The sequence below is a fragment of the Nonomuraea sp. NPDC049269 genome, from assembly GCF_043197155.1.
Lineage (GTDB): Bacteria > Actinomycetota > Actinomycetes > Streptosporangiales > Streptosporangiaceae > Nonomuraea.
Genome location: NZ_JBICSO010000006.1, coordinates 620,716 through 730,809, shown reverse-complemented (window position 1 = coordinate 730,809; position 110,094 = coordinate 620,716). Strand labels below are relative to the sequence as shown.

Below are 110,094 nucleotides of genomic sequence, written 5' to 3'. Positions count from 1 at the left end.
GCGACTTCGGCAAGCTGATGGTCTGGCAGGGGCTCACCGACGACGGTCCGCCCGATCCCGCCTTCGCCGAGGACGTGCGCCGCGACCTGGAGCACCTGCGCGCCCGCCAGGAGACCGGGGAGTTCCCCGCCGACCTGGACCCGGCCGCGTTGATGGTGGCGCTGTTCGGGATGGCCGCGGCCGGGATCGCCTTCCCACAGCTCGTCCGGGCCGCCTGCGGCCTCGACCCGGGCTCACCCGAGTTCGGCGACTACTACGCCGAGCAGTTGGAGCGGCTGGCCGACCACCTACGCGCTCCGTGAGATCCGCAGGAGGTCGCTGAGCGTGAGCAGCGCCTGTCCGGACCGCGGCCCAGCGCGGCCTGGCCGACAGCGTCAACGCACCCCGCGCAGCCGCTGTATCAGCAACGCGAGCAGGCCGCAGGCCGCCCCCCAGACCAGGTTGGTGATGAGGATGGACACGCTGCCGAAGATCACGACCGGGCCGCCGCGCAGCGCCAGACCGCTGGTCGCGATGGCGACGACTCCGTAGAGGAGGCCGGCGAGCACGAGCGTCAGTACGGGCCTGCGCACCTGGGTCAGTCCGACGATGAGGATCCAGGCCAGCGAGATCGCGGCCGTCAGGACGATCGGCGTGGCCGGCTTTCCGAGCGCGTCCGACAGGCCCACCATGGAGAACAGCGGCCGGACCAGCGCGATGGCCGCCAGGCCTACGATGAGCAGCCAGTTGAGCGAATGAAGAGGTTGCTGGTTCGACGTCATGCGGTCGAACGTACGAACGCGTGGTCCCGCCGCGCATCGCCCCTCAAGCGTCATTCCGCGGCCCGTTTGTACGTCGAGAAGCGACATCTGCGCGGTCCGGCCCGCCTCACAGCGCGCCAGGCCACAGACTAGGACGGGACGGGCGAGAAGGACGGATCGCATGCTCCAGCACGGACGACCCCAGGACGCCGATGGTGTCCCGGACTGGGTGTTCCTGGCCCTCGTCGCCGTCGGGCAAGCGCTCGCGATCTCACTCATCATCGCGGTCGGCGCCCCGAGCAGCGGCTACAGCGGGTGGGGCGCTTACGCCTTCGCGAGCGGGTTCGGTGTCCTGCTGCTCGCGCACCGAGCCGCCCCGCTCGTGGTGCTCACGACGACCATTCTCGGCATCTTCACCTACTACGCCATGGACTATCCACCGATCGGCATGGCCGCCCCCGCCGTCGCGGCGCTCTACTTCGCCGCCGAACGCAGGAACATCCGGTGGCCACTGAGCGCGGGACTGGTACTGCTGGCCGTGTCCGCCTTCTTCCGAGCGGTCAACGAGCACCAGCCGGGCGACGTCCTGTCCTACGACCTGCTGACCAACGCCGCACTGATCGGCTGCGCGATCGCACTCGCCTCAACCGTGCGCAGCCGTCACCAACTGCGCGAGCAACAGGAACTCATCATCACCCTGGAACGCGAGCGAGAACGCGACCGCGTCGAACGCGCCATGCAGGAAGAACGCATCCGCATCGCTCGTGACCTGCACGACACGATCGGGCACGCCCTGGCCATCGTCACCGTGCACGCCAACGTCGCCGGCGAGGCCGTCGGACGCGACGACGACACGGTGACCCGATCGCTGTCCAACGTGACCGACGCCACCACGCGTTCCCTGCGCGAACTCCGTGCCACCGTGTCCATGCTGCACTCCCCGGCGCGGACGGGCCACGACGACCGCGCGCCCCACACGCTGGAAGGCATCCGGACCATCATCGAGACCGCCCGGCAGGCCGGTCTCACCACGCGCGCCGAGCTGGCCGCCGACCCGGCGCGCGTGCCACCCACGATCGCCACCGCCGCCCACCGCATCGCCCAGGAGGCTGTGACCAACGTGATCAAGCACGCCGGTGCGACCACGCTCACCATCACCACCAGGATCGAGGACGACACGCTCTACCTGACCATCGGCGACGACGGCAAGGCGACGACCGAGCCGAGCGTGGACGGGCGCGGCATCGCCGGGATGCGCGAGCGGGCGGCCCTCCTGGGAGGCGCGCTGAGCACCAGCAGGTCGTCAACGTCCGGCACCGCCGTGACCGCCCGGCTGCCGCTGGCCCGGGAGCCCCGTACATGATCAGGATCGTCATCGCCGAGGACGAGCCGCTGCTGCGCTCGGGCCTGCGCGCGCTGGCCGAACACGACGGTGACATCGCCGTCGTGGCCCAGGCCGGCGACGGCCGGAGCGCGGTCGACTCGGTACGCGAGCACCGGCCCGATATCGTGCTCATGGACATCCGCATGCCCGTGCTCGACGGCATCACCGCCACCAGGCGCATTCTCGACGACCCCGACCTCGACGGCGTCCGGATCATCGTGCTCACCACGTTCGACGAGGACGAGAACGTCCTGGACGCGATCCGCTCGGGCGCGTCCGGATACCTCCTGAAGGACATCCAGCCGCAGGACCTGCGCGATGCCATCCGTCTCGTGGCCGGCGGCCAATCGCTCCTCGCGCCGTCGATCACCGAGAAGGTCATGCGCGCCGCCGCCTCGGCGCACCCGCGAACCAGGCCGGAGCTGGTCGAAGGACTGTCCGGCCGCGAACGCGAGGTCTTGGCCGCGATCGGGCGCGGCCTGAACAACCAGGAGATCGCCGCCGAGCTGTTCATCAGCCCCGAGACCGCACGTACCTACGTCAGCAGGCTGCTCACCAAGCTGCCCGCCCGCGACCGCACCCAACTGGCCATCATCGCGTACCGGAGCGGCCTGGCGGGACGGCGGTAAAGGGGTCAGCCGGCCTGGTGGGCGATCTGGATCAGGTTGCCGCAGGTGTCGTCGAGCACGGCGGTGGTCACCGGCCCCATGTCGGCGGGCTCCTGGGTGAAGCGCACGCCGAGGCCGCGGAGCCGCTCGTACTCGGCCTTGACGTCGTCGACGGCGAAAGAGGTGTAAGGGATGCCGTCGGAGACCAGCGCCTCCTTGAACGGCTGCACCGCCGGGTGGGCGCCGGGTTCGAGCACCAGCTCGGTGCCGTCCGGGTCCTGCGGGGACACCACGGTCAGCCACCGGTGCTCGCCGAGCGGGATGTCGTGCTTCTTCACGAAACCCAGCACGTCGGTGTAGAAGCGCAGCGCCTTCTCCTGGTCGTCAACGAGCACGCTCGTCAGGTTGATTCTCATGTCGGTCCCCTTCTGAGCCACCGCTCGATGATCGGTTCGAGCGGGCTGGTGTTGATGTAGTGGAACTTGTACCGGCCCTCACGCCTGGTCTCGACCAGGCCGGCAGCTTCGAGGACGTCGAGATGCTGAGAGATCGCCTGCCGCGACGAAGCGAGCTCATGCTTGGTGGCCAGCCGGGCGCAGATCTCGAAGAGCGTCTGTCCGTTGCGGTCGGTCAGCTCGTCGAGGATCGTCCGGCGCGTGGAATCGGCCAGGGCCTTGAAGACGTCACCCACACGCCGCACCATAGGCAAGCCGATACTTGCCTGTCAACTGATCGTGCTTCCGCGCCTGAACGAGGCCGCCGCTCTGCCGTGCCGCGGCAGCCGCCGGGCCTCAGGAAGTCACCGGATCCTGGAAGAAGGTCGTGATCAACGCGACAGGCGCAGGCGCGGCTCAGCTCTTCGGGCTGGCGCTCTGGACGACCTCGAACGACCAGAGCTGCGATCCGGACGCGGCGGGCCCCTGGCCGTGGCCATGCCCCTGGGCGGCCCCGGCCTGCGCGTGCCCGCGCTGGAAGGCCTGACCCTGCTGCCACGTCTGGAAGTCGTCCTCGCTGCGCCAGCGGGTGTAGACCAGGTACTGGTCGGTGCCCTCGACCGGCCTGAGCAGCTCGAACCACTCGAACCCGTCGGCCGACTCCACCATGCCCGCCCGGTTGGAGAAGCGTCGCTCCAACTCCTCCCGCATCTCCGCCGGCACGGTCAGGACGTTGATCTTCACGACTGACAACGGAACCCCTCTCCTCCCCTCCAACGCTAGCGTCAGCGCGCGACGCCTCGCGATCTGGGTGCGTGAAGCTGGTCGCGCACCGCGCGGAGGGAGCCGAACCGTCCGGCTTCTCAGCCGGCGACTGGTGAGGCGATGACGACGGTGACATCGGCGGGGATGTCGTCGGTGCGATAGCGGTGCGGGGCGTCTCCGGCGAAGGCCAGCATGTCGCCGGCCTCCAGGCGGCGGGGATCGTCGGCCGGACCCGCGAGCAGGTTGCCGGAGGCGACCAGGAGGTGCTCGGTCGTGCCGGGGGCGTGGGGGATGCCGTCGACGGTGGTGTTCGGTGGGAGGCGCAGTCGCCAGATCTCCAGGCTGTGGCCGCCGCTGATGCGGCGGAGCAGTTCGCGGGTGGGTTCGTCCTGGCCGGCGACCGTCGAGGCGATGTGTACGGTGCCGGGGTCGCCGTGGCGGATGAGCAGGTCGGTGAGCGGGATTGCCAGGGCGACGGCGACGGAGTCCAGGGTGTCGATGGTGGGGTTGCCCATGCCCGCCTCCAGTTGTGACAGCGTCGCCTTGCTCAGCCCGGTCCGCCGGGCCAGCTCGGCCTGGCTCATGCCGCGCTGCTGCCGGCGGCGCTGGATCTGGGCACCGGCAGCGGCGGCGGCGCTGCTGGTGGGACGGCGGTCCCGGCCAGGGGCGCTCATCGCGACGGCCTGTGCGAGGCGGTGTAGGAGACGCGGATGCGGCCCTTCTTCAGCTTCACGGCGGAGATCGTCACCTCTCGCAGGTCGGCGAGACTACGCACGTGAGTGCCGCCGCAGGGGGCGGCGTGCATGTCCCCGAGCCGTACGACGCGGCGTCCCTCGTCGTCGTGTTCGGCGGTGACCGGCAGGTCGTCGGCGATGGCCGCGGCCACGAACGCGCGCAGCCGGTCGGCGGCCTTCTCCCTCTCCTCGGCATCGGCGAGCCGCGTGCCGGCCTCGGGTGGGGTGAGCTCGACGCGGGCCTGGCCGGGGAAGTGGTTGCTGCCGGCCAGTGTCCAGCCTTCGGGCCGGCCCGCCGCTTCGACGAGGTGGCCGGCGGTGTGCAGCGCGGCGTGCAGCAGGCGCAGGTCGGCGTCGACGCGCGCGCGAACGACATCGCCCTCGGACAGGCCGTCCAGCCCGGCACCCTGGAGCATCACCAGGCCGGTCGCGGCATGGCGTACCGGGACGACCTCGCACTCGCCCAGCCAGCCGTGGTCGGCGGGCTGCCCGCCACCTTGCGGATGGAAGATGTTGTGCCGCACCGCGACCCACGTGCCGCCGACCTCGTCGTAGCCGGTCGCGGTCACGCTGGTGTCGACGCTGGTGAGGTAGGTGTCCTCCAGGTAGAGGGCGTCTTGTGCTCCGATATGATGAACCATAAGTTCATTATATCGAACGCACCTAGGGGCAACGGACGATCATGCCCGCGTACGACAGGTTCCCGCCGAATCCGAAGAGCAGCATCGGCGCCCCCCGCCGCACCTCACCCTGCTCCAGCAGCTTCGACAGCGCCAGCGGGACGCTCGCGGCCGAGGTGTTGCCCGATTCGACCACGTCACGGGCCACGATCGCGTTGACCGCGCCGAGCTTCTGCGCGATCGGCTCGATGATCCGCAGGTTCGCCTGGTGCAGCACCACGGCCGCCAGTTCCTCCGGCTTGACGCCGCCCCGCTCGCACGCGCGCCGGGCGATGTCCGGCAGCCGCGTGGTGGCCCAGCGGTAGACGGTCTGGCCGTCCTGGGCGAACCGGGTGGGCGTGCCGCCGATCCGCACGGCATCGCCCAGTTCGGGGGCCGAGCCCCAGACGACGGGCCCGATCTCCGGCTCCGCCGCCGCGCTCAGCACCGCCGCCCCGGCGCCGTCGCCGGTCAGTACGCACGTCGTACGGTCGGTCCAGTCGGTCACGGCCGTCATCTTGTCCACGCCGACGACCAGCGCGTGCGTGGCGGCTCCGGCCCTGATCGTGTGGTCGGCCATGGCCAGCGCGTGGGTGAAGCCGGAGCACGACGCGCCCAGGTCCATGACGGCCGCTTCCGGTACGCCGAGCTTGGCCGCGACGCGGGAGGCGACGTTCGGCGCCCGCTCGGTCTGGGTGCAGGTGGCCACGAGCACGAGGTCTATGTCGGACGCGTTGAGTCCGCTGCCCGCCAGCGCCTTGGCCGCCGCGTGCCCGGCCAGCTCGGTCACGCCCTCCTCCGGCCCGGCCATGTGCCGGGTGCGGATCCCGACCCGCTTGGTGATCCACTCGTCGGAGGTGTCGACCATGGCGGCGAGGTCGTCGTTGGTCAGCACTTTGGCCGGTTGGTAGTGGCCGGTGGCGACGATGCGTGATCCATTCATGGGCCGGACTATAGCAACCGACCGTTCGGACGCTAAAATGGCCTGATGAGCCCGCGTAGATCTGTGGCGGAGGCCCTCGGCACCCGCTTCGCCATCCTCGACCGCTCGGTCGGCATCGCCTCCGTCGAGGGGCTGGAAGGGCTGACCATCGGCCGCCTCGCGACCGAGCTCGGCATGAGCAAGTCCGGCGTCCTCGGGCACTTCGGTTCAAAAGAGGCGTTGCAACTGGCGGTGCTGGACCGGGCGGGCGAGGTCTTCCGCGCGGAGGTCTGGGAGCCCGTCGTACGGATCGAGCCCGGAATGCCACGGCTGCGGGCGCTCTGCGAAACGTGGATCTCCTACCTGGAGCGCGGGGTCTTTCCCGGCGGCTGCTTCTTCGTCGCCGCGGCCCATGAGTTCGACGGGCGCGCGGGGGCGGTGCGGGACGCGGTGGAGGCCCGGTTCGACACCTGGCGGGCGCGGCTGCTCAAGGAGACGCGGCGGGCCGTGGCCGCCGGGGATCTGCCGGGCGGCATCGATGCCGATCAGCTGGTGTTCGAGCTGATCGGCCTGGTCATGTCGCTGAACCACGCCCTGCAACTGCACGGCGACCGCCAGGCCGTCACATGGGCGCGCCGGGCCGTACGGGCTCGCCTCGGCATTTCGCCGGCCGCCGTTTCGCCGGTCGGCAGTGCGTAAGACGGCACGCTCAAGACGCCGCGCGCCCTCACCGGGTGCGGCGTCGGCATGGGGGTCGGTCCGGTCAGCTCTCCGAGAGCTCCTCGAAGAGTGTCAGCGCCGCCTGGCGTACGTCCTGCGGTGCGAGTCCGTCGAGCGTCTGCCTGGCCTGGAAGACGTCGCGTGTGGTGGCCAGCGTGATGGCCACGGACGCGGCCGCCGCGCGGTCCAGCGAGCCCGCCGGCGCGGCGTCGGCCAGCTGCTGGGCGCTCGCGGCGAGGTCGAGGTTGTCTCTCAACGGGCCTCCTCGGTGATAGCGGGTCGGCCCATTGCATCACCTGGAAGGGTGTTTCATCCACTGTTAGGGCCGTTCCCGGTTCGTCGTTCGAATACGTCCCCGTCTACCCCGTCCGGCCACGCATTACGCACCCGGCACCGCAAGGCCCGATTCGTAGGCGGTGATCACCGCCTGCACCCTGTCGCGCAGCCCGAGCTTGGCGAGCAGATTGCTGACGTGCGTCTTCACGGTGTGCTCGCTGACCACCATGGCCTGCGCGATCTCCGCGTTCGACAGTCCGCGCGCGATGAGCTGCAGCGTCTCGCGTTCTCTGGCGGTCAGTACGTCCAGGGCCCCGGCGGGCCGGGCGGCCGGCCGGGAGGTGAACTCGGAGATCAACCTCCTGGTCACCGTGGGCGCCAGCAGCGATTCCCCCTCCGCGACCACCCGTACGGCGTTGACCAGGTCATCACGGCGCACATCCTTGAGCAGGAATCCGCTGGCGCCCGCCCGCAGCGCGTCATAGACGTAGTCGTCGTGGTCGAACGTGGTGAGCATGAGCACCCGGCAGCCCGTCTCCGCGCACACGATCTTGGCGGCCTCGATGCCGTCCATCCTGGGCATGCGGATGTCGAGCAGCAGCACGTCCGCCTCGTGCTCGCGGACCGCGGCGATCGCCTGGACCCCGTCGCCCGCCTCGGCGACCACGTCGATGTCCGGCTGGGCGTCGAGGATCATCGCGAATCCGCCCCGGACCAGCTCCTGATCGTCGGCGACGACGACCCGGATGCTCGGGGGCGCGTCCGGGCCGCCGCCGGTTGGGCCAACGGCGGTTCGGCCGGTGGGGGTCGGACCCGTGGGGGTCGGGCCGGTCATGCCTGGGCCAGCGGGAGTCGTACCGACACCTGGAAGCCCGGCCCGTCCGTGCGGTGACCGGCCACGGCGGTGCCTCCACAGGCGGCGGCGCGCTCCCGGATGCCGATCAGCCCGTGCCCGCCGGAAGGCAGCCCGTGCCCGCCGGAAGGCGGTGCGTGTCCGTCGATCGCGCGGCCTCGGCCGTCGTCGGTGATGTCGAGCAGCAAGGTGTCGTCCTCCCAGGTGAGCCGGATGTCCGCGCGGTTCGCGCCGGCGTGCTTGACGATGTTGGTGAGCGCTTCCTGCGTGACCCGGTACGCGGCGACGGCGCAGTCGGGCGAGACGGGACGCGGCCGCCCGGTCGAGGCGAACTCCACCCGGAGCCCCGTGTGCGAGACCTGGTCCGCCAGGGCGGGCAGGTCGTTGATGGTGGGCTGGGGCGCGCGCGGCGCCTCCTCGTCCTTCAGCACGCCCAGCATCCGGCGGAGCTGCATCATCGCGTCCCGCCCCGCCGCGGCGATCGCGTCGAAGGCGGCCTCCGCCCGGGCCGGGTTGCTCCTGACCACCACGGGCCCCGCCTCGGCCTGGACGACCATGAGGCTGACCGCGTGGGCGAGGATGTCGTGCATGTCGCGGGCGATCCTGGCGCGCTCGTGTTCGGCGGCGCGTTCCGCTTCCACCTGTCGCTCCCTTTCCAGCCGTTCGGCCCGTTCCTCCAGAGCGGCGGCGTGGGCGCGGGAGGTGGCCGTGGCCCTGCCGATGGCGTATGCGGCGACGAACAGCACGGTCCCGCGCAGCGCGGTCTCCGACGAGCCGACCAGGAGCAGGCCACCGGTGATGGTGATGGCGAACGTGATGATCCGCTGCACGGTGTCGGAGTAGGCGGCGACCGTGTACACCGCGACGAGCCCGCCGTACCAGATGGGCTGGCGCGCGACGTGGTCGGCGAGATCGTAGAGGGCGCCCGTGCACAGGCAGATGATCAGTATGGTGATCGGCGCCCGCCGCCGCCAGATCAGCGGCAGTGACGCGGCGATCACCACCGCGTACCCCCACCAGTCCCAGGGCTCGCTGGACCGCTCGTCGCTGGACAGCAGGGGCCAGAGCTGGGCTATCAGGATCGCCGCGGTGAGCGCGCCGTCCACCCACAGGTGAGGGAGCGCCCGGATCCTTCGCCGCACGATGTCAATAAGCGACAAGTCGGACACAGTGCCTCATCTTTCCGCACTTTTACCGGAGGTCTCTCATGCGTGAGCGGGGGTGTGCCGCGCCATCGGCGTGCGGCGGCCCATCAGCGGCAGGAACGAGACGAGCAGCAGGACCGCGCCCACCGGGATGAGGTTCTTGTCGATCACGGACAGCACGATCTCGGCCAGCACCGCGACCGGCACCCAGACCTTGACCATCCGGTGCCCGGCGAGCAGGGCGGCGAAGGCGAGCTGGGCGATGTAGAACAGGATCGGGCCCACGCTGTAGACGGCCAGCGACACGCCCGGCACCGCCTGTACCTGCTCGAACATCGAGCTCATCGCGTCATGGTCGGCCGCCAGGAAGCCGACGATGATGTCGATCGTGAACTGGGCGGCCGCGCAGCCGATCCCGACGATTCCCGCGACCAGGGTTGTGGTGGCGACCGCCGACCGCCCCAGCATTCTCCGCATTTCCCAAAATATCGGGACGAATAGCGTCAACGCGCCGAGAAAGGCCAGGTGCCCGACGGTCCAGGCCAGGCCGGGACCGCGGACGCCGTCGAGGCCGTCGACGATTCTGAGCACGCCGTAGGCCAGGACGAGCAGCGGGGCGGCGATGAGCGCGGTGCGATTCTTCATGGTCGGTTCTCCTCGGAGCTGCGGGATATACCGCCAATCCTCGGATTTCTCCGCTTAAAAGGGATCGCCGTGACGGGCGATCCTCGGCCTCCCTCTCAAGAGCGAGTCGGCTCGCCCCCACGGCGGACCGTGCCGACAACCATGGAATGCTTGACAAGTCTTATTGTCGGTGGAAGGGTCGATGGCACGGAAGGGACATTCATCGAGGAGCCGGTCATGCCGCACGAGTTCGAGGTAAGTCACGAGATCGAGCTGGACGCCTCACCCGAGGAGGTCTGGCAGGCGATCGCCGAAGGGCCGGGCATCGACTCCTGGTTCATGGGCCATACCGAGCTGGAGCCCCGCGAAGGCGGCAGAGGCACGCAGACCTTCGGCGGCGACTTCACCATGGGCTCGACCGTCACCGCGTGGGAGCCGGGCAAACGGCTCGCCTACCGCGGCGACGCGAACCCCGAAGACGGCACGTTCATGGCATTCGAATACCTCATCGAGGGCCGCGAGGGCGGCAGCACGGTGCTCCGCTTCGTGCACAACGGCTTCCTCGGCGACGACTGGGAGTCCGAGTACGACGCCCTGAAGATCGGCGACCTCCAATACCTCAACAAGCTGGCCGCCTACCTCAAGCACTTCCGCGGCCGGATCTCGACGCACAACCTCATGCTCTGGGGCCCGCAGGCGCCGCACGCTCAGGCGTGGGCCGCCTTCCAGGACGTGCTCGGCCTGACCGGCGGCATCACCGCGGGCGACCGGGTCACGATCACGCTCGACGGTGTCGCACCGGAGGAGGGCGTCGTGGAGTGGGTCACGGATCCGGGCGCGTTCATCGGGGTGCGGACCGGTGACGGGCTCTACATGTTCATCCACGGTCAGGGCACGGTCGTGGTCGAGCACCACGCCTACACCGACATCGACGGGCAAACCCTGGAGCAGTCCTGGCAGGGCTGGCTGGCGAAGACCTTCGCTCAGAGCTCCTAGCAGCCACGCGGAGGTGCGTGGCCCCGCCCGGCCGTGGGGGTCAGCCGGCCGTGCGGGCGGAGTCGTCGTAGGCGGTCAGGACCGTGTCGGCATAGCGGTAGGCCCAGTCGCCCAGGGCGCGGATCGGTGTCAGCAGGTCCTCGCCCGCCTGGGTCAGCTCGTACTCCACCCGCGGCGGGGCCTCGGCATAGCGTCGGCGTTCGACCAGGCCACAGCGTTCCATGCGACGCAGGGTCTGAGTGAGTACCTTCTGGCTGATGCCGCCGATCTCCTGGCGGAGCCGGCCGGGGCGCATGGGCCCGTCCTTCAGGGCGAACACCACCACCGGCAGCCAGGCATGGGCGAACAGGTCAACGGCCAGACGGGCTGGGCAGTCGGCGATGAAGTCGCCGAAGGGCTCGAACGGGGCGTCCTCGTGGTGGTCCACATGCGCCAGTCTCCCGCATTCGTTCGGCACCTGGAGGTGCCTATCGGCACGCTTACCGTCTTCGCAGGAAGCAGAAGCTCAGGCGAGGAAGAGGGAAAGACATGCGGATTGGCATACTCGGGGCCGGGCAGATGGCCGAGGCGCTGGGATCGGGCTGGGCGCGGGCGGGGCACGAGGTGATGGTCGGCGCACGGTCGCGGGAGAAGGCGCGCAAGCTGGCCGAGGCGATCGGGGCGGGCGCCCGTGGCGGTGACCTGCGGGCCGCCGCGGCGCACGGCGAGGTGTTGCTGCTGGCCGTACCTGCCTTGTCGGTGGACGGGATTCTCGCCGAGGTCGGCGCGGCGGACGGCGCGTTGGCCGGTCGGACGCTGATCGACTGCACCAACGCCTACGAGCCTGACGCGTTCACCGACGCGCCGAACTCGTTCCTCCTGGCCGAGGCCGCGGTGGCTGAGCGGGTGGCCGGGCTGGCCCCTGGGGCGGGGGTTGTCAAGGCGTTCAACGTGTGCGCCGCGGAGGTATGGGCCTCCCACGCGGGGCGCGGGCTGGGGGTGCCGCTGTGCGGCGACGATGAGCGGGCCGTGGAGGTGGTGGCCGGTCTGGTGGGCGATCTGGGGTTCGAGCCGGTACGGGCGGGTGGGCTGACGCGGGCGCGATACCTGGAGGCCGTGAGTGTGTTCGTGGTCGGCCTGTGGTTCGCCGGGTACGACGCCCGCCAGATGTTGCCGTCCCTTCAGGAGGCGTTCGCCCACTCTGACGCCTGACATCGACCCGTTGCCGGGGCACCGGGCCCGGAAAACCCGGGCCCGGGGTCCCATGGTCAGCTCGGGATCGGGCTGCCCGCGCAGCCCCTGTCGATCCGGCCCGTCTCGAAGTAGCGCGCCACGTCGGCGGCGCACTCAGGTATCCGGGTGGTCGACACGTGCACGTCGTCGGCGACCGTGTAGACGGTGCCGCCGATGGCGCGCCGCGTCTGCAGCGTCCAGTCGTAGACGGACATGAACTCGTACAGATGCCCCGCCAGCACCAGTGACCCGCCGCCCCGCTTCAACGTGGTCTGCTGCACCGGCAGCGGCCAGCCGGAACACATGACAGCCAGTCCCCAGCCCCGGCCGGTCGCCGGGTAGCGCTTCACGAGCTGCTGGTAGTCACGCCAGGCGGGGTCGAACTTGGCCCGGCTGCTGTCCTCGTTGCACGCGACCGCCATGTTCATCGTCATGTTCAGCATTTCGGGCGCGCCCGGCACGGGCGTCCCCATCTGAGCGCCGAGCATCTCCTTGACGGTGGGCGGGGCGGTGGTGCCCGTCGCCGTCCGCAGTTCGGCCAGCGCCTTGCCAGCCCGTGTCCACTCGGTCGAGTTGCGCCTGGCCAGGTCGGCGACGACCGAGCCGTCGACGGGCCGTTGCAGGTCGGTGTAGGTCTTGGGGTCCTTGTCGTACGCGCGGACCAGCTCCGCCACCTCCTCGCGGACCTGCCGGGTGGTCGCACCGAGACCGTAGGTCTCATCGCGGCGGGCCAGCCAGGCGGCCATGCGTACGAAGTCACGCTCGGCCGCCTCCGCCGCGCCCTTGAGGTGCTCGTCAAGACGGGTCCACGGAGGCGCCACGCTGTCCAGGAAGGCCCGTCCCGTGTGTTCGGGGAACAGGCTGCGGTACACCATCCCCAGATAGGTGCCCCAGGAGAAGCCGAGCAGGTTGAGCGAGCGCTCACCCAGTGCGGTCCGCACCAGGTCCAGGTCCTTGGCCACGTTCTCGGTGGTGAGCTGCCCGAGGAAGGCGGGGTCGGAGTCCCCGCACTTTTTGCCGGCGGCGACCTGGGCGTCGTAGATCTTCCTGGCCACCTCCTCGGTCAGCGTGCCCGGCTCCTGCGGGCCTCCTGGCTCCATGGGGCAGGCGACCTTGGCGCTGTAGCCCACGCCGCGCGGATCGAAGCCGATGATGTCGTAGCGCTCGTTGAGCTTGGCCATCTCCTCGTTCCTGAGCGCGGCCCGCAGGATCGGGTCCAGGTAGCCGCTGTTGCCCGGCCCTCCCGGTAAGACGGCGGTGGCGCCGAGCCGGTGCGCCTTGTCCGTGGCGGTCAGCCGGGTCACCGCGATGTCGATCTTCCGTCCGCCGGGGTCGCGGTGGTTCAGCGGGACGCTGACCGTCCCGCACTCCAGGCGCTTCATCAGGGTGCGGAAGTCCGGAACCCGCTCCGCCGCCACGCCCAGGCTCCGGATCACCTCATCGGAGTAGGCCGGGCAGGATTTCCACTGAACGGACGGCGGGCCGGCAGCAGCGGTGGCGCCTGCTGCGGAAGGATGCGCCACCAGCCCCGCCAGCACCAGCGCCAGTGCCGTGAGTGATCTTCGGTACGTCATGCGGAACAGGTGTAGTGCAGCGGCGGTTTCCTCAGCGTTTCTACGAGGCCGCTTCTATGACGCCGTGGATGGCCCGAGAGACACGCTCGGCGGCCGTGCCGGGATCGGGCCGTCCGGCGTCCAGCCACGCGATGACCCCTTCGATGGCCACCGCGAACACCAGCCGCGCCGCCCAGTCCGCCCACTGCCGGTCGGCGATCCTTGCGGCCAGATGCTCGCGGGCGATCTGGACGGACTCCCTGGAGAAGTCGTCGACGAGGTCGCGGAACTCCGGCTCGCGGGCCGCGTACCGGAACAGCAGCCGGAACCCGTCGGGGTCCGCCTCGGCCGCCCGCATGAGCGCCGGGATCGTCTGGTCGGTGAAGCCCGCGCTCCCCACCCGCTGGGCGAGGTGCGCGCACGCCCGGTCGAGCACCGCCCGATAGAGACCGGTCTTCGACTCGAAGTGCCGGTAGAGGATCACCCGGCTCACGCCGGCCTCGGCGGCCACGTCGTCGAGGCCGGTGGCCGTGTAGCCGCTGCCCGCGAAGGCGCGCGTCGCGGCGTCGAGTATCTGCTCCCGGCGCTCGGCTCGGGGCATCCGCCGGACGGTTTCCATGCGCGCTCCTCTTGTTTACTCTCAAGTCTACAAATACCGTTGTACACATGCCAGTAAACAAGCTTCCCTTCGACCAGCCCGAGCTACTCCGGCCGGCCCCGCTGCTGCGCGCGCTCCAGGCCGAGGGGCCGGTGCATCGCGTTCACACGCAGACGGGCGACGACGCCTGGCTGGTGACCGGCTATGAGGAGGTGCGCCGCCTGCTCGACGACGACCGGCTCGGCCGCTCGCACCCCCAGCCGGAGCAGGCCGCTCGCATCGGCGAGTCCGCGCTGTTCGGTGGCCCGATGGGCGACTTCGACACCGAGCGCGAGGATCACACCAGGATGCGGTCGCTGCTCCAGCCGCACTTCACGCCGAAACGCATGCGGGCGTTCCGCCCTCGCGTGGAGGAACTGACCACTCAACTGCTCGACGAACTGGAGCGCCAGGGCTCACCGGCCGATCTCCACCAGGCGCTGGCGCTGCCGCTGCCGATCCTGGTCATCTGCGAGCTGCTCGGCGTGCCGTACGAGGATCGCGACCAGTTCCGCGCCTGGTCGGAGGCGGCGGGCAACACCGCCGACCACGCCCGCTCGATGCGGGGACTGACCGACCTGTACGAGTACGGCAAGCAGATGGTCAACCTCAAACGCCACGAACCGGGCGACGACGTGATCACCCGGCTCCTCGTACTGCCCGACACGAACGACGACGAGATCGCGATGCGGGCCATGAACCTGCTGTTCGCCGGGCACGAGACCACGGTCGTGCAGATCGGCATGGGCGCGCTGTTCCTGCTGGCCAACTCCGGGCAGTGGGAGGCCCTCCTGGCCGAGCCCGACCTGCTCACCGGAGCGATCGAGGAGATCATGCGGACGCCCATGGTGAACGGCACCGGCGGCATCCCCCGATACGCCCGCGTCGACCTGGAGGTCGGCGATGCCCTGGTCAAGGCGGGCGACCTGGTCCTGCTGCACATCGGCATGGCCAACCACGACGAGAAGGTGTTCGCGGACCCGGAGCGGTTCGACGTCACCCGGCAGGCGGCGGGTCACGTCTCCTTCGGGTACGGCGCCCGTTACTGCATCGGGGCACCGCTGGCCCGGATCGAGCTGCAGGCGGTGTTCGCCCAGCTCATCCCGCGTTTTCCGGGGATGCGGCTGGCGGTGCCCGTCGAGGAGCTCCGGCTGCGCGCCGACTCCCTGACCTCGGGCCTCGTCTCGCTGCCCGTGAAGTGGTGACGGTCAGGTGCTGGACGGGATGCGTTCGAGCAGGCTCTGCATGTCGTCGGCGTGCTCCTCCTCCTTGGCGAGCAGCTCCTCGAACACGCGGCGGGTGGTGATGTCCTTGTCGCCCAGCCACTGGATGATCTCGGTATAGCTGGCCACCGCGACCCGTTCGGCGACCAGGTCTTCCTTGATCATGTCGATCAGCCCGCGGCTCGCGTCGTACTGGGAGTGGGCGCGGGAGCTCAGCGTGTCGGGGTTGAAGTCGGGTTCGCCGCCGAGCTGCACGATCCTGGACGCGAGCTTGTCGGCGTGCTCCTGCTCCTCGGCCGCGTGCTCCAGGAACTCCTGCGCCACGGACTCCGACTGCAGCCCGGAGGCGGTGTAGTGGTGCCGCTTGTAGCGGAGCACGCACACGAGCTCGGTGGCGAGGGCTTCGTTGCAGACCTGGATCACGCGCTCCAGGTCGGCGCCGTAGGCGTCGGTGATCGGACCCTTGCCGATCTCGGCGCGGGCGCGCTCGCGGATGGTCTTGATGTCGGTCAGGAACTCAGCCATGGCGCCCATATGCCCACTCACTTGGCGACGACGCCACTTCACCCGCAAAAGTGCGGTCAGGCCTCACCGTTGGCGAGCCTGGTGATGGTGTCGGCGACCCGCCGCTGCCTGGTCTCGGCCTTCTTGGCGCCCTCGACCTGCAGCACATAACGGAGTCTGCGCGAGTACGACAGCCCGTCGAAGAAGCGCTTGGCCTCGGGAGCGCCGTCGAGCGCCGCGGCCAGGTCGGCGGGCACCGTCACCTCGCGCGGCGCGGTGTCGAGCTCCAGCGCCACCTCCACCTCGTCGCCGGCGGCCACACCCGCGCCCTGCCGGTGCTCGGCGCTGATCGGCAGCATGTGCCGGCCGCCCATGGAGGCGACCGTGCTGCGGTAGCCATACCCGTTGATCGTGACGTTGACGGCGGGCCGCTTGCTCCCGCCGAGGCCCTCGACCACTTCGGCGGGGACCTCGATGCCCGTGGCGGTCTTGCCGTTCAGTTGGACGACGGCGCGGAATCTCATCGGAAGAACCCTTCCAGAACCGGCGCCAGGGCCGTGGCCTTGACGATGTGCGTCTGGCCGTCGAGCGTGCGGTGCTCGGCGTTGGGCAGCACGCCGGCCCAGGCCCGCATGGCGTTGCGCATCCACGCCGGGCTCTTGCCGCCGTCGATCACCAGGGTGGGGATCTTGACCGAGGCCCACGGGGCGGCGGGGAGAGGCTTGCCACGCTCGTACTCGGCCACGAACGCGACATCGTAGGGGAGTGTGTGGACGATGGCCTTCATGCCGGACCAGGCGGGCATGAAGCGCATCATGAAGACGATCGCGCCGGGCAGGTTGACGCCCTCGCGCATGAAGTAGCCGATCGCCTGGCCTCGGCGGCCGGTGGCCACCATCTCGTCGATCTGCCGCACGTAGTCGTCCGGGATCGGCGGCCGGGTGTCGTCGACCACGAACGGCGCCTCGTAGACGGCCACCTTCGGCACCGGCAGCCCGCTCTCGACGGCCGCCATAGCCAGCGCCGCACCCGACGAGATGCCGAACAGGAAGGCGCTGCCGCCCGCCTCCTCCACCAGCGCGGCGAGATCCTCGATCTCGCGCTCGGGGGCGAACGGCGCGGTGTCGCCGCTGGCACCGCGGCCACGGCGGTCGTAGGTGTAGACGGTGAAGCCGCGAGCCAGCTCCTTGGCCAGTGCCGGGTTCGGCCCGGCCGCGCGGTGGCAGAGCGCGCCGTCGACGAGGATGACCGGCGGACCCTGGCCGATGCGGTCATAGGCGATCTGGGTGCCGTCTTGGGAAGTGACCTTGTCCATGGGTGCAACCTCTCACCGACAATTCTTTTTGTCAAGCCTCGACCTGGGATTACCCGGCAGCGTTTAGGCTGAATTCGTGACTGCCAGCCAACGCCGCCGTGACCAGCTCAAGGAGTTCCTGCGTGCCAAGCGGGAGGCCCTCACACCCACCGACGTCGGCATGCCCACCGCGGGCCGCCGCCGCACTCCGGGACTGCGCCGGGAAGAGGTCGCCGTGCTCGCCGGTGTCGGGGTGTCCTGGTACACCTGGCTGGAGCAAGGACGCGACATCAAGGTCTCCGATGCCGTGCTGGACGCGGTCGCCCGCGCGCTGAAGCTCGACGAGGCGGAGCGCACGCACCTGTACGTCCTCGCCGGACTGAACCCGCCGGACCCCGCGGGCCGGCCGGGCGAGCCGTTGAGCGACCAGCTCCGCGGAGTGCTCGACGCGTGGATGCCCAACCCGGCGCACGTGCTGGACCGGCACTACAACCTGGTGGCGATGAACGACGCCGCCAGGTGGGTGTTCGGCTATGACGACGATGTCCGCAACTGCATGGTGGCCTTCTTCACCCACCCGACCTATCGCGGCAGGTTCACCGAATGGCACGAGTTCGCCCCGGACATGGTGGCCGACTTCCGCGCCGGCGCGGCCCGGTATCCAGACGATCCGGTCTTCGAGCGGATCGCCGAAGAGCTGTGTACGGCCAGCCCGGAGTTCGCCGAGCTGTGGGCGCGGCCGGATGTCCGTTCCCGCTCCCAGGGCATCAAGGCGATCACCCACCCCGAAGCCGGGGACCTCACCTTCGAGTACTCCCTGTTCCGGTTGCCGGATCGCGCGGACCTCAATGTCGTGCTGCACACGCCGCATCCCGACACCGACACCAAGGAGAAGGTGGAGAGCCTGGTGGTGGCACACCCAGGTTGAGCTGACACTGCCTTGCCGATGGCGGTCGATGGAGCATGGACGGCATGAAGGCAATCACGATTCCCGAATTCGGCAGCGCTGACGTCCTCCGCCTCGACGAGGTCGAGATCCCCGAGCCCGGGCCGGGGCAGGTCTCCATCGACGTGGCCTACGCGGGCGCCAACTTCGCCGAGATCCTCTACCGGCAGGGCGTGGTGGACGTGCCCTTGCCGTTCGTGCCCGGCATCGAGGTGTCCGGCCGTGTCCGGGCGCTCGGCCCCGGCGTCGAGGGACTGCGCGTGGGCCAGCCGGTCGCCGCGCTGACGATCGTCGACAGCGGCGGCTACGCGGAGGTGGTGACGACCTCCGCCGACCTGGTGTCCCCGCTGGACGGCTACGACCTCGGGCTGGGCATCGCGGCGGCGCTGCCGTCCAACAGCACCACCGCGTTGCTCGTGCTCGACCGGGTGGCCCGCATCGAACCGGGGGAGACCGTGCTCGTGCACGCCGCCGCCGGAGGCGTGGGCAGCCAGCTCGGCCAGGCCGCCCGGTTGCTGGGCGCGGGCCGCGTGGTGGGCACCGTGGGCAGCCCCGCCAAGATCGAGAAGGCCAAGGCTTTCGGCTACGACGAGGTCGTCCTGCGCGAGCAGGTGGCCGAGGCCGGCCGGTTCGACGTGGTGGTGGACATGGTCGGAGGTACGACCCGCCGTACCAGCCTGGACCTGCTCGCGCCCATGGGCCGGATGGTGGTGATGGGCAACGCCTCCGGCGCCGAGGACGTCGGGATCTCGGCCAACGAGGTGTGGTTCACCAACAAGACGGTCTCCGGGTTCAACCTGGCCGCGTTCGCCGCCGCCTTCCCCGCGGAGGCGGGCCGGGCGCTGCACCGGGCGGTGGCCGCGGCCGCGAGCGGGGAGCTGCGGGTGCAGGTCGAGTCGCTGCGGCTGGAGCAGGCCGCGGAGGCGCACCGCCGCATCGAGTCCGGCCGCACGACCGGCAAGCTCGTACTCGAAGTCGAACGCATGTGAGTGCCTTTAGTTCGGTGGATCGTCGAAGTGCAGGCTCTCCGGGGGATGGCCGCTCACCGACCGGATGAGGTCGGAGGACACCTCGCGTACCTTCCGGTTCTGCTCCTGGGAGATCTGGCGCAGCAGGTCGAAGGCGTCGTGGGCGGTCCAGTGGTGTTCGCCCATGATGATGCCGAGCGCCTGGTCGATGATCGCGCGGGTGCCGAGGGCCTCGCGGAGCTGCGCGGCCACCTCGATCTGGCGGGCCGAGCGCAGGGCCGTGTCGAGGAGGAGCCCGATGTGCTCGGCGGTCAGGCGGGCGGCCCGCCCGGCCTCCTGGACGAGGGCGCCGGGCCGGCGGGAGTAGAGGTTCAGCGCGCCCAGCCACACGCCTTCGACCCGCAACGGCTGGGAATGTACGCTCCTGACCCCGTGCGCGAGCATCCGCGCCGGATATCCGCTCCACCGCGTCTCGGTGGCGAGATCGGTGGCCACGACGGGCTCGCCGGTCGCCATGGCGTCGAGGCAGGGGCCCTGGCCGCCGCTGTACTGGATCTCGTCGAACACCCTGACGTGCGCCGCGGAGGAGGCGACCGTCTGTACGCGCCCGTCCTGGCGCAGGGTCACGCCCGTCATGGGCCGCCCCGTCATGGCGGCGGCGATGTCGGCGATGTGATGGAGCACCATGCCGAGGTCCTCGGCGCCGTGCATGACGGCGGACAGCTCACGAAGCGTCGCGGTGACGCTCTTCTCGTCCATCGGGGAGTCTGCCATCTCGCCCCTGAACTGCCCTGGGCCGATGCCGCCTAACGTCCGAGGCGGCGCTGTTCGTAGGGTGGCCTCATGAGCATCGCCGATGATCCAGACCGCGCACCCGCCCGCTCTCACCTGTACGCCATGGGCATGTCGGAGGAGGAGATGCGCCGTCCGATGATCGGCATCGCCTCCACCTGGACCGGCACGATGCCCTGCAACCTCACCCACCGCGAACTGGCCGCCCACGTCGCCACCGGCGTACGCAGGGCGGGTGGCACGCCGATGGAGTTCAACACGATCGCCGTCTCCGACAACCTCACCATGCACACCCCCGGGATGCGCGCCTCCCTGGTGAGCCGCGAGATCATCGCCGACTCGATCGAGCTGATGGGGCGGGCGCACGGGTTCGACGCGCTGGTGTGCGTCGTCGGGTGTGACAAGACCGTACCGGCGGCGATCATGGCGCTGGCGCGCCTGGACGTACCCGCCGTCGTCCTCTACAGCGGCAGCATGATGCCCGGCCGCTGGCGCGACCGGGACGTCACCATCCAGGACATGTGGGAGGCGCTCGGCGAGCGCGCGGTCGGCCGGCTCGACCAGGCCGACGTCGACGACCTGGCCAAGTACGCGTGTCCGGGCCCCGGCACCTGCGCCGCCCAGTACACCGCCAACACCATGGCCGGCGTCACCGACTTCCTCGGCCTGGCCCCGTTCGGCATCGGCGACATCCCGGCGGTCGCCGACACCAAGAACGCCGCCGCCGAGCGCGTCGGCGAGATCGTCATGGACGCGCTCGCCCGTGACGCCAGGCCCTCGCGCGTCCTCACCGAGGACGCCCTGCACAACGCCATCGTCTCGGTGGCCGCCATGGGCGGCTCGACGAACGCCGTACTGCACCTGCTCGCCATCGCCCGCGAGGCCGGGCTGCCGCTGCAGGTCGACGAGATCGGCGCCATCTGCCGGCAGGTCCCGATCATCACCCGGCTCATGCCCAGCGGCCGGCACACCGCCGCCGACCTGTGGCGGGCCGGCGGCACGGCGCTGGTGGCGCGGCGGCTGCTGGAGGCGGGCCTGCTGCGCCCGGACGCCATGCTCGTCGACGGCCGTACCTACGCCGACGTCGCCGCGGCGGCGGAGGAGACGCCGGGGCAGCAGGTGGTGGCGACCGTGGAACACCCGGCCAAGGCGCGCGGGGCGCTGGCGATCCTGCGTGGCTCGCTCGCTCCCGACGGGTGCGTGCTGAAGCTCAGCGGCAAGGAGGATTTCCGGCGTGAGGGGCCGGCCAGGGTGTTCGACGGCGAGGACGCCTGTTTCGCGGCGATTCAGGAGGGGCGGATCCGGCCGGGCGATGTGATCATCGTTCGGTATGAGGGCCCGGCCGGCGGGCCCGGGATGCGGGAGATGCTGTCGATCACTGGGGCGCTCGTGGGACAGGGCCTGGGGGACTCTGTGGCGCTGGTCACCGACGGGCGGTTCAGCGGGGTCTCGCATGGGATGGTCATCGGGCATGTCGCGCCCGAGGCGTACGTGGGCGGGCCGCTGGCGCTGGTGCGCGACGGTGATGTGGTCGTCATCGACAGCGCGGCGGGGACGCTCGATCTGAGCGTGCCGGAGGAGGAGCTGGGGCGGCGGCGGGACGCCTGGGTGCGGCCGGAGCGGCCGGTCGAGCGGGGGGTGCTGGCCAAGTACGCGGCGACCGTCAGGTCCGCCTCGGACGGCGCGGTGACTGTCTGACCGGTGCTCTGCCGCCATGTCACGGGGTCCGGAGAGGACCCCGTGACGAGCAGGGCGGCATGCATCAAGCGGCGTCGAGGGCTTCGGTGATCTTGCGGGCCATCTCGGCCAGGGTCGGGCTGGGCTCGCCACTGGTGGCAGCTTCGATGGCGACGACGACGGTGCGGCGGAAGTTGTCGGCCTCGGCCGGATCCTGCTGCTTGAGCAGGCTCATGGCCGCCGTCAGGGCAGGCAGCACGTGGTCGGCCAGCTCGGCGACGGACTTGCCGTACAGATCGATGTCCTTGCTCTTCGCGGCGAGTACGTGCCCGATCGGGCCGGTCGCCGAGGCCAGGGCGATGGAGCCGTTGGTGGCGGCCTTGTGCGGCGAGCCGGCGGCATCGGCGGCGGACATCAGCGAGACGGCGCCGTAGGCGGCGGTGCGCAGGGTGCTCTTGTCCTGGTCGCTAAAGGTGATGGACATGGTGATGTGCTCCTTTGAAGCTGTTACGAAGTCAGTTGTCAATTGCCTGGTAGAGCGTGGTCCAGAAGTCGTGGATGAGCCGCGCCGGATCCGGGACCGACAGCCCGACCTGGGTGAGCAGGATTCCGGTGAGCTGGTTGTGCGGGTCGGCGTACGCCGTGGTGCCGGTTCCGCCGTCCCAGCCGAACTGGCCGATGGGGGCGTAGTCGCCGCGGTAGGTGCGCACCGCCATCCCGATGCCCCAGCCGCCCTGCTGTCCTTGGCCGAAGCCCACGTGGACGCTGTCGCGGGCCATGGCGGTGCGGGCGGCGTTCTGCTCGGGCGTGAGGCGGTTGGTGGTCATCAGCTCGACGGCCGGCCGGGACAGGATCCGTTCGCCGCCGTGCATCCCGCCATTGAGCAGCATGCGGAAGTACGCGTGGTAGTCGTCGACGGTTGAGGCCACGTCATTGGCGGCCGACTGGAACTCCCGAGGCTGGCTGTAGAGTCCCCCTTCGGCCTCGTCCCAGACGGCGAACTCGCCTGTCTCCGGATCGGGGGCGTAGCTGGGCGGCAGCCGGTCGATCTTGTCGGCGGGCACGTGCAATCCGGTGTCCTTCATCCCCAGCGGATCGAGGACGCGTTCGCGCAGGAACTCCTCGAACGGCCGGCCGGTGACCCTGGCGACGAGCACGCCCAGCACATCGATGCTGATGTGGTACTGCCAGTGCTCTCCAGGCTGGTGCATCAGCGGGAGTGTGCCGAGGCGGCGCATCCACTCGTCCGGTCCGGGCACCGGGCCTCCATGGCCGGTGAGTTCCAGCTCGAAAACCTTGCCCATGATCGGATAGCTCATCGCCGTCAGATCCATGCCGAGCCCGAACGTGGAGGTCAGCAGGTCCCGTACGGTGATCGGCCGCCGCGCGGGCACGGTGTCGTCCAGCGGACTGTCGGGCCGCTTGAGCACCCGCCGGTCGGCGAGTTCGGGCAGCCACTGCTCCACCAGGTCGTCCAGCCGCAGCCGGCACTCGTCGAGCAGGATCATCACCGGTGCGACCGTGAGCGGTTTGGACGTCGAGGCCATCCGGAAGATGGTGTCCCGGCGCATCGGCGCGCCACCGTCGTGACGCATCGTCCCGATCGCTTCGACGTGCGTCTCCTCGCCCCGGCCGACCAGGGCGACGAGCCCGGGGATCTTGCCGGAATCGACATGCCGTCCCAGCACCCCACGCAGCCTGCGCAGCCCCGCTTCGGAGAAGCCGCTGTTGCCAGTTCCCATCATCTGTCTCCTTCAGTGTTCGATCTTGCGAGACCCGTCCACCATTGCCGACCGCCCTGATACCGGGCGGTCGCCGTCCTGACGCCGCCGCTGATACGCGGGATCGTCAGCAGCCGAGCCGGTCGGCGATCACACCCAGCACCTGCCGCAGATCGCGTGACATGCGGGTACGCAGGCCGATCTCGGCGATCCCGGCGGTGAATCCCGGATGGTCCGGAAAAACCTGGTGGACGCGATGGATCACCCGGGTGCCCGCGGGGCAGGCGGTGGCGGCATGCACCCCGGCGTACCAGCTCCGCACCGCCACCATGGACCGGGCCTGGTCCACCTGGATCTCCACCGGCTCCACCGCCCCGGCGAACTCGGCGCGGTAGGCGCCGGACCCGGCCACGACGGTCATCGCCCCCTGCCGAGCCGCCGAAGCCCTGGCCAGGACCAGCAGGTTGTCATCGCCCACCCGCCCCTCAGTGACGGCGAGCAGGAGCGCGGCGACCGCTGCGACGGGCGCGGCGAGTGTCCCGTCCACTTCCCACCGGACGGGCAGCGCGTCCAACTCGGCGAGCAAGGAAGGCGTCGTGTGCATGGCCGAGAGCCTCGATCCGGCGGCCCGTCCGGGACAAGCCATGCCGGGCCTCCGGGGACACGGGAAAACCCACCGATACCCGGATGACCTGCGCTGTCACGCTGGCGGACGGCTGTTGCGCGGGTGTCCCGGGACGGGACGGAACACCTGGGCCGGACTCAGGACACCCGAGTCAGACCCGCACGCGCCGCCGACGCCAGATAGCTGAGGCCGTCCGCGGTGGCGATCTCCAGCGCCTGCTGGAAGTGCCGCGCCGCGGCGTCCCGATCGCCCATGGCCAGGCAGGCCTCCGCGTACGGGAGGAGGCTCTGCACCATCCGGTGCCTCTCACCGCCCCCTTCGAGAATCCGCATGGCCTCGGCGTGCCTGGCCGTTGCCTCCTCGACACGACCGAGGTGGCGCAGGGCGACGGCGGCGTCCGTGAGGCTGATCGTCTCGAAGATCTGATGGCGGGTCCCCCGATTGAGCGCGAGGGCCTGTTCAGCGCAGTCGAGGGCGGTCCGAGCGTCACCCAGGCCGAGTGCCGCCCGGCCGAGCACGTCCAGGCACATGCGCTCCTTCTGCCGGTCCAGTCCGCGCGCGGCCTCGATCACGTCCGAGACGACCTCGCGGGCCTCGCCGTACTCACCGAGCAGCACCAGAGCATGCCCAAGGCGTGCGTTCGTGTACACGCGGGTGGCGACCTCGCGGGCCGGCAGCAGTTCGGTCGCCTGGCGCAGGAGTTCGACGGCGCCTTTGACGTCATCGGCGTACAGCCGGGCCTCCGCCAGCTGTGCGATGGTCAGGACCTGGCCGACGATGTCGCCCTCCGCGACCATCAGTACGCGGGCCGCCTCAAGCTCCCGCACCGCCTCCGCCAGCCGGCCGACCCGCATCAGCATGGCGCCCAGCAAGTACCGGTGCGAGGCGAGCATGCGGCGCTCGCCGAGCCTTTCGGCGGCGGGCATGCTCAGTTCGAGTCCGTGGATCAGTTGCGCCGTGCCGACGTGCCGCCCGTCGGGGACCAGGGCGAGCTGGCCGAGCCCGACCGCCACCGCGTCGATGCGCAGCTCCACGGCGAGCGAGAACGTCGCGGTGCTGTTGACCCGCTCGGTGTCCAGCCAGTCGAGGGCTCCGTCGTAGCCGGCAAGGTCGGGAACCGCGGGAGGCGGCTGCGACACGATGACCGGCAGGGGGATGAGGACCAGCTCGATCAGTTTTTTCGCGGCCAGCATGCCGCTCAGGTAGTAGTCGCCCAGCCGGGCGATCGCCGGTCCGGGGTCCGCCGCGGCATCGTCGGCGCGGGCGGCCTGCCGCAGCAGGTCGTGCATCCGGTAACGACCCGCCGCCGGCTCCTGGAGCAGATGGACGTCAACCAGGTCCTCCAGCAGGGAGCGGGCGTTGCCCAGCGGGATCCCGGCCAGGGCGGCCGCGGCGTACGCGTCGATGTCCTCGCCCGGCACGAGCCCGAGCAGCCGGAACATCCGCCGCTGGGCGGGATCGAGCTGCCGCAGCGACATCCCGAACACCTCCGACACCGCCAGCTCGCCCTCACGCAGCCGTTCCACCAGAGTGTCCAGCGTCCACGAGGGCCGGTGCCGCAGCCGCGCGGCGGCCACCCGGATGGCCAGCGGCAGGTTCCCGCATCGGCGCAGCACCTCGCCGACGTCACCGGGCCGGGTCCCGCCTGCGGATTCGACGAACAGCTCCGCCGCCTCCTCCGTCGGCAGCACGTCCAGCGAGATCGGCAGTACGCCGTCCAACTCCACCAGCCGCCGGCGGCTGGTGATCACGACGAAGCTCTGGCCGGCGCCGGGGAGCAGCTCGCGTACGTGATCGGCGTCGGCGGCGTTGTCCAGCAGCACGATCGCGCGCCGCGTCGCCAGCTCCGACCGCCACAGCGCGGCCCGCTCGGTGACCCCGTCGGGAATCCTGCCGAGCGGCAATCCGAGCGCGGCCAGCAGCACGCGCAGCGCCTCCACGGGCTCGACCCGCTCCCGGCCCGGAGTGAACCCGTGCAGGTCCAGGTAGAGCTGGCCACCGGAGAAGTCGGCGGTCAGGAGATGCGCGGCGTGCACGGCCAGTGCGGTCTTACCCACCCCGCCCATGCCGTCGATCGCCACCATCGGCGTCTTCCGCGCGGCGCCGAGAAGAGCGGCCAGCTCCTCCCGGCGCCCGGTGAAGGCGGTGATGTCGTGTGGCAGGTCGTTACGCACCGGCGCGGTGGCGGCCGTGCTCGTCTGGGGCCCGTCCTTGGCCCGCTCCCACACCTCACGCATCGGTCTGGGGTCACGACCTGCTGCCTTGCAGAGCGCCACCACCGTCGGCCAGGGTGGAACGGCCTGACCGGAGAAGTAGCGCGACAGCGAGGAGTTGCTGACGTGGACGTCACGGGCGAGCTCCCGCAGGCTCCGTCCGGTCAGGTCACGCAGCTGCCGGAGCAGCCCCGCCAGCTCTTGCCGGCCGTTCTCAAGGCTCACGCGCTGATCTTAGGCGGCAGGCGTGGCATACCGCCCAAATGCTCACAAATCACGACGTGATTAAGCGAAGCGGCGGAGTTTCTATGACGGTCGTTATAATCGCACCATCATGACTGTCATCACTGTTACCGCCCCCGCCGGACGGCTCACCGGCGAGCAGCGTCGCAAGCTGGCCCGCACGCTCACCGACGCCGTCCTGGTGCCCGAGATCGGCCAGTTCGCCGAGGCCGCCCGGGTGGGCTTCCAGGTGCACTTCATCGAGCCCGCGCCGGACATGATGGCCATCGGCGGCGCGCTGCTCGGCGACTCGGGAGTCGACGCCATGACCATCGACGTGGCCGTCATGGAGGCCGACTGGACCCAGGACCTCCGCGCGGAGGTGATCACACGCGTGCTGGATGCCATGGCCGAAGCCTGCGGCCTGGAGGAGGCTCCGCCGGGCTGGTGGGTGACCTTCCGGGTGATCGAGGAGGGAAGCTGGGGCTCGCGGGGCGGTGTGCTGTCGATCCTGAACCTGCTCGACAGCGGCGTCTTCTCAGCCGAGCGCGCCGATGCGATCCGTAAGAAGCTGCTCTAGCTGGGCTGCGACGTCATCCAGCGGCTGGATGTCACGCTTGGCCCGGCACATGGCGACCGTACCCTCCACCGCGGCGACGACCAGGGTGGCCAGCGGGCCCGCGTCCGCGACACCGTGCTCGCGCAGCGCCTCGGCCAGCAGCCGCTCCCAGGCGGTGAAGACCTCGGCGGCGGCGGCGATCGCCTCCGCCTCGCCCTGCGCGGGCGGCTCCTCCACGGCGACGGCCAGCACCGGGCAGCCCGCACGGAAGTCGCTGTCGATCACCGTCTGCCGCCACAACGCCAGAAAGGCCCGCAACCCGGCCACCGGCCCGGCCTTCAACTCGCTGTTCAACACGCCCGAGACCAGATCACCGGCATACCGTACGGACTCGGCCGCCAACTGCTGCTTGCCACGGGGGAAGTAGTGGTAAGTCGAGCCCAGAGGCGCCCCGGAATGCGCGGCCAGATCGCGAACGGTGCTGCCGGCCAACCCCCGCCGCCGGATCAGATCGGCTGCCCCCATGACGATCCGGTCCCGTGAACTTGCCATATAACGATCGTAATAGCATGGAGCGGCATGCATGAGCTGAGGTTCGAGCGCAGTGGCAGACTGGCCTGGCACGAGACCGAAGAGCCCCGCCTGCGCGAACCGGACGACGTCATCGTCCGCCCCTTCGTCGCCGGCCGTTGCGACGGCGACACCGTCCCCATCCACCGCCCCGTCTCCCGTCCCATGCAGGCCGGCCTGGCTCTCGGCCTGATCGACCCGATTGTGGCAAGCATCGTCGGCCCCGTCCCCTTCAAGGGCCCCTTCGCGATCGGCCACGAATGCGTCGCCGAGGTCGTCGAGACCGGATCCGCCGTAACCGCCGTGACCACCGGCCAGCGGGTGATCGTGCCGTGGGCGATCTCCTGCGGCACCTGCCCACGCTGCCTCCGGGGCCTGACCGCCAAGTGCGCCCGCGCCACCGGCACCCTGGCCGCCTACGGCTTCGGCCCTTCGTGCGGCCCGTGGGGCGGGATGATCGCCGACCGGTTGCGCGTACCGTACGCCAACCACCTGCTCGTCCCCGTGCCGGACGGCGTACCTGCCCTGCGCGTGGCCGCCGCCGGCGACAACCTCGCCGACGCCTGGCGAACCGTGGTCGAACCGCTGCGCCTACGGCCCGGTGGCCGCGTCCTGATCCTCGGTGGCGGCGCCAAGAGCATCGGCCTTTATGCGGCCGGCCTCGCCGCCGCCCACCACGCCTCGGCTGTGGACTACGTGGACCGCAGCGCGCATCGCCGGGAACTCGCCGCCTCTTTCGGCGCCCGCACCCCCACCCGCCCCGAAGGCGACTACGACGTCGCCGTCGAAGCCACTTCCACAGCTTCGGGCGTACGGCAGGCCATGCGCGCCCTGGCACCTGGCGGCATCTGTACCGCTGTCGGCTACTACCTGGCGACCGGCACCCGGGTGCCGCTGATGCGCATGTACGCCACCGACGCCACCCTCCACCTGGGCGTCTCCCACACCCGCGCGAGCCTCCCCGAACTGCTGGACTTCGTACACCGCACCGACTTCCCCGCCGAACGCGTCACCACGCTGACCGCCGAGTGGGATCAGGCACCCGAGGCCTACCGCGCCCGCACCATCAAGGTCGTACTGCGGCGCGATCCGCTCAACGGAGATTGAGAGCCGCGGTGCGAAGGGGCGCGCGCCTCGAACTGCTCTGCCGGTGGGGCGTCGGCGGTAAACGGACGCGTCGGCTCATGTGTGAGACTTGAACCGTATGAGATTGCAACGGAGGAGTGGTCTTGCAGGTCGCGGTCGTCACATTTGACGGATTCAACGAACTCGACAGCTTTATCGCGTCCGCGCTGATCAATCGTGCTCGCGCGCACGGCGTAACTGCATACATCACGACACCCACGCCCGTTGTGACATCGATGAATGGCGTCGAGGTGACCGGTCAGCGGCCGTTGGACTTTGTCGCCGAGGCTGACGTCGTTCTCCTCGGCAGTGGCATCAAGACCCGTGATGTCGTGGCTGATGACACGCTGCTGGCGCGTCTGCCGCTTGACCCCGCACGACAGTTGATCGGCTCGCAGTGCTCCGGAGCCCTGGTACTCGCGCACCTCGGTCTCCTAGCCGGGCGACCTGCCTGCACCGACACCATCACGCGGCCTTGGCTCGAGGAGTGCGGGGTGACGGTACTGGACGCGCCGTTCCATGCGGAGGGCGGGATCGCTACCGCGGGCGGATGCCTGGCATCTGTGTACCTGGCAGCGTGGACGCTGCTCCACACGGTCGGCGAGGCCGCGGCCTGGGGCGTGATCGAGTATGCGGCACCCGTAGGTGAGAAGCAGGAGATCGTTCAGCGCGTCATGTCCAGGGTGCGTGCGGTCGAGGCAGCGTTGCACTGACCCCCTGCCTAGCTTTTGGCTAGCGGCGGGACGGCAGACTCGGCGTGACCGTATCCGGTCCGATGTGATTCCACAGGATCGACAGTGGCGAAAAGAAGATTCGATCCCCTGAGGGGAGGTTGGTCGCACCGAGGTGCAGGACATACCCGGCACGGAACCTGTCGCCGAGCTTGTCTCTCAGCCAGCGCAGGTGCTTGGCGTCCTCGCTCTTGGGCGTGGCCGACGCCTTGACCTCGATGCCTATCACAGTGCCGTCGCGGCGTTCGAGGATGAAGTCGATTTCGCGCTTCTCCCTGTCCCGATAGTGCCGCACGGTGACATGTCGGCGGGCGAAGGTCGACAGCTTGAGAAGCTCTGCGAAGACGAAGGTCTCCAGTAGTCCGCCGAGGGCGGGATGACCAGGGGCAAGGAGCGACTCCGCATCCACATCCATGAGATGGGCGGCCAGTCCGCTGTCGGTCACATAGCTCTTGGGCGCGTGAGTCACCCGTGAGCTCAGGTTGTTGGACCATGCGGGCGCCGGAGCGACCAGGAACACGGTTTCCAAGTAGGCCAGATACGTACGCACGGTTGCGACGTCCAGCCCCAGACCTTCGGCGATATGGGCGAGGACGACCTGGCCGCCTGCTCGGGCCGCGACCAGAGCGATCAGGTCGGGCATCGCCTGGGCCTTGTTGACATGGGCGAACTCGCGGATGTCGCGCGAGATCACGGTGTCCAGGTAGCCGCGGAACCACGCCCGAATCGCCACTGGTGACTTCAGGCGCAGGACTTCCGGATAGCTGCCCTGGTTGATGAGGTGGATGTAGTCTTCGCGCGTCCATGCCGACTGGCGACCAGTGAAGCCCCCCGGGTCGATGAACGCCTGATCGCAGAATCTGCCCGCGTCACCCACTCGCTCGCTGACCGCGAAGGGCCACAGGTCCACGAAGGCCACCCGGCCCGCGAGCGACTCCGACAACGTGGGGATGCTGAGAAAGCGGGTCGACCTCGATAGCACGAACTGGCCTGGAGACCAGTCCTCGTCGACTACCTGCTTGATGGCCAGAATCAGCGGATCGCCGGCTCGTTGAATCTCGTCGATGATCACCGGTTGGGGCCGTCTGCGTACGAAGGTGCGCGGATCGTCCTTGGCGATGGCGAGCTCTGAAGGATCGTCGAGGGTGGTGAACGTGGCTTCGCCGAACCGTCGGCAGGACTGGAGCAGCGTTGTCTTGCCAGACTGGCGCGGCCCGTTGATGATCACGACCCTGAGCTCCGCGAGAAGCTCTTTGAGAGAGTCGGCCGCGAGCCGAGGAAGAAGATCCATATCGCCCCCACCTGCAAATAGACTGTGCGGAGCCCGGTTTTCCCTGTTTCGCGGGCCAAGTTTTCCCTGTTTCGCGGACTCTATTTTCCCTGTTTCGCGGGCTGCGCGTACGCAGGATCGCCGATCGACGGTCAGGAGACCGATCCTTCGCGTAGGGCGTCACACTCTGTGTGCGGCCATCGCCTCCATCGGTCCAGGTCATGTTCTCGAGGATGACGCGATGGCCGTCTCCATTTCTCGGCAGAACGCCTGATACCCAGTCAAACCAGCACATCATGCTGCTGGAACCCCTCAACCGTGCGCGCGGACGCCGTACACCTCAGTGGGGTCGGGCGGACAACAGCACTGTCACGCACGGTAGTGAGAGCGGGTCGCGAGGGAGCCGGACGGGCCCATCATCGGGAGATCCACAACTTGTGTCAGCGGCCCTTACCGGCCGTATCCTGCTTTCTGACATGCCAGCGTCATCGGAGGTGGGATGCAACGCGGTGAGATGATCGCGGGCCGGTACGAGCTGGCCGAGCGCCTCGGCCGCGGTGGCATGGGCGAGGTATGGGCCGGGCGGGACCGCACCTTACGCCGCGACGTCGCGCTCAAGCTGCTCGTCCTCGCCGACGCGGCCTTACCGGACCTGCCCGAACGCTTCGAACGCGAGGCGGTGGCCGCCGCGCAGATCAACCACCCGAACGTGGTCGCCCTCCACGACCGCGGCGTCCACGAGGACGTGCTCTTCCTCGTGATGGAGAAGGTCGAGGGTGCTCCGCTCACGCGGCACATCCGTGACGAGGCCCCCATGGATGCCGCCCGGGCGCTGGAGATCGCCGACGGGATCTGCACAGCGCTGATTGCCGCGCACCACGCCGGCGTCATCCACTACGACATCAAGCCGCACAACGTGATGCTCACCCCTGACGGACAGGTGAAGGTCGTCGACTTCGGGATCGCAGGGTTCGTCCAGACCGCGTTCACCTTGGCGGGATCCTCCCAGCTGTCTCCGGCCGGCACTCCGGAGTACGGTGCGCCCGAACAGTTCCTCACCGAACGCGGGGACGCGCGCTCGGACCTGTACGCGCTCGGCGCTGTGCTGTTCGCCATGCTCACCGGCCGACCACCGCTGACCGGACACAACAGTCTGGCGATCATGCGACGCAAGCTGGACGAGGAGGCGCCAAGAGTCGACTCGCTCCGCCCGGATCTGCCGCCGGCTCTGACGGCTCTCGTCGCCGAGCTGCTGGATCGCGACCCCGAGCACCGTCCCAAGTCAGCGCTTGAGGTCCACGAGCGCATCGGACGCCTGCGGATGACCCAGGACGTGGGCGCGTCCGGCCCGGTCGTGCCGCCTCCACCGTCGGGTACGAAGACCGCGGCCCCCACGAGGCGGCTGCCCGAACCACATGGTGCGTTCGAGATGTCCTGGACAGGCGAGGAGCCGGCATCCGCCTATGCGGCCAGACTCGGCAAGCCAGGTTATTACTGGTTCTTCTGGGCGGTGATCCTGTTGCTGGGGGCAGCGCTGGGCATCTACTTCTCGCTGCCACACGTCCACGCGCCGGGGCCGGCCAACTCGGATAATCCCTGGATGATCCCCTTCGTGTCAGGGATCCTTGCCGCCTTGGGCGCCCTTGGATGCGTTGTCGGCGCAGTCGTGAACACGTTCCGGGAGCTGAGGCACACGGCCCTGAGCCAGCGGGCACCCGCGTGGTCACTGCATATCGGTCCGGAGTGCATCGTGACCACCGGCAACACGGGGAGGCGCGAGTTCGGCTGGGACCAGATGAAGGCCGTCAACATCGAGGAGATCAGGAGCTCGTCATCGTGGTACCGGTACGCCGGACTCCACATACGGTTCACGGCCGACGCGCCCCACTCGAAGCAGATGCGGCCGGCGGGGTGGTTCTCGCCCCACCCCGGCTCATTCATCGTTCGTGAGAGGGTCGCCGTCTGCGTCCTCGGCCCGATGACCGAGAAGCAGCGGACCGAGCTGGTGGAGGCCCTGGCCCGATTCGGCAGCCAGCGCTGGAAGCCACCGGCCTCCTTCATCTCGCCTCCTACCGACTATTGACCGCCGGAGGTTTTATACGAGAGCGGCCACCGCGCGCAAAGTGACACCCGTGCCCACGAGCAGGACGAGTGTGGCCGTCATGGCGGCGCTGTACGGGCGCAATCGCTGCATCCGCCCTCCGAGGGTGAGGTCGCCCAGCCCGCGCAGGGCGAGCGCGGTAATCAGTAGCGTGACCGCCATGCCGAGTCCGTAGCACACCACGGTCAGGACGCCGAACGCGGTGCGTCCCAGTGCCATCGCGCCGAGCAGGACCACCAGGGCGGACGGGCTGGGCACCAGCCCACCGGCCACAGCCAGCGCCACGACCCCACCCGCCCCCCTCCGGTACCCGTGCCCATGATTGTGTCCGTGCCCATGACCGTGGCGGGTCCGGCTACGGAAGGCGGAGCAGAGCAGACCGGCGCCGATCATGGCGATGAGGAGTCCGCTCGCCACGCCGAGCCAGCTCAGCACCACCTCACCGGCGATCGCGCTGGCGGCCGTGACCAGCATCCCCAGAGCCAGCACGCCCGCTGTATGGGTGGCGGTGACCGTGGCCGCGACGGTGACGGCGTCCCGCAACCGTCGTCGCCGTCCGGCGAGGTAGGCGGCCATGACGGTTTTGCCATGGCCGGGCATCGCCGCGTGCACGGCACCCAGCGCCAGCGACAACAGCAAGGCCAGCAGCCCGAGCGGCACGGTCAGCCGGTCGGCGCCGATCAGTGTGTTGAGCCGGCCGGCCAGCAGGCCGGTGTAGCGGGTGACAGCGTCCACACCCGGCACCTCCGCCGGCGCGCCGGAACCGCCCTCGCCCGGTTCCGCCGTCAGGCGCGCCTGGCGTACGTCGAGCGGTGAGCTGAGCAGGTCGGCGGGGTAGTCGCGTAGCTCGCCCGACACACTTCGCGCAGGGACGTTGGAGTCGCGCAGGCGCACGCCGTTCCCCTTGGCCGTGATCTCCCGCCAGCCCACGGTGTCGACACGGTAGCCGTTGGCGAAGGTGAGGACGAGCGGCCGGTCAACGCGGAGCGGCGCGGTCAGGCGGCACGTGAGCCTGCTGGTGCGCAGCCCCGCGACGCCCGGCCGGTAGGCGAAGGAGGCGTCGGTGACGCGCCAGGTCAGCAGCCGCCCTCCGGCCTGCGCGCGGACGGCGTCCCGCAACTCGGCGCAGGTGCGACGGGCGTGGGTGTCCGCGGGGCCGGTCGGCGGCTGTTGCAGGGTGGGGATCTCGGCGAGGTCCACGATGGCGAGGTGCTCGATCCTGTCGCGGTGGATCGTCAGCCCGTCGTAGTGGTTGATGCTGAAGTTCCCCAGTGGATGCGCCGCCAGCACCGCGGCGGCGACGAGTGCCGTGATCATGGCATCTCCGCGAGCAGTGCCCGCGCCCGCGTCGCCCCGGCCGGGGAGAAGTGCGGGTTGATGGACAGCGCTCTGCTCAGGTGGGCGCGGGCGGCGGCGGTGTGTCCGAGCGCGTGCTCGATCTCGCCCCGGTGATAGGCGAAAAGCGCGTTGCGCCCGCCGAGCGCGTCAGCCCGGGCGGCGTAGGTGGCGGCCTCGGCATGGCGCTCGGCCTGGTGCAGTGCCCACCCGAGCGCGTCTGCGACCTCGACGCTCCGGCGTCGTTTCCATTCCGCCCGCAGGTGCCGGACCGCGGCCTCCGCGTCGCCGTGGTTCGCCTCGAACATGCCCATGGCCAGGTTGTCGACGGTTCCGTTCGCGGCCAGCAGCCTGTGCTGGGCGGTGAAGACGGCGTACTGCCGCCTGGCCCCGTCCCCGTCGCCGAGGTGTTCGAGCAGTTCCCCGTACTCGACGACGAACGACGGGGAGCGCGCGACGGCGGTGGCATAGTCGCGCAGGGCCTGGTCGGTGTGGCCGAGCGCGGCCTCCGCGCGCGCCTTGCCGGCCCGCGACGCGACGTGTTCGGGGTCGGCGGCCAGCGCCTGGGCGTAGGCGGTGAGTGCGGTTCGAGGGTCGCCGTTGTTCCAGGAGAGCTCGCCTAGTTGCCATTGGCAGAAGGCATACTCGGCGGCGTCGCCGGGGATCGCGCAGGCGCGGCGCAGCACCTCGCGGGCGGGGCCGGGCCTGCCGCGCAGGTGTTCCAGACGGGCGGCCCTGGTGAAGGAGGCGAGGTCGGGGCGGCCGTCGAGCATGCGGCGCAGCGCGGTTTCGGCCTGTTCGTACTGGCCGAGTTCGAGGTGGGCGTCGGTGAGCACGCCGTACAGAGCCCAGCGGAACGGCGCCTCCTCGCGGGCGCGCTCGGCCCAGTGCACCGCGCCGGCGAAGTCGTGCCGGGCGTTGGCCAGCGCGCCCATGCCGATCACGGCGTCGATGTACGGCTGCCCGTCGCCCGTGGGCAGGCGCAGTGAACGTTCGAACGCGCCCTGGGCCTTGGCGTAGTAGGCGGTGTCCGTGGTGCGGCGGGCCTGCTCCAGGTACATGCCGCCGAGGCTCGCCCAGACCGCCGCGTCGTCGGGCTGACGGCGCAGGCGCGTCTGGGCGGCCTCGATCGATCCGGCCAGGTCGTACGGTGACCAGCCCGCTGGTGCGTGAGGGGGCTCGTCCCGGCGCAGGAGTCCGCCGGGGGTGTACAGGGTCAGCAGGACGCAGCCCAGCAGCACACATCCCAGCAGGGGCAGCAGTCGCCGTACGCTACTCATCTGGGTTCAGCCGGTGGCGGTGACGGGCAGCGCCAGGTAGGGGAAGCTGCCGGTGATGGGCTTGAGCAGGAACGCCGGGTTGTCCTCGGCGATGAGGCCCGGCGCGCCCCGGCCCGCGGGTTCGCCCAGGAGCATCCGCAGGTTGACGGTCACGACGTCGTCTATGAGGCGGCGGCCGTTGGGGTAGCCCTGGGCGTCGCCCTTGAGGATGCCGTACTTGTCGGGTGCGGTGGCGACGGGCGTACTCATGTTGAGCCGCAGTTCCTCCGCCTTGGCGACGCGCGAGGCGTCCTGGTTGAGCAGGTGGGAGTTGAGATCCTGCTTGATCGGCCCGTCCGCCCGCTTGGTGAGGCCGGTGAGGTAGATCTGCTCCAGGTCCTTGCGCGGGGCCGGAGGTGCCGTGACATTCGCCTGCTTGGCGACGACCGTGGCCTGGTCGGGGTCGAGGGTGGCCGGCACGACGAGGTTGCCGCTCTCGTCACCGTCCGGCCGCAGGGTGTTGAAGTGGTCGCGCTGCTTGAGCGGGATGATCACTTCGTTGAAGTTGGGGTTACCCAGCCGGGAGACCTGCCTGTAGTCGGCCGAGCCCGAGCCGAGCAGGCCGCTCGACTTACGGGAGGCGGTGGTCCAGACGCCGATGACCGGGTTGCGGGCCGGGTCACCGCCGAAGGCCAGCTCCGACTTGGGGAGCTGCAGGGCCAGGGAGCTGACGTTCAGCGGCACGCCGGTCTTGACGGGGAAGAACGGGAGCCCGAACCTGAGCAGGTTGACGGCGCGGTTGTCGGAGTAGAACGGGTCGGCGGTGGTGCCGGTGAACACCTTGCCCCCGCCGGGCAGGTCGATGACGGCCTTGCGGCGCAGCGCCGGGTAGTTGGGAGTGACCAGGACGCCCATGTCGGTGGGGGCGGCGTACCCGTCGCGGACCAGGGTCTCCGACTTGCCGTCGCGCAGCCTGGTCAGTGTGTAGCTCTGCTCGACCAGGGAGTCCAGCGGGCCGGCTTTGTGCTCGCGCTTGCGGATGAGGGAGGGCACCGGCAGGCCCTTGTTGGTGAAGGTCCATCGGTAGGTGATCGCGGCCTTGCCGGTACCGGTGTTGTCGACGTGCACCTCATAGCGGGCGTCGGTGTCGAACTGGTACGGCTTGTACGGAGCCTGGAAAGGGATGTAGTTGGCCACGATCGTGACCGTGTCCTGCCGTTCCGGGCTGGTGAAGGCGTACAGGTCGGTGGCGTCGATCTGCTTGTTGAGGGTGGTGGCGGGGGCGTCCCAGTGGCTGCTCGCCGTGCTCGGCCGCATCGTGGGACCGAGGAGCACCGTGGCCGTCAGGACGGCGACGGAGGCGCCGGCGATCCACGTCCACCGGCTCCGAGCGCTGGTCAGTTGCATCTGTCTCTCGATTCGCGAGTACCGGGCCGTGCCCCGGGGCACGGCCCGGTGGAGCTCAGGTCAGGGGGCGTCGCCTACGGCACGTACTGGACGACCGCGTCGAGGTTGGCCAGGTAGTCGCCCTCGTTCAGCGAGATGCCGGTCAGGTCCTTGACCGTCCGGCTGAGGTACGCGCTGACGTAGAAAGGCCAGTACTTGGGTCCGATACCGCCCTCGAGTGGGCGCGGCGTGGGCACGTTCCAGGCGAACTCGTGCAGCTTGTACGTGGCCACGAGCTGCTCGCCCTGAGGCTTCCCGTCGATCTCCACCTGGGTGTGTGTCCCGTCGGCACGCAGGTAGATGTCGTGGATGGCGATCTTGTGTCCGCTCTTGACGTCATTGAGGATGAAGCCGCCGGGGTAGTAGACGCCGTTGCACGGGTCGATGTGGTCCTGTTTCCAGCCGATGGGCATATAGATGCCCTTGTTACCGGGCTTGGCCTCGATGGGCGCGATGCCCTCCACCTGCACGCCGCGCTCATTGAAGAGTTTGACGATGTCGGAGCCGAAGTCGAAGTTCGCGTGTCCCTTGGGGCCGAAGTACGGAAACCGGAAACAAGAAGCGCTGGGCGGTGGGATGGACGGTGCGCCGGCATGGGCGGCGGAGACCGGCGCGGCGGCGAAAACCACGGCGCCGATCACGATCGTTTGAGCGAGACGAACAAGAGCACGCACAGCATGACCTTTCGTCGATGAGAGGCATCGCAGTGCCTCTGACGTGCAGTGACTCACTCAAAGTAGTTGTCATATCACTCTCTGTAAAGGAATCTTCAAAAGCTCGCCAATGTTGTCGGCGGCGATCCATGAACGCGCTTAGAACAAACCTCCTGGCTTCGGCAGGGGCAGCCCGGAGCCGCCCTGGCCCCGGATGGCGTCGCTGATGACCTTGAGCCCGAGCATGCCGAGCGAGGAGCCGGACTTGACGGGCCGGCTGGGCGGGCCCTGCCAGGCGATGTCCAGATCGGCCCAGTGCATGCCGCCGGAGAACTTGGTGCCGAGTTCCTTGTTGAGGTCCGAGGCCCAGCCCCGATCCATGGACAGGATGACCTTGAGCGGGCCGACGCCTCCGTTGTGCGGGACGAAATTGCCGGGGGCCAGCGCCTGCGGGACGCTGAAGTTCACCATGGTCAGCTCACCACCGGGCCGGGGGTGCCCGTTGACGATGGGTGTGGCGAAGAACTTGCTGTCACCCATGGCCGCGAACAGCACCCAGAAGGTGTCGATCTCGTACGTCGCGCCCGTCTCGTCGTTGCTGAAGCGGAACCCGCCGGGGTAGCAGACCCGCCCGCTGGGCGTCTCGATGTTGTCGTACCGTTCGCCGATGGGCATCCAGGCGGCGGTGCCGCCGTCGACCAGCTCGATCGGGTCCAGCGTCTCGAACTTGATTCCGGCCCTCTTCAGCTCGTTGAGGAACCCGGTGGAGAAGGTGGCTTTCGCGCTGCCCTCCTTGGAGAGGTAGCTGCCGATCTGCCCTTCGGCGAGGCAGCCGCCTCCCGGCGAACCGGGTGGAGCCGCCATTGCCGGGTGGGCGGACAGGAGGACGGTGGCCAGGGCGGTGCCACCGGCGATCAGGGCCGCACGATTCAAGCGCATGCTTGTTCTCCTTCGGGGGAGTAGAGGGACGGTGCATGGCGATTACAGACAGTAGTCATGACATCACATAGAGCTGCTGCCTGATAGATGCCGTCCAGCCTTTGTTCGGTGGTGCCACCTCTCCCGGGCCGGCGTGATCGACTTGTCGGCAGATCCTGGGAAGTACTGCGCCAAGTCTGTACATGCCAGCGCCCGTCGATCGGCTGATCGGACGGGCGCAAAGGACACTGCACTCATGAACGGGCGTGAAACGGGTGCGGCAGCGGAGCGGGTGCACTCCGGGGGTGCCGTGTACGGGTCGCTACTGGCGGCTTCCGTGGTCGCCGGCTCTGCCGCGGAGGGCGGACCACCGACCCCGGCGGATCTCGTCATTCTCCTGATCTGTACGGGGGTGGTGTTCTGGATCACCCATGTCTACGTCCAGGTCGTGGGTTCCGGGTATCCCGCCCGGCCCTTCACCTGGGGAAACCTGCGGGCGGTCGCCAGGAGCGAATGGCCGCTGGCACAGGCTTCGTTCCCGCCCTCCATAGCCGCCGCCCTGGCCTCAGGGCTGGGCATGTCCAACACGGTGGCGGCTTGGGCGGCGCTGTGTGTCGCGGTGGCGAGTCAGGTCGGCTGGGCCGTCACGGCCGCGGTCCAGATCGGCGCTTCCAGAAACGTCATCATCGTCTCCGGAATCGCCAACCTCATCCTCGGCCTGGCCATCATCGCGCTCAAGACCCTGGTCTCCGGCCATTGAGGATCAGCTCTACAGGCCGTGTGCCTTGACCCACTCGGCGGCGACCTCGTCGGGGTCCTTGTGGTCGTTGTCCACGAGCGAGTCGAGCTTGCTCAGCTCCTCGGTGGTCAGCGCGGTGTTCAGCTTGGCCAAGGCGGTTTTGACCGTGTCGGTGGCTTTGTCAGTGCGGATCAGCGGGACGACGCGCTGGGCCGGGATGAGGTGCTTCGGGTCGGCCAGTACGACCCAGCCGTTCTTCGCGATGTCCACGTCGGTGCTGAAGAGGTTCGCCATCTGGACGCCGCCGCTCTTCAGGGCTCCCTTGACCAGCGGGCCGCTGGCGTCGAGGGACTTGAACCCCTTGAACTCGACACCGTAGACGTCCTTGAGTCCGACCACGCCGACCTGGCGGGTCTTGACCTCCGGGGGGCCGCCGAAGACCAGCTGGCCGTTGTGCTTGGCCAGGTCGGCGAGGGTGCTGAGGCCGTACTTGGTCGCGGTCTCCTTGGTGACGGTGAAGACGTCCGCGTCCTCGGCGACCGCGGGCGGCAGGACCGACAGCCCCTTCGGCAGCTTGGCGGTGAGCGCCTGCTGCAGGGCTTCGGAGTCGCTCGCGGTGGCCTTGGGGTCGAAGTACAGCAGGAGGTTGCCCTGGTATTCGGGCAGCAGGTCGATGTCGCCGTTCTGCAGCGCGGGCACGACGATCTCCCGCGAGCCGAGGTTGGGCTTGACCGTCGCCTTCACGCCCGCGGCCTCGAGGACGTCAGCGTAGAGGTAGCCGAGGATCTGGTTCTCGGAGAAGTTGGCCGTACCGATCACGATCGTGGCGTCCGCCGCCCCGGCGGCGGACCCTGTGGCGGCTGGCGGCGTGTTCAGGCTGGTCGTGCCGCCGCCGCAGGCGGCCAGCACGGGGAGTACGGCGAGGGCGAGCGCGCCCGCGACGAAGTTCCGGCGATTCATGAAGGCTCCATCAAGATCAAGTAAGGCGATGGCGGAAGATGATGCGGTGGATTCCGGCGAGGACGAGGTCCACGAGTACGGCGAGGGCCGCGACGAGGACGGCGCCGCCCATGACCTGGGTGAGGTCGCGCTGGGCGAGTCCGTCGAAGATGTACCGGCCGAGACCGCCGAAGCTGACATAGGCCGCGATGGTGGCGGTAGCGATGACCTGTACGGTCGCCAGCCGCACCCCTGTCATGATCAGCGGAGCGGCGAGCGGGATCTCCACCCGCCACAGGGACTGAAGCCCGGTCATCCCCATGCCGCGGGCGGCGTCCTTGATGTCCGCCTCGACCGCGGCCATGCCCGCGTAGGTGTTGGTCACGATCGCCGGGATGGCCAGCGCGACCAGGGAGATGTACACCGGGGTCATGCTCAGGCCGCTGACCAGGAAGACCAGGGTGACGATGCCCACGGTCGGGAGGGCACGACCGAAGCCCGCGAGGTTGATGGCGAGGAACGCGCCGCGGCCCGTGTGGCCGATGAACAACCCGATGGGCAGGGCGATCAGCGCGGCGACGAGAGTGGAGAGCAGGGAGTACTCCACGTGCTCAAGCAGCCGCTGGGCGATGCCCTCCGGACCGGCCCACTGGCCGGCGGAGGTCAGCCAGGCGGCCAGCTGGGACAAGAGATCCGTCATGCGCGCGCTCCCTTGCGGATCCAGGGGGTGCAGAGCCATTGCACAAGGACGAGCACCGCGTCGGCGGCCAGCGCGAGCAGCAGCGTGAGGACCACTCCGGCGAGCACGGGGGTGGGGAAACTGCGCTGGAAGCCGTCGGTGAACAGCTGGCCGATGCCGCCGTACCCGATGTAGCTGGCCACGCTGACCAGGGAGATGGTCATGACGCTGGCCACCCGTACCCCAGCCATGATCACCGGTAGCGCGAGCGGGAACTCGACCTTAACTAGGGTGCCGAGCCGCCCCGTACCCATGGCGAGGGAGGCCTCCCGGACCTTGGCGGGCACGCTGTCAAGCCCCTCGACGGTGTTCCGGAGCAGGACGACCAGGGTGTAGACGGTCAGCCCGGCGATCGCGGTCGTCCTGGTCAGCCCCGTGATCGGCAGCAGCAGGACGAACAAGGCCAGCGACGGCACCGTGAACATGATGTTGGAGATGCCGAGCAGGAGTCCGCGCAGCGGACGGACCCGCTGGGCGACCACGGCGAGCGGCAGCGCGATCAGCAGGCCGAGCAGCACGGCGGGGACCGCCGTCGCCAGGTGGTCCAGCGTGAGCGCCAGCAGGTCATCGGTGTGCGTGGTGAGCCAGCCCCACTCGATGATCATGCGAGGCTCCGCTGATGAGCGTGCACGACGTCGTCTCTGGACGCCCCGACCAGCACGCCCGCCGCGTCCACCCGCACCGCCATCCCGGTGGGCGAGGAGACGGTCTCGTTGAGCGCCGAGAGCAGTGAGTCGGAATCGGTCAGGCCGCGCACCGGGGTGAGAGCCGCCTGCCCGATCGAATCCGACCCGTCGAGCGCCTGGACGTCCAGCCAGCCCGCGGGCTTGCCGTCGGGGGAGACCGCGAGCAGCCACCGCCCTGTCGCCTCCGCGCGCGCCCGCGCGGCCGTGTCCGTGGTCTTCACCGCTGCGATCGGCTCGTACGGCACATTCTGCAGCGAGATGAGGGAGAGCAGCTTCAGCCCGCGTTCCGCCCCGAGGAATCCGGCGACGAAGTCATCGGCCGGCCGGGCGAGCAGTTCCTCGGGCGGGGCGAACTGGACCATGTGCCCGCCGGTGCGGAAGACCGCGATGCGGTCGCCGAGCCGTACGGCTTCGTCGATGTCGTGGGTGACGAAGACGATGGTCTTGTGCAACTCGGCCTGCAGTCGGATCAGCTCGTCCTGGAGCAGGGTCCGGACCACCGGGTCGACCGCCCCGAACGGCTCGTCCATCAGCAGGACGGGCGGGTCGGCGGCCAGCGCGCGGGCGACGCCCACGCGCTGTTGCTGGCCGCCGGAGAGCTGGTGGGGATAGCGTTTGCCGGACTCGGCGGTCAGGCCGACGACCTCGAGCAGCTCGGCGGCCCTGGCACGGGCCTTGCGCCGGCCCCAGCCGAGCAGCGTCGGCACGGTGGCGATGTTGTCCAGGATCGTCCGGTGCGGGAACAGGCCCGCCTGCTGGATGACGTATCCGATGCCACGCCGCAACTGAGCCGCGGGCAGCTCTCGTACGTCGCGCCCGCCCAGGCTGACCGTGCCGGAGGTGGGATCGACCAGCCGGTTGATCATCCGGAGCGTGGTGGTCTTGCCACAACCGGAGGAGCCGACCAGCACCGTGATGCCTCCTTCGAGGAACTCCACGGAGAGGTCGTCCACGGCTGTCGTGCCGTTGGCGAACCTCTTTGTGACTGACTCGAATCGGATCATGGACACCACCCTTGCCGCTCTGCATGTATTCATGCAGACTCAAGCACGAATGAAGATGTGTCAATAGTAGGTTTTATGCAGGTGAAGGGGAGTTGAAGATCGTGGCGTCTCAAATCGTAGGCGTGGGCGTCCCACAGATCGAGCTCAACGGACATGGCCTCGACAGCCAGACGGTCGCATTGATCGCCGACGGCGGAGCCGGCGTGGAGGTGCCCCCGCTCGCCTACGACAAGGTCGAACGGTCGTGGCACAGGGCCGCCGGCCTCGTCGCCACCGGGCGCGTCTACGGACGCAGCACCGGCGTCGGCGCCAACCGCAGCCTGGACGTCGACCCCGCCGACTTCGACCTGCACGGTCTGCGCCTGCTGCGCAGCCACGCGGGCGGGATAGGGGCACTCCTGCCGGCCAGGCAGGTCCGGGCGATGATGATCGTCCGGCTCAACCAGCTCCTGGTGGGCAGCGCCGGGCTCCGTCCCGAGGTGGTCCGCGGGCTCACCGTGGCGCTCCAGGCCGGAGTGCACCCGCCGGTGAACGAGTACGGCGCGGTCGGCACCGGCGATCTGGCCGCGCTGTCCCAGCTCGGCCTGGCCCTCGCCGGAGAGCACCCCTGGCACGGCGGTCCCACCCCGCCACCTCCGATCAGCCTCGAAACCGGCGACGCACTGGCCCTGATCAGCAGCAACGCCCTCACCCTGGGACAGGCGTCGCTGGCCCGCCACAGCCTGGAACGCCTGCTCAGGGCCACCCATGTGGTGGCCGCGCTCTCCCTGCTGGCCGTCGACGGCTCGCTGGAGGCCTTCGCCGAGCCGGTGCACGCCGCGCGCCCGCATCCGGGCAACGTCCGTGCCGCCGCCGAGGTCCGCCGGCTCGTCGGCGCGCCGGATCGGCCCGCGCCACCGACCGGCCGCATCCAGGACCCGTACGCCTTCCGCTGCTTTCCGCAGATCCATGGACCGGCCTTGGAGGCTTCCGACGCGCTGGAGCGGGTGCTGGCCGTCGAGCTCAACGCGGGCGCGGAGAACCCTCTGATCAGCGCGGACGGCCCCAACGGACGGCCGGCGTCGTACCATCACGGGGGTTTCTTCTCGGCTCACGTGGCCCTCGCGCTGGACCAGCTGTCTCTCGCGCTCCTGCCGACGGCGCGGCTGTCGGCGGCGCGGCTGGCGGCCCTGGCGGAGCCGGGCATCACGGGGCTGCGTCCGTTCCTCGCTGATGGGGCGTCGGCCGGATCCGGGGTGCTCATCCTCGAATACAGCGCGAACGCCGCCCTCGCCGAGCTGCGGAACGCGGCGACTCCGGCCTCGTCCGGCCATGCCGTACTGTCGCGGAGCGTGGAGGAGGCCGCGAGTTTCGCCTCGCAGGCCGCCCGCCAGGTGCTGCGGACCGTCGAGGCGTTCCGGCTGGTGCTCGGCTGCGAGCTCGTCGCCGCCGTCCGTGCCCTGCGTCAGCTTGACTCGAACAGCGTGAAGGCGGCCTGGGACTTGCCGGTAGGCCGCGCGTACGCGCTGGTGGACGACAATCTTGAGCTATCGATGGAGGACCGGCCGCTAACAGCGGACGTCTCGGCGGCTGCCGGTCTCCTCGACGCACTGGCCGATCTGTAACCCCTGGAGAGTCATGAACACCGACGATGTCGCGCCGGAGGCTCGCTTGCTGCGCCTGTTCGAGGGGCATCGGCTGACCCCCGCCCAGCGGCGGATCGCGCATTGCCTGGTGCAGCACGCCGGGCAGGCGGCCTTCCTGTCCAGCGTGGAGATCGCCGAGCTCGCGGGGGTGAGCCAGCCGTCGGTGACCCGGTTCGCGATGACCCTCGGGTACGACGGCTACCCCGCGCTGCGTAAGCAGATCCGCGAGCTCGGCCTGCCCGACTCGGCGGGCCGGGGCGAGACGAGCGAGGGCGCGGTCCTGAGCGAGACCCAGCGGGCGGTACGCACCGAGATCGCCAACCTGCAGCACCTGGCCGGCTCGCTGTCGGACATGACGGCGATCGTCAAGGCCGCCCGGCTGCTGGCCCCCTCCCGGCCGCTGCTCGTGCTCGGCCTGCGCGCGGCCGCCGCGCAGGCCGCGGGCTGGGCCTACTTCGCCGCCAAGGTCCACCCCGACGTGCGTCTGCTCAACGAGGGCGGTTCCATGCTCGCCGACCGGATTGAGCAGGCGGCCGACGCCGGGGCGAGCGCCCTGCTCTGCTTCGCCTTGCCCCGCTACCCCGCCGAGCTGATGGACGGCCTGTCCGCCGCCAAGAAGGCGGGGCTGAGCGTGGTCACCATCGCCGACAACGCCTTCGCGCCGTCGGCGGACCTGTCCGACGTGGCTCTGCCCGCGCCGGTCGGCACGGAACTGATCTTCGACACGGCCTGCGCGCCCATGATGCTCGGCCGGGTCCTGCTGGAGACCATGGTCGACGAGATCCCGGGCGCGCAGGCCCGCCTGGAGGCGTTCGAGCAGTCGGCGGCCTCGCGCGGCCTGTTCACGGACTAGCTATTGACTGAATGTATTTATTCAAGATAGACATGCATGAATAGTTATGCAGTTGGGGAGGTCAGGAACATGGACCAGAGCAGCGGTCCGCGCCCGGTTCGGGCTCCACGTGGCACGACGCTCAACACCCAGGGATGGCAGCAGGAAGCCGCCCTGCGGATGCTCATGAACAACCTCGACCCCGAGGTCGCCGAGCATCCCGACAAGCTCGTCGTGTACGGCGGCACCGGCAAGGCGGCCCGTGACTGGCGCTCCTACGACGCGATCGTCCGCACACTCGGCACGCTGAAGGCCGACGAGACACTGCTCGTGCAGTCGGGCCGTCCCGTGGGCGTGATGGAGACACACGAATGGGCGCCGCGCGTCCTCATCGCCAACTCCAACCTGGTCGGAGACTGGGCCACGTGGCCGGAGTTCCGGCGGCTGGAGCAGCTCGGCCTGACCATGTACGGGCAGATGACGGCCGGCTCCTGGATCTACATCGGCACCCAGGGGATCCTCCAGGGCACCTACGAGACGTTCTCGGCCGTGGCCGCCAAGAAGTTCGGCGGCTCGCTGGCCGGGACGATCACCCTGACCGCCGGCCTGGGCGGCATGGGCGGCGCCCAGCCGCTGGCCGTCACCATGAACGGCGGGGTGGCCATCTGCGTCGACTGCGACCCGCGTTCCGTGGACCGGCGCATCGAGCACCGCTATCTCGACGTCAAGGCGTCGTCGCTGGACGAGGCGCTGCGGCTGGCCTACGAGGCCCGTGACGCGCGCCGGCCGCTGTCCATCGGCGTGGTCGCCAACGCGGCGCAGGCCGTACCGGAGCTGCTCGCGCGTGGCGCGGAGATCGACATCGTCACGGACCAGACGTCGGCGCACGACCCGCTGATGTACCTGCCGATCGGTGTGGCGTTCGAGGACATGACCGCCGAGTCGGACAAGGACCCCGAGGGCTTCACGACCAGGGCTCGGGAGTCGATGGCCAAGCACGTCGAGGCGATGGTCGGCTTCCAGGACGCCGGGGCCGAGGTGTTCGACTACGGCAACTCGATCCGGGGTGAGGCCCAGCTGGCTGGTTATGCGCGGGCCTTCGACTTCCCCGGCTTCGTGCCCGCCTACATCAGGCCGCTGTTCAGCGAGGGCAAGGGGCCGTTCCGCTGGGCGGCGCTGTCGGGCGACGCCCAGGACATCGCCAAGACGGACCAGGCGATCCTGGACCTGTTCCCGGAGAACGAGTCGCTGGCCCGCTGGATCCGGTTGGCGGGGGAGCGGGTCCACTTCCAGGGCCTGCCCGCGCGCATCTGCTGGCTCGGGTACGGCGAGCGGGACAAGGCCGGCGACCGGTTCAACGACATGGTGGCCCGTGGCGAGATCTCCGCCCCGCTGGCCATCGGCCGTGACCACCTCGACTGCGGTAGCGTCGCCTCGCCGTACCGGGAGACCGAGGCCATGCTCGACGGCTCCGACGCCATCGCCGACTGGCCGCTGCTGAACGCCATGGTGAACGTGGCCTCCGGCGCGTCATGGGTCTCCATCCACCACGGCGGAGGCGTCGGCATCGGCCGTTCCATCCACGCCGGGCAGGTCACGGTCGCCGACGGCACCGCGCTCGCGGGCGAGAAGATCCGCCGGGTGCTCACCAACGACCCGGGCATGGGCGTCATCCGGCACGTCGACGCCGGCTACGACCGGGCCACGGAGGTCGCCCAGGAGCGCGGCGTACGGATCCCGATGCGTGAGGGCGACGACGCGTGATCGATCCTTCGCAGGTTGAGGGCAATTTCCGGGGGATGTGGCGCGAGCTCCTGCCCGTCGGTCGGTATGACGCGACCGGCGGATATCGCCGCCATGCGTGGAACGCGGCCGACGGCGAATGCCGGGCCTGGTTCAGGGAGCAGGCGCTGAAGCGGGGTCTGACCTACGAGGTCGACCGGAACGGCAACCAGTGGGCTTGGTTCGGCGACCCCTCGGCGGGGGACGCCATCGTCACTGGCTCCCATTTGGACTCGGTGCCTGACGGGGGAGCGTATGACGGGCCGCTCGGCGTCGTGTCGGCGTTCGCGGCCCTGGACGCGCTCCGGGATCGGGGCACCGCTGGTGGCGGCCGCCGCCCGCTCGCGATCGTCAACTTCGGTGACGAGGAGGGTGCAAGGTTCGGCGTGGCCTGTGTCGGGTCCCGGTTGATGGCGGGGGTTCTGGAGCCGGGTCACGCGCGGTCTCTCAGGGACCAGGACGGCGTCCTGCTCGGCGACGCGATGGAGCGTGCGGGGCACGACCCCGCCGCGATCGGTCGTGATGACGAACGGCTCGCGCGTATCGGCGCTTACGTCGAACTCCACGTCGAGCAGGGTCGGAACCTGGGCGACGCCCCCGTCGGCGTCGCGTCGGCGATCTGGCCGCACGGCCGGTGGCGCTTCGACTTCCACGGAGAGGCCAACCATGCGGGCACCACCCGTCTAGAGGACCGTCGCGACCCGATGCTGGCCTACGCCGCCACGGTCCTGAACGCTCGCGAGCAGGCGAGGCTCGCCGGGGCGCTCGCCACCTTCGGGAAGATCTCCGTCGAGCCCAACGGCACCAACGCCATCGCCTCCCGTGTGACTGCTTGGCTGGACTCGCGGGCCGCTGACTCCGCCACTCTCGACATGCTGGTGAAAGAGATCATTCACCAGTCGGGGGCGGAGGTCACCCGCGAGTCGTTCACCCCGGTGGTCGAATTCGACCGGTCGCTCAGGGACCGTCTGGCCGCTCGGCTTGGCGGGGTTCCCGTTCTGCCGACCGGGGCGGGGCACGATGCGGGCATTCTCGCTTCTGCCGTTCCCACGGCCATGCTCTTCGTACGGAACCCGACCGGTGTCTCGCACTCCCCGGCCGAACATGCCGAGGAGACCGACTGCCTCGCCGGGGTCGCTGCTTTGGCCAGCGTCCTGGAGGACCTGCTGTGAACGGCCGATTCTGGGCGAGGTACGCGTGGACCGGCGCGTTGGAGTCCGGCGTGCTCATCGAGGTTTCGGGGGGCCGTATCGCCTCCCTCCAAGCGGGTAGCGCTCCCGGCGACGCCGTCGTCCTGGACGGCCTGGTCATTCCGGGGCTGGCCAACGCCCATTCGCACGCCTTCCACCGGGCGTTGCGCGGAGCCACGCAGCTCGGCGGCGGCACCTTCTGGACCTGGCGCGAGACCATGTACCGGGTCGCGGCGGCTCTCACCCCCGACGAGTACCTGGAGCTGGCGCGGGGGGTCTACGCCGAGATGGCCCTCGCGGGGATTACCTGCGTCGGCGAGTTCCACTACCTTCACCACGCGCCCGGAGGCGTCGCCTACGACGACCCGAACGCGATGGGCGAGGCGCTCATCGAGGCCGCCGCCCAGGCCGGCATCCGGATCACCCTGCTCGACGCCTGCTACCTCTCGTCGGGGTTCGGCGCTCCACCGGACGAGACCCAGCTCAGGTTCAGCGACGGCTCAGGCGAGGCATGGGCCGAGCGGGTTAGCGGGCTGAAGGAGCGCGAGCACGCCCGCGTCGGCGCGGCCGTCCACTCGGTCCGAGCCGTTCCGGCCGACCAGCTCGGGGTGGTCGGCGCTTGGGTGGCGCAGCGGCATGCCGCACCGATCCACGCGCACGTGTCAGAGCAGCCCGCCGAGAACGAGGGCTGCCTGGCGGCATACGGCGTCACGCCCACGCGCCTGCTCGCCGACCACGGGCTGCTCGGGCCGCGTACCACCGCCGTACACGCCACACACTTGACCCCGCAGGACATCGCGCTGCTCGGCGACTCCGCCACCACGGTGTGCATGTGCCCCACGACCGAACGCGATCTCGCCGACGGCATCGGACCCGCTCTTGAGGTGCAGGCCGCGGGATCGCCGCTGTCGCTCGGCAGCGACAGCCAGGCCGTCATCGACCTGTTCGAGGAGGCTCGGGCAATGGAGCTGAACGAGCGGCTGCGCACCCGTCGTCGTGGTCACTGGACGGCGGACGCGCTCCTGCGTGCCGCCACCGCCGACGGCCACGCGTCCCTGGGCTGGCCGGAGGCGGGCACACTGAAAGTCGGCGCGCTCGCCGACCTCGTCACGGTCTCCCTCGACTCGGTCCGGACCGCGTCCCTCGGCTCCGTCCGGACTGCAGGCCTCGACTCCGTCCGGACTGCGGGCCCGCCGCACGGTCTGGAGACCGCCGTCTTCGCGGCCACCTCCGCTGACGTCAGCGACGTCGTCGCGGGCGGCCGAGTGATCGTTCGGCGCGGCGTCCACCAGCTCGTTCCCGACGTCGCAGGCGCGCTGCGGCAGGCTCTCGCGCGGTTGGCGACATGACTCACACGGTTGGTGGCACGATGGGAAGCCTCCTGATCACCGGGATCTCCACGCTGGTCACCAACGACCCCCTGCTGGGTGAGGGCCCGCTCGGGCTCATCACGGACGCCGCCGTCGTCATCTCCGGCGGCTCGGGCGTCTCCGGTGAGGAGATCGCCTGGGTGGGGCCGGCTTCGCGGGCTCCGGCGGCGGATCGGATGTACGACGCCGACGGCCGAGCCCTGCTCCCCGGCTTCGTCGACTCCCATGCCCACCTGGTCTTCGCGGGTGACCGTACAGCCGAGTTCGACGCGCGGATGCGCGGCCTGCCCTACACCGCAGGCGGGATCCGCACGACCGTGGCGGCCACCCGCGCGGCGAGCGATGAGGAGCTGTCGGCCGGGGTAGCCCGCCTGGTGCGCGAGGCACTGCGCCAGGGCACCACGGTCATCGAGTGCAAGTCAGGCTACGGCCTTACCGTCGAGGACGAGGCCCGCCTGCTACGCATCGCCGCAGAGCACACCGACGAGGTGACCTACCTCGGCGCGCACGTCGTACCGGCCGAGCACGACCCCGATGCGTACGTGGAGCTGGTGACCGGCGGGATGCTGGACGCTTGCGCTCCCCATGCTCGATGGGTGGACGTCTTCTGCGAGCGAGGGGCCTTCGACGGGGACCAGGCGCGGGCCGTACTGGAGAGTGGCATGACGCGTGGCCTCGTGCCCAGGATCCACGCCAACCAGCTCAGCTACGGACCAGGCGTCCAACTCGCCGTCGAACTGAACGCCGCCTCCGCCGACCATTGCACCCACCTCACCGACGCGGATGTGGACGCCCTTGCCTCCGGGACTACGGTCGCGACTCTGCTGCCGGGGGCTGAGTTCTCCACCAGAGCCCCTTACCCGGACGCCCGTCGCCTTCTGGACGCGGGCGTGACGGTGGCACTGTCGACCGACTGCAACCCCGGGTCCAGCTTCACCACCAGCATGCCGTTCTGTGTCGCCCTGGCGGTCCGGGAGATGGGCATGACTCCCGACGAGGCGGTATGGGCGGCGACACTGGGTGGAGCGCGGGCGCTGCGGCGCGACGACGTCGGCCGGATTGTGGTGGGTGCGCGCGCCGACCTGATGCTGCTGGACGCTCCCTCCCACATTCACCTGGCCTATCGACCGGGCGTCCCGCTCGTCTCCGCCGTCTGGCAGCGCGGCCGCCAAGTGGTGGCCTAACCGGCTCCACCCAGGACTCGCACGTCGCGCCGACGTCCGGCTGACAGTGCGGAGACGAGCGCCCTCCAGATAGTGCGGCGACCGGAAAGGTTCACCGGGTTGCTCGCCAGTCGACGTGGTCAACTGAGCGCCGAGCGATGGCGAGTAAGAGGCCGCGCGGATAGGCCGTTGGGGTGGGGCGGGAAGTAACAGAAGCACGGAGCCTCAAGATCATCGAGGTGCATGCGCTCGGTAATCAGAACGAGGTCGTCCGTGCCTGTCCTGCCATCTTGGCTTCTCGAACCGCTGTGGGTTCAGTTCGAAGCCCTCCTGCCCGACCGGCAGACCTACGCCGCCTCGCATCCGCTGGGCTGTCACCGTCGGCGGATCGCCGACCGGCTTGTGTTCGACAAGCTGATCCAGGTGCTGCGGTTCGGGTGCTCGTATGATGCGATCGCCGTACGTAGTTTGATTCGCCGGTCCTGGACCACCCATCGCTGGGACGACCGCCCACACCGGCGCCGCTGAAGATCAGCATTCCAGTGCAAGCTTTAGTGCTCGGGCCGCGCCCGGACATAAGGTGAGCAGCACGAGAACACAACTCCTCGGACAAAGCGGTGCCCGAGCGGCCCCGCGCAGCGAACTGGCGAAGGAGCGGACATAGATCGGCCCGGTGCGTCAGGTGTCGGTGAACCGCCCCGGATAGTGGGCGTTGGCGCGGGCGGCGCGGGAAAACGCAGTTATCAGTGGTGAGCGGCGGGCCGCGTCCCAGGCGAGGTTGACCTGGTCGGGTTCTATGTCGGTGACGGGAACGTAGGCGATGTCGGGGCGGGTGTAGTAGGCGGCGATGGACGCCGGAAGGAACATGATTCCGTGCCCGGCCGCGATGTGCTCGAATTTCTCTTCCACGGTGCGGATTGGGGTTCCGGACGCGCCGATATCGAGGTAGCGAATGTGCGTTTCACCGGCGAGGTCGGCGGCGGCCAGGGACTCCTTCCCCGCCAGCGGATGGTCCGCGCGGAGCGTGGCCAGCCGGGCTTCGGTGTACAACGGGGACAACTTCAGTCCTGTCTGGGCGATGGGCGGCCGTATGTAGGCGATGTCCACCGTTCCGTCGAGGATCACGTCGGCCTGGTCGTCCCATTCGATGTGCCGTACGTCGACGGTGACGTCGGGGTACTCGGCGGTAAACGCCCGCACCGCCGACGTGACAACGATCCCGGTGCGGAACCCGACAGCGAGGCGACGCGGTCCGCGGGCGGCACGGCGGACCCGCCGGCGGGTGGCCTCGGCGGCGGTGAGCAGGTTCCGTGCGTCGTCGAGGAGCTGTCGGCCCGCCTCGGTCAGGGAGACGCCGTGGCTGTCACGGACGAACAACTGCGCGTCCAGGTCGTGCTCCAGGGACCGGATCTGCCGGCTCAGTACTGGCTGGGCGATGTGCAGATCCTCGGCCGCGCGGCTGAAGTGCAGCCGCTCGGCGACGGCCACGAAATAACGCATCTTCCGCAGATCCACGTCCATCGTCGACCTCCCGTCACTCGATGGCGATGTCTTGAGGGTATCGCCGCGGGGCGAAGAGGTCTTGGACAGTCAGGTCAGTCGGGCCGCACCCTTGATTGCGCCGGACCTCATCCGGGTCATGGGCAATCGAGTCATAGGGGAGCTGACATGAGCTTGATCGGAAAGCGGATCGTGCTGGTGGGCGGAACGTCGGGTATCGGGCTGGCGACTGCTGAGGCCGCCGCACGCGAGGGTGCGCAGGTCGTTGTCGCCTCCCGCAGGCGGGCCAGTGTCGACGGGGCGCTCGCTCGGCTGCCCGAAGACGCCGAAGGCCACGTGCTCGACGTGACCAGCGAGGAGCAGGTCCGTGACGTCTTCCACCGGATCGGCGCCTTCGATCACTTGGTCTTCACCGCCGGTGAGACGCTCTTGGTCGAGGAACTCGCTGTGGCCAGCGTCGAGCGGGCCCGCCGGTTCCTAGACATCCGCCTGTGGGGGGCGTACACGGCGGTCAAGTACGGCAGCCCCGCGATCCGAGAGGGCGGTTCGATCGTGCTGACCACGGGAGTCGCCGGCCGCCGGCCGCACAAGGGCTTCACCGCGGCGGCGAGCTTGTGCGGCGCCATGGAGGCGCTCACCAGAGCCCTCGCCGTCGAGCTCGCACCGATCCGGGTGAACGTCGTCTCACCCGGTGTCGTCCGCACCGACCTGTGGAGTGACATGCCCGAAGCGGACCGCGACGCCATGTACAAGGCCATGGCAGAGACGCTCCCTGCCGGACGAGTGGGCGAGCCCGACGACATCGCGGAGACCTACCTCTACCTGATGCGCGGCGGCTTCAGCACCGGCTCGGTCGTCATCGTCGACGGTGGCACCGTCTTGGTCTGACCACGGGCAAGCTGCGGGGACGGGCGGCACCATGCCGGATCGGCGCCGCCCGTCGCGAAGCCAGCAGCAACCCGATGATCTTAAGGCCCCAGCCTCTGTGCCACTTCCCCTGACCAAGCCGCCAATCCGCGCGAGCTCTAAGCCTAGAGAGCTGTGAACCTTGAGGTTGCAGCGAACATTTAAATGCACATGATGAAGACCTTTGCTCTGGGCCTGGTGGCCGCGGCAGTCACGGGAGCGCTGCTGACCCACCCCGCCGAGGCGTCCGTCAAGCAGTACTCCCACCCCTGCCAGGGAGTCAGCCACTGCCAGAACGAGAAGACTGACGGTGAGGAGTGGATGGTGATGACACCGAAGAAAAACTGGAAGAAGGTCATCTATCGCTTCCACCACCTCACCAAGCAGGCACGCTCGGTCTGCGGCAGCGGCAGCGGCACCGGCAAGAAGCTGCACATCGCGATGATCCTCACGGCTCCCGGCAGTTCCAAGAGTAAGACCGTCGAGATCGAGGCCTCGGGACGCACCCCCCGGAAAGACTGCTTCTAGCCTCTATAAACGCCAGATCATCTATTGCCCAGGCGAAAGCCCGAGGCCAGTGCGGTGATCGGAAGCCGATGTGCCTTCGCTGGAATTGCGCAGTTAGCGGGCGCGCGTGCTCGGGCTTGTTCGATCTTTGCTTATCAGCGCCTCCCAGAAGGCGCCCACGGGTACGGTGACAAGGGCCAGCCACGGGCTCAACGCCAGTAGCAGCGATAGTCCCACCTGCACCAGCGTGTTCCGGCCGAACCCGAGTACGCCGTGCTCGTAAGAGTGTGGCTCCGAACGGCCCGCCCTGGCCTGCTCCTGGTCGAGCGGAGACGGGCGAAGGATCACTCTTCCGCCGTACAACGCGAGGGCGAGCAGCACGTTGAGAAGCTGAACGCCGAGCCCCAACCAGACAGCATCGCGAGGGCTGTACGCCCTGGAGCGTGACCACGCCCAGGCGAGCGAGCTCAATGAGGATGCCGGCCCTCAGGTTCAAAACCGTGGTCGCGGGGCCGGCAAGGCTGGGGTCTGACAGATCCGATGACAGCCTCCCGGGCAGGAGGACCAACAAGGCCGGCGCCAGTATGGCCAGGACGGCCAACCCCAGGCCCCATAACAGCGCAGGCCAGGAGAATCCCAGCAAGATCGCGGTTGCGACGCCGAAAACGAGGAGCGGGGCCGCCTCTGTGACCGCTTTGCTCTTCAGCCGGGCCTGCGCCTGGCCCCACTGCCACGAATGACTCTGTGGCGCGAGTCCCATTTATGCCTCCTCGGCCGCAGACTACCGATCTCAAGGGGAGACGATCTAGACGGGACCCGGGTTCCCGCACGACCCCGATGCGTACGTGGAGCTGGTGACTGGGCCGATGCCGGACGCCTGCGCTCCAAGCCGTCAAGTTGCGATCAATCCGCTGGGCCGATCACGACAGCAAGCCGCGCCAACGCTTGGCCGACTCCAGCGTGTCCAGGCTGATCCGCTCCAGGAACGCCCCGCCCTTGGCCAGCCGGCGCCCCACGGGTGTGTCGAGCCCGATCGTCTCCGCCGCCGTCTTCGCGGCCGCCGCCGCCTCGAGCGACTGCTGCGAGCTGATCACCATCGAGTGGTACCAGGTGTCGTCGTCGACCACGTAGATGTCGCGACGTCGCTGCGGATCGCGCTCGCGCCTGATCACCCCCTGCTGGATCAGGTAGCCCACGGCCATGGAGACCGAGGCCGGGCTGACCTTCAGCCTGCGCGTCAGCTCGGCCACGGTGAGCCTGCCGTCCTCGCTCAGCCACAGGCTGAGGAGCACACGCGCCATCATCTTCGGCAGCCCCATCCGGACCACCATCTCGATCATCTCGTCTCCCACCTCGCCCGCGTTGCCGTCCGACGGCCCGGCTGTGGATAGGGGAGTCGGTGTGCCGCGCCGCGCCCGGCGCTCAGCCGCCCGGTGCGCTTGCTCGGGCCGGTAGCCGCCGGGGCCGCCGTTGCGGCCGACCTCCCGGGTGATCGTCGAGGTCGGCCGGTCGAGCCGCCTGGCGATCTCGGCATAGGCGAGTCCTTCTGTGAGGCCGGCTGCGATGCGCTGACGGTCTCGTTGGGTCAACCTTCCTCCTGGCATGACGCCATTGTTGCCTTCGCGGCCATCGATTGCAACGAATCATTGCGTTCGGCCCCAGCGTCATTGCATTGATTTTCTGGCTTTTACCTGCACTAATGCACTTCTCCAGATTGACATCTATTCTGAATGCAACGTAGCTTTCAAGGCATGTCGAACACGTACTATCGTGATGAGCCGGTCGCCCCGTCCTTCGACCGCGCGCCCGCCTGCCCCTTCGACCCCGCCCCCGAGGTCACCGCCCTGCGCGCCGAGCAGCCGATCGCCCGGCTGGCCGCGCCCGAAGGCGCCCCCGGCGTCTGGCTGGTCACCGGCTACGGGCTGGTCCGCCAGATCCTCGCCGACCCGCGCTTCAGCTCCCGCTACGAGACCCAGTACTTCCCGATGGCCGGCGGGCATCTGCCGCCCGCCCCCGTCGGCGATCTGACCGGCATGGACGCGCCCCAGCACACCCGCTTCCGCAAGATCCTGGCAGGCAAGTTCACCGTCCGCAGGATGAACCTGCTCACCGAGCGAGTCACCGAGATCACCCGTGAGCGGCTCGACGCGATGGAGCGACAGGGGCCGCCCGCCGACCTCATCGAGGTCTTCGCCCGGCCGGTCCCCGCCCTGATGATCTGCGAGCTGTTAGGCGTGCCGTACGAGGAGCGCGACCAGTTCCAGACTGAAACGCGGACCCTCTCGGACGCCCCAGAGCCCGAGGCGCAGTACGCCGCCTTCATCGAGCTCGGCAAGTATCTGCAGGACCTGGCGCTCGCCAAGCGCGCGAAGCCGACCGACGACCTGCTCAGCGACCTGGCCACCGGCAGCGACCTGACCGACGAGGAGCTCGGCGGCGTAGCCGCCTTCCTGCTCGGCGCCGGTCTCGACACCACCACCAACATGCTCGCGCTCGGCACCTTCGCCCTGCTGCGAAACCCGGCGCAGCTCGCCGCCCTGCGCGACGACCCCGGCCTGGCCGACAGTTCCGTGGAGGAGCTACTGCGCTACCTGTCCATCGCCGCCACCGGCATGCGCGGCGTCCTGGAGGACGTCGAGCTCGGCGGCACGCAGCTCAAGGCCGGCGACACGGTCTTCATCGCGCTCAACGCCGCCAACAGGGACCCGGACAAGTTCGCCGACCCCGACATGCTCGACCTGCGCCGCTCGGCTGCCGGGCACCTCGCGTTCGGCCATGGCATCCACCAGTGCCTCGGCCAGCAGCTCGCCCGCGTCGAGATGCGCGTCGCCTTCCCCGCGCTGCTCACCCGATTCCCGACGCTACGGCTCGCCGTACCGGACGAAGAGGTGCCGTTGCGCACCGACCCCGCGCAGATCTACGGCGTACGCAGCCTGCCCGTCACCTGGGACCAGGCGTGAGCGCGATCTCAGTGACGGGACTGCGTAAGTCGTACGGCTCGCACCGCGTCTTGGACGGTATTGACCTCACCATCCCGCAGGGCACGATCTTCTCCCTACTCGGCCCCAACGGTGCGGGCAAGACCACGGCCGTGCAGATCCTGTCCACCCTGATCAAGGCCGATGCCGGCGAGATCTGGGTGGCCGGGCACGACCTGGCCAGAGAGCCCGACAAAGTGCGTGCCGCGATCGGCGTCACCGGCCAGTTCTCCGCCGTGGACAGCCTGCTCACCGGCGAGGAGAACCTGCGGCTCATGGCCGACCTACTCCACCTCGGCCGTTCCAGAGGCCGCACGCGCTCCCGCGAACTGCTGGAGCGCTTCGACCTCATCGACGCCGCAGACAAGCCGGCGGCCACCTACTCGGGCGGCATGCGCCGCCGGCTCGACCTCGCCATGACCATGGTCGGCACGCCCAAGCTCATCTTCCTCGACGAGCCGACCACGGGCCTGGACCCACGCAGCCGCCGTACCATGTGGCAGATCGTCAGGGACCTGGTCCAGCAGGACGGCGTGACCATCTTCCTGACCACGCAGTACCTGGAGGAGGCCGACGAGCTCGCCGACCGCATCGCCCTGCTCAGCCAGGGCGAGCTGGTGGCCGAGGGCACCGCGGAGGAACTCAAGCGGCTGGTCCCCGGCGGCCACGTCGTCGTGCGCTTCGCCGACGCCGACGGCTACCGCAGGGCGGCGCCCCACGTCGGCGCCACCTCGCGTAACGATGCGGCGCTCACCGTCCAGATCCCCAACTCCGGCGGCGTCAAGACGCTGAAGAAGCTCCTGGAATGGCTGGACAACCAGGCCGTCGACGTCGCCGAGTTGACGGTGCACACCCCCGACCTGGATGACGTCTTCCTCACCCTGACCAAGGAGCCTTCCCGATGAGAGCGGTCACCGACTCGGCGACGATGCTGCGTCGCCAGGTCAAACACATCTGGCGCTACCCGTCGCTGGTCCTCACGTTCGCCGGCGTTCCGGTGGTGTTTCTGCTGCTGTTCGTCTATGTTTTCGGCGGCACCATGGGCGCGGGCATCGGGGGTGACCGCGCGGCCTACGTCGGCTATCTCACCCCCGGCATCATGATCACGACGATCGCGGGCGCGGCGCAGGGGACCGCGATCTCGGTGGCCACCGACATGGCCGAGGGCATCGTCGCCAGGTTCAAGACCATGGCCATCGCGCGCGTCTCGGTGCTCACCGGGCACGTGCTTGGGGCGATGGTGCAGACGTTCATCGCGATCGCGGTGGCGACGCTGGTGGCCGTGCTGATCGGCTTCCGCCCGGCTGCCTCGGTGCTGGACTGGCTTGGTGTGGTCGGGGTGCTGGCCATGTTCACATTCGCCATTACGTGGCTGTCGGTTGCGCTCGCCATGGTCTCCAAGAGCGTCACCACGGCCAGTAATCTGCCGATGCCGCTGATGATGCTGCCGTTTCTCGGCAGCGGTTTCGTACCGACCGAGTCGATGCCGACGGGATTGCGGTGGTTTGCCGAGCACCAGCCGTTCACTCCTGTCATCGAGACTCTGCGTGCTCTGCTGGCTGGGCGTCCGGCTGGCTCCAGTTTTGTGGAGGCGGCCGTTTGGAGTGCGGTCATCGCCCTGGGCGGATACCTGTGGGCACGGAGGCTCTACAACCGATGAGAGTTGCCGTCTGGCTGGGCACTGGCCACGCCCTTGCCTGGGGTGTCGGCCCTCCGAGCAAGATCCCGATCGGCCAACGGCACGCGCGCCAAGTCTGTCCCCTCCCGCGTCCGTCGATCGGCCGATCGAGTGAGCGGTCAAGGACGTCCTCTTCGGGTGGACACGGAAGGCTCACGCCGGCGTCATGTCCTTGATCACCCGAAATTGCGGAAGCTGACGTCGACCAGAAACAGGCACAGGAGTACCGCCAGGCCAAGGACAGCGAAAATCGACAGCATGACGGCGGTGACCACCAATCTGTCTTTCCACAGCTTCGATATCACCGCCCCATGATCTCATGGGACGAGTACGCCTTGATGATCACACTGTGCGCGGCATTCTCGTCGGCCTGTACCCACGAACCCCAGGCGCGAATGGCCGCTGCTACCGGTCGCGGTGGAATCCATGGGCATCCTCACCTTTGAGGTAATGGCCTCATCACGTACTCAATCTCGTCCAACGGCGCTGTCCGCTACCACGGCAGCAGATCGCAGGTCGTTCCAGTGATATCCGCAGTTCTCCGCGGGAAGGCCCTCGAACGTGTGCAGAGGATCAATTTCCAGGTCGCACAATCGCTGCTCTTGCGAAAGCGCGTGGTGGGCCAGGGCCTTGTTCATGGCGCTCGTCACGTCAGTCGCCTCCACGACCCAGGTGTAGGGCGCCTCTCCGTCGAATTGCTCCGTGCCGGCGATGGTCAGCGTGAAGGTCTTCATCTCTTCTGGCTCCTTCGGTATTTCGGCGTGCAGCACCATGCGGGCGGAGAGCCCAGGTGGATCGGACTCTCGCTTTGGCGAAGACGGGTCAGCGGGCACTCTTTACAGGGGAGTGGGACTCGATCTTCGAGCCCGTGAGCCAGGCTGCGCCCCTGAGCACGAATTCCGGATTGGTCCCGATCAAGGACTCGCACTTCGTTTCCGCAGACGCGGCGGACGAGCCCAGGGAGGCGTCCGCCGCGCTCCGCTCACCGGGCCTCGCCTTGGAGGATCTGATCGAAGGTACGTTTGGCGACTGCGTTCAACGTCCACGCGGTTTCGCGGACGGTGCCCTTCTCTCGGTCTGTACGACGGACGAAGCCCTGGCCGGCGGCGGCGCACAGTTCGTAGGTCGTTCGGCGGCACTCGCAGGTGTGTGAGATCACGCGGATACGCTGAGCCCGCTGGGTCGGTTCGTACCAGGTCAGCTCCGCATGGCCCGGCTGGGGCGACGGGACGTGCGGACCATGGAAGTCGGGGATGATCTCATTCCGCCATGTCACCAAGTCCGCCCCTCGAAGATCTCGACGAGGTTCTTGAGCGCGATGTCGACGCGAGCCATGACGAGTTCGCGGATGTGATCGCCGCCTGGAGGCAGCCGGTAGCCGTGCTTCTCGAGTACGGCTTGGATCTCGGCTGTCAGGCAGGACCCGAATCGTAGGTCTGTGATTGGGTTACCCATGGGTCGGACCTCCCGTGTCCGATCAAGGGCCCGTCTTGGCGTTTGGGTCGCGAGGACGGGCCCGACTCCCTTGAAGGACTTGCAGTGCTCAGGCTAAAGCAAACGTCTGCAAACGTCTGCCTCTGATTGCGAACGTGGGCGAGTGATGGGCCACGGATGCGGACATTTACGGTCTATGTTCATGACGATCGACCATGAGGGGCCGGTACCGCTCTATCGCCAGCTCGCAGACCTGCTGCGGACACAGATCGCGGACGGCACACTCCCGCCCAACCGGCCGATCCCGACCGAGCAGAGGTTGATGCACGAGCACGAAGTGGGCCGCGACACCGTCAGAAAGGCCATCGGCATCTTGCGCGAAGAGGGTTTCGTCATCGCGATCCAGGGCCGCGGAACCTTCGTGGCGCCCCGTGAGAGCTGACCTGAGCAGTCCTGATAACCACAGAGGAGGGACTTTCAAGCACTTGAGCGTCGCCCGTGGCTCCGGGATGAAGGCCCAGAGGTACGTAGGGCCGTACGAGCTGGACACTGACGAGCCGTGCGCGGAGCGGTGCAACTCAACAAGGCAGGGGTCTCACGGCGCGTCATCGTCTTCCGAATGCCGACCTGACGCTGCTGGACGCTCCTTCCCACGTCCACCTGGCCTATCGACCGGGCGTCCCGCTCATCTCCGCCGTCTGGCAGCGCGGCCGCCAAGTGGTGTCCCAACCGACTCCCCGTAGGACTCGCACGGTCGCGACGATGTACAGCTCTTCGTTGAAGTAGTGGAAGCCGAAGCGGATCCGCCCACTCAGGGCGGTGGCCCGCACGCCGTGCTCGCGCAGCCGTAGGGCGAGGTGGTCGGCCTGGTCGGTATGGAGCACGACGATGTGGGATTCCGATCCGTCCGTTCACCCGCCATAGGCCGATCGCCTACCCGCCTTAGGCCGATCGCCCGCGCCTGGTCGGTCAGCCGCCCCCGTGCGCCGAGTGGCGGCGCCGGCGGTGTCGAGCCGGACTGTCGAACGGAGTGCGGGGAAGAGCTCCCGGAACCGGGCCGAGGTGATCGGGCGGGAGATCACCGCCGCGGCACCGCGGCCATGCCCTCGATCTCGACCGTCAGCTCAGGAGCGGCCAGCGCGGCCACCACTGCGAGCGAGTGGGCGGGCCAGTTACCCTCCGGGTACCACCTGGCGAACCGGAGCGGGTGCACTCCGGGGGTGCCGTGTACGGGTCGCTGCTGGCGGCTTCCGTGGTCGCCGGCTCTGCGGCGGAGGGCGGGCCGCCGTCCTCGGCGGATCTGGTGATTCTGCTGATCTGTACGGGGGTGGTGTTCTGGATCACCCATGTCTACGTTCAGGTCGTAAGTTCCGGATATCCCGCCAAGCCCCTTACCTGGGGAGCCTGCGGGCGGTGGCCAGGCGCGAATGATCGCTGGCACAGGCTTCATTTTGGCCGTCCATAGCCGACGCTTTGGCGTCTGGGCTGTGAGGGGCTTTTACCTGGGAGTCGACAAGGGGATCAAGCCCCTTGCCTGCTGTTTACAGCAGCATAACAGCGGCCTTAGTAAGAGATATACTCAGCGGCGCGCGCCGTAAATGCAGAGCGAAGGCTGAAGCACGGATTCAGCATCTCTCCTTCAGTCATTCATGCAGGCCTCTTCAATAGCCTTATCGAGCGGATCGAGAAGGGCAACTATGGATAGAACTCTGTCCCACTCCCGTACAGGCTCGACCATAGATTTTGCGCGGTTTATCTTAAGGTGCGATGCGCGATTTCTCACATCACTAAGATCGTCTAATCGATTCAGTAATTCCTGATTGAAATCCTCCTCCTTTAATCCAAGAGGGATTAATAATTTCCGCAAGTCGCCACTATCCATGCCGTGACTCTTGCGTGTCGATTGAATGTAGGAATCGTGGACCTTATCGAGAAAATCATGATCAGTAAATATCTCGTTCCGAGAGAGTGGGATTGACCTCGAAAATTTTCTTAGAACGTACCAAATTACAAGGGCATGACCTGTTCGCGTCGGCTGGGATCGCTTAATTCTAGCGACGCCGACTGTCGCTGCACTTCGACAGCGCTCTTCGATAAATTCTTCTAGCGCTGCATTAGCGAGTAGTACGAAACTGAGTGCCATTCTATGATCTTTGCGAGAGTACGCCCCATAGTCTTGGCTTTCCACAATCAGATCCGACCTAAGATCAGTAAGAGACTGATTAAGCGCCGCCAGCTCACGAGAGGCCACGGCTAGCTATTCACCCCTCAGCTCTAGAAGGGTCCGGGCTCTACGCATAATGGGTAGTTCAACATTGAGGATCTCTTGGACTTTTGATCCGTAGCGCAGGATACGCCCTGCCGTAGCACTTTCAGTCTTGGTGGTGGACTTTATGCTGTCCTGGAACTTCAGGTCTTCGATGCAGAGGATTTCGAATGCTTTTCTGAGTTCGCCAGACTTTTCCGCAATTATCTCCTGGCTAATTCCCGATGATGAGAATGTAGCACACATAAGATCGAAAACCGCTACGTTGAATCGCTTGATATATTCTTTCGTAGTGTCATTTTCTTCGTATCGATAGAAGGCATTATTTCCGAATACGGAGAATGTGTAGTCTATTGCTCGCTCGCAGGATACGGCCAGCGATTCATACTGGCTTGCGCGAGAAGTCCATTCACGATTGCCCTGAACGCATGTCTCATCGAGGAACTCGCGGAGGTTTCCTGCGTAGTCTTCGATATGGTCCTGGAATGCCACAGCGCGAAGCAGCATTTCGGCATCACGCATCCGGAAGTCCGGGTTCTTAAGGCGTCGAGCGCGTCTAATGGCAACGCTGTCGGCAGATCGATTGTTGATCCAGACGGTGAAGTCGCCAGGGAAAAGTGCTTGGCGTAGCTCTTGAGGTGAAAGAGGGACGCTATATTGATTGAGCCTGACGAAAATCTGATAGAGGACAGCCGGCTTGCCCCAGTTTCTAACCACCATAGTCCTCACCGGCTGAGCGAGAAAGCTTTCAAGCCAGTCTTGGCCGCCCTCAATTTTCTGCATTCTAGCGAATGACTTGCCTTTGAATTGTGTAAGGAACTGCAATTTACTCAGGGTGAGCGCCTTGAATTGTTCATTCGGGCTAGCGAACTGTTTCATAGTAACGAGGCGCTGTTTTCCGTCAAGAACTATGAATCGGCCTTTATGCCCCCTATCTTCCGCAAGAACAATCTGAGGTACTGGAAGGCCGAGCATTAGGGACTCAATATAAAGACTCTTGCGAGTGCTATTCCACGCATCGCGCCGCTGAAAGGCTGGATTGATGTCGAAGGTAGTGCCAATCTTCTCCAGCAAAGATTGGACGCTCCAGTCCAGGGTATATATTACGACGTCTGCGACATCCTCTGCGGTTAGAGCGTCTTCATTGACTTCGTTTTCGTCGAGCTCCTCCTCGGCAAACTCATCGAACAGCTCATCGCGCCCGTCGTTTTCGCTCATTTTGTCCCCTAGTGTCGTTTTTCATCTATTCACCTAAGGCTCGTCATGGCATTCTAGCCGCTGCAGCTGAGACAAGTTGGTTGATTTCGCCTCGAAGAACCTCACAGTGGTCTTTGTGGAGGGCTAACCAGAGCTCAGCCCAAGAGCGGTTGACTCTGTGCTCGATTGCCCGCCGTATCGGCAGCTGGGCCGACCAGTCGCTACGCAGCAGCAGCCACTCCAGGCACGGTGTAGCCGATGTGGAACCATGTGGCCGTTCCGTGTTTTGATCCGCATCAGCGTTCGGCGCTGGTCGGCGGAGCCATGCGTGAGCGGACCGCACACCAATTCGGCCTGCAAGCGGCGAACTGCGCAGGGCTAACCTTGAGCAAGGACGGAGGCTCCTTGGAATGCAATGCCTGGGCGCCGTTCTTCCGCTAGGCTCGCCGCCACTGTTCCACCGACCGCTCAGTGTTGGCCCGCAGTCGGCGCGTGCTCACTATGTTCTTCTCGCCTTGTGCGAATATCTCGGCCGCTTCCAGCAGTGCTCGTTCTCGGTGCTGCCATTCTCGAGCGGTGAAACCACTACCTTGCGTGATCACATACGCTCGACATGCCGGACGGATCAACGCTCGCCAAAACCTACTGCGGACAAGTGGTGGTAATTAGCAGAGGCGTTGGGTTCGGTTAACCAATAATCTGGAATATCGCAGCCCCTGCCACGACGCATCCGTCATCCCAGTAGTCTTATGTGTGATCTGGCTTCACAACCACATCCAGTCTAGGCAGCAACGGCCCACTGGGTTCCCCAATAGTTCGCGGCTCAGATTGGACTTGCAGCTCAACACCGAAAAAGACTATTGATCCTGCGAACTGCTCATTGAGTCGTTTTAGAGCACGGCGGTGCTCGGGTCTAAGCGGATACGGGACTCGCCAGCTTGCTCCTGCTGATATCCAAATGATCACATCAGCCTGGTATTCGCAGGCATACAGCACGATCTGCCCAAAGTGTCCGTGATCGCTTGGTCCAAACTGATTCTCGATGATCACGGTTCGCCCGGCATCGTCTCTGGCGACAATGTCAGCCCGAAAAGGGCCTATAGGAACCTCGCGAGTAACGAACTCCAGGGTCCTCCCCAGCTTCTGTCCCAGTAAAGGCAGATTGTCGATCACCCAGGGCGTGAGGTTTCGGACTTCGTCAGGCCACGTGTTTCGTACGTCGAGTTCGCACGACGCGATCTTGACAGAAGCCCAGTCGAACTCTTGTGGATCAGGTAACCGCATATACCCAGGGTCGCATGCCATCTCCCCTTGCGTAGGACGGTCCGCTATTCCGGTGTTGATGTGGCTGCGCATACGCCCTGCGGACGTGGAAATCGGAGGTGGCTGGCCGCCGATGTCGGCTCCGCCTGGTGCCTGGTTGATGACGATTTTCAGCCTGATGCCGGGAGCCACTAAAGGGGCTCTGGATTTTCACTTCGAGTATGAGAGTTCGGCCCCCCATTTCCCCTACGGGCTACTCGGGTAGCCACCCCTAGTCGCCACATGGGAGACGAGGGGCGCAATTGCAAGAGACCAGCTATCCGCTGGAATTTGTGGACGCCGCGATCGACATCGGCATGAGCGGCCAGGTGGTGTGCGCGCGTAGCGAGCGAGGACGATCCCGGACGGCGCCGCCAGGAGGTGCGCGCTCGCCGTGCTGACTGCATTCTTCCTCACTCTGGCCGACCAGTTGTGCTGCCAGAGCGCGACCTTGGTGGCTATGGAGGTCGCCTTGGCCTGCGTACTGGAAGGAAGCCGGTCCACTACCTGCTCGAGGCAGAAGGCTTCACCGGGTCGGTGCGTTTGGATCACTGTCGAAGTCGATCCGGCGGGTCACGATCGGGGCCTACTCGGTGGGTGCCTGGTCATCGGTGGTCTTGGCCGCGTTGGGCACGCTGACGAAACTTCTCATGTGCGGGACTGTTTAGATCAAACCTTCCTCGCGGAGAGCGCGTACCGCTTTGCGCCCGTTGTCGCGGGTGATGCCGAACTCCTGGACGAGAGAGCTCGGAGACCAGGTACTTGGGCGGATACGCACCGGACTGGATACGCCCTCGAATCACATTCGCTACCTGCTGCCATCTCGGCCTATCCGGCCCGAACTCAAACATGAGTCAACGGGAGAAAACGGCGAGCAGGACCGCGCCGTGCTCGGCGCTGCCGGACAATCAACGTTCGCCTACGACGATAGACAACGGTAGACACTCAGCCGGCCGTGGCCTTCGCATAGTGGAACACGTCGGGCGGGAGCGGGTGGTCCAGACGCCAGACGAAACGGATTGGTCGGTCGCCTTCGTGGCTGACGTAACGCATGGGACCGGCGTAGGTGTATGGTGGCGCGCCCAGCCCCTCGTCACGCTTGGACTGGCGGATCAGCAGGTGAACGGTGGACTCGCCGGATAGGTAGCGGCGAGCGGTTGCGGCTGAGGAGCGTAGGGTGCTCTGCGATTCCCACTGGAACAGTTCTTCGGTGATCGCCCGATCGTGGTACAGCGTGGTAGGGGAGTAGTGGTCTTCAGCTTTGTCGATGGTGACGAAAAACAGGTCCGCCTTGTGCTCCTCGACATATTTGACGCCCTCGCGCATGTGGGCGGGCTTGTCTACGCCGAAGGCGGCCAAGACTTCGTTCTTGCTGTAGCGGGCATGGACGTGCAACGGCACGATCGGGTCCAACTGCGGGGCGACGTGACGAATCCCTGAGTGCAGTACGCCGGCTAGTTCTCGAAGCTCCATAGCCCGAGCGCCGGTGAGCTGCGCGAGTCTGGCCTCCATACCGGAGGCAGGCTGGGTACCGCCCCACAACATGACGTCCAGCATGGCCAGGAGACGCAGCTCACGGGGTGAGCGCGAAGTTCGGCCGTTCAGCATTTCGGTTAGGAACGCGAGGCGCTCGACGTCGTCGATATGCAGCATCCGACCGAAGGCGCGGCCCAACTGCTCATCCGGTGTATCGGCTTCAAGGCCGGCGGCGTACCGCAGAGAGGCCCATCCCTGCCGCCGCCGGTAGAGGTCCTCCACATCCAGTCCGGTCTCGTCCAGAAACCGCGGCAGAGTGACATCACCGAGATCGCGCAGCTCGCGAGACAGGTCCTTCCAATTGAGGCTGAGCGCCTGCCGAACGTTCTCAAGGACTAGGCGGCGTACGTCGCGGTCCAGGTCAATAACGCAACCGGCGGGCAAGGCGGGGAAGCCCTGCTCGATCTCGCGGGCGATTCCGGTATGACTGGCACCGGTGAGTGCCCGGTAGCGCCGATCGAAGCGAAACTGCTTGTGCTGGTTGCCAACGAAGTCGAGCACGGTCAGGCACGGCTTGTCATCGGACAGCCGCAGACCACGGCCGAGCTGCTGCAGGAAGACAGTGGCACTGTCGGTGGGGCGCAAGAAGAGAACGGTGTCGATCTCTGGGACATCGACGCCCTCATTGAAGAGATCAACAGTGAACACTGCGTTGATCCGGCGTGCTCTCAGGTCACGCAACGCTTGGGAACGATCGCTAGGCGAGCTCTGCGCCGTGACTGCAACCGAGGGGAGCCCCGCTCGGGTGAAGCGGTCGGCCATGAAGCGGGCGTGGTCAATGCTCACGCAGAACCCGAGGGCTCGCATTCGCCCGACGTCGCCAATCTTGCGATTAAGTGTCTCCAACACAACGGCCACTCGACGGTCGTTGCCCGTGTAGACGCCGGACAACTGGCCTGCGTCGTAACCCTGTCCCCGGCGCCAGTCGACCTGACGCAGATCGGTGCCGTCGTGGATGCCGAAGTACTGGAACGGCGCGAGTAGACCACGCTCGAGTGCCTCCCACAACCGCAGCTCGGCCGCGATCCGACCGCCGAACCAGTGCTTGATATCTTGCCCGTCGGCGCGTTCTGGCGTCGCGGTCAGACCAAGCAGCACCCTCGGGTGCACGGTGGATAGCAAGCGTCGGTAGGTCGAAGCCTCGGCGTGGTGGAATTCGTCCACGATTAATACGTCGACCGCGTCCGTCTCTGGCACCGGGTTGGAGCGTAGAGATTGGATCGAGGCGAAGACGTGCCGCCATTGCTCGGGGCGCGCGCCGCCGACGTACAGTTCGCCAAACGTCTCGTCGCGCAGCACCTGGCGGAAAGTGAGCAGGCTCTGCCGCAAGATCTCCTCACGGTGGGCGACGAATAGCAGCGAGTCAGCCTGCCCGGCGTCACGTAGCCGGCGATAGTCCAGGGCCGCGACCACGGTCTTGCCGGTGCCCGTCGCCATGACCACCAGGTTCTGCCATCGGTCGTGGATCTGGCGTTCGGCGGCGAGCTCGTCAAGGATCTCGCGCTGGTAAGGGTAAGGGCGGACATCGACGTGGGCGAAGTCGATGACGACCTGTCCGCCGACGGAGCGCTCGGCCGACAAGGCACGGTCGAGCCGCTCGGCATCCTTCGCTGGGTCATAGGGCTCGAATGAGGGGTCGCCCCAGTAGTCGTCGAAGGTGGCCGCGAAGGTGTCGATCAGATGTGGTTGCTCTGCCTGGGCGAGCCGTACGTTCCATTCCAGGCCATGGCTGAGAGCCGTCTTGGACAGGTTCGAGGAGCCCACGTAGGCCGTGGACAAGCCTGACTTCCGGTGGAACAGCCACGCCTTAGCGTGGAGGCGGGTCATCCGGGTGTCGTAGGAGACGCGGACGTCAGCGCCCATGGCGGCCAGCCGGTCCACTGCCAGGCGGTCGGTGGCGCCGATGTATGTGGTGGTCACCAACCTCAGTTGTCCGCCGCGCGCCAAGAATTCCTCGATCGCCTCTGCCAGCACCCGTACGCCGTTCCATTTCACGAAGGCGCACAGCAGGTCCACGCGATCTGCGGAGGCGAGCTCATGCTTAAGCTCATGGCCGATCTCTGGTTGGCCCCTGCCGTTTACCAGCAACGCACTGCCTGTAAGAGGAATCACCGGACGCGCCGGGAATCGTACCTGCCCTGCCGCGTCCCGGCTTCTCGCGAAGGCCAGTAGTTCCTCGGCGGCCTCCACGAGTTCTTCAGGTGCGGCGGCCTCGGGCACGAGATCGCCGATTAGATCGGCGATGCGGTTGACGATCTCGACCTGCCGGGCCAGCCGTGCTGCGTCGGTTTCTCCTCGGACGGCACGCAACGCCCGGCGTGTCAGCGCGGCCAGATGCCGTGCCAGCGTCTCGTGGGAATCGGCGATATCCAATGATCGTCGGTCGATGAGCTCGCGGTCAGGGACTGCGCGTAGCAGGGCGCCCACTTGACGGGTGATTAGATGTTCGTAGACGCCCGGCTGGAGATCGCTCACGCCCGCGACTATAAGGCGTGGCGTGGCTACGTGAAGGTGTAAGTGGCTTGCCGCCTTAGCTCAGCAGCCGAACATCTCAGGCGCTCGTAGAAGGATCACGAGAGATCGAGGCTGACCCGGCCTTATCCGCGAGCGGTACCCGTCGTCCATCGTGCACGGTGGTTCGCTACATACTGCGGATTGATCCGATGCGACCGGTTCACGATGAGGGTCCCCTTGACCTGACCGGTGCGGGCTTCGATTACCTTGAGATCATCGGACAGGTAAATAGCTCCGTTGTCGAACCGAACATGATCGTTCGGGCAGAGGCAGAGGACGTTCTCGACAATGTCGGGACCACGGTGAGGGCTGCCGATGGCCTGAATATGAGCTCCCTCGCTGTAGCGGCCGCCGGCTACTTCTACTGCCAGCCCACAGATTTGGCACTCGTGGTCATACCAGGCTTTAACCTGCTGGACAACCTTGCTGTTGCGGACGATTCGCTGAACCACGGTCTCGATCACCGGGGCAGGGCCTGGGGTGTTCGTGACCATATCGATCGTGCTCTGGAGGGGAGGCGGCGTAGCCGTGGTAGATGCCTCGTCTGGGAGCTTGACTAGGGTGAATTGCCAGATCCGGAATCCATCGATGCCCACCTTCGCCCCGTGGGACTCCACGCGATACAGGCCGTCGTACCGGAGTCCTGAGGCAGGAGCATAGGGCGAGTCAGAGTTACGGCCCCGGACTACACGGACGGGCAGCCCCTCGAGTTCACTGCGGACCAATCCGGCGTTACCGGGATCGGATAACTCTTGATCGCGGACCTGCCGGCCGGTGTCTGGGTCGCGACCGCCATGACCCGTGTAGACGATGGTTTCGCCGTAGTCCTTGTCGTCCACGTACCCGCCGGAGACCACGATGGAATCGGCGCCGTCTTTTCCAGTTCCCGAGATGCCTGCCTGGAGCGGAGCATGGACGCCCGCATCGTGCAGTGCCCGCCGATTCCCGTACGCCGACCCTACTCGTTGGCCCTCAATGTGCCCAAAGATCCTCGCCATGTCGACATAACTAACATGAGCGTCAAATGGTTCCAAGCGGACAGGGCCATCTCGTGTTGGCAATCAGGATTTCCCAAAAGCCCACGTTGCTGACATTGCTGGTGGCCGCTCACCTCGTGATGTGACACGGTCGAGGGAAGGTGTCCTGTTCGTTTGCCGGGACGAACGGTGATCCAGATACGGTTCCTCGCTCACCCGTCTTCAGCCCGATCGGAAGGCGACCGGATGTGCTTGATCCGGTTTGACGGGCTTCCGAGATCAGGGTTCCTTCCCGGAAGGATGTCGATGATGGAGAGCGTGGGGAACAAGAAGCCGCGTCCTCGCTGCTCGTTCACGCGACTGGACGCGCTCTGGCATCGGCCGGGAAGCGATTGCCAATGTGGATCTACTTCTCCGGCCAGTTCCCCCGGGGTGCCACGAACGTTCCCCGTCCCTGAATCGTGACGACCCAGCCTTCCTCTCGAAGGAGCTCCATGGCACGCCGGACCGAACCGCGAGCGATGCCGTGCTCCTGCTGCAGCGAACTCTCGGAAGGCACCAGCTGCCGCTCCGCCAAGCCGCCGGCCTTGATTTTCTCCCTGATGATCCCCGCCAACTGCTCATAGATCGGCGTCGGGTCAAGCTGGTCGACTGTCACAGACAACACGTTAGAGACGAGTAGGCATGGGCCTTACGCCTGGTACGTGCTAGACGTACTAGACGGGATGAACGAGTTGAACGTACGCTGCTGAGAAGCGACGAGCCCGCCCCAGCGATGGAAGCGCCAAGGCGGGCTCTTGATCGGACACGGGAGGTCCGACCCATGGGTAACCCAACCACGGATGAGCGATTCGCACCTCACCTGATGTCGGAGGTCCAGGCTGTGCTGGAGAAGCACGGCTATCGGCTGCCGCCAGGAAGCGACTACATCCACGAACTCGTTATGGCCCGCGTCGACGTCGCGCTCAGGAACCTCGTCGAGGGCTTCGAGGGGAGGACCGCGTGACATGGCGGAGATCCCTGACTTCCATGGACCGCACTTCGGGCCTCCGCAGGCCAACCACGTCAAGCTGACCTGGTACGCACCAACCGATCGGGCACGGTGGATCCGCGTGGTCTCGCATTCTTGCGAGTGCAGCAGGACGTTGTACGAGCTGTGCGCCGCCGGTGGCCAAGGGTTCGTACGCCGGACGGACCGCGCCGAGGGCACCACCCACGAAACCGCGTGGATGTTGACCGCGGCGGCGAGAAGTCTCTACGAACGGATCCTGCGCGGCGAGGCGCTATGAGACCGGAACGGCAGACGGTTTCCTAATGCGGGCCGGGCACGATCAATGACGCCCTCGACCTGTAGATCATTATCATCCGTCTCGGCCCCGGCTATGGTCGGGGCCAACCTTGCGAGTGACTACAACAGGTTGAATTCGTAGGGTCGGTCATGGGGTTTGCCGGGTTGCCGAGGGTGAGCCCGATCTGGGCTGGGCCCCGGTGAGCAGGTGGGGCCGGTACTGGAGCTTCTTGAGCTTCCGAAGTTGAGGGTTCGGAGTTACAGCCTGGCGAGCCCTGTACGAGCCCCAGACCGGTTTTGACAGGGTTCTCCCGCCCGCGCCCGGAAGGGCCATATCTCAGCAGCATGTCCCGATCTGGTTACTCCTCGCGAAAAGTTGCCGCCGGCGCTTTAGTCTGTGCGCCGTGGGAATGGAAGGCCTAGATCTACTGGCTGTGATAGGCAGCTCAGGAGCAGCCGGATTGCTCAGCGCTCTCGCGTCGGTTGTCCGCGATCGCTTCGATCGGCGCAAGGAAGTGCATGTAGCACTCCCACCCAGCACGCCGACGATTGAGGATCGAGCGGATGAGCTGGCGGAGATCCTCAAGCGTTCGACAACGTTGCTGGACGAGCTGACAGCCGAGATTGCGGCACGAACCGCGACGGCTATAGAGATGGAAGCGAAGGCGAAGCACGCGGAGAACCTGGCCTCGTTGCATGAAGAGCAGCGTCAGGCAGTGGAGAAGCTGCTTGACGCGAGGCTAGAAGCCCGGCTGAAGGAGAGCGGCAAGAAGTCCTTCCTGCAGGGCATGTGGCTGAACATCATCAGCGGAGCGTTCTTCTTCGCCGCCGGTGTTGTCGTGACCATCTTGCTCGACATCGGCCGATAGCACGGAGATTTCGGCGTACGTTCGACCTATGAACGATAAGAAGATCATCTGGGTCAAGCCGTTCGATCCGGCTAACCACAAGCCGGAGACCGAGGGTCAAGCCGGACGCTGTGGGTGGCACGGGACAAACGAGGGTGTGCCTTGCGGGGAGACGCCCTTCGCCAGCGTCAAGTTCCACTACTCCGACTTCCAGCCTGTCTACTCCGCGTGTGAGCGTGCCGTGCGGGAGATTTCCGAGCGGTATGGCTTTCCGATCCCACCCAGCCGCTAGGCCCCACGGAGAGCCCCACGAGATTCGGCCCAGTTTTTCGATGCGCGTGCCTACAGAGTAAGGGTCCAGACCAGAACACGCAGCCAGGTCACACCCCCTCGACACCCCCGGCAAACCCATGACCGACCCTACGAATTTAACCTGTTGTGGCTTTGTTGGAGATGGCTCACCGCGCAGCGTGAGCTACAAAGAGACTGGTTACGTCGCCTCGGGGGTGCAGTGATGTATCTCGCCGAAGCGATGGCGGGCGATGCGGAGTAGCTCGGTGAAATCCTTGACCGGATCGCGCCCCTTCGCCATCTCGGAAAGGTCGATGCCCATCCATGGGCGTTTATCGCCACATCGGAACAGCATGAACGCGACATAGGGCTTCGTTCTGGCGCTCTCCCCTGTGTACGCGATCAACCCTTTTCCGAGATCCAGCGGCAGTACTGACAGCTGCTTTCTGCCGAAATTCTCGCGGGCAAGATCGAGTGCCTCGCTCCCGCCGCGTACGGACCAGTTCAGGGAAAATCGGTTGTACGTGTTCCTAAGCGCGCATCCGCCATGAGTGGTGGGAACGCCGTCCTTGCTCTCCTCCAGTGGCATGGTAAGACCGCTGATCTTGCGTATTGCCTGTTGAGGAACTACGTCGCACCAGTAGGGACCCGAGTTGGTGATTGGGCTGGTATCGACAGTTGCGGATGGTACCTCTGCCGGAGGGCCGCCGCGTTGAGTACAGCCGGAGCTAAGCGCCAGCACAAGAAGCGTTCCGAGGACGACGTCCGGAGCACGCCTGGCCATGTCAGTAGTTCCGGTCGATGCCGAGGTTGGCGTGGACATCCACGCCGGCACTGTTATCCATGTCCACTCGTATGTCTTGCGTCTTGCTTTCGATCTTAGTGTGCCAGCGTGCCCAATCAATGAATCCGTCGTAGGTGGCGGGGTCGGCGACGATCTCGTCGAGCGGTTTGAGAGCAGGAGGATGTCCTGCTGTGGCGAACGGCTTACCTTCAAGGTCCTTGAGAGCGCTTGAACTCCAGCCGCCGTGGGCGATCTTCGTGCTGAGGATCATCTGGCGTACCATCCACAGGGTCATCTCGCGGTCATCGTTCGCCTGCTGCAAGGCCGAATCCTTGGTCAGTCCTTCCTTCACCAGTCGCTCGGCCAGGACTGCCGACAGCTTGTCGAAAGCCATCGGCGTGAGTTTCTCGTGTGCTTTGTCCCCCCAGAACCCGAACCGCGAGGCGAGCTTGCCCGCAGGGCCGGTCAGTTCGCCCAGCGTGTCAAGGATCAGGCCCTTCATCTCCGCCCTAGCCTGTTCATCGCTGCTGGCTTGAGCCATCAGGATCAGCCTTCGAGGTTCGAGCAGATGCGCCATGAAGCGAGCCTCAGGGATGAGCAGCTCTCGGATGCTCGCCCCGTTGTCCCGCCTGTAGGAGTCCTGGATCGCTTTGAACATGCGCTGGGCTTCCGCGCCCACGAGGGCCTTCACCGATCCCCCGTTGCGGCCCACGAAGGTCAGCACACGATCCATCTCGACCTGGTTGATGTCCTTCAGGTCAGGGTCTCCGTCGTCGAAGAGGCTGAAGATCTCGTCGATGTGCGCGGCCATGACCGTCCCCATCGGTCCGTCTAGGAAGGACAACCGGTCCAGCTTCTTCTGGTCGGCGATTGTCAGCTTCCCGTCGTCTCCCCGGTCGAAGACGCCGTCGAGTTCCTTCTTGAGAATGACGAGCGCGTCGTTGGTGAACTTGACTGATTCCTTGTCTTTGCCGCTCAACGCCGTCTGCAGAAGGCCGGCGAAAGGAGCGTAATTCTTCGTGTGGTTGAAGCCGTCCAGCCGATCCGTGAGCAGGTATTCCATGATGCTCTTCCCCCAACCCTGTGGGGTGTGGAAGAGCAGGGCCTGCGCTGCCTCCGGCGTGTGTCTCGCGGCCTGGGACAGATCGTCGATGACGCTGGCCTTTATCGGCTTCCCCGGTTCCCCCATGTTGGGCCCGCCGGGCTGCATCGAATCGCTGAGCCCGAGCACGGTGGCCAAATCCATGGCGTTGGCGTAGGGCGGGCCGGAATCCGACAACTCCTTTTGATGGACGATTGCGTCCCGGCCCACCACCTCCATGAATCGCTTGGAGAACGGCGGCTTGCCGTCGCTCGCCCGCCAGATCAGTGCCTGCGCCTGATACCCGACGTAAGCCACCTCGTTGGCCCGGTGCTGCGCCCGCCCTTCCTTCACCAACTGGGAGAGGAACGCCTCGCCCATGAAGGCCGGGTCTTTGGGATCGGTGCCCTTGGCCAAGGCCGCGGCGAGCAGCTTCATGCCCTCCTTGACCTGCTGGGACACCTGGTCGCCCTTGGCGGTCCGCATCATTACGTTGGCCCGCATCTGAAGGGCCAGCGATGCCGGAAGCTCGGTGATGCCCTTGGCCCCCAGTTTGGCCAGGAAGGCCTTGACGAATTCCGGGTCAGAGGCCTTGCCCGCGAATCCCCGCAGTTGCGCCATGGCATTGGCGTCCCCGCGGCCCGCGGCCACTGCGGCGTTCGCGGCCAGCGTTCCGTTCAGCAATCCCTCGGCGGCTGCCAGCGAATCGGGGACGGGAACCATGGTCCCGGCCGGCGTGTGCGTGCCGAAAGTGACCTTCAGTCGTTCCATCTCCCTGATCAGGTTTTGCCGCCGCCGCAGGTCTTCGACCTCCGCCCCAACCTCTCTGGCCATGTCGCGGATGCGCAGCGCCGGTCCGGTGTCCAGCCCCGCGGCCGTGAGTTCGCCGTGCAGTGCTGCGGCCAGTCCCTCGAGTTGCTGGGCCGCCGTGCTGTGCCTGGAGACCAGGCTGTCGAACTCGGGTTGCTTGATCCCGGTGAAGCTCACCTCGTACCCGCCAGTTTGTCGCTGGCGTCGGCGACGGCCCGGGCGAGCATCGCGCGTAGCTCCCGCTCGCGGCCGTGTACGGTCTGGCCGAAGCGGCCGCCGGTTGGTCCCACCCACGCTCCGGCATCCATCAGCTCGCAGGAAGGATGAAGGGCCCACCAGTGGTCGTCGGACAGCTTCTGGATGCGTTGCGCCGCCGCTCGCATCGCCTCGCGATCAAGATCAGGCATGCCGATCTCTCCTCGTACGACTCCCAAGCCCCCTAGAGACGATAGCTCTCTCCGGGCCGATTGCCCTGGCATCAAACAAACTCGGAATTTTTCCTGATAATTCGAGCCAAATAGCTCGCCAGTGCGTACACCTTTGAAGCGACGCGCGGGCTCCGACGGACGCTCCCCTTTCTCGATTGCGGGTAGTTAGTACGCTTTGTTCTGCGCTTTGGCACGTCCATGACGGATACCCGCAGTTGACTCTTGACTAAACGTCACAGTGAGCCGGTTCCGCGCGCCCAGCAGAGCAGGACGTGAAGCCGTGACGTAGCGGTGGATCTTGTTGTTCGTAAGCTCGTCGTCGCTTGCCGGTGGAGGAAGCCCGGTTCGGGTAGCTGCCAGGAGGCCCGGTAGCAGGCCGGCGGTTTCGTCTGGAAACGGGCGGGTCGAAGCCCAGCGTCAAAGGCCCTGTAACAGGGGGAGCGACGGTGCGTTCCGTATCCGGTCCGTGCCTTGCAGCATGTGCTTTACCGGGCGGCCAAGGCGGTTCCCTCTGGGGCTGGCCATCCCGGCGCGCCCCGGTGGCGTGCCGGTGAGTCCGGCAGAACGTGGAGTCGACGTTCACCGTCCACCCGATGCGACCGCGCGCGTCGGCCCGCGCCTGGAGCTTGGCGAGCAGCCCTGCCCACACTCCCAGGCGCTGCCAGCGGCGGAACAGCCTGTAGGCGAGAAGTGTAGGAGCGTCCGCCAGTAGGCATCGGATGCGTGGGGATGTGTCTGACGCCAGGAGCGAGTGTCAGTACAGACGTCTACTATCCGGGCTGACTGGTGATCAAGTGTGACCACCGATTCCGTCTGAAGGGGCGCCCCCAGCATGACCACCATCTTTACCGTGTCCGTCGACTCCGTCGAGGGCTTGACCCTCCGTGGGAGGGTGCACATCGTCAACCCCGACGTCCCATCCGTGCCACAGGAGACCGTCTTTCCCCTGTCTCTCCTGGCCGATGCCTGGTGGAAGCTGGACAACGGGTTTCTGCACGACGAAGACGATGAAGACGGAGAGCGGTACCCCTTCACCGAGGAGCAGGGCAAGGACATCGTGGCAGGCATGCGGCTGAAAGATGAGTTCCCGGATCTCTTCGAACTCATCCTCGGTAAGGAGATAAGGGTCACCAAAGATGGATACCTACTCGCGGACGACGGCAAGACCGTCCTCGAACCCAGGCGCAAAGCGGAAGACGTGTACGAGCTGAGCGGGGGCAGCCGCCCCGGCTATTCCGTGTTTACTTCCGGCGACGCCGAGGAGTTCTCACAACGCGCCGCCGACATCGTGACCTCCTACGACATCAGCCCGTACCAGAACGTCCCGCTACTGAGTGAAGTCGCAGCGCTGAAGGACCCGAACGAGCCCTGGGATTCGGAGGAGCCGGACGGCCCCGCCGATCTGGACGATTTTGGCGCATGGGAGCTTCTGGGGGACTGCTCCTTCGCTGACTATCCTTACGCGGAGATCGTGGTGACGGTCAGCGACGCGGGCTACCTGGAGCACTTGGTCGCAGGTATGCGCTGGGATACGACCATGACCGGGCATGTGTGCTGAGAACTCGTAACACGAGCCTCAAGAGTGTCCTCAGTAGATAGCGGCGCCGGCTGGCGCGGGAAAGACGCCGAGCCACCGTCGACTCGCTCCTCGGAAGGCAGCGGGCGGGCCGTGGCTCCCAGCACCGCGGGCCAGAAGGCGGCCGCCGCCTCGGCCTCCTGCGTGGGGGTGTCGATCAGGAGGGCGTAGACACGACTGCGGTGCATGGTGATCACGCTGAGCGGACGCGCGATGCGGCACGTCGCCAGTAGCGCCAAACATACGGGGAGTTGTAGGTCCAAAATGGGCCACGACCACCACGCACCATGGAGGTAGACACTGTGAAGCGCATCGGCATCATCGGAGTGGGCGAGATCGGCCGGGCCATCGTGATGGGCCTGTGTGACGGAGGCGGCGAGTCGCCAGAGGTGTTCCTCTCTCCCCGGGGAGCCCGCACCGCTGCGGAACTGTCCGAGCGCTACGAGGGTGTACAGGTCTGTGCCGACAATCAGGAGGTGGTGGAACGCTCCGAGCTGGTGATCATCGCCGTACGTCGCCCAGACCGGCACGATGCCCTGGACGGCGTGCGGGTGGACGGCGACAAGGTGGTGGTCAACGTGATGGCCGGCGTCGGCAACGACGACCTGCGGCAGACACTCGCCACCGATGTCCCGCTGGTCCGGGCCATCCCCCTGCCGGCCATACGCGAACGCCGCTCCGTCACGGTGGTGTGCCCATCGCACCCGGAGGTGAACTCCTTCTTTGAGCAGATGGGTGGAGCGCTCCCCGTCGCGGATGAGGCGGCCTTCAACGTCTTCTCCGCGGTGACGGGGACGCTGACCGCTCACTACTGGTATCTCGCCACGCTCACGTCGTGGGCCGTCGGCCAGGGCATCGCCTCCGACGACGCCGAGCACTACGTCCGCGGCCTCTTCCAGGGCGTCGGCCGCTCCTTGAGTGACGAGACGCGCTCCCTGCACCAACTCGCAGCCGACCATGAGACCCCGAACGGAAGCAACGAACGCATCCGAACCACCTGGTTCGACTCGGCCAACTCCGAAGCCCTCAAGAAGGCCCTCGATGACCTCCTCGCCGATCTGAAGTGACCGGCGGGCCACCACAGCACTCAGCCGCAACGATGGCCGCCGCCATAGCTGCAAGCCCTCGGCCACCGTCGGCACTCCGTTCGACGGGCCCGAAGGAGCCATCGGCATGCTGAATCTCGCACCGGGCCTTTTGGTCGCCCACCCTGATCCGCAACTACGTGTTCATGTGCCTCCCCACGCTCGGACAGCATGTCTACGCCGAATACTGGAAGCCGACCCAGGACCTACTCGATCCCAAGGCGCTGGAACAGCTGATGTAGCTGCAGCGGGGCGGTCTTTAGGCAGCGTCTGTCGGCTGGACTACGCAGCTTTTGCGTGGTCGGTCTCCGGCCTGGCGGGAAGTCCCTTCACGATGAGCAGGATCCCTAGGGTGACCTCGAAAAGACCGCCGGGGATGGCACCCCTCGTTTCGGGCGGTCTTACATCGAGTAGGCGCCGGAGGCGAGGGCGATGATGCCGACCACGGTCATCAGCAGTGCCGAGCCGGGGTGCATGGTGATCGAGATGCGGATGTCCTGCTTCTTCCAGGCGAGCCAGACGCCGGGGTAGAGGAAGACGAGCTTGGACAGGACCGTCCAGGGGGCCCAGAAGTGGTACACCGAGAAGAAGAAGGTGTTGAAGAACGGGGCCCACTTGCCGAGCTGCGGGAGGCGGGGCAGCAGGAAGCCGCGGAAGTAGTACTCCTCGAGCAGGGGCAGGGTGAAGCCGGTGAACGGCGCGCAGATGAGCAGCGTGGTGAGGACGAGCTCGTGTGAGTAGCCCTGGAGGTAGGCGGTGCCGTCGGGGCCGGCGCCCTGGTAGTTCACCCAGGTGAAGAACCAGTCGTAGACGATGTTGTCCAGCGGGGTCAGCGAGAGCGAGACCACGGTCATCCACACGAGGCACGCGGCCCCGAGCCAGAAGACCTTCCTGCGTGAGAGCGGCTTGTCGCGGTAGTGGACGACGCCCTTCATCGTGAAGCGGCCGGTCTGCTTCTTGCCCAGCCACAGCAGGAACAGCTGGAGCGGGAAGAGCACAACCGCGAGGGCGATGGCCCAGGCCAGGAAGATCGGGAAGTTCATCGTCCGGACCAGGGGGGCGGCGATGAACGCGTACACGCCGACGATGACCGCGCCGGGCACCAGGTGCAGTGCGATGGAGAGCGGGACGGAGTGACGGTCGGCGAGGAGCTTCGCGACGAAGCCTTTCGGCTGGGCGCCTTGGGTGTTGGCCAGGGGTTGCATTGATGTGTCCATGCCGAGAATCGTGGCCCCGCGACCAAACATGGAGCTGACATGGCTCTGATACGGCTTCGAGTCGCCGTGAAAGGTGCAGGTTACGGTGGGTGCGGATGTACGCGTGCGCCTCGATCGCCATGCCGTTTGCGATCATCGCCATCGCCATCGCCGCGGTCGCCTTCATCGTCAACGGATCCAGCCTGCGCGCCGCCTTCCCCAAGGCACGCTGACCTCCTCACCGCTCATCGCGCGGACCGGCACGGCATCCGGCGGGCCGGACATCCAGGCGTGTCAAGGGAGAGAGCAGCACACCCACGACCAGAGCCAGTTCGTACAGGATGAACCAGACGCCGGTCGGCACGGTGGAGTTGGAGGGTGATCGATGGTTCAGCCGGTCGAGCACGGTGATGAGAACCGCCTCGGCGGCCAGGATCAGGGTGATGCCGAGCGTCACATTCCGCGCATGCGCGACCTCAACATGTCGTTCCATGGCTCGCCGTACCAGGGATTGAGCTCTCCCGTCGGATGGACGATCAGCTGGAGCGCGATCAGGTTGACCGCGGCGTACAGGACGGGGGCTCCCAGGGCGGTCGAATATTTGAGGCGACGTACGTTCATGCGCTGTTGGATGCCAATGTCGGCGTGTGGGTTCCGGCTGGGCGCCCAGCCGGACAATGAGGACCCGAATTTCGCCGTCTATCCACAGGTGGCTGGTGCAGGTCAGGTCGGGACGCCTCGAGTCCAGGGCACCAGCAGATTGCTGTTCCGCTCTCCGATATCGGGCGCGCCTGGGTTCCGCCACCTGCGCGTTTCGCGAAAATTCACGGCCCTATCACCGCGGGCCTCACGCTGACGACCCGGCCTTCCTCTCGCAGGAGTTCCATGGCTCGCCGGACGGAACCGCGAGCGATGCCGTGCTCCTGCTGCAGAGAACTCTCGGAAGGCACCAGCTGTGCTTATGCCTGGTACGGGCTCTGAGGGACGGGATCATCCTTCGCAGGCACGGGGATGAGGTCTTCGGGTAGCCGAGCGCCCGTGACCTCGGCACGGATCATGGCCGTGAACAGTTCGGGCTTTTCGCCGCTCCATGCGTGTCCCACTCCGGGTGCCAGGCAGGCCTCGCCCTGGGGAAATGCTGCGGCGATCTCGGCCAGGGACCGTTTGGTGAGATCATGCTCGTTCTCGCCGGCCACTGCCAGAATCCGGCACCGGGAGTCCTTGGCCTGGGGCGGAAGCCGAAAGCCGAGGGCTTCGCTGCTGACCTTGCGGAATGCCTGCCGCGTGGTGGCTCGCGCGGCGCTCTGGTAGCCGTCGATGTCGGCCGCAGGAACGTTGAGCGCGCGAGCATTGGCCCGCAGCACTGGCCCCCATTTCATGGCCGGTGCCATCAGCGCACCCATGAGCCGCAATCTGCCTGGGTTGGGGAACGGCAGCACGTTCACCCCGCTCACGATCGCGCTCACCACCACCTCGGGAGCTGTCGCGGTCAGATACGCCCCCACATAACCGCCCAGGGAAAGCCCAACGACGTGCGCCCGGCCCGACGGAGCCCGCGCGGCGATCATCTCGGCTACCAGACGGGCGGTGTCGGCGATCGAGACCCACGGGCACGTGTTGCTTTGCCCATGCCCCGGCAGATCGGGAACCAGCACACGCATGCCGGTCGCCAGTGCGGAGACCTGCCTGTTCCACATCCAGCCGCTGGTGCCCACACCGTGCAAAAGCACCACCGCCGGAGCGTCGACCGGACCCGCCTCTTGGACAAAGATCGCCATACCCGCCATGCTGGCACGCCGTCTCTGACTGTGCGGGCCTCACCCTCATTCTTCTGCGAAATAGTGCCCGTTGTCATGGAAGACAGCCCCATTGCGGCATCGTGAGCGGCCGGTTCTCGAGTCGCGTTGTGCGCCGTTCAGGCCGAGCCGGTCAAGTGGCAAAGGCCTATTTCATTCGCAGGAGACAGCAAGTCAACTAGCTGCCTCATCACGGTCGCGGAGTGCTACCAAAACTCGTTCGCCATATCACCGAGAAATTCCAGGCACATCGGAGTCCTGCCGTACGGGCTGAGGGAGGGGAGCGGGGACGTGGCCGCTTACCACGATCTACGTGCCACCTGCCGTGCTACTTCGTGCCGTCCAGCGTTGGGTGGTTGGTACAGGTCAGGTCGGGACGCCTGATCTCGGGTGCTCTGGGTCCGCCTCCTGCGCGTTCTGCGAAGGTTCACGCCCCCATCACGCCATGGTCGTTACGGGGGTCGGCCGGCGATCTAGCGTCGTGAGGCCAGACAGGCCAAACGCAGCGGAGCCCCCTCATGCACCTTCGTCATGTCCTGGTGAGCCTGGCCTTTGTGCCCGCGCTCGCCGCCCCAGTAGCTGCCCACGCGTCAACGGCCGACGGTCCCGGCGTGCTGCCCCAGAAGACTCACTTCGACCTTCAGGCCCACCGCGGTGGCATCGGTATGACGACCGAGGAGTCGCTGGAGGGGTTCGGTAAGGCGATGCGCCTCGGGGTCAGCACTCTGGAGCTGGACACCCACGTCACCAAGGATGAGAAGGTCGTCGTCAACCACGACCGGCAGATCAGCGCTCAGAAGTGCCGCGACACCGCACCGGTCACGCCCGGTGATCCGCTGTACCCGTACGTCGGAAAGTACATCAAGGACCTGACCCTGGCTCAGATCAAGACCATGGACTGCGGGTATCAGCAGTTGCCCGGTTTCCCCGAGCAGGAGCAGATCAAGGGTTTCCGGATGGTCGAGCTCAAGGACGTCTTGAACCTCGTCAAGAGCTACCGCGCCAAGCAGGTCACGCTCAACATCGAGACCAAGGTCGAGGCGGGCGCGCCCAAGCAGACCGCGCCTCGCGAGCTGTTCGTCCGCCGGGTCTTCGAAGAGATCCACACCTCGGGGATCGAGCGCCAGGTCACCATCCAGTCCTTCGACTGGGGCGCGTTGCTGGAAATGCACCGGCTTGCGCCGACGTGGCCGCTGGTGGCGCTGACGAACTACGACTTTCTTCAGATCGGCAAGCCCGGTGCCTCCCCGTGGCTCGGTGGCATTGACGTCGACAACTATGAAGGCGATTTGGTGAAGGCGGCCGCCGCTATCCCTGGCGTCACGGCGCTCTCTCCTAACTACGGTTTCCCGCAGAGTGGGAAGGTCGGTGACCCAGGCTTCCGCTTCTACCCCGATCAGGCGATGGTGTCGGAGGCGCACGACCGGGGGCTGAAGGTCATCCCGTGGACCTGCGACGACCCCGCCACCCTAGAGGCCCTCATGGACATGGGCGTTGACGGCATCATCACGAACTACCCGAACCACGTCCGGCAGATCATGGCCGACCGCGGCATGCGACTGCCGAAGGCCTACGCGCCGCGCTGACTCCCTCTCGGGCACGCGACATCGTCCCGCCTACCGCGACCGCCAAGAGCCCTCCCTGGTTGGGCCATGGGCGGGTGCAGAGGTGCGTCCCGAAGAAGAGAGCGCGGATTTGGCGGGCGGGGCAGGATGTGTGCTGTGGAAGTCGAGGGAGCCGGTGCGGGTCGGTTTCGGGATCCCGGTGTGCGTCTGTGGCATTTCGCCAGGGAGATTCTGGTTCGGTGTCCGCGGTGTGGCGGGCGTGCGTTGGTGGCTGTATATCGCGATTATCGCGATGGCCATGCGTACGCGATGGGCTGGTTGACGGCGCCGCATCGGTTGACCTGTCTCGGGTGTGGTCATGTCGCCGAGTGGGTGCCGCAGCGGTGGAGTAGTGGTGCTGGGGATGTGTACTTCACCGGTCGTGGCGCGCTCGTGGTGCCGACGTTCGGCGGGCCGGATGACCCGTACTTTGGATTGCCGTTGTGGTTGCGGCGGGCTTGTTGCGGGCGGGTGCTGTGGGCGTACAACGTGCCGCATCTGGAGTTGCTGGAGGCGTATGTGGCTGCGACGCAGCGGGAGCGGCCCAGGCCAGCGGGGTCGCAGACGTTGCTGGAGCGGTTGCCAGTGTGGATGAAGGCGGCCGGTAACCGGGCCGAGGTGCTCGCCGCGATCCGAGCGCTGCGTGACGGAGCGTAAGGGGGTTCGTCCAAGCCGGGGGAGCAAGGGTCGGCCCTGCCGCCGGCTATAGCAGGCGGTATCTGCTCAACCCACAGGCTGGTTCCAGGGTGTTGACCAACGACACCTACGCGCCCTTCATATGAAGCTGAAAGACGTCCGTCAGGGGCGGCCGAGGCCGGCGTCGCGGGCGCGGATGATCGCTTCGGCGCGGCCGGCCACCTGGAGCTTGGTGAAGATGCTGGAGATGTGGTTGGCGACCGTTTTCGGAGCGATGACCAGGTGGCGGGCGATCTCGCCATTGGGACGGCCGGCGGCGATGAGATCGAGGACCTCCCGCTCGCGGCCGGTGAGCTCGGGAAAGGGGTCCTGGACGGCCGGCGGGGCGGCGAAGAAGCCCAGTACCCGGCGGGCCACGCCGGGGCCGAAGATGGCCTGGCCGGCGGCGACGGCGTGGATGGCGCGGGCGATCTCGTCCTGCTGGGCGCCCTTGAGCAGATAGCCGCGGGCACCGGCACGCATCGCGGAGAACACCGAGTCGTCGTCCTCGTACATGGTGAGCATGAGCACCGCGACCTCGGGCGCCGCGTGGGCGATCCGGCGGGTGGCCTCGATGCCGTCCAGATGCGGCATCTGGATGTCCATGACCAGGACGTCGGGCTTGTGCGTCACCGCCTCGCGTACGGCGGCGTGGCCGTCGGCCGCCTCCGCCACGACGGTCAGGCCGCTGATGGAGTCCAGTAGCGCGCGCAGGCCGCTGCGCACCACTGGGTGGTCGTCGGCCAGCACAATACTGATCATGTTGCCCCCAAGGGTAGCGTGGCCGTCACCCGGCCGCCGGTGGGCTCGGGGCCCGCGATGCAGGTGCCGCCCAGTTCGGCGGCGCGCTCGCGCATCGATCGCATGCCGACTCCCGGCTGCCACGCGCCGGATCCACTTCCGTCGTCGGCCACCTCAACGTGCAGGTGGTGGGCGGCCGGCTCGGCCGCGGCCGGATGTCCGTCAGCGTGGATCCGTATACGCACTCGGCCGGCGCTGGAGTGCCGGACCGCGTTGGTGAGGGCCTCCACCGCGATACGGTACGCCGCCGCCTCCACAGCCGCGGGCAGGGCGGGAAGGCCGGCGGCCTCGACGAGTACCGTCAAGCCGGGGCGTTCGAGCTGGGCGGCGCGTTGCCGGATCGCGCCGGCCAGGCCGAGGTCGTCCAGGGCCGGCGGCCGAAGATCATAGACGAGCCGCCGGATGTCGTCAATGGCCTGAGCGGTTTCGGCGCGAAGTTCGGTTAGGAGCGCCCGGGCGCGGCCTGGGTCGGTGACCAGGAGGTTGCCTGCGGCATCGGCCTTGAACGTCACGCCGGTCAGCACAGGGCCCAGGCCGTCGTGCAGATCGCGGCGCAGGCGCCGCCGTTCCTCCTCGCGGGTCACCACCAGGGCCTCGCGGGAACGCTGCAACTGCTCGGAGAGGGCGACCGCGTGCACCGCCACCGACAGCGGCGCCGCCAGCAGTTCCAGGACCGCCCGGTCCGGGCCGCCGAGGCGTTTCTCACCGGCACGCAGACCGATGACCACCTCACCCACCCGTACCCCGCCGTAGGTGAGCGGGATCGTGTGCAGCAGTTCAGGCGGTGCGCCGCAGGCCGCCACCTCGGTGTCATCGGTGCGGAGGGCGGTGAACGGCAGGCGCAGCGCCTCCCGTACGGCCTCCAGCACTCCGGGAAGACCGGTGTCCAGCCGCGCCCCGACCCGTGACACCGCCCGTACGGGATCGGCGCGGTCCCCATACACGATCCGGTCCACGATGCGCTGGAGGCGTACGCGCACCGGGTTGAACCCCACGGCGATCAGCACGGTGACCGCCGCCGAGCTGCCCAGTCCGGCCTCACGCCGCATCACGCTGTCGAGCAGAGCCACCAGGCCGACGTACGAGGCGACGACGACGGCCGTGAGCAGCGCGTACAGCACCGTTCTCGAGAGCACCAGCCGGATGTCGAGCAGCTGGTGGCGCAGGATCGCCACGGTCATCGCGGCGGGAATGAGCGGGATCGCGAGCAGGACGTAGACCGGCGCGTTCTGCAGAACCCCCCACGGCACCAGCACGATCAGGACGAGCAGCACCGCCTGCATCAGCCACAGCAGCTGACGGCGCCGCCGCTCGTCTCCGCGCTGGAAGCGCACCACCAGCGCCACCAGGCCTACCGTCATAGCGGCCAGGCCGCGCACCTCGACCGCCGTCCACAGCGGGTCAAGGTCGGCGTGGATGATCAGGTAACCGGGAAATCCGTCGACCACGGGATCCGGGCTGGTGCCCATCTCCAGCGCGAACAGCGGTGAGGTCACCACGGTGGCCCACATCAGCCGCCGAAAGACGGGACGACCATCGGGGAAGAGCTGCAGGATCAGCGGCAGGCACAACCCGATCGACCACGGCCACGCCCACGCCGCGACGGTGACGAGCGTGCGAATCAGTCCGCCGGGCCAACCGTCGCGCACACCGGCCTCGGCCAAAGGGACGATCGCGGCCGTCGTCGCGTGCCCGATCCCGGCGGCCAGCAACAGCCAGCCGACCGGGTTGCGAGGCCGGTGCCAGGCCACCAGGACACCGCCGATCGGAAACGACAGGCCCATCGCCGCGTTGGTCACGACGAAGTGGTCCCACGCCTCGATCCAGGTCATCCCGGCCACCGCACTGCCGATCACGGCGACGGCGACCTCGGCAACGGCGATGCCGAAGAGCCCGGCGGCTAGCACGACCGGCCACCGTGCCTGCGCCGGCGAGGTGGCGGAATCACCCGGTGTCATGAGCACATGATGAGGTGCACAGGCCCGTCTGTCGTGGGTGTGCGCTCCTGGGACGGCCGGGAAATCCTTCGGGCCTCTCGGCGGCCCTGGCCCATGCGCCTGGGAACGGCGAAGGCGGACGCTTCTGGCATCTGACCTCCACCCCTACGATCTCGGAGGCTCTTGCATGACCACCGCCATGCCCACGACCACGCGCGAGGCCGTCCCGCCGCTGCGTGTCGCGCTCGCGCTGCTCATCCCGGTCGGCCCGCTGGCCGTCGCGATCCTGCGGGCCATCCTGCCGTACTCCACGACCGACGACTCAGCCGGGCTCGTCGGCAAGGTCGCCGCCCATCAGGACGCCCAGAGCGCGGTGCTGTGGCTCGCCTTCGCCGCCACACTGACGCTGGTGCCGGGGACGATCGCGATCGGCTTGCTCGCGGTCCGGCGCGCCCCCCGGCTGGGGACGGCCGGGATGGTGCTGACCGTCGCCGGCTTCTCCTCGCTGTACGCCGTAGGGGTCAGCGACCACGTCGCGCTGTCAGCGGTCCGCGATGGCCTCGACCTCGGTGCGGCCGCACGGCTCCTGGACGACGTGCAAGGTCTGCCCGCCGTCTCGGCGGCCACCATGCTGTTCGTCCTCGGTCACATCCTCGGCGTGGTTCTGCTCGGGGCCGCGCTGTGGCGAGGCGGAACTGTTCCCGCCTGGGCCGGGATGGCTTTGATCGTCTCCCAGCCCTTGCACGCCGTGTTCGCCGCCGTCGTGCCGAACGCCGCGCTCGACGGGCTGGCCTGGGGGCTGACCGCGGTGGGCTTCGCGGCCGCGGCGTTCGCCTTCGCCCGCCACCAGGGTGGGTCCATCCGCCCACCGGACAGGCGCGAGGACGGCAGCGTGTGATGATCCGCTCGTCACGCCCGCTCTTGATCGCCTGAAAGGAAGAGCCAACGGGGCCGACGAAGGAGGCCCTGCGGCGCCGATCGCCCCAGCCCGCCACAGCGCGGTAGCGGCAGGGCGTCCGGCGCAGCGGTCGGCTCGCGCACATCACCCGCTCCATCGCCTCGGAACACGAGTGCGGTGTCCAAACAATTGGCCCGCTTAGCGGACCAATTATCGAATATTGGCTCTGTTGTCGAGCCACTATGAGGGCAAGGATCGTGACATGACCACTCAACACGAAGCATTGCGTGATCTTGCTGCGGTCTCGGTTTCTGACGCCATCACCCAGCTCCCTGGCCCCTTCCAACAGCGCAATCTGGCGATGGTGAATGACACCACCGTCGTTCGCCTGGCTCGATTGGAAGGCGAATTCCCCTGGCACTACCACGATGAGGACGAGCTGTTCCTGTGCTGGGACGGCAGCTTCGAGATCCAGTTGGAGGGGCGGGACCCGGCGGTGCTGAATGCGGGCGAACTGTTCGTCGTTCCCAAGGGGATGCGGCACCGCCCCGTTGCCGACAAGGTCGCCCATGTCCTGCTCATCGAGCACCCGGACACCAAGCAGTACGGGAATTGACGCAACGCGCCCCAAGACCCGTACCGGGTTCAAGGACTCCTCTGACCGCGCCGCCCGGAGCCGATGAAGACCCGAACCTCGACAGGCAAGATGCACATCAAGCCGTCAGCCCGCACATCAGGACCCCGCCCGGAGCGTCCGGCGGGGTCTTCTTATGCGGCTAGTCACGCCCGGCGATCCGCTGTACCCGTACGTCGGAAAGTACATCAAGGACCTGACCCTGGCGCAGATCAAGACCATGGACTGCGGGTATCAGCAGTTGCCCGGTTTTCCCGAGCAGGAGCAGATCAAGGGCTTCCGGATGATCGAGCTCAAAGACGTCTTGAACCTCGTCAAGAGCTACCGCGCCAAGCAGGTCACGCTCAACATCGAGACCAAGGTCGAGGCGGGCGCGCCCGAGCAGACCGCGCCTCGCGAGCTGTTCGTCCGCCGGGTCTTCGAAGAGATCCACACCTCGGGGATCGAGCGCCAGGTCACCATCCAGTCCTTCGACTGGGGCGCGTTGCTGGAAATGCACCGGCTTGCGCCGACGTGGCCGCTGGTGGCGCTGACGAACTACGACTTCCTTCAGATCGGCAAGCCCGGCGCCTCCCCGTGGCTCGGTGGCATTGACGTCGACAACTACGAAGGCGATTTCGTGCAGGCGGCCGCTGCCATCCCTGGCGTCACGGCGCTCTCTCCTAACTACGGTTTCCCGCAGAGTGGGAAGGTCGGTGACCCAGGCTTCCGCTTCTACCCCGATCAGGCGATGGTGTCGGAGGCGCACGACCGGGGGCTGAAGGTCATCCCGTGGACCTGCGACGACCCCGCCACCCTAGAGGCCCTCATGGACATGGGCGTTGACGGCATCATCACGAACTACCCGAACCACGTCCGGCAGATCATGGCCGACCGCGGCATGCGACTGCCGAAGGCCTACGCGCCGCGCTGACTCCCTCTCGGGCACGCGACATCGTCCCGCCTACCGCCACCCAAGCCGCTGGGCGCGGCGTTCCGGGTTACTCGGCGGGGCTTGTCTCCCCGTTCGCGTCACCCACGAGATGTTCGCGGACCGCGGTGAGGATGCGGTCGGACAGGTCGTCGTCGGCGCAGGCCCGTGACAACAGCAAGGCTCCCACGATGGTGGACAACTCCACGAGCACCTCCTCCTCGTTCCCGTCGTCGAGCTGCCGCATCCCGTCGACCATGCCGCGCAAGCCGGCGGTGAACGCCTGACGCAGGGGGTCGCCGGGTTCGGCGCGGGCGGAGTCCACCGCGAGGGCCGGGCCGGGGCAGCCGAGGGCGGGGTTGTCGCGGTGCAGGGCCGACACATAGCCCGCCAGGAATTCGGTGCGGGCGCTGCCGGGGGTGGCGTGCTGTGTGAGGTCGTCCAGGGCGGTGGCCCGTTCGGCGAACGCGGCCGAGCAGGCCTGGGCGACCAGGTCGTCCTTGGAGCTGAAGTGGCGGTAGAAGCCGCCGTGGGTCAGCCCCGCCGCGGCCATCGCCTGCGGAACGCTCACCTTGTCGACGCCGTGCGCGCGCAGCAGCTTCGCCGTGGCCTCGATCACCTGCTCACGGTGCCGCGCGGCTTCGGCCTTGGATGCTCGGGGCATGGTGGGTACACTTCCCTCACAGTATAGATGATGCTAATAATCTATTCTACTCAGAAGGAGGTCCGTCCATGGTCGCGATCGAGAATTCCGTGGCGTTGGTGACCGGTGGCCAGCGCGGTCTCGGCAAGGCGTTCGCCGAGGCACTGGTGGAGCGCGGTGCGGCGAAGGTCTACGTGACCGCGCGCAAACCCGCTACCAGCGATGATCCGCGGATCCTGCCCGTTGCCCTCGATGTCACCGATCAGGACGCGGTATCGTCCCTCGCCGCCCAGGCCCGGGAGGTGACCATCGTGATCAACAACGCCGGCGTGCTCATCCCGTCGCCGCTGCTGAAGGCGGACATGGCCGACGTGGTCGCCACGTTCGACACCAACGTGTTCGGCGCGCTGCGAGTGGCGCGGACCTTCGCTCCCGTCCTGGCGGCCAACGGCGGTGGGGCGCTGGTCGACATCCACTCCGTGTTGTCCTGGGGTGCCGGCGCGGCGGCCTACGGTGCCTCGAAGGCCGCGCTGTGGTCGATCACGAACTCCCTGCGCGTCGAACTGGCCCCGCAGGGCACCCAGGTCGTCGGCGTGCACCTCGGCTTCGCCGACACCGACATGACGGCGGGGATCCCGGTCCCGAAGGTATCGCCCGCCGAGGTCGCCATCGCGGTGCTGGACGGCATCGAAGGCGGTGCCGACGAGGTGCTCGTGGACGAGGTCACCAGGCAGATGAAGGCAGCGCTGTCCGGCCCGGTAGGAGGGCTCACCGTAGCCATCGGGCGTTGAGCCGTCGAACCTGAAGGAGGCAGGGCAGATGCCGTTGTGGCAGGTCTATCATCCCGTCGGCGCGTATTCCGAGGAGCAGAAGCGTGGCTTCGCCGAGGATGTCACGCAGTTCTATGCCCGTTTCGGGCTGCCGAAGTTCTACGTCGTCACGCTCTTCCACGAGGTCCCGCGGGCATCGTTTCTGGTCGGGGGAGTACCTTCGGACGACACCGTGCGCGTCGTGATCGAGCACATCGCCCGCCATGCTGAGGATTCCGGCCTGCGCGAGCGGATGAGCGAGGCCCTGGGTCGCCTGCTGGCCGCGCATACCGGCGACCGCGGGCTGCACTGCGAGTTCCACGTCGACGAGACCCCGCGGGATCTGTGGATGATCGACGGGTTGCGCCCGCCCCCGACGGGCTCGGAGGCGGAGCAGCTCTGGGCGCGGGACAACCGGCCTGTGCCCTACTGATCACGCCGCACCGATCAGGCGCGTGGTCACGGGCCATGCTCCTCGTCGTGGGTGGGGTGTCCGTTGAACTGGCTAGAGCACTTTGGACAAGAAGGCCTGAGTCCGTTCGTGCTGAGGGCGGTCGAGCACTTAACTGGGTGGGCCGCTCTCGACGACGACGCCGTCGTCCATGAACACCACCTGGTCACAGACCTGCTTGGCGAAGCCCAGCTCATGGGTGACCACGACTATGGTCATACCGCCCTCGGCGAGGTCGCGCATCACGTCGAGGACCTCCCCTACCAGTCCAGGGCACCAGCAGATCCCTGTTCCGCTCTCCGATATCGGGCGCGTCTGGGTGCTGCCTCCTGCGCGTTTCGCGAAGGTTCACGCCCCCATCACGCCATGGTCGTTACGGGGGTTGGCCAACGATCTAGCGTCGTCGTCCGGAGTCGCCGACGGAGCGGTCAGGGACGTGGCGCGCTGGTCGAAGAACAGGCGGGCGACCAAGTCGCCCCGGGAACCGGTGCCGGACTTGGCGAAGATCGACTTCAAATGGTCCTGAACGGTGTAAGTCGCCATGTGAAGCTGGTTGGCGATCTGTCTGGTCGGCAGCCCTTGCGCGACGAGTTCGGTGACCCGCCTCTCTCGCTGGGTCAGCCCGTACATGTCTGCCAGCAAAGGGGCCATCTCGGCCGGCCGGGCCGCTTCGAGAAGCACTGCGACTGGCGCCAGCGGGCCCTCGCCCAACAGGGACGCACGGACGATCACCCAACGGCCCGTCCGAGTTCGGACGCGCGCTCGGGCCAGCCCGACGTCGGCAACCCGCTCCCCCCTGTCGGCGATAGCACGAGCCCGGCCGGCGACGGAGCGGATCACGAGCGGCAGCCTGGTGCCGGCTCGTTCGCCGATTCCGAGTTCGTCGACCCACTGCTCGGCCTCTCGGTTAGCGAGGTCGACACCGTCCTGGGGATCCAGTACGAGCATTCCGGCGTCAGGGCGGTCGGCACACGCATCATCCAGCAGGAGCGTCCGGCGCAGTCCGTCCGAGATCAACCCGGTGAGCGATGAAAGGAGCCGAACCTCGGACAACGAGAAGTACGGGCTGTCCGTCTCGCGGAACATGGTCAGAGCGCCCCACGTGCCGGTGCTGCTGGAGAGGACGACCCGAAGTTCGTCGGAATAGCCCCCGGGGCGTCGGACCTCTCGCTGACGGCGGCTGAGGTCGAGATCGCCTGCGGTAGCGTCGCTCAGGCTCGCCGCCGCTGTGCCCGCGCGCGCCATGTCGACCCATTTGGTGTAGTCCGGTTCGCACAACTCGATCTCGACGAGCCGACTGATCGAATCCGCGGGCAGCCCGTTCTCGACGAACTCCGCGGTCGGCAGCATGGTGGCCGGGTCCATGGTCATCAGGCAGGAACCCTCCGACGGCACCGCGGCATTGAGGGCATCGCTCACCGCGCGCCAGTAGTGCTCCACCGGCATCCCGCGGTGAACCAGTCGCACGAGGTCGTCGCGGACCCGTTCGCGCATCGCCTGGGCGTAGACCATGGTCAAGCGTAGCCGGACCCCAGAAATATGGGATACCCGTGAGAACCGCAGTCGCGGGACGCTGATCGCACAAGAAGGGGGAGTCACGATGAGGACATTGCACGTCGGGCTGCGAGTGGCCGACCTCGCACGGTCGCTGGCGTTCTATGAGGCCATCGGCTATGGGGTCGTCGGGAGCGTGCCCGACACGCCGATCGGGCATCTCACCATGCTCAAGCTGCCGGACGACGAGTTCGTCACCCTCGAGCTCGTTCACGACGGCAAGCCGGTCGAACGCGGCACCGATCTGAGCCACCTCGTCGTGAAGGTCGAGTCGATGGCGGGCATTCTGGATGCCCTTGCCTCACGTGGGATCGAGCCCGTCGGCCCAGGTCAGGAAAGTGAGGACGGCCTGAAGACGGCGTTTGCCGCCGACCCGGACGGCCGCCGGATCGAACTCGTCCAGTGGCCTCCCGGCCACGCCGACGGCATGACCGCGGCCGATTGGCCGGATGACGGGGGCGACTCCGATGGGTGACGCGCCGATCCGTCTGTACATGTCCATGTCCGTCGACGGCTTCATCGCCGGACCGGACGACCGTAAGGGCCAGGAACTCGGACGCGGCGGTGGGCGGCTGTTCAACTGGCTTGACGAGCGGATGTCCACCGGGATCAACGGGCAGGTGTACCACGAGGCCTTGGCCACCGGCGCCGTGATCTCGGGACGCCGCACGTTCGAGCTGGCGGGAAGGTGGCAAGGCGATCATCACGACGGCGTACCGATCCATGTGCTGACCCACCACGTCGACGCGGGTGACGTGCCACCTGGCAGCGCGAAGTTCTACACCGACGTCAACATGTGCGCCGCCGAGGCCACATCGAGCTGGAGCCGGTCCGTCGGCTCGAAGGTCGCAACGCCACACATTTGCGATACCGCATAGTCCATTGAGGAGGAGAACAATCATGACTGCCGCATTGCTGGCGATAGATGCTCTCGATGAGGTTCCCGCTGGGACCTGGACCATCGATCCGGCACACAGCACCATCGGGTTCTCGGTTCGCCATCTGATGGGCAAGGTGCGCGGGACCTTCGAGGAGTTCACCGGTTTCGTGACGACCGCCGAACGGTCAAGCGGCTGCTCCGCGACCGCCACGATCGCGATGAGCTCGGTGAACACCGGAGTCCGGATGCGTGACGACGACCTTCGTTCCGCCAACTTCTTCAACATCGACCGGTATCCCGATATGATCTTCGAAAGTACCGGCCTGACCGTGAACGACGGACTGCCCGAACTCTGCGGCAAGCTAACGATCCGCGACATCACGCGCGACATCGCCATGGAAGTCGAGTTCCTCGGCCTTGACGAGACCGGACTGCAGGGCGAGCAGCGGATCGGGTTCTCGGCAACGACGACGATCCGACGGTCTGACTTCGGCGTAGGCGCTGCCGGGGATGGCCAGAAGGTCGTCGTCGGCGACAAGGTCACCGTCCAGCTCGACATCCAAGCCGTACTCGAACCCACAGTCTGACGTTGACCAGGGCTTGGATCCGCAGTTCAAACTCTACAGTCATGATCACAAGCGGCCGCGGCGGCAGCTTGGCCTGGCATCTGGGCACGGGCGTAGGCGGTGGGAAGCGCCCCGCCACTCGCTACAAGGCCGTCGTCGACCTGATCTCCGACGTTCACCACGCCTGGCGCCAACTAATCGCAGACAGATCCCTTGATGGCGCTGGAACGGTACGCGCCGTTGCTGTTGCTGAAATTCGGCCCATGGACCAACAGAGCGCCCTGGCCGAAGTTCGCGAACTCTGTATCGAGCTGTTGGGTGAGCGGGTCGGCCAACAGATGGCCGCTCTCGCCCACCCGGGGTTCGTGCTCAAGCGCGCCGGCCCAGACACGCCACCGACCGGCCGGAAATGCACGATCATCTGCGCAGATCCGGCGCATGCAGTGGAGACGGCGGCACCACCGCAAGCGGAGATCCTGAGCATGGTTGGGTTGCATGCGGCACCGATCATTACTCTGCCGTCGGTTTCGGGCGAATACAGCACAGGCGACCCGGTCCTGGAAAAATTCGATTACCGCGCCGAACCCGGCTACGACGAAGACCACTGGGAGTCCCCAACCGAACGGTTCGTTCAGGGACCGCTCCGTGAGGAGTGGCACTACTACTGCCGGGACCGACAGGGATTCGTACTCGGAGACAGCCAGGTGTTCGGTTGGCCTCACATCGACAGCTGGATCGGAATGAGGGCAGACGGATACGAACATCTCCTCACACTCTCGGGCGACCTGTGGAACGACAACGGGTTCGAGCGTGTGATGGTCCCCTCGAGCGCGCTTCAAACCGGCAAGTTCACCAACGCGGTATGTGAACAAGACGGCCTGCACTGATTCACCACCGTCGGTCCTCGAAGAGGAGCTACACCCATCAGTTGGGGCGCCTAACCCGCACGGCTGTGCACGAAGACATAGGAGGAGCGTGCTCCCGGTCACTGACCTGCGCTCTAACGATGCGCTAACGCTACGTACCCCATCCTGATGCCGCTGTCGTGCAGAACGTGCGACGCAAGTCCCCAGGAGGACAAACAGCATGCTGCGCTCTCACAAGCTTCTCGCCGCGCTCGCCCTGACGACCGTCCTGTCCGCGCCGGCGGTGCTGGCCGCGGTGCCGGCGGCGAACGCGTCGGCCACGGCCTCGTCGTGCCGGGTGGAGTTCTACGACCTCGACGCGATCAACGTGAGCGAGTCCGACGGCAAGGACGAACTCCGTCTGAAGGTGGACGGCTACCTGTGGCCCGCCGGCTGGGTCAACATGCGAGAGGGCGACGACGCGGACCCCGCGCACTTCAGCAATGTGAGCACTACCGTCAGCGGCAACACCATCAAGTCTTTCAGCCTGCGCGAGGTCACCCCGCCCGCTGTCGGGAGCGGCACCTCCCTCGGCTCCATCTCCGCCTACGGCGGAACGTGCCAGACGCTCGACAGGGGGGAGGTCTACCTCTATGAAGAGGACCTCACTGGCACGCTCGAGACCCCCTACTGGTACGTGATGAAGCTCCGGATGATCGGTGAGTGAGTCGTACCCGATCGTCCGCAGGCCCCGCCGTGGTCCGGCGGCGGGGCCAGCACCACCGGAGCGCGACTTCGCGGCCGTGGAGGTGTGGCCGGCGCTCTCAGAGCTCAAATGAATGAGACAGCTGTGCTCACCAACGGGTCACGAGATCGCGGTTCTACCAGTCGTCGGGGTTGGCTCGCACTTGGCTCATGTCGCCTGCCCGGAGTGCCTTGGCCGGGGCGACGAACCGCACAATGCCCCCGTCGCCCCACTCCCACATGTCGGTGCCGGCGAGAGTGAGCAGGTGAGCATAAGGCTCCTCCTGCGACAGCTCCTGCAACAGGTCAACGCCGTAGCTGCGGATCGGCGGCCAGCCGAACGCCTGATTGCTTGTGCCACCCCACTCGATGCCTTGCTCGTCCATGCAGTACTGCGGCCAGGCATCCTCGCCGAACTTGTCGACTACCAGCCAGCCGGGATCCACGCGGTAAAGCGATGACTGCTCGATCTCGTCTCCGTAGTCGAGGGTGCTGAGCACCGGATCGCAGTCGTAGGACGACATCGAGGGCAAAGTGACGGCAGGGTTGGCGCGCATCCGAACCGGGTCGAACCTCGGGGCCGGATCCGGTGCCGGGACCTCGACCGCGCGTCGCCGGTCAGCAGGCACGACCCGGCATACCCGCGGATCGTCATAGCTGAAGCTGCCGGCCTCTTTCGGAACCTCCCTGGATCCGGTCCATGGATCCAAGAAGAAGAAATTGAGCAGCGCGGACCCGGTCGACGGGATCTGATCACCGAGCCATGGGCCGAGCGCGCCGACATCGAGCACGGCATACAGGCTGAGCGGCACACCCGCGTACACAGGCCACTGTGTGCCCGGCTCCAGCAGCGCCGGGCCGCCCCACCGGCACAACCCAGTCGCCGCGGCATCCTCATCCGCAGGCTTCAGATCGAACCCGGGCCGCGCCAACGCCGCCAGCTGGCCCCCCACGTGTTCCCCCAGATGTTCAACGCACAGCTCACGTACGCCGGACAGCACCTCTTCATACCTCACCCGACCATGAAAGCAGCACAATGCCCCTGAAGATCACCAGTTCCGAACGTTTCAGATCAGGGGAAGGCCGCATCGGGCGCGGTCTCGGTGAGTGCGGCGTTCGAGCCGGTGCTGCCAAGGCGGCGATTGGCCGGACTACCCCTGGGGCGTTGCCTTCACGACGTCGGTCAAAGCGAGTCCGCCGGCGGCCAGGACGGCCTTCAGGTTCTCGATGGTCTGCCGGGTCTGTTCCTCGATCCCATGGGTGGGGTGTCCGTTGAGCTGGCTAGAGCACCTTGGACAAGAAGGCCTGAGTCCGTTCGTGCTGGGGGCAGTCGAGCACTTGGCTGGGTGGGCCGCTCTCGACGACGACGCCGTCGTCCATGAACACCACCTGGTCACAGACCTGCTTGGCGAAGCCCAGCTCGTGGGTGACCACGACCATGGTCATACCGCCCTCGGCGAGGTCGCGCATCACGTCGAGGACCTCCCCTACCAGCTCGGGGTCCAGAGCCGAGGTGGGCTCGTCGAACAGCATGAGATGCGGCTTCATGGCCAGTGCCCGGGCGATGGCGATCCGTTGCTGCTGGCCACCGGAGAGTTCTTGGGGGTACGCGTCGCCGCGGTGCCCGAGCCCGACCCTGTCCAAAAGCGTCTGAGCCTCGGCGGTGATCTCCTGGCGGGGACGACGCTGCACCTGAATCGGCGCCTCTATGACGTTCGCGAGCACAGTCATGTGCGGGAACAGGTTGAAGCGCTGGAAGACCATGCCGACGCTGAGTCTCGCCTTCGCGGTCTCGCGCTCCCTCTTCTCGTAGAGCTTCCCGTTGCGCTCGGTGTAGCCGACGAGCTGCCCGTCGACGTAGAGCCGCCCGGCATCGACCTTCTCCAGGTGATTGATGCACCGCAGGAAGGTCGTCTTGCCGGAACCCGACGGCCCGATCAGACAGGTGACCGAACCTTTGGCCACTTCGAGGTTGATGCCCTTGAGGATCTCCGTGGAGCCCAGGCTCTTTCGAACGTTCTGAGCCGCCACCATCGCGGTGCTCATGATGCCGTCCTCGTCTTGTGGCGGACCCGCCGCGGTGGTGTGTCGAATCCGCGGCCGTAGCGGCGCTCGATCTTGTTCTGGAAGAAGGACAAGATCGTTGTCATGAGCAGGTACCAGAGGCTGGCGACGATGAGCAGCGGGATCGTCTGATAGTTCGCCGCGTAGATGATCTGCGCGGAGTAGAGCAGGTCGGAGATCGCGAGCACGCTGACCAGCGAGGTGCCCTTGAGCATCGAGATGACCTGATTGCCCGTCGGGGGTAGCACGACCCGCATCGCCTGGGGAAGCACGATGCGCCGCATCAGTGTGCCCCTGCTCATCCCCAGAGCTCGTGCGGCTTCGGTCTGACCGCGGTCGACCGATCCGATTCCACCTCGGATGATCTCCGCCATGTACGCGGCCTCGTTGAGTGAGAGGCCTAGGAGTGCCGCCCCGAGCGGGGTGATGAGCTGGTTGGCTGAGGCGATCTCGATGGAAGGCCCTCCGAAGGGGACTCCCATGCTGATCGTGGGGTACAGCGCGGCGATGTTGTACCAGAAGATCAGTTGCACCAACAGCGGCGTACCGCGGAAGAACCAGATGTAGCCGCGACTCAGCGTGCTGACGATGGGGTTGGCTGAGAGACGCATGACCGCCAGGACCGTACCCAGGAGGATGCCGGCTGTCATGGAGATCAAGGTCAGCAGGAGCGTAAGGCCGGCTCCGGCCAGAATCTGATCGTTGAACAGGTAGGAGCGAACTACCCCCCATCGGTAGTTCTCGTTGGTCGCCACGCTGAAGGCGACAGCCGCTGCCACGACAAGCAGCACGATCGCCACGGCCAGCCGGACGTTGTGCTTGAGCGGCACCACCGTGGTCGCCTCGTCCGTGGCACCACTCGTCCGCATGTCAGGCACCACTACTGAGCAAAGTTGACGCGAGCGTCGGTGATTGCCGCGCTTTCGATGCCGTACGTGCTGAGCACCTTTGTGTATCCCGCGCTCTTGATCACGGCGGCCACGGCAGGACCGACTGCCTTGATCAGGCCCGAGGCCTTCGGCATGCCCACACCGACGGGGTCCACGCCGTAGTTGGCGACCACCTCGATCTGCGGGTTCTGCGTCGCCGCGTAGCCCATGATCGGCGAGTCGGCCAGCACCGCATCGAGTCGTCCGCTCGTGAGGGCGGAGATGGCCTGACGAGTGTCCTGGTACTGGAACGTGGCGATGTCCTTCTCGCCCTTGCCGGCGCACTCCTTGTTGTACTTGGGAACGTGGGTCGTCAGCTGGTAGGAGGCGGTAAGGAAACCGACCCGCTTCCCGCACAAGCCGTGCTCGTCCTTGATGCCGACCGGATTGCCCTTCGCGACAGCGATGGAGTTGCCGATGGAGAGGTAGTCGACGAACTCGAGGACCTTCATCCGCTCCGCGGTGGGGGTCATCGACGAGACCGTCATGTCGAATCGGCCCGCCGCGAGCCCCGGAATGATGGAGTCGAAGTTGGCCACCTCGATCTGTACCTTCACGCCCAGCGCGTCACCGATGAGGCGAGCGATGTCGGGGTTGATCCCCGTCATCTCCTTCGTACCCTCCTTGTAGTACTGCGTGGGAGGTTCGTTGGTGGGGATGGCGACCCGAAGGACCTTGCTGGACTTGATCGAGTCGGGCAGCAGTCCCGCAGCCTTCGAGTCGGCAGCCATGGACGGCGCCGGCGCCGACGATTTGTTGTCGGTACCTGAACCGCAGGCTGCGAGCGAGGCGAGGAGGGGCAGCACGACGGCCGTGGCCACGACGGCCCGGAGGCGACTGGGGCGCTTGATGGTGAAGAGGTTGTTCATCTGGGACTTCCATTGTGCTTGGTGCTGCAGGGCGGACCTAAATGTGGGTGCTTGTGGAGCGTGCGTGGGGGCGGAGCGCGTCGCTACGGTGTCGCAGCAGGTCCCTGCCTCGGGTCCGCAGTTCCTTGATGCTTGTGACGCCGAGGAGCATCATCGTTCTGGTGATTTCAGCGCGAAACAGGTTGAGGACGTGCTCCACGCCGGGCTGCCCGGCGGCCGCCACGCCGTAGAGGTAGGGCCGGCCGATGGCGCAGGCATCGGCCCCGAGCGCGAGGGCCTTCACCACATCGGTGCCGCGACGAATGCCACCGTCGACGATGATTTCCATGCGGCCCGCGGCCTTGTCGACGATCTCCGGCAAGACGTCCAGCGGTGCGGCCATGTGGTCGAGCTGGCGGCCGCCATGGTTGCTCACCTGGACGGCGTCGATGCCGATTCCAGCGGCGACCAGGGCGTCATCGGCGCTGACACAGCCCTTGACGATGATGGGACCGCGCCACCGCTCGCGCAGGTCCTCGATGTCCCTCCAGCCGGTTGGCTCGTAACTACCGGCGAGGAGTGAGCGCCACATGTCCGGCGTGCTCGTGAGCGGGCCGGTCGAGACCTCGCCGCTCAGATTGGGGAAGGCGATCGCGTCATTGGCCAGGAAGCGCAGGGCCCATCGAGGGTGCAGCGCCCCTTCGATGAAGGTCTTGCCGCGGATCGACGGCGGAGCCGTGAATCCATTGCGGTGGTCGCGCTCGCGGTGCCCGATCGCCCGGCAGTCCACGTTGATGATCAGACCTTCGTAGCCGGCGCTTCCTACCCGGTCGACGAGTGCCTGGAGCAGGCTCTTGTCGGTCATGAGGGAGAAGTTGAAGAACCGGCGCAACGAGGGTGCGGCAGCGCTGACGGCCTCCATGGGCGTATTGCTCAGGCCCGCGAGTCCGAAGGGCAGGCCTGCCTTCTGTGCTGCCAGGGCCACTGCGATCTCGCCTTCGGGGTGGAACAGGCGAGTACCACCGGTGGGTGCGAGGTACAGGGGCATGGAAGCCGGTCCGCCGAGCAACGAGCTGCTGACGTCGAGGTTCGCGACAGAGCCCCACCTCGGGACGAACGACCAGTCGGAGTAGGCCTCCTGGTTGCGTCGCAGCGAGGCCTCGTCCTCTCCTCCACCTTCCATGTAGTCGAAGATGCTCTTGGGGAGCCGGCGGGCCGCGATGCGGCGGACGTCTTCGACACTGAAGCAGCTCCTCTCGAGCCGTTCGGAGACGGACCTGGCGGGGGCCTGTACCGAGGCCAGGGTCCGCAAGTCCCTGAACTTCACGTGGCACCTCTCTGGTGAGTGTGGGGCTGGCACGCCACAACAATGACTTTCGCCACATGCAAGGTAAATGTGAAAACGTCCAGAGCCTGCGCACCTTGGTTGTGCTAGCGTCCAAACCTATGGCTGGCGGTGGGCTGCATCCGCGACAGTCGACGGCGGTCAGCGTGACGCACGACTCTGACGAAGCGACATCGATCGTTCGCCTGGCCGACTGTGTGAGACTCATGCAGTCCGACCTCGTACACGCCAACCCCCGCTCGGACACCACCGAGCGGCCCGTCACTGACGTCATGCTCTACGACCCCGTCGACGACTGGACGAGCCTGGACGGGCGCATCATCCTCGCGGTCGGCTGCACCTACGGCTCGCCTGAGTTCGACACACTCCTGCAGCGAGCTGCCGCGGGAAACGCCGCGGCCGTCGTGGTGAAGGCGTATGGCGCGAACCTCGCACTTCTGGGCTCAACCGCCGACAGGCACAGCGTGGCGATGCTGGTCGCCCCCCACGACGCCGACTGGGCCCGTCTGGCCGCCCTCGCGAGATCCGCCGTCGTAGGAGCCGCGGTCGACACCGTGTCAGGGGTTCGGCTCGGTGACCTGTACGCATTCGCCAACGCCATCGCATCGATCACCGACGGCGCGGCCAGCATCGTGGACACGTTCGGCAATGTCGTCGGCTACTCGACGTTGCCCGGACAGCCGATCGACGAGATCCGGCGCCTTACTACCCTGACCCTGCAGGAGCCCGAGCCCCCCGCATTCGACCCGGGCTTCAAAAAGGTCTACGCCTCTGACAACGCATTGTTCATGCCCTCCCCCTACGCGGGGATGGACCGACTCGCGTTGGCAGTGCGGGCAGGCGGAGAACTGCTCGGGTCCATCTGGGTCATCGACCCCGGCGATGAGAAGCGGGCAGCCGCGCTGCAGGCCTTGGACAGGATGGGAGACCTGGCGGGTCTGCATATGCTCAATGCGCGTGCCGAATCTGACTTTGGTCAACGGCGTAGCAGCGATCTGATCCGCACACTCGTGGACGATCCGCCCAGCGCTCCCTTCGCAGCCGCCCAACTGGGGCTGGATGTCGCCCACGAGATCGCGGTCGCCGCATTCAGCATCGTTCGGCCCGAGCGCGGAAACCTCGACGCGGTTCGGGAAGTGCGACGGCTGCTGCATCTGATCACGACCATCTGCAACGTCCAGTTCGGAACAAGCCACAGCGCGGTCATCGACTCGGTGGTCTACGCCCTACTGCCCGCCGACGGCGCGAACCCCAGAGCAACGCAACGGCGGGTGATCGAGGAGATCTGCACCTACGCGAACACCATCACAACGGGTCCCCTCATCGCCTCCGTCGGCAGCATCGCGCCGAAGATCGAGCAGGTGGCACAGTCCAAGGACGAGGCATTGGAGACGCTGCACTACTTGGGCAAGCTGCACAGGAATGGCGCATGGCCTGATGCCCAACATATCTTCGGGATGTACGAAGATCATCGGGTCCCGCTCGGCCTGTTGAAGATCGGTCACTTCGTCGCCGACGCCGGCCTGCACTTCGACGATGGAATCGACCGGCTCAGACGACATGACCAGGAGCACGGCACCGACTACGTGCCGACGCTGCTCGCGTACTTCGTCCACAACACCAACATCTCCGCGATGGCCGCGAGCCTGCAAGTGCACAACAACACCGTGCGCTACCGGATGACGCGACTGGCAGAGGACTTCGAACTGGATCTGGACGATCCGAACTCAAGACTCTGGGCGTGGCTGCGCTTGTCCATCTCTGAGCTGTCCGGCCCTTCCTAGCCAGACCACCCCAACCTGGCGCATGAACGTTTTCGACATTTTGGAAATGGCCTCGTTCTTATTGCGCGTGTTGTGATATTTGGAACAATGGCCGTGTCGCTGCCCCTTAGCGAACAACGCAAGGAAGAGGACGATGAACGCCGGAGTCCAATCGTTCAGCATCGACATTCCGCAGGCCGATCTGGAAGGCCTGGCTGACCGGCTGCGCCATACCCGATGGCCTGACGAGATGCCGGGGGTCGAGTGGAGCCATGGCATCCCACTGAAGATGGTCAGAGAGCTGGCCGAGTACTGGTGCACCGGGTATGACTGGCGGGCGGCCGAGGCGCGGTTGAATCGCTTCCCCCAGTTCGTCACAGAGATCGACGACCAGCGCATTCACTTCCTGCACGTCAGGTCCGAACGCGACGATGCGATCCCCCTGTTGATCACGCATGGCTACCCCAGCTCGTTCGTCGAGTTCGAAAAAGTGATCCCGGAGCTCGTGGACCGGGGCTTCCACGTCGTGATCCCCTCGCTGCCGGGCTTTGGATTCTCCACGCCGTTACGGGAACCCGGATGGGCGATGGGCCGTACCGCTAGAGCCTGGGTGGAGCTGATGGCGCGGCTCGGCTACAACCGATATGGCGTACACGGCGGCGACGTCGGTGCCGGCATCTCCGGCGCTGTCGGCGGGCTGGACGGCGAGCACGTCATCGGCATCCACGTGGTCACCGACCCTTACACCGCCGCGGCCACTGCGACTTTCATGCCCTGGATCGCGAACCAACTGAACCCGGACGACCCGGTCGACAAGCTGGCTCTCGACCGCATCGAGCAGTTCCGCCAGAACGACTCCGGCTACCTGGCCATCCAGAACACCCGTCCGCAGACCATGGGGTACGGTCTGACCGACTCGCCCGTCATGCAGCTCGCATGGATCGCGGAATGCTTCGAACGGTGGACCGACCTGCCGATCGACCGGGATCAACTGCTCACCAACATCAGTGTGTACTGGTTCACCGTCTCGGGTGTGTCCGCGGCGCGCTTCCTGTACGAGCAGGCCCACTCCCAGGACTGGGGAACGCCGCCCACGGTGCCGCAGGGGTATTCGGTCTTCGGGGCGGACCCGACGGCTCGCCGCCTCATCGGTCCCGCTGAGGACGTGCACTGGGTGGAGCACGAGCATGGTCGGCACTTCCCCGCCATGGAGGCGCCGGCGCAGCTGGCCGAAGACCTGTCCGCCTTCTTCGACGGGCTCCGATGACCGACGTGCTCAGTCAGCGTGCCCTGAACAGGGCCACGCTGGCTCGCCAGTTCCTGCTGCGGCGAGCCGAGTTGCCGGCGCTGGATGCGATCGAGCAGTTGGCGGGGATGCAGGCGCAGGCGCCGCTCGCTCCTTACGTCGGCCTGTGGTCCCGGCTGGCCGGGTTTCGCGCCGCTGACCTGACGACGCTGATCGCGGATCGGGCAGCCGTGCGTGCCCAGTTGATGCGCAACACCGTGCACCTGGTCAGCGCCCGTGATGGCCTGTCCTGGTATCACCTGTTCACGTCGGTACACGCGCGAGACTTCGTCGCCCACTTCGGCGGCCGCGCCACCGGGGTGGATCAGACGGAGCTACTGAGCTTGGCCAGGATGATTCTGGACGAGAAACCACACACCCGCGCCGAGCTCGGGCGTGCGCTCGCGAAACGGTGGCCGGATGTGGAGCCGGCCGTCCTCGCATATGCGGCAACGCACCACCTCGCGCTGGTGCAGGTACCGCCGCGCGGCCTGTGGGGCCGATCGGGGCCGTCGAAGTGGAGCACGACAGAGAGTTTCCTCGGCCGGTCTCCCGATCCCGGCCCGTCAGCGGAGGAACTGGTACGTCGCTATCTCGCCGGATATGGCCCGGCGAGCGTCGCGGACGTACAACGTTGGTCCGGACTGACCCATCTGCGCGAAGTCATCAGGCGAATTGAGTTGATCACATTCCGTGACGAGGCCGGGCGCGAGCTGTTCGATCTGCCACATGCGCCGCGGCCTGACTCGGACACGCCCGCGCCGCCACGCTTCCTGCCCGAATACGACAACCTGCTGCTGTCACACGAAGACCGATCCCGGGTGATCCCGGACGGGAGGAAAGTGCCGCTGCCACCCGGCAACGGCGCCAGGACAGGCACCTTGCTCGTGGACGGGCTCTGGCGTGGTGTCTGGACTCTCCGGGACGGACAGGTGCAGGTCGAGGCGTTCACGAATCTGTCGGCCGCGGAGCGTGACGCTGTGGAGATCGAGGCGGAAGCACTCCGCGGTTTCCTCGCCACTGGATCAGCGGCCGACTCCTGATCTACTCCAGCCGGGCCGATCGTCACGCGCCCGAACCCCATGTCCCTGCCAAGAAGGGCTCTCCGTGTCAGCTGACATTTCCTCTTACCGCAGCCATCGCCCCGCCCGCCGATGGTTGTTCACCATGGCCGCGGTCACGGTCATGACGGCGGTGGTCGCTCCAGTGGCAGCGACCGCCGCGCAGAGCCCGTGCGAGCCGCCGCCACGGAGCAGTCCGGCCTACAACGACTTCGTGCTCACGTACAAGTCCGAATGCGCCACGAAGAAGAACTACGACCGGACGTTCCAGGACGTCACGGCGTCCGTCCTGGTCGACGAGCGCAACAGGCTGGCGGTCACGACGTCGACGGCGCTGGCCGGTGCGATCGCGTCGGTCAAGGTGAACGACAAGGAGTTCATCTCCAGCGGTGGCCACGGTGCCGCTTTCCAGTACGCCTTCCACGCCTGGCAGGAGGGTGAGGCGGCGACCGAGTGCTACAACCCCACGCAGGCCGGCAGTCGCCTGGACGACGTGGGCCAGCCACCTCCCTACCACGGTCCCAGCACGAGCGCGCTTTACACCATGGCCGGCTCCGGCAGCTCCATCCGCACGGCGGGGAGGCCCGCGATGTTCGTGACCCTCGCGGACCCGAAACCGGGCTGGGGCAACTGCCGCAGCGCCGACCACCAGGACGAGCGCGTCCCGTTCACCATGGGCCTGTCGCCGTACTGGCTGCAGACCGAGATCGAGCTCGCCCCCGATCACGACGCGCCCGCGCTGGAGAACGTCTTCCGCGCCGCCGCCACGATCACCTCCGACGACGAACGACACGACCACTTCAGCGGCGTCCTCGTCGCCTACCTGCAGCCGGACTTCACGAAGGTCTTCTCCTACAGCCCCGCCACCGGCCGCCTGTCGCCCGAGCCCGTGGACTCTCACACGAGCAAGGACCCCATGGTCCGTTGCACGGACGACGACGCATACTGCCTCGGCATGTACGTCAAGCCCGAAGTCCTCGGCGACAAGGCCTACTACTACACGATGACCCGCCCGCCCATGGACTACAACGGCTACTTCGGCGAGAACACCATCCAGGTCACCAGCCCCAGCGGCGCCATGGACAAGGGAGACAAGGTCACCTACGAGACCTACGTGGTCGTCGGCGACAAGAGCCGCGTCGAGCACACCATGACCCAGCTAAACAGCGCCTTCCGGTAGTCGGCCCTCGGACTCGGCCGCGTGCCACACGAGGCCCAGGAGCGACAACGCCGATCGACCTACCGCCCGCTCGGCGAGCTGCGCCGGCTCCAGGCCGTTGAAGACCCGCAGGTGAAGTAGCTGTGCGTCAGCCCTTACCGAGGACGCAGAAGTCGTTGCCTTCCGGGTCGGCGAGGACCGTCCACGACACCTTGCCCTGGCCGACGTCGGCGTTGGTGGCGCCCAGAGTCCGCAGCCGGGCCACCTCCGCGTCCTTGTCGTCAATGGGGTACGGCAGCAGGTCGAGATGGACGCGGTTCCGGACGGTCGTCACGTCGGATGTGCGGCGAAGCTCCAGATACGGCCCGACGCCTTCGGCGGAGCGCAGCATCGCGTGATCGTCGGTCACTTCGTGCAAGGTCAGGTCCACCGCCTCGCCCCAGAACCGGGCCAGGGCCCGCGGGTCCGCGCAGTCGATCACCACGGCGGCGATCGCGCCGGTGTCCCGGTAGATCTCCCGAGGCTCCAGCACGCGGAACACGTTTCCTTCCGGGTCGGCCAGAACCGTCCACGGCACGTCGTCCTGACCCACATCGGCGGGCGTAGCGCCGAGGTCCTTCAGGCGCGCGACCAACTCGACGTGATGGGCCGCGGAGGTGGTGGCGAGTTCGAGGTGCGCGCGGTACTTCACCGTTTCGGGGTCCGGGACGGTCACGAAATCGATGTAGAAGCCAGCGGGGTCCGGCCAGGCGAAGCCCTGGGGCTCGAGGTTGGTCACGCCGGGTCCCTCGCTGGACAGGCCCCAGCCGAGCGCCTCCGCCCAGAACCGGCCGAGCGCCGCGTCATCCCGAGCCTTGAAGTTCACCTGAACAAATCTCAATGCCATGCCGCCGATCATATTCTCAGGTAGATGAGGCCTTGTTCGCGTTCAGCCGCTCAAGGCGGGTTCGTCGCCTAGCTGGGTGACCCAGATCCGTGTGAGCGTCGCCGCCTTCCCAAAGCGGCGACGTTAAGCTTTCTGATCAGCAGGGCTTCCGCGTCAGCCATCGCTCAGGGGCCGGTCTGACGGGCGTAACGCGGGTCGGAGGATCGGCTGCGTTGTGGCGAGAGATTTCTCCGGGGCCGTGTCGATCCGCCGGCCGTTCGTTCGACATGTGAGTGTGAGGGCCGAAAGGCGGCCCCGCCGGACGAGGAGAACGCGATGCCGAAGTACATGCTGATCATGCGGGGCACTGATGAGTCGAACGCCGCCATGATGGCCTCGATCGAGGAGGGGATTGCCAGGACCCGCCTGTTCATCGAGGAGATGATGAAGGCCGGTGTTCTCCTCGGGGCCGAAGGGCTGGACGATCCGGGCCAGGGCGTCGTGGTCGACTTCAGCGGCGAGGTCCCGGTGGTCACGGACGGGCCGTACGGCGAGACCAAGGAACTGTTCGGGGGTTTCTTCCTGCTCGACGTCGCCTCGAAGCAGGAGGCGGTCGAGTGGGCCAAGCGGGTCCCGGCGGCTCCCGGGTCCAAGATCGAGATCCGGCGGGTGCCCGGGGAGGACGAGGTCCCGCAGGACAGCACGGTCCAACGCTGATGGGTACGGCCGACGTCGAGGCCGTCTGGCGGATCGAGTCGGCGCGGATCGTCGCCGCGCTGACCCGGTTCACCGGCGACTTCGGGCTGGCCGAGGACGCGGCCCAGGAGGCGGTGGCCGAGGCGCTGGTGTCGTGGCCGCTCGCCGCTCCGGCCAATCCGGTCGGCTGGCTGATGGCCACGGCCCGGCGGCGGGCGATCGACGCGCTCCGCCGCCGGACCGCCCTACAGGACCGATACGCCCTGCTGGCGACCGACCCGGCGTTCGACTCGGCAGTTGACTCGATGGTTGACGAGGTCGTCGATCCCGACCGGATCGACGACGACATCCTGGCGCTGATGTTCATCAGCTGCCACCCGGTGCTCTCTCCGGAGGCCCGGGTGGCGCTGACCCTGCGCGTGGTCGGCGGCCTGTCCAGCGAGGAGATCGCCCGCGCGTTCCTCGTACCCGTGCCGACCGTGCAGGCCCGCATCACCCGGGCCAAGAAGACGATCGCGGCGGCCGGGGTGCCGTTCGAGCTGCCGCCGGCCGCCGAGCGCCGGGAGCGGTTGGGCGGCGTGCTCAGCGTTCTCTATGTGATCTTCACCGAGGGGTCGACGGCAACGTCGGGCGATCGGCTGCTGCGCCCCGACGTCGCGTACGAGGCGATCCGGCTGGCCCGCACGCTGGCCGCGCTGCAGCCGGACGAGCCGGAGGTGTACGGCCTGCTCGCGCTGTGCGAGCTGACGGCCGCGCGTTTCCCGGCCCGGACCGGCCCGGACGGTTCGCCGATCCTGCTTGAGGACCAGGACCGGCGACGGTGGGACTTCTCGGCGATCCGCCGTGGGCTGGGCGCGCTGGCCAAGGCATCGACTCGCGGCCTCGGCCCCTACGGCCTGCAAGCCGCGATTGCCGCCACCCACGCGTCGGCGCCTTCGGTCGAGGCGACCGACTGGGACCGGATCGTGGTGCTCTACGAGGCACTCGGCCGGGTCGCGCCCTCGCCGGTGGTCGAGCTCAACCGGGCCGTCGCCGTGGCCATGGCCTCGGGCCCGGCGCAGGCCCTGGCCATCGTGGACGAGCTGATCGCCTTGGACCGGCTTCCCGGTTCGCATCTGGTTCCTACCGTACGCGGGGAACTGCTGGCCCGCCTCGGCCGGCGACCGGAGGCGCGCGCTGAGCTGGAGCTGGCGGCCCGGCTGTGCGCCAACCAACGCGAACGCTCAGTGCTGCTGCGCAAGGCGGCCGCGCTGGACTGACTTCTCCAGCGCGGCCGGCCGTGATTCGAGTGTGGCCCGGATGCCGTTCTCGCTTCCTACTCGCAGCCACGTTCTCGGAAGTCCTCGGGTGGAGAGCTTCCGAGAACATGGCTTCTCGGAAGCTGCCGGCCTGTGGAGATGGCCGGCAGCGGGACACGACCTTGCCTGCGACGCTGTGGTCACGCTCGTCCTTCATGGCGAGCGTGATAGCGAAACCTCGATCAGGAAGCGAATCCGAAGGCCGCAGGAGACTCGGGCAGACCCCATCGCTGGTCAGGGTTGAGGTGGCAGTCCCAGATCACCAACTGGGTGCCGTTGGCGGTGCTGCCGCGGTTCGCCAGACCGACACACTTGTTGTTGCCGGCGAAGCTGCGGATGGAGTAGGTGTCGCCGCCCAAGGCCGCGAACCTCCATTGCTGGTCGGGGTTGAGGTGGCAGTCCCAGATCACCAGCGGCGTGCCGTTCTCGGTGCTGCCGCGGTTCGCCAGACCGACACATTTGCCGCTGCCGGCGAGTGTGCGGATGGAGCGGTCGTTGTTGCCCTGCCAGATCTGGTCGGGGTGGAAGTGGCAGTCCCAGATCACCAGCGGGGTGCCGTTGGCGGTGCTGCCGCCGTTCCCCAGGCCGATGCACTTGCCGCTGCCGGCCTTGCTGCGTAGAACGGTCGAGGGAAGAGCGTTCGCGAGGAGCGGAGCGGCGACGACAGGTTGCCCTGCGGAGCCGGTTTCCGCTGTAGCTCCTGGGGTGGCGAGGACGCCACTAGCGATGACGGCAGAGGCTCCCAGCGTCATCGCCAGCCGCGCTGTGCGAGACGCCACTGGGGTGATCTTGTTCGTGCTGCTCAACGGATTCCTCCATGGCTAAAGGATTTCTCTAACCGTGCACCGCAGTGGCTTGCGCAAGGATCCTCAGATTTAGGGGTTGCGATGGCGTGGATTCGCTGGGTCCGGGTTTTTGGGGAAAAGTCAGGGAAAGGTGGCTCAATGCCTGTTTCGCGCCCGACGTACGAACTCGAACGAGAGGCTTCCGAATAGCGAGAAAGTGACCGACACACCAGGGCCAAGGCACGACCTTCGAGATCGAGACGTTCTCGACGCCTAATGATCACCAGAGAAGACTGTGCCCGTCCCCGCGTCATCGTCGATCGTCTGGATCCGCGAGGAAAAGGACCTCCAGTGGCCCTCGGATACGACCTCGACGGTGCCGTCGGTCACCTTGATGGCCGTCTGGTCGTCGATGGCGTACGCCGGACCCGCGATGTCGGCGGCCCATCTCTCGGCCTCGGCCATGGTGTTTCCCGGCATGAGCTCGTGTTCCAGGTGCGGGAAGATCGAGAAGTCGACGACCCCTAGGGTGCGGTCGCTTCCGGTGGGCGGCGTCCATTCGACGAAGTAGTCACCGATCCGGGGGGTCATCACCATGCTTCCGGCGCTCACCCCCACCCAGACCGTCTCGGGCAGCGACGGCAGGAGATCCGTCAGCCCGGACTGCCGCATCCAATGGCACAGGTACGTCGCATCGCCGCCGTCCACCAGCAGGACGTCGGCCTCCCGGACCCAGGGGACCCAGCGGTCCTTGCCGATGCTGGGCAGTGCGGTGAGCTCGAGGACGCCCAAAGACTTCCAGCCCAGGTCGCACATGGGTGCCGGGGTCTGTCCGGCGATGAAGCGCCAGGCTGAGGCCGGCGTGCACATGGGGTGGCCATACTCCGCCGTAGGGATGCAGAGGGCACTGGAGTCGGCGATCGGCTTGCCCAGCAGGTCGACCAGCGCATCACGGATACTCGTGTTCGTGACGCCCCCGGACGTGAGAAGAAGCTTCAAGATGCCTCCTGATGCGAGTGCGATGGAGCGGTGTGACGTGTAGACCTGGGACCACCGCGAAACTCATCGCCGCTGGGGGCAGAACTCAGGCGCCCTCTCAGAAGCCGGAGAAACTAGAGAAAGCAGAGAAGAAGGCCAGGCCGATGACGGCCGCGATGAGCCCGATGACGATTCCGCTGTAGCCGCCGCCGGCGTCGTCCGCGGGCATGGCGCTGGTCGGGTTCTGCGGGTCGTAGAGCACTTCGGTCTCGTTGCCTATGCCGAGGTTGGAGGTGGTCGCCGCCTCGGTGGTGATTTCCCGTCCCTCCACGGTGGTGAAGGTGAGAACCGGCCGCTGCCTCGCCCTTAGGTGCTCTCCCTGCCCCACGAACGTGGTCCGGACGTCGCTGACCACGCCTGGCACCCGCTGCGCCCGCCGGACGAACTGCTTGGCGTCGATGATTCCCTTGATCGAACGAAGAATGATCAGTGCACCAAACGCCACGAACAGCAGCGGGAAGTACTGGAACAGATCTTCCAACGAGGATCTCCTTGGGTCGCCTGCACCTTAGAACGTCCTTGGGCCTGTACGGAGTTCAGATCGTG

The 110,094-nt window shown here is 67.2% G+C and carries 117 protein-coding genes and 2 pseudogenes (1 of these 119 only partly in view); 52 read left to right on the top strand and 67 right to left on the bottom strand.

Annotated features, from left to right (window positions below; all coding sequences use genetic code 11):
* A protein-coding gene (locus tag ACGFNP_RS35360) for a TetR/AcrR family transcriptional regulator (RefSeq protein ID WP_393326080.1) crosses the window boundary here: on the top strand, positions 1–302 show its 3' portion. It extends 292 nt beyond the left edge of the window; the window shows 302 of its 594 coding nt (coding positions 293–594); the start codon falls outside the window, past its left edge; the stop codon is at positions 300–302.
* A gap of 72 nt (positions 303–374) precedes the next feature.
* Here ACGFNP_RS35360 and ACGFNP_RS35355 read toward each other — a convergent pair whose 3' ends face one another.
* The gene (locus ACGFNP_RS35355; RefSeq protein ID WP_358332215.1) at positions 375–761 is read right to left on the bottom strand and encodes a hypothetical protein; all 387 of its coding nucleotides are present in this window, start codon (positions 759–761) and stop codon (positions 375–377) included.
* A gap of 160 nt (positions 762–921) precedes the next feature.
* Here ACGFNP_RS35355 and ACGFNP_RS35350 point away from each other — a divergent pair, with 160 nt between their 5' ends.
* Positions 922–2,103, top strand: a complete 1,182-nt coding sequence (locus ACGFNP_RS35350; RefSeq protein ID WP_393326077.1) for a sensor histidine kinase — start codon at positions 922–924, stop codon at positions 2,101–2,103.
* On the top strand, positions 2,100–2,753 hold the full coding sequence (locus ACGFNP_RS35345; protein ID WP_393326074.1) for a response regulator: 654 nt from the start codon (positions 2,100–2,102) through the stop codon (positions 2,751–2,753). Before ACGFNP_RS35350 ends, ACGFNP_RS35345 begins: the two co-directional genes overlap by 4 nt.
* A gap of 5 nt (positions 2,754–2,758) precedes the next feature.
* Here ACGFNP_RS35345 and ACGFNP_RS35340 read toward each other — a convergent pair whose 3' ends face one another.
* From ACGFNP_RS35340 to ACGFNP_RS35315, 6 genes are all read right to left on the bottom strand, one after another.
* The gene (locus tag ACGFNP_RS35340) at positions 2,759–3,148 is read right to left on the bottom strand and encodes a VOC family protein (RefSeq protein WP_358332206.1); all 390 of its coding nucleotides are present in this window, start codon (positions 3,146–3,148) and stop codon (positions 2,759–2,761) included.
* Entirely contained in the window at positions 3,145–3,423 is a 279-nt protein-coding gene (locus ACGFNP_RS35335) for a metalloregulator ArsR/SmtB family transcription factor (RefSeq protein ID WP_358332203.1), read from the bottom strand. Before ACGFNP_RS35335 ends, ACGFNP_RS35340 begins: the two co-directional genes overlap by 4 nt.
* A 160-nt stretch (positions 3,424–3,583) precedes the next feature.
* Positions 3,584–3,919 carry an antibiotic biosynthesis monooxygenase gene (locus ACGFNP_RS35330; protein ID WP_357651355.1) on the bottom strand — a complete coding sequence of 112 codons (336 nt, stop codon included), beginning with the start codon at positions 3,917–3,919 and terminating at the stop codon, positions 3,584–3,586.
* Positions 3,920–4,029: 110 nt separating this feature from the next.
* Positions 4,030–4,605 carry a helix-turn-helix domain-containing protein gene (locus ACGFNP_RS35325; RefSeq protein ID WP_393326069.1) on the bottom strand — a complete coding sequence of 192 codons (576 nt, stop codon included), beginning with the start codon at positions 4,603–4,605 and terminating at the stop codon, positions 4,030–4,032.
* Entirely contained in the window at positions 4,602–5,306 is a 705-nt protein-coding gene (locus tag ACGFNP_RS35320) for a hypothetical protein (RefSeq protein ID WP_393326067.1), read from the bottom strand. The genes ACGFNP_RS35325 and ACGFNP_RS35320 overlap by 4 nt, the downstream gene beginning before the upstream one ends.
* 22 nt (positions 5,307–5,328) lie before the next feature.
* Positions 5,329–6,267 (bottom strand): beta-ketoacyl-ACP synthase III, encoded by a 939-nt coding sequence (locus ACGFNP_RS35315; RefSeq protein ID WP_358332194.1) that lies wholly within the window; start codon positions 6,265–6,267, stop codon positions 5,329–5,331.
* A 45-nt stretch (positions 6,268–6,312) separates the two neighbouring features.
* On the opposite strand from ACGFNP_RS35315, the gene ACGFNP_RS35310 reads away from it, so the two are divergent.
* A complete protein-coding gene (locus ACGFNP_RS35310) occupies positions 6,313–6,945 on the top strand; it encodes a TetR/AcrR family transcriptional regulator (protein ID WP_393326064.1) in 633 nt (210 codons plus the stop codon).
* Positions 6,946–7,009: 64 nt separating this feature from the next.
* On the opposite strand, the gene ACGFNP_RS35305 is transcribed toward ACGFNP_RS35310, so the two are convergent.
* The 4 genes from ACGFNP_RS35305 to ACGFNP_RS35290 all read right to left on the bottom strand — a co-directional run bounded on the left by ACGFNP_RS35305 (position 7,010) and on the right by ACGFNP_RS35290 (position 9,885).
* A complete protein-coding gene (locus tag ACGFNP_RS35305; protein WP_358332188.1) occupies positions 7,010–7,222 on the bottom strand; it encodes a hypothetical protein in 213 nt (70 codons plus the stop codon).
* A 123-nt stretch (positions 7,223–7,345) separates the two neighbouring features.
* Positions 7,346–8,077, bottom strand: coding sequence for a response regulator transcription factor (locus tag ACGFNP_RS35300; RefSeq protein WP_358332185.1), 732 nt, complete (start codon positions 8,075–8,077; stop codon positions 7,346–7,348).
* A complete protein-coding gene (locus ACGFNP_RS35295) occupies positions 8,074–9,237 on the bottom strand; it encodes a sensor histidine kinase (RefSeq protein ID WP_393326061.1) in 1,164 nt (387 codons plus the stop codon). Before ACGFNP_RS35295 ends, ACGFNP_RS35300 begins: the two co-directional genes overlap by 4 nt.
* A 63-nt stretch (positions 9,238–9,300) precedes the next feature.
* Positions 9,301–9,885: a hypothetical protein gene (locus ACGFNP_RS35290; protein ID WP_393326058.1), complete on the bottom strand. Its 585-nt coding sequence runs from the start codon at positions 9,883–9,885 to the stop codon at positions 9,301–9,303.
* A gap of 216 nt (positions 9,886–10,101) precedes the next feature.
* Here ACGFNP_RS35290 and ACGFNP_RS35285 point away from each other — a divergent pair, with 216 nt between their 5' ends.
* Positions 10,102–10,860 carry an SRPBCC domain-containing protein gene (locus tag ACGFNP_RS35285; protein ID WP_393326055.1) on the top strand — a complete coding sequence of 253 codons (759 nt, stop codon included), beginning with the start codon at positions 10,102–10,104 and terminating at the stop codon, positions 10,858–10,860.
* 40 nt (positions 10,861–10,900) lie between these two features.
* Here the strand turns inward: ACGFNP_RS35285 and ACGFNP_RS35280 are convergent, their stop codons facing one another.
* On the bottom strand, positions 10,901–11,287 hold the full coding sequence (locus ACGFNP_RS35280) for a helix-turn-helix domain-containing protein (protein ID WP_358332173.1): 387 nt from the start codon (positions 11,285–11,287) through the stop codon (positions 10,901–10,903).
* A 101-nt stretch (positions 11,288–11,388) separates the two neighbouring features.
* On the opposite strand from ACGFNP_RS35280, the gene ACGFNP_RS35275 reads away from it, so the two are divergent.
* Positions 11,389–12,051 carry an NADPH-dependent F420 reductase gene (locus ACGFNP_RS35275; RefSeq protein WP_393326052.1) on the top strand — a complete coding sequence of 221 codons (663 nt, stop codon included), beginning with the start codon at positions 11,389–11,391 and terminating at the stop codon, positions 12,049–12,051.
* A gap of 56 nt (positions 12,052–12,107) precedes the next feature.
* Here ACGFNP_RS35275 and ACGFNP_RS35270 read toward each other — a convergent pair whose 3' ends face one another.
* Both ACGFNP_RS35270 and ACGFNP_RS35265 read right to left on the bottom strand, forming a co-directional pair.
* The gene (locus tag ACGFNP_RS35270; protein ID WP_393326050.1) at positions 12,108–13,646 is read right to left on the bottom strand and encodes an alpha/beta fold hydrolase; all 1,539 of its coding nucleotides are present in this window, start codon (positions 13,644–13,646) and stop codon (positions 12,108–12,110) included.
* A gap of 40 nt (positions 13,647–13,686) precedes the next feature.
* Positions 13,687–14,244 carry a TetR/AcrR family transcriptional regulator gene (locus ACGFNP_RS35265; protein WP_393326047.1) on the bottom strand — a complete coding sequence of 186 codons (558 nt, stop codon included), beginning with the start codon at positions 14,242–14,244 and terminating at the stop codon, positions 13,687–13,689.
* 47 nt (positions 14,245–14,291) lie between these two features.
* Between ACGFNP_RS35265 and ACGFNP_RS35260 the strand changes: the two genes are divergently transcribed.
* Positions 14,292–15,467 (top strand): cytochrome P450, encoded by a 1,176-nt coding sequence (locus ACGFNP_RS35260; RefSeq protein WP_393326045.1) that lies wholly within the window; start codon positions 14,292–14,294, stop codon positions 15,465–15,467.
* Positions 15,468–15,470: 3 nt separating this feature from the next.
* Here ACGFNP_RS35260 and ACGFNP_RS35255 read toward each other — a convergent pair whose 3' ends face one another.
* Genes ACGFNP_RS35255 through ACGFNP_RS35245 form a run of 3 tightly spaced genes read right to left on the bottom strand, consistent with a single transcriptional unit; the run spans position 15,471 to position 17,304 of the window.
* On the bottom strand, positions 15,471–16,010 hold the full coding sequence (locus ACGFNP_RS35255; RefSeq protein ID WP_358332154.1) for a ferritin-like domain-containing protein: 540 nt from the start codon (positions 16,008–16,010) through the stop codon (positions 15,471–15,473).
* Positions 16,011–16,066: 56 nt separating this feature from the next.
* Positions 16,067–16,513 (bottom strand): YdeI/OmpD-associated family protein, encoded by a 447-nt coding sequence (locus ACGFNP_RS35250; RefSeq protein ID WP_358332151.1) that lies wholly within the window; start codon positions 16,511–16,513, stop codon positions 16,067–16,069.
* Positions 16,510–17,304, bottom strand: a complete 795-nt coding sequence (locus ACGFNP_RS35245) for an alpha/beta hydrolase (RefSeq protein WP_358332148.1) — start codon at positions 17,302–17,304, stop codon at positions 16,510–16,512. Before ACGFNP_RS35245 ends, ACGFNP_RS35250 begins: the two co-directional genes overlap by 4 nt.
* Before the next feature lie 76 nt (positions 17,305–17,380).
* Here ACGFNP_RS35245 and ACGFNP_RS35240 point away from each other — a divergent pair, with 76 nt between their 5' ends.
* Together ACGFNP_RS35240 and ACGFNP_RS35235 are read left to right on the top strand one after the other, a co-directional pair.
* Positions 17,381–18,211 carry a helix-turn-helix transcriptional regulator gene (locus ACGFNP_RS35240; protein WP_358332145.1) on the top strand — a complete coding sequence of 277 codons (831 nt, stop codon included), beginning with the start codon at positions 17,381–17,383 and terminating at the stop codon, positions 18,209–18,211.
* A 44-nt stretch (positions 18,212–18,255) separates the two neighbouring features.
* On the top strand, positions 18,256–19,218 hold the full coding sequence (locus ACGFNP_RS35235; protein WP_393326040.1) for a zinc-binding alcohol dehydrogenase family protein: 963 nt from the start codon (positions 18,256–18,258) through the stop codon (positions 19,216–19,218).
* Between the two features lie 6 nt (positions 19,219–19,224).
* On the opposite strand, the gene ACGFNP_RS35230 is transcribed toward ACGFNP_RS35235, so the two are convergent.
* Positions 19,225–19,971 (bottom strand): GAF and ANTAR domain-containing protein, encoded by a 747-nt coding sequence (locus tag ACGFNP_RS35230; RefSeq protein WP_358332139.1) that lies wholly within the window; start codon positions 19,969–19,971, stop codon positions 19,225–19,227.
* A 69-nt stretch (positions 19,972–20,040) separates the two neighbouring features.
* Between ACGFNP_RS35230 and ilvD the strand changes: the two genes are divergently transcribed.
* Positions 20,041–21,687, top strand: a complete 1,647-nt coding sequence (gene ilvD, locus ACGFNP_RS35225; RefSeq protein WP_393326036.1) for a dihydroxy-acid dehydratase — start codon at positions 20,041–20,043, stop codon at positions 21,685–21,687.
* Between the two features lie 64 nt (positions 21,688–21,751).
* Here ilvD and ACGFNP_RS35220 read toward each other — a convergent pair whose 3' ends face one another.
* From ACGFNP_RS35220 to ACGFNP_RS35205, 4 genes are all read right to left on the bottom strand, one after another.
* Entirely contained in the window at positions 21,752–22,150 is a 399-nt protein-coding gene (locus ACGFNP_RS35220) for a hypothetical protein (RefSeq protein WP_358332133.1), read from the bottom strand.
* A 31-nt stretch (positions 22,151–22,181) separates the two neighbouring features.
* Complete coding sequence (locus ACGFNP_RS35215) at positions 22,182–23,408, bottom strand: serine hydrolase domain-containing protein (protein WP_393326033.1); 1,227 nt, start codon at positions 23,406–23,408, stop codon at positions 22,182–22,184.
* A gap of 106 nt (positions 23,409–23,514) precedes the next feature.
* A complete protein-coding gene (locus ACGFNP_RS35210; RefSeq protein WP_393326030.1) occupies positions 23,515–23,991 on the bottom strand; it encodes a hypothetical protein in 477 nt (158 codons plus the stop codon).
* 158 nt (positions 23,992–24,149) lie between these two features.
* Positions 24,150–26,450, bottom strand: coding sequence for a tetratricopeptide repeat protein (locus tag ACGFNP_RS35205; protein ID WP_393326027.1), 2,301 nt, complete (start codon positions 26,448–26,450; stop codon positions 24,150–24,152).
* A gap of 109 nt (positions 26,451–26,559) precedes the next feature.
* On the opposite strand from ACGFNP_RS35205, the gene ACGFNP_RS35200 reads away from it, so the two are divergent.
* Positions 26,560–27,027: a hypothetical protein gene (locus ACGFNP_RS35200; protein ID WP_358332121.1), complete on the top strand. Its 468-nt coding sequence runs from the start codon at positions 26,560–26,562 to the stop codon at positions 27,025–27,027.
* Here the strand turns inward: ACGFNP_RS35200 and ACGFNP_RS35195 are convergent.
* Positions 26,986–27,558, bottom strand: a complete 573-nt coding sequence (locus tag ACGFNP_RS35195) for a TetR family transcriptional regulator C-terminal domain-containing protein (RefSeq protein WP_358332118.1) — start codon at positions 27,556–27,558, stop codon at positions 26,986–26,988. The genes ACGFNP_RS35200 and ACGFNP_RS35195 overlap by 42 nt on opposite strands.
* A gap of 27 nt (positions 27,559–27,585) precedes the next feature.
* Between ACGFNP_RS35195 and ACGFNP_RS35190 the strand changes: the two genes are divergently transcribed.
* Both ACGFNP_RS35190 and ACGFNP_RS35185 read left to right on the top strand, forming a co-directional pair.
* Positions 27,586–28,683 carry a zinc-binding dehydrogenase gene (locus ACGFNP_RS35190; RefSeq protein ID WP_393326023.1) on the top strand — a complete coding sequence of 366 codons (1,098 nt, stop codon included), beginning with the start codon at positions 27,586–27,588 and terminating at the stop codon, positions 28,681–28,683.
* 122 nt (positions 28,684–28,805) lie between these two features.
* On the top strand, positions 28,806–29,414 hold the full coding sequence (locus tag ACGFNP_RS35185; protein ID WP_393326021.1) for a DJ-1/PfpI family protein: 609 nt from the start codon (positions 28,806–28,808) through the stop codon (positions 29,412–29,414).
* Positions 29,415–29,433: 19 nt separating this feature from the next.
* On the opposite strand, the gene ACGFNP_RS35180 is transcribed toward ACGFNP_RS35185, so the two are convergent.
* Positions 29,434–30,723: an ATP-binding protein gene (locus tag ACGFNP_RS35180; protein WP_393326019.1), complete on the bottom strand. Its 1,290-nt coding sequence runs from the start codon at positions 30,721–30,723 to the stop codon at positions 29,434–29,436.
* Between the two features lie 478 nt (positions 30,724–31,201).
* Between ACGFNP_RS35180 and ACGFNP_RS35175 the strand changes: the two genes are divergently transcribed.
* Entirely contained in the window at positions 31,202–32,785 is a 1,584-nt protein-coding gene (locus ACGFNP_RS35175) for a serine/threonine-protein kinase (protein WP_393326016.1), read from the top strand.
* Between the two features lie 12 nt (positions 32,786–32,797).
* Here ACGFNP_RS35175 and ACGFNP_RS35170 read toward each other — a convergent pair whose 3' ends face one another.
* The 5 genes from ACGFNP_RS35170 to ACGFNP_RS35150 form a co-directional block, all read right to left on the bottom strand.
* On the bottom strand, positions 32,798–34,120 hold the full coding sequence (locus ACGFNP_RS35170; RefSeq protein ID WP_393326013.1) for a High-affinity nickel-transporter: 1,323 nt from the start codon (positions 34,118–34,120) through the stop codon (positions 32,798–32,800).
* Positions 34,117–35,418 carry a tetratricopeptide repeat protein gene (locus ACGFNP_RS35165; protein ID WP_393326011.1) on the bottom strand — a complete coding sequence of 434 codons (1,302 nt, stop codon included), beginning with the start codon at positions 35,416–35,418 and terminating at the stop codon, positions 34,117–34,119. The genes ACGFNP_RS35170 and ACGFNP_RS35165 overlap by 4 nt, the downstream gene beginning before the upstream one ends.
* Before the next feature lie 6 nt (positions 35,419–35,424).
* Positions 35,425–36,804 carry a DUF4331 domain-containing protein gene (locus tag ACGFNP_RS35160; protein WP_393326008.1) on the bottom strand — a complete coding sequence of 460 codons (1,380 nt, stop codon included), beginning with the start codon at positions 36,802–36,804 and terminating at the stop codon, positions 35,425–35,427.
* A 74-nt stretch (positions 36,805–36,878) separates the two neighbouring features.
* Positions 36,879–37,517 (bottom strand): hypothetical protein, encoded by a 639-nt coding sequence (locus ACGFNP_RS35155; RefSeq protein ID WP_358332095.1) that lies wholly within the window; start codon positions 37,515–37,517, stop codon positions 36,879–36,881.
* A 138-nt stretch (positions 37,518–37,655) separates the two neighbouring features.
* A complete protein-coding gene (locus ACGFNP_RS35150; RefSeq protein WP_393326005.1) occupies positions 37,656–38,435 on the bottom strand; it encodes a hypothetical protein in 780 nt (259 codons plus the stop codon).
* Between the two features lie 235 nt (positions 38,436–38,670).
* Between ACGFNP_RS35150 and ACGFNP_RS35145 the strand changes: the two genes are divergently transcribed.
* Positions 38,671–39,174, top strand: coding sequence for a hypothetical protein (locus tag ACGFNP_RS35145; RefSeq protein WP_393326003.1), 504 nt, complete (start codon positions 38,671–38,673; stop codon positions 39,172–39,174).
* A gap of 9 nt (positions 39,175–39,183) precedes the next feature.
* Here ACGFNP_RS35145 and ACGFNP_RS35140 read toward each other — a convergent pair whose 3' ends face one another.
* The 4 genes from ACGFNP_RS35140 to ACGFNP_RS35125 are packed head-to-tail and all read right to left on the bottom strand — an operon-like array spanning position 39,184 to position 42,521.
* A complete protein-coding gene (locus ACGFNP_RS35140) occupies positions 39,184–40,113 on the bottom strand; it encodes an ABC transporter substrate-binding protein (RefSeq protein ID WP_393326000.1) in 930 nt (309 codons plus the stop codon).
* A gap of 16 nt (positions 40,114–40,129) precedes the next feature.
* A complete protein-coding gene (locus ACGFNP_RS35135) occupies positions 40,130–40,792 on the bottom strand; it encodes an ABC transporter permease (RefSeq protein ID WP_358332083.1) in 663 nt (220 codons plus the stop codon).
* The gene (locus ACGFNP_RS35130) at positions 40,789–41,436 is read right to left on the bottom strand and encodes an ABC transporter permease (protein ID WP_393325997.1); all 648 of its coding nucleotides are present in this window, start codon (positions 41,434–41,436) and stop codon (positions 40,789–40,791) included. Before ACGFNP_RS35130 ends, ACGFNP_RS35135 begins: the two co-directional genes overlap by 4 nt.
* Positions 41,433–42,521, bottom strand: coding sequence for an ATP-binding cassette domain-containing protein (locus ACGFNP_RS35125; protein ID WP_358332077.1), 1,089 nt, complete (start codon positions 42,519–42,521; stop codon positions 41,433–41,435). The genes ACGFNP_RS35130 and ACGFNP_RS35125 overlap by 4 nt, the downstream gene beginning before the upstream one ends.
* 122 nt (positions 42,522–42,643) lie before the next feature.
* Here ACGFNP_RS35125 and ACGFNP_RS35120 point away from each other — a divergent pair, with 122 nt between their 5' ends.
* The 7 genes and pseudogenes from ACGFNP_RS35120 to ACGFNP_RS35090 all read left to right on the top strand — a co-directional run.
* Positions 42,644–44,125 (top strand): aromatic amino acid ammonia-lyase, encoded by a 1,482-nt coding sequence (locus tag ACGFNP_RS35120; protein WP_393325994.1) that lies wholly within the window; start codon positions 42,644–42,646, stop codon positions 44,123–44,125.
* A gap of 13 nt (positions 44,126–44,138) precedes the next feature.
* Positions 44,139–44,999 (top strand): MurR/RpiR family transcriptional regulator, encoded by an 861-nt coding sequence (locus ACGFNP_RS35115; protein WP_358332071.1) that lies wholly within the window; start codon positions 44,139–44,141, stop codon positions 44,997–44,999.
* A 69-nt stretch (positions 45,000–45,068) separates the two neighbouring features.
* Entirely contained in the window at positions 45,069–46,742 is a 1,674-nt protein-coding gene (hutU, locus tag ACGFNP_RS35110) for a urocanate hydratase (RefSeq protein ID WP_393325990.1), read from the top strand.
* Positions 46,743–46,777: 35 nt separating this feature from the next.
* Entirely contained in the window at positions 46,778–47,932 is a 1,155-nt protein-coding gene (locus ACGFNP_RS35105) for an allantoate amidohydrolase (RefSeq protein ID WP_393326279.1), read from the top strand.
* Positions 47,929–49,299: a formimidoylglutamate deiminase gene (locus ACGFNP_RS35100; RefSeq protein ID WP_393325987.1), complete on the top strand. Its 1,371-nt coding sequence runs from the start codon at positions 47,929–47,931 to the stop codon at positions 49,297–49,299. Before ACGFNP_RS35105 ends, ACGFNP_RS35100 begins: the two co-directional genes overlap by 4 nt.
* A gap of 20 nt (positions 49,300–49,319) precedes the next feature.
* Positions 49,320–50,504 (top strand): imidazolonepropionase, encoded by a 1,185-nt coding sequence (gene hutI / locus ACGFNP_RS35095; RefSeq protein ID WP_358332062.1) that lies wholly within the window; start codon positions 49,320–49,322, stop codon positions 50,502–50,504.
* A gap of 252 nt (positions 50,505–50,756) precedes the next feature.
* Positions 50,757–50,942, top strand: a pseudogene (locus ACGFNP_RS35090) (IS5/IS1182 family transposase); the annotation flags it as partial.
* A gap of 219 nt (positions 50,943–51,161) precedes the next feature.
* Here the strand turns inward: ACGFNP_RS35090 and ACGFNP_RS35085 are convergent.
* Positions 51,162–52,004 (bottom strand): LysR substrate-binding domain-containing protein, encoded by an 843-nt coding sequence (locus ACGFNP_RS35085; RefSeq protein WP_358332059.1) that lies wholly within the window; start codon positions 52,002–52,004, stop codon positions 51,162–51,164.
* Between the two features lie 147 nt (positions 52,005–52,151).
* Between ACGFNP_RS35085 and ACGFNP_RS35080 the strand changes: the two genes are divergently transcribed.
* Positions 52,152–52,871, top strand: a complete 720-nt coding sequence (locus tag ACGFNP_RS35080) for an SDR family oxidoreductase (RefSeq protein WP_358332056.1) — start codon at positions 52,152–52,154, stop codon at positions 52,869–52,871.
* A gap of 192 nt (positions 52,872–53,063) precedes the next feature.
* Positions 53,064–53,417 (top strand): hypothetical protein, encoded by a 354-nt coding sequence (locus ACGFNP_RS35075; RefSeq protein ID WP_393325983.1) that lies wholly within the window; start codon positions 53,064–53,066, stop codon positions 53,415–53,417.
* A gap of 93 nt (positions 53,418–53,510) precedes the next feature.
* Here the strand turns inward: ACGFNP_RS35075 and ACGFNP_RS35070 are convergent, their stop codons facing one another.
* Both ACGFNP_RS35070 and ACGFNP_RS35065 read right to left on the bottom strand, forming a co-directional pair.
* Positions 53,511–53,804: a hypothetical protein gene (locus ACGFNP_RS35070; RefSeq protein WP_393325980.1), complete on the bottom strand. Its 294-nt coding sequence runs from the start codon at positions 53,802–53,804 to the stop codon at positions 53,511–53,513.
* A gap of 512 nt (positions 53,805–54,316) precedes the next feature.
* Complete coding sequence (locus ACGFNP_RS35065) at positions 54,317–54,985, bottom strand: MarR family transcriptional regulator (protein ID WP_393325977.1); 669 nt, start codon at positions 54,983–54,985, stop codon at positions 54,317–54,319.
* Positions 54,986–55,147: 162 nt separating this feature from the next.
* Between ACGFNP_RS35065 and ACGFNP_RS35060 the strand changes: the two genes are divergently transcribed.
* From ACGFNP_RS35060 to ACGFNP_RS35050, 3 genes are read left to right on the top strand one after another with little or no spacing between them, the layout of a single operon-like run.
* Complete coding sequence (locus tag ACGFNP_RS35060) at positions 55,148–56,356, top strand: cytochrome P450 (protein WP_393325974.1); 1,209 nt, start codon at positions 55,148–55,150, stop codon at positions 56,354–56,356.
* Positions 56,353–57,279: an ATP-binding cassette domain-containing protein gene (locus ACGFNP_RS35055; protein ID WP_393325971.1), complete on the top strand. Its 927-nt coding sequence runs from the start codon at positions 56,353–56,355 to the stop codon at positions 57,277–57,279. The genes ACGFNP_RS35060 and ACGFNP_RS35055 overlap by 4 nt, the downstream gene beginning before the upstream one ends.
* A 23-nt stretch (positions 57,280–57,302) precedes the next feature.
* Positions 57,303–58,034 (top strand): ABC transporter permease, encoded by a 732-nt coding sequence (locus tag ACGFNP_RS35050; protein WP_393325969.1) that lies wholly within the window; start codon positions 57,303–57,305, stop codon positions 58,032–58,034.
* Between the two features lie 194 nt (positions 58,035–58,228).
* Here the strand turns inward: ACGFNP_RS35050 and ACGFNP_RS35045 are convergent, their stop codons facing one another.
* The 3 genes from ACGFNP_RS35045 to ACGFNP_RS35035 all read right to left on the bottom strand — a co-directional run bounded on the left by ACGFNP_RS35045 (position 58,229) and on the right by ACGFNP_RS35035 (position 59,507).
* Positions 58,229–58,357 carry a hypothetical protein gene (locus ACGFNP_RS35045; protein ID WP_393325966.1) on the bottom strand — a complete coding sequence of 43 codons (129 nt, stop codon included), beginning with the start codon at positions 58,355–58,357 and terminating at the stop codon, positions 58,229–58,231.
* A gap of 162 nt (positions 58,358–58,519) precedes the next feature.
* A complete protein-coding gene (locus ACGFNP_RS35040; protein WP_393325964.1) occupies positions 58,520–58,786 on the bottom strand; it encodes a hypothetical protein in 267 nt (88 codons plus the stop codon).
* A 538-nt stretch (positions 58,787–59,324) separates the two neighbouring features.
* Positions 59,325–59,507, bottom strand: coding sequence for a hypothetical protein (locus ACGFNP_RS35035; protein ID WP_219527887.1), 183 nt, complete (start codon positions 59,505–59,507; stop codon positions 59,325–59,327).
* Between the two features lie 175 nt (positions 59,508–59,682).
* Between ACGFNP_RS35035 and ACGFNP_RS35030 the strand changes: the two genes are divergently transcribed.
* Positions 59,683–59,928: a GntR family transcriptional regulator gene (locus ACGFNP_RS35030; protein ID WP_393325961.1), complete on the top strand. Its 246-nt coding sequence runs from the start codon at positions 59,683–59,685 to the stop codon at positions 59,926–59,928.
* Positions 59,929–60,151: 223 nt separating this feature from the next.
* Here ACGFNP_RS35030 and ACGFNP_RS35025 read toward each other — a convergent pair whose 3' ends face one another.
* The 7 genes from ACGFNP_RS35025 to ACGFNP_RS34995 all read right to left on the bottom strand — a co-directional run bounded on the left by ACGFNP_RS35025 (position 60,152) and on the right by ACGFNP_RS34995 (position 69,936).
* Positions 60,152–60,370 (bottom strand): hypothetical protein, encoded by a 219-nt coding sequence (locus ACGFNP_RS35025; protein WP_393325958.1) that lies wholly within the window; start codon positions 60,368–60,370, stop codon positions 60,152–60,154.
* A gap of 194 nt (positions 60,371–60,564) precedes the next feature.
* A complete protein-coding gene (locus ACGFNP_RS35020; protein WP_393325955.1) occupies positions 60,565–60,834 on the bottom strand; it encodes a hypothetical protein in 270 nt (89 codons plus the stop codon).
* Between the two features lie 291 nt (positions 60,835–61,125).
* Complete coding sequence (locus tag ACGFNP_RS35015) at positions 61,126–61,368, bottom strand: hypothetical protein (protein WP_393325953.1); 243 nt, start codon at positions 61,366–61,368, stop codon at positions 61,126–61,128.
* Between the two features lie 375 nt (positions 61,369–61,743).
* Positions 61,744–62,970: a DUF262 domain-containing protein gene (locus tag ACGFNP_RS35010; protein WP_393325951.1), complete on the bottom strand. Its 1,227-nt coding sequence runs from the start codon at positions 62,968–62,970 to the stop codon at positions 61,744–61,746.
* A gap of 2,226 nt (positions 62,971–65,196) precedes the next feature.
* Entirely contained in the window at positions 65,197–68,262 is a 3,066-nt protein-coding gene (locus ACGFNP_RS35005) for a DUF3427 domain-containing protein (RefSeq protein WP_393325948.1), read from the bottom strand.
* A gap of 122 nt (positions 68,263–68,384) precedes the next feature.
* Positions 68,385–69,299, bottom strand: a complete 915-nt coding sequence (locus ACGFNP_RS35000) for a YDG/SRA domain-containing protein (protein ID WP_393325946.1) — start codon at positions 69,297–69,299, stop codon at positions 68,385–68,387.
* A 385-nt stretch (positions 69,300–69,684) separates the two neighbouring features.
* On the bottom strand, positions 69,685–69,936 hold the full coding sequence (locus ACGFNP_RS34995) for a GntR family transcriptional regulator (RefSeq protein ID WP_393325943.1): 252 nt from the start codon (positions 69,934–69,936) through the stop codon (positions 69,685–69,687).
* A gap of 165 nt (positions 69,937–70,101) precedes the next feature.
* Between ACGFNP_RS34995 and ACGFNP_RS34990 the strand changes: the two genes are divergently transcribed.
* From ACGFNP_RS34990 to ACGFNP_RS34980, 3 genes are all read left to right on the top strand, one after another.
* Complete coding sequence (locus ACGFNP_RS34990) at positions 70,102–70,284, top strand: hypothetical protein (protein ID WP_393325941.1); 183 nt, start codon at positions 70,102–70,104, stop codon at positions 70,282–70,284.
* Between the two features lies 1 nt (position 70,285).
* Positions 70,286–70,567: a hypothetical protein gene (locus ACGFNP_RS34985; protein WP_393325938.1), complete on the top strand. Its 282-nt coding sequence runs from the start codon at positions 70,286–70,288 to the stop codon at positions 70,565–70,567.
* 403 nt (positions 70,568–70,970) lie between these two features.
* A complete protein-coding gene (locus ACGFNP_RS34980) occupies positions 70,971–71,435 on the top strand; it encodes a hypothetical protein (protein WP_393325936.1) in 465 nt (154 codons plus the stop codon).
* A 469-nt stretch (positions 71,436–71,904) separates the two neighbouring features.
* Here ACGFNP_RS34980 and ACGFNP_RS34975 read toward each other — a convergent pair whose 3' ends face one another.
* The 3 genes from ACGFNP_RS34975 to ACGFNP_RS34965 form a co-directional block, all read right to left on the bottom strand.
* Positions 71,905–72,294, bottom strand: a complete 390-nt coding sequence (locus ACGFNP_RS34975) for a hypothetical protein (protein WP_393325933.1) — start codon at positions 72,292–72,294, stop codon at positions 71,905–71,907.
* Between the two features lie 196 nt (positions 72,295–72,490).
* Positions 72,491–74,557 (bottom strand): hypothetical protein, encoded by a 2,067-nt coding sequence (locus ACGFNP_RS34970; protein WP_393325931.1) that lies wholly within the window; start codon positions 74,555–74,557, stop codon positions 72,491–72,493.
* Positions 74,554–74,787 carry a hypothetical protein gene (locus ACGFNP_RS34965; protein ID WP_358331975.1) on the bottom strand — a complete coding sequence of 78 codons (234 nt, stop codon included), beginning with the start codon at positions 74,785–74,787 and terminating at the stop codon, positions 74,554–74,556. Before ACGFNP_RS34965 ends, ACGFNP_RS34970 begins: the two co-directional genes overlap by 4 nt.
* Before the next feature lie 853 nt (positions 74,788–75,640).
* On the opposite strand from ACGFNP_RS34965, the gene ACGFNP_RS34960 reads away from it, so the two are divergent.
* Together ACGFNP_RS34960 and ACGFNP_RS34955 are read left to right on the top strand one after the other, a co-directional pair.
* Positions 75,641–76,366: a hypothetical protein gene (locus ACGFNP_RS34960; protein ID WP_393325929.1), complete on the top strand. Its 726-nt coding sequence runs from the start codon at positions 75,641–75,643 to the stop codon at positions 76,364–76,366.
* A 320-nt stretch (positions 76,367–76,686) separates the two neighbouring features.
* Complete coding sequence (locus ACGFNP_RS34955; RefSeq protein WP_393325927.1) at positions 76,687–77,451, top strand: NAD(P)-binding domain-containing protein; 765 nt, start codon at positions 76,687–76,689, stop codon at positions 77,449–77,451.
* Between the two features lie 419 nt (positions 77,452–77,870).
* On the opposite strand, the gene ACGFNP_RS34950 is transcribed toward ACGFNP_RS34955, so the two are convergent.
* On the bottom strand, positions 77,871–78,686 hold the full coding sequence (locus tag ACGFNP_RS34950) for a type II CAAX prenyl endopeptidase Rce1 family protein (protein WP_393325925.1): 816 nt from the start codon (positions 78,684–78,686) through the stop codon (positions 77,871–77,873).
* 89 nt (positions 78,687–78,775) lie between these two features.
* Here ACGFNP_RS34950 and ACGFNP_RS34945 point away from each other — a divergent pair, with 89 nt between their 5' ends.
* Entirely contained in the window at positions 78,776–78,898 is a 123-nt protein-coding gene (locus ACGFNP_RS34945; RefSeq protein ID WP_393325923.1) for a hypothetical protein, read from the top strand.
* Between the two features lie 5 nt (positions 78,899–78,903).
* On the opposite strand, the gene ACGFNP_RS34940 is transcribed toward ACGFNP_RS34945, so the two are convergent.
* The 3 genes from ACGFNP_RS34940 to ACGFNP_RS34930 all read right to left on the bottom strand — a co-directional run bounded on the left by ACGFNP_RS34940 (position 78,904) and on the right by ACGFNP_RS34930 (position 80,443).
* Positions 78,904–79,122, bottom strand: coding sequence for a hypothetical protein (locus ACGFNP_RS34940; RefSeq protein WP_393325921.1), 219 nt, complete (start codon positions 79,120–79,122; stop codon positions 78,904–78,906).
* Entirely contained in the window at positions 79,119–79,286 is a 168-nt protein-coding gene (locus tag ACGFNP_RS34935) for a hypothetical protein (protein ID WP_393325918.1), read from the bottom strand. Before ACGFNP_RS34935 ends, ACGFNP_RS34940 begins: the two co-directional genes overlap by 4 nt.
* 338 nt (positions 79,287–79,624) lie before the next feature.
* Positions 79,625–80,443, bottom strand: coding sequence for an alpha/beta fold hydrolase (locus tag ACGFNP_RS34930; RefSeq protein ID WP_393325916.1), 819 nt, complete (start codon positions 80,441–80,443; stop codon positions 79,625–79,627).
* A gap of 536 nt (positions 80,444–80,979) precedes the next feature.
* On the opposite strand from ACGFNP_RS34930, the gene ACGFNP_RS34925 reads away from it, so the two are divergent.
* Entirely contained in the window at positions 80,980–82,047 is a 1,068-nt protein-coding gene (locus ACGFNP_RS34925) for a glycerophosphodiester phosphodiesterase family protein (RefSeq protein WP_393325913.1), read from the top strand.
* A 384-nt stretch (positions 82,048–82,431) separates the two neighbouring features.
* The gene (locus tag ACGFNP_RS34920; protein ID WP_393325911.1) at positions 82,432–82,722 is read left to right on the top strand and encodes a hypothetical protein; all 291 of its coding nucleotides are present in this window, start codon (positions 82,432–82,434) and stop codon (positions 82,720–82,722) included.
* Between the two features lie 141 nt (positions 82,723–82,863).
* On the opposite strand, the gene ACGFNP_RS34915 is transcribed toward ACGFNP_RS34920, so the two are convergent.
* Both ACGFNP_RS34915 and ACGFNP_RS34910 read right to left on the bottom strand, forming a co-directional pair.
* Positions 82,864–83,502: a response regulator gene (locus ACGFNP_RS34915; RefSeq protein ID WP_393325908.1), complete on the bottom strand. Its 639-nt coding sequence runs from the start codon at positions 83,500–83,502 to the stop codon at positions 82,864–82,866.
* On the bottom strand, positions 83,499–85,499 hold the full coding sequence (locus tag ACGFNP_RS34910; protein WP_393325906.1) for a sensor histidine kinase: 2,001 nt from the start codon (positions 85,497–85,499) through the stop codon (positions 83,499–83,501). The genes ACGFNP_RS34915 and ACGFNP_RS34910 overlap by 4 nt, the downstream gene beginning before the upstream one ends.
* Before the next feature lie 166 nt (positions 85,500–85,665).
* Between ACGFNP_RS34910 and ACGFNP_RS34905 the strand changes: the two genes are divergently transcribed.
* The 3 genes from ACGFNP_RS34905 (at position 85,666) to ACGFNP_RS34895 (ending at position 87,923) form a co-directional block, all read left to right on the top strand.
* The gene (locus ACGFNP_RS34905; RefSeq protein ID WP_393325904.1) at positions 85,666–86,376 is read left to right on the top strand and encodes a hypothetical protein; all 711 of its coding nucleotides are present in this window, start codon (positions 85,666–85,668) and stop codon (positions 86,374–86,376) included.
* Positions 86,377–86,638: 262 nt separating this feature from the next.
* Positions 86,639–86,992: a cupin domain-containing protein gene (locus ACGFNP_RS34900; protein ID WP_358331934.1), complete on the top strand. Its 354-nt coding sequence runs from the start codon at positions 86,639–86,641 to the stop codon at positions 86,990–86,992.
* 154 nt (positions 86,993–87,146) lie between these two features.
* Positions 87,147–87,923, top strand: coding sequence for a glycerophosphodiester phosphodiesterase family protein (locus ACGFNP_RS34895; protein WP_393325902.1), 777 nt, complete (start codon positions 87,147–87,149; stop codon positions 87,921–87,923).
* Positions 87,924–87,990: 67 nt separating this feature from the next.
* On the opposite strand, the gene ACGFNP_RS34890 is transcribed toward ACGFNP_RS34895, so the two are convergent.
* Positions 87,991–88,584 (bottom strand): TetR/AcrR family transcriptional regulator, encoded by a 594-nt coding sequence (locus tag ACGFNP_RS34890; RefSeq protein WP_393325900.1) that lies wholly within the window; start codon positions 88,582–88,584, stop codon positions 87,991–87,993.
* A gap of 68 nt (positions 88,585–88,652) precedes the next feature.
* On the opposite strand from ACGFNP_RS34890, the gene ACGFNP_RS34885 reads away from it, so the two are divergent.
* Both ACGFNP_RS34885 and ACGFNP_RS34880 read left to right on the top strand, forming a co-directional pair.
* Positions 88,653–89,354 (top strand): SDR family oxidoreductase, encoded by a 702-nt coding sequence (locus ACGFNP_RS34885; protein ID WP_393325898.1) that lies wholly within the window; start codon positions 88,653–88,655, stop codon positions 89,352–89,354.
* A gap of 28 nt (positions 89,355–89,382) precedes the next feature.
* Positions 89,383–89,805 (top strand): tautomerase family protein, encoded by a 423-nt coding sequence (locus ACGFNP_RS34880; protein ID WP_358331921.1) that lies wholly within the window; start codon positions 89,383–89,385, stop codon positions 89,803–89,805.
* A 129-nt stretch (positions 89,806–89,934) separates the two neighbouring features.
* Here the strand turns inward: ACGFNP_RS34880 and ACGFNP_RS34875 are convergent.
* Both ACGFNP_RS34875 and ACGFNP_RS34870 read right to left on the bottom strand, forming a co-directional pair.
* A pseudogene (locus ACGFNP_RS34875) lies at positions 89,935–90,096 on the bottom strand (ectoine/hydroxyectoine ABC transporter ATP-binding protein EhuA); the annotation flags it as partial.
* Between the two features lie 75 nt (positions 90,097–90,171).
* Complete coding sequence (locus ACGFNP_RS34870) at positions 90,172–91,335, bottom strand: helix-turn-helix transcriptional regulator (RefSeq protein ID WP_393325896.1); 1,164 nt, start codon at positions 91,333–91,335, stop codon at positions 90,172–90,174.
* Positions 91,336–91,423: 88 nt separating this feature from the next.
* Here ACGFNP_RS34870 and ACGFNP_RS34865 point away from each other — a divergent pair, with 88 nt between their 5' ends.
* From ACGFNP_RS34865 to ACGFNP_RS34845, 5 genes are all read left to right on the top strand, one after another.
* Positions 91,424–91,852 (top strand): VOC family protein, encoded by a 429-nt coding sequence (locus tag ACGFNP_RS34865; RefSeq protein ID WP_393325894.1) that lies wholly within the window; start codon positions 91,424–91,426, stop codon positions 91,850–91,852.
* Positions 91,845–92,255 (top strand): hypothetical protein, encoded by a 411-nt coding sequence (locus ACGFNP_RS34860; RefSeq protein ID WP_393325892.1) that lies wholly within the window; start codon positions 91,845–91,847, stop codon positions 92,253–92,255. Before ACGFNP_RS34865 ends, ACGFNP_RS34860 begins: the two co-directional genes overlap by 8 nt.
* A 22-nt stretch (positions 92,256–92,277) precedes the next feature.
* On the top strand, positions 92,278–92,844 hold the full coding sequence (locus ACGFNP_RS34855) for a YceI family protein (RefSeq protein ID WP_393325890.1): 567 nt from the start codon (positions 92,278–92,280) through the stop codon (positions 92,842–92,844).
* A gap of 41 nt (positions 92,845–92,885) precedes the next feature.
* The gene (locus tag ACGFNP_RS34850) at positions 92,886–93,710 is read left to right on the top strand and encodes a hypothetical protein (RefSeq protein WP_393325888.1); all 825 of its coding nucleotides are present in this window, start codon (positions 92,886–92,888) and stop codon (positions 93,708–93,710) included.
* Positions 93,711–93,909: 199 nt separating this feature from the next.
* Positions 93,910–94,395, top strand: coding sequence for a hypothetical protein (locus tag ACGFNP_RS34845; RefSeq protein WP_393325886.1), 486 nt, complete (start codon positions 93,910–93,912; stop codon positions 94,393–94,395).
* A 154-nt stretch (positions 94,396–94,549) separates the two neighbouring features.
* Here the strand turns inward: ACGFNP_RS34845 and ACGFNP_RS34840 are convergent, their stop codons facing one another.
* The 5 genes from ACGFNP_RS34840 to ACGFNP_RS34820 all read right to left on the bottom strand — a co-directional run bounded on the left by ACGFNP_RS34840 (position 94,550) and on the right by ACGFNP_RS34820 (position 99,580).
* Positions 94,550–95,428, bottom strand: a complete 879-nt coding sequence (locus tag ACGFNP_RS34840; RefSeq protein ID WP_393325884.1) for a DUF1963 domain-containing protein — start codon at positions 95,426–95,428, stop codon at positions 94,550–94,552.
* Between the two features lie 265 nt (positions 95,429–95,693).
* Positions 95,694–96,458 (bottom strand): amino acid ABC transporter ATP-binding protein, encoded by a 765-nt coding sequence (locus tag ACGFNP_RS34835; RefSeq protein WP_393325882.1) that lies wholly within the window; start codon positions 96,456–96,458, stop codon positions 95,694–95,696.
* Entirely contained in the window at positions 96,455–97,345 is an 891-nt protein-coding gene (locus tag ACGFNP_RS34830) for an amino acid ABC transporter permease (protein ID WP_393325880.1), read from the bottom strand. The genes ACGFNP_RS34835 and ACGFNP_RS34830 overlap by 4 nt, the downstream gene beginning before the upstream one ends.
* An 11-nt stretch (positions 97,346–97,356) precedes the next feature.
* On the bottom strand, positions 97,357–98,274 hold the full coding sequence (locus tag ACGFNP_RS34825; protein WP_393325878.1) for a transporter substrate-binding domain-containing protein: 918 nt from the start codon (positions 98,272–98,274) through the stop codon (positions 97,357–97,359).
* Positions 98,275–98,311: 37 nt separating this feature from the next.
* Complete coding sequence (locus tag ACGFNP_RS34820) at positions 98,312–99,580, bottom strand: alpha-hydroxy acid oxidase (RefSeq protein ID WP_393325876.1); 1,269 nt, start codon at positions 99,578–99,580, stop codon at positions 98,312–98,314.
* Between the two features lie 224 nt (positions 99,581–99,804).
* On the opposite strand from ACGFNP_RS34820, the gene ACGFNP_RS34815 reads away from it, so the two are divergent.
* The 4 genes from ACGFNP_RS34815 (at position 99,805) to ACGFNP_RS34800 (ending at position 104,887) form a co-directional block, all read left to right on the top strand.
* A complete protein-coding gene (locus tag ACGFNP_RS34815) occupies positions 99,805–101,382 on the top strand; it encodes a PucR family transcriptional regulator (protein ID WP_393325874.1) in 1,578 nt (525 codons plus the stop codon).
* A gap of 133 nt (positions 101,383–101,515) precedes the next feature.
* A complete protein-coding gene (locus ACGFNP_RS34810; RefSeq protein ID WP_393325872.1) occupies positions 101,516–102,628 on the top strand; it encodes an epoxide hydrolase family protein in 1,113 nt (370 codons plus the stop codon).
* Positions 102,625–103,689: a winged helix DNA-binding domain-containing protein gene (locus tag ACGFNP_RS34805; protein WP_393325870.1), complete on the top strand. Its 1,065-nt coding sequence runs from the start codon at positions 102,625–102,627 to the stop codon at positions 103,687–103,689. The genes ACGFNP_RS34810 and ACGFNP_RS34805 overlap by 4 nt, the downstream gene beginning before the upstream one ends.
* 64 nt (positions 103,690–103,753) lie before the next feature.
* Complete coding sequence (locus tag ACGFNP_RS34800; RefSeq protein WP_393325868.1) at positions 103,754–104,887, top strand: hypothetical protein; 1,134 nt, start codon at positions 103,754–103,756, stop codon at positions 104,885–104,887.
* 127 nt (positions 104,888–105,014) lie between these two features.
* Here ACGFNP_RS34800 and ACGFNP_RS34795 read toward each other — a convergent pair whose 3' ends face one another.
* On the bottom strand, positions 105,015–105,752 hold the full coding sequence (locus ACGFNP_RS34795) for a VOC family protein (RefSeq protein ID WP_393325866.1): 738 nt from the start codon (positions 105,750–105,752) through the stop codon (positions 105,015–105,017).
* A 315-nt stretch (positions 105,753–106,067) separates the two neighbouring features.
* Here ACGFNP_RS34795 and ACGFNP_RS34790 point away from each other — a divergent pair, with 315 nt between their 5' ends.
* Together ACGFNP_RS34790 and ACGFNP_RS34785 are read left to right on the top strand one after the other, a co-directional pair.
* Positions 106,068–106,448 (top strand): YciI family protein, encoded by a 381-nt coding sequence (locus ACGFNP_RS34790; RefSeq protein WP_393325864.1) that lies wholly within the window; start codon positions 106,068–106,070, stop codon positions 106,446–106,448.
* Positions 106,448–107,686 carry an RNA polymerase sigma factor gene (locus ACGFNP_RS34785; protein ID WP_393325862.1) on the top strand — a complete coding sequence of 413 codons (1,239 nt, stop codon included), beginning with the start codon at positions 106,448–106,450 and terminating at the stop codon, positions 107,684–107,686. The genes ACGFNP_RS34790 and ACGFNP_RS34785 overlap by 1 nt, the downstream gene beginning before the upstream one ends.
* Positions 107,687–107,907: 221 nt before the next feature.
* Here ACGFNP_RS34785 and ACGFNP_RS34780 read toward each other — a convergent pair whose 3' ends face one another.
* The 3 genes from ACGFNP_RS34780 to ACGFNP_RS34770 all read right to left on the bottom strand — a co-directional run bounded on the left by ACGFNP_RS34780 (position 107,908) and on the right by ACGFNP_RS34770 (position 110,029).
* On the bottom strand, positions 107,908–108,504 hold the full coding sequence (locus ACGFNP_RS34780; RefSeq protein WP_358331865.1) for an RICIN domain-containing protein: 597 nt from the start codon (positions 108,502–108,504) through the stop codon (positions 107,908–107,910).
* A 279-nt stretch (positions 108,505–108,783) separates the two neighbouring features.
* On the bottom strand, positions 108,784–109,509 hold the full coding sequence (locus ACGFNP_RS34775; protein WP_393325859.1) for a Type 1 glutamine amidotransferase-like domain-containing protein: 726 nt from the start codon (positions 109,507–109,509) through the stop codon (positions 108,784–108,786).
* Positions 109,510–109,606: 97 nt separating this feature from the next.
* On the bottom strand, positions 109,607–110,029 hold the full coding sequence (locus ACGFNP_RS34770; protein WP_393325857.1) for a DUF3592 domain-containing protein: 423 nt from the start codon (positions 110,027–110,029) through the stop codon (positions 109,607–109,609).
* Positions 110,030–110,094 lie beyond the last annotated feature (65 nt).

Coding starts and splice junctions, on each gene's coding strand:
- ACGFNP_RS35355 (WP_358332215.1), bottom strand. CDS start 761: ATGACGTCGAACCAGCAACCTCTTCATTCGCTCAACTGGCTGCTCATC.
- ACGFNP_RS35350 (WP_393326077.1), top strand. CDS start 922: ATGCTCCAGCACGGACGACCCCAGGACGCCGATGGTGTCCCGGACTGG.
- ACGFNP_RS35345 (WP_393326074.1), top strand. CDS start 2,100: ATGATCAGGATCGTCATCGCCGAGGACGAGCCGCTGCTGCGCTCGGGC.
- ACGFNP_RS35340 (WP_358332206.1), bottom strand. CDS start 3,148: ATGAGAATCAACCTGACGAGCGTGCTCGTTGACGACCAGGAGAAGGCG.
- ACGFNP_RS35325 (WP_393326069.1), bottom strand. CDS start 4,605: ATGAGCGCCCCTGGCCGGGACCGCCGTCCCACCAGCAGCGCCGCCGCC.
- ACGFNP_RS35320 (WP_393326067.1), bottom strand. CDS start 5,306: ATGGTTCATCATATCGGAGCACAAGACGCCCTCTACCTGGAGGACACC.
- ACGFNP_RS35315 (WP_358332194.1), bottom strand. CDS start 6,267: ATGAATGGATCACGCATCGTCGCCACCGGCCACTACCAACCGGCCAAA.
- ACGFNP_RS35310 (WP_393326064.1), top strand. CDS start 6,313: ATGAGCCCGCGTAGATCTGTGGCGGAGGCCCTCGGCACCCGCTTCGCC.
- ACGFNP_RS35300 (WP_358332185.1), bottom strand. CDS start 8,077: ATGACCGGCCCGACCCCCACGGGTCCGACCCCCACCGGCCGAACCGCC.
- ACGFNP_RS35290 (WP_393326058.1), bottom strand. CDS start 9,885: ATGAAGAATCGCACCGCGCTCATCGCCGCCCCGCTGCTCGTCCTGGCC.
- ACGFNP_RS35285 (WP_393326055.1), top strand. CDS start 10,102: ATGCCGCACGAGTTCGAGGTAAGTCACGAGATCGAGCTGGACGCCTCA.
- ACGFNP_RS35275 (WP_393326052.1), top strand. CDS start 11,389: ATGCGGATTGGCATACTCGGGGCCGGGCAGATGGCCGAGGCGCTGGGA.
- ACGFNP_RS35270 (WP_393326050.1), bottom strand. CDS start 13,646: ATGACGTACCGAAGATCACTCACGGCACTGGCGCTGGTGCTGGCGGGG.
- ACGFNP_RS35265 (WP_393326047.1), bottom strand. CDS start 14,244: ATGGAAACCGTCCGGCGGATGCCCCGAGCCGAGCGCCGGGAGCAGATA.
- ACGFNP_RS35260 (WP_393326045.1), top strand. CDS start 14,292: ATGCCAGTAAACAAGCTTCCCTTCGACCAGCCCGAGCTACTCCGGCCG.
- ACGFNP_RS35255 (WP_358332154.1), bottom strand. CDS start 16,010: ATGGCTGAGTTCCTGACCGACATCAAGACCATCCGCGAGCGCGCCCGC.
- ACGFNP_RS35250 (WP_358332151.1), bottom strand. CDS start 16,513: ATGAGATTCCGCGCCGTCGTCCAACTGAACGGCAAGACCGCCACGGGC.
- ACGFNP_RS35245 (WP_358332148.1), bottom strand. CDS start 17,304: ATGGACAAGGTCACTTCCCAAGACGGCACCCAGATCGCCTATGACCGC.
- ACGFNP_RS35235 (WP_393326040.1), top strand. CDS start 18,256: ATGAAGGCAATCACGATTCCCGAATTCGGCAGCGCTGACGTCCTCCGC.
- ACGFNP_RS35230 (WP_358332139.1), bottom strand. CDS start 19,971: ATGGCAGACTCCCCGATGGACGAGAAGAGCGTCACCGCGACGCTTCGT.
- ilvD (WP_393326036.1), top strand. CDS start 20,041: ATGAGCATCGCCGATGATCCAGACCGCGCACCCGCCCGCTCTCACCTG.
- ACGFNP_RS35220 (WP_358332133.1), bottom strand. CDS start 22,150: ATGTCCATCACCTTTAGCGACCAGGACAAGAGCACCCTGCGCACCGCC.
- ACGFNP_RS35215 (WP_393326033.1), bottom strand. CDS start 23,408: ATGGGAACTGGCAACAGCGGCTTCTCCGAAGCGGGGCTGCGCAGGCTG.
- ACGFNP_RS35210 (WP_393326030.1), bottom strand. CDS start 23,991: ATGCACACGACGCCTTCCTTGCTCGCCGAGTTGGACGCGCTGCCCGTC.
- ACGFNP_RS35200 (WP_358332121.1), top strand. CDS start 26,560: ATGACTGTCATCACTGTTACCGCCCCCGCCGGACGGCTCACCGGCGAG.
- ACGFNP_RS35195 (WP_358332118.1), bottom strand. CDS start 27,558: ATGGCAAGTTCACGGGACCGGATCGTCATGGGGGCAGCCGATCTGATC.
- ACGFNP_RS35190 (WP_393326023.1), top strand. CDS start 27,586: ATGCATGAGCTGAGGTTCGAGCGCAGTGGCAGACTGGCCTGGCACGAG.
- ACGFNP_RS35180 (WP_393326019.1), bottom strand. CDS start 30,723: ATGGATCTTCTTCCTCGGCTCGCGGCCGACTCTCTCAAAGAGCTTCTC.
- ACGFNP_RS35175 (WP_393326016.1), top strand. CDS start 31,202: ATGCAACGCGGTGAGATGATCGCGGGCCGGTACGAGCTGGCCGAGCGC.
- ACGFNP_RS35170 (WP_393326013.1), bottom strand. CDS start 34,120: ATGATCACGGCACTCGTCGCCGCCGCGGTGCTGGCGGCGCATCCACTG.
- ACGFNP_RS35165 (WP_393326011.1), bottom strand. CDS start 35,418: ATGAGTAGCGTACGGCGACTGCTGCCCCTGCTGGGATGTGTGCTGCTG.
- ACGFNP_RS35160 (WP_393326008.1), bottom strand. CDS start 36,804: ATGCAACTGACCAGCGCTCGGAGCCGGTGGACGTGGATCGCCGGCGCC.
- ACGFNP_RS35150 (WP_393326005.1), bottom strand. CDS start 38,435: ATGCGCTTGAATCGTGCGGCCCTGATCGCCGGTGGCACCGCCCTGGCC.
- ACGFNP_RS35145 (WP_393326003.1), top strand. CDS start 38,671: ATGAACGGGCGTGAAACGGGTGCGGCAGCGGAGCGGGTGCACTCCGGG.
- ACGFNP_RS35140 (WP_393326000.1), bottom strand. CDS start 40,113: ATGAATCGCCGGAACTTCGTCGCGGGCGCGCTCGCCCTCGCCGTACTC.
- ACGFNP_RS35135 (WP_358332083.1), bottom strand. CDS start 40,792: ATGACGGATCTCTTGTCCCAGCTGGCCGCCTGGCTGACCTCCGCCGGC.
- ACGFNP_RS35130 (WP_393325997.1), bottom strand. CDS start 41,436: ATGATCATCGAGTGGGGCTGGCTCACCACGCACACCGATGACCTGCTG.
- ACGFNP_RS35125 (WP_358332077.1), bottom strand. CDS start 42,521: ATGATCCGATTCGAGTCAGTCACAAAGAGGTTCGCCAACGGCACGACA.
- ACGFNP_RS35115 (WP_358332071.1), top strand. CDS start 44,139: ATGAACACCGACGATGTCGCGCCGGAGGCTCGCTTGCTGCGCCTGTTC.
- hutU (WP_393325990.1), top strand. CDS start 45,069: ATGGACCAGAGCAGCGGTCCGCGCCCGGTTCGGGCTCCACGTGGCACG.
- ACGFNP_RS35105 (WP_393326279.1), top strand. CDS start 46,778: ATGTGGCGCGAGCTCCTGCCCGTCGGTCGGTATGACGCGACCGGCGGA.
- hutI (WP_358332062.1), top strand. CDS start 49,320: ATGGGAAGCCTCCTGATCACCGGGATCTCCACGCTGGTCACCAACGAC.
- ACGFNP_RS35085 (WP_358332059.1), bottom strand. CDS start 52,004: ATGGACGTGGATCTGCGGAAGATGCGTTATTTCGTGGCCGTCGCCGAG.
- ACGFNP_RS35080 (WP_358332056.1), top strand. CDS start 52,152: ATGAGCTTGATCGGAAAGCGGATCGTGCTGGTGGGCGGAACGTCGGGT.
- ACGFNP_RS35075 (WP_393325983.1), top strand. CDS start 53,064: ATGAAGACCTTTGCTCTGGGCCTGGTGGCCGCGGCAGTCACGGGAGCG.
- ACGFNP_RS35060 (WP_393325974.1), top strand. CDS start 55,148: ATGTCGAACACGTACTATCGTGATGAGCCGGTCGCCCCGTCCTTCGAC.
- ACGFNP_RS35050 (WP_393325969.1), top strand. CDS start 57,303: ATGCTGCGTCGCCAGGTCAAACACATCTGGCGCTACCCGTCGCTGGTC.
- ACGFNP_RS35040 (WP_393325964.1), bottom strand. CDS start 58,786: ATGAAGACCTTCACGCTGACCATCGCCGGCACGGAGCAATTCGACGGA.
- ACGFNP_RS35035 (WP_219527887.1), bottom strand. CDS start 59,507: ATGGGTAACCCAATCACAGACCTACGATTCGGGTCCTGCCTGACAGCC.
- ACGFNP_RS35030 (WP_393325961.1), top strand. CDS start 59,683: ATGTTCATGACGATCGACCATGAGGGGCCGGTACCGCTCTATCGCCAG.
- ACGFNP_RS35020 (WP_393325955.1), bottom strand. CDS start 60,834: ATGGGTGATCCAGAACACCACCCCCGTACAGATCAGCAGAATCACCAG.
- ACGFNP_RS35015 (WP_393325953.1), bottom strand. CDS start 61,368: ATGGATAGTGGCGACTTGCGGAAATTATTAATCCCTCTTGGATTAAAG.
- ACGFNP_RS35010 (WP_393325951.1), bottom strand. CDS start 62,970: ATGAGCGAAAACGACGGGCGCGATGAGCTGTTCGATGAGTTTGCCGAG.
- ACGFNP_RS35000 (WP_393325946.1), bottom strand. CDS start 69,299: ATGGCGAGGATCTTTGGGCACATTGAGGGCCAACGAGTAGGGTCGGCG.
- ACGFNP_RS34990 (WP_393325941.1), top strand. CDS start 70,102: ATGGGTAACCCAACCACGGATGAGCGATTCGCACCTCACCTGATGTCG.
- ACGFNP_RS34985 (WP_393325938.1), top strand. CDS start 70,286: ATGGCGGAGATCCCTGACTTCCATGGACCGCACTTCGGGCCTCCGCAG.
- ACGFNP_RS34975 (WP_393325933.1), bottom strand. CDS start 72,294: ATGCCACTGGAGGAGAGCAAGGACGGCGTTCCCACCACTCATGGCGGA.
- ACGFNP_RS34965 (WP_358331975.1), bottom strand. CDS start 74,787: ATGCCTGATCTTGATCGCGAGGCGATGCGAGCGGCGGCGCAACGCATC.
- ACGFNP_RS34960 (WP_393325929.1), top strand. CDS start 75,641: ATGACCACCATCTTTACCGTGTCCGTCGACTCCGTCGAGGGCTTGACC.
- ACGFNP_RS34950 (WP_393325925.1), bottom strand. CDS start 78,686: ATGGACACATCAATGCAACCCCTGGCCAACACCCAAGGCGCCCAGCCG.
- ACGFNP_RS34935 (WP_393325918.1), bottom strand. CDS start 79,286: ATGAACGTACGTCGCCTCAAATATTCGACCGCCCTGGGAGCCCCCGTC.
- ACGFNP_RS34930 (WP_393325916.1), bottom strand. CDS start 80,443: ATGGCGATCTTTGTCCAAGAGGCGGGTCCGGTCGACGCTCCGGCGGTG.
- ACGFNP_RS34925 (WP_393325913.1), top strand. CDS start 80,980: ATGCACCTTCGTCATGTCCTGGTGAGCCTGGCCTTTGTGCCCGCGCTC.
- ACGFNP_RS34915 (WP_393325908.1), bottom strand. CDS start 83,502: ATGATCAGTATTGTGCTGGCCGACGACCACCCAGTGGTGCGCAGCGGC.
- ACGFNP_RS34910 (WP_393325906.1), bottom strand. CDS start 85,499: ATGACACCGGGTGATTCCGCCACCTCGCCGGCGCAGGCACGGTGGCCG.
- ACGFNP_RS34905 (WP_393325904.1), top strand. CDS start 85,666: ATGACCACCGCCATGCCCACGACCACGCGCGAGGCCGTCCCGCCGCTG.
- ACGFNP_RS34900 (WP_358331934.1), top strand. CDS start 86,639: ATGACCACTCAACACGAAGCATTGCGTGATCTTGCTGCGGTCTCGGTT.
- ACGFNP_RS34895 (WP_393325902.1), top strand. CDS start 87,147: ATGCGGCTAGTCACGCCCGGCGATCCGCTGTACCCGTACGTCGGAAAG.
- ACGFNP_RS34890 (WP_393325900.1), bottom strand. CDS start 88,584: ATGCCCCGAGCATCCAAGGCCGAAGCCGCGCGGCACCGTGAGCAGGTG.
- ACGFNP_RS34885 (WP_393325898.1), top strand. CDS start 88,653: ATGGTCGCGATCGAGAATTCCGTGGCGTTGGTGACCGGTGGCCAGCGC.
- ACGFNP_RS34880 (WP_358331921.1), top strand. CDS start 89,383: ATGCCGTTGTGGCAGGTCTATCATCCCGTCGGCGCGTATTCCGAGGAG.
- ACGFNP_RS34870 (WP_393325896.1), bottom strand. CDS start 91,335: ATGGTCTACGCCCAGGCGATGCGCGAACGGGTCCGCGACGACCTCGTG.
- ACGFNP_RS34865 (WP_393325894.1), top strand. CDS start 91,424: ATGAGGACATTGCACGTCGGGCTGCGAGTGGCCGACCTCGCACGGTCG.
- ACGFNP_RS34860 (WP_393325892.1), top strand. CDS start 91,845: ATGGGTGACGCGCCGATCCGTCTGTACATGTCCATGTCCGTCGACGGC.
- ACGFNP_RS34855 (WP_393325890.1), top strand. CDS start 92,278: ATGACTGCCGCATTGCTGGCGATAGATGCTCTCGATGAGGTTCCCGCT.
- ACGFNP_RS34850 (WP_393325888.1), top strand. CDS start 92,886: ATGATCACAAGCGGCCGCGGCGGCAGCTTGGCCTGGCATCTGGGCACG.
- ACGFNP_RS34845 (WP_393325886.1), top strand. CDS start 93,910: ATGCTGCGCTCTCACAAGCTTCTCGCCGCGCTCGCCCTGACGACCGTC.
- ACGFNP_RS34835 (WP_393325882.1), bottom strand. CDS start 96,458: ATGAGCACCGCGATGGTGGCGGCTCAGAACGTTCGAAAGAGCCTGGGC.
- ACGFNP_RS34830 (WP_393325880.1), bottom strand. CDS start 97,345: ATGCGGACGAGTGGTGCCACGGACGAGGCGACCACGGTGGTGCCGCTC.
- ACGFNP_RS34825 (WP_393325878.1), bottom strand. CDS start 98,274: ATGAACAACCTCTTCACCATCAAGCGCCCCAGTCGCCTCCGGGCCGTC.
- ACGFNP_RS34815 (WP_393325874.1), top strand. CDS start 99,805: ATGCAGTCCGACCTCGTACACGCCAACCCCCGCTCGGACACCACCGAG.
- ACGFNP_RS34810 (WP_393325872.1), top strand. CDS start 101,516: ATGAACGCCGGAGTCCAATCGTTCAGCATCGACATTCCGCAGGCCGAT.
- ACGFNP_RS34805 (WP_393325870.1), top strand. CDS start 102,625: ATGACCGACGTGCTCAGTCAGCGTGCCCTGAACAGGGCCACGCTGGCT.
- ACGFNP_RS34795 (WP_393325866.1), bottom strand. CDS start 105,752: ATGGCATTGAGATTTGTTCAGGTGAACTTCAAGGCTCGGGATGACGCG.
- ACGFNP_RS34790 (WP_393325864.1), top strand. CDS start 106,068: ATGCCGAAGTACATGCTGATCATGCGGGGCACTGATGAGTCGAACGCC.
- ACGFNP_RS34785 (WP_393325862.1), top strand. CDS start 106,448: ATGGGTACGGCCGACGTCGAGGCCGTCTGGCGGATCGAGTCGGCGCGG.